The sequence below is a fragment of the Nocardia harenae NBRC 108248 genome, from assembly GCF_001612885.1.
Taxonomy (GTDB): Bacteria; Actinomycetota; Actinomycetes; order Mycobacteriales; family Mycobacteriaceae; genus Nocardia; species Nocardia harenae.
The window spans coordinates 112,114-226,317 of the sequence record NZ_BDBH01000001.1 but is presented as its reverse complement, the minus strand read 5'-3'; the positions used below and the strand labels follow the sequence as shown (position 1 = coordinate 226,317).

The following is a 114,204-nucleotide window of genomic DNA, read 5'->3' as shown; positions in this document are numbered from 1 at the left end:
GCCGGGACCGATGAGCCCGACGGTCGCACTGCACATCGATGGTGACGACCTGCACGCCGTGGTGGGTCCCGACCCGCGCGGCGCCGTGGAGTGGAACGTCACCCTGGACGGGCTCCCCGCGCCCGCGGGCGACCCCGGCGGCCCGCTCGCGGGCGAGCTGCGCCGGGACGCCGAGCGCCGCGGCACCACGCTGCCCATCGCCGCCGTCGCGGTGGCGCACCCCGCCCAGTGGGGCGCCCCCGCGCTGGAGCACGCGCTGAGCGGCCTGCTGCCCGGCGTCGCGGCCGATGTCGCCGCCGTGCCGACCGCGCACATCGCCGCCGAGCACTACCTGCGCAGCCGGGCGCTCACCAGGGCCAGCGTGCTCGTCGTCGAGTTCACCGCGCTCTCCTGCACCGTCGCGCTGGTCGACTGCGACGGCGTCGAATCCACCGTCGTCGCCTGCGAACACGAGCCGACGCTCGGCGCGGGCGACCTCGGACCCGCCCCGGCGACCGCCGAGCGATTGGCCGAACTCGCCGACCGCGTGCTCGACGACCACGCCCCGCACGCCGTGCTCGTCGTCGGTGCCGCCGACCCCGAGCTGGGCGACCTGCTCCGCCAGCACCTGGCAACCCCCGCCTTCGTCCCCGAGGTGATCGCGCTCTCCGGCCGCGAGATCGCCAAGGCCGTCTGGTCCGACACCCGCCGCGCCACCCCCGGCCGCGCCCCCGCCCTCCCAGGCAGGCAGGCCATGGACGTGCAGGCGACCATCGGCGCCAACCTCAGGGCCCGCAGGCAGCCGCCGCGGAGCCGCTCCCCGCTGGTCATCGCCGCGGCCGTGGTCTTCGTGGCGCTTGCCGCGGCCGCCGCCGTCGCAGCCGCCACCCTGCTGCGCGCCCCCGCCGACGGCTCGGTCGCCGACAGCCCCGCCCTCCCCGGCGCCTCCCGCCCGGCGCCGACGACGCCCGCCACCACGGCCGAAGCGGGCCGCGTCAGCGTCACCGTCCCGTCCGGCTGGCGCCCCGCGGCCGCCGCCGACCCGGAACGGCTCGTCCTCACACCGGATTCCGGGGCACGCGCCAGGATCACCGTCACCCAGTCCGTGCTCGCCGCCGGCGCGGGCGCCGAGGACGTCGCACGTGACCTGCAATCGAAGATCTCTCGCGCCGAACCCGGCCGATTCGGTAACGTGCAACGAGACGTCGTGCTCGGTGACCGCCCTGGCCTCGCCTACGACGAGTTTCCGGGGGATGGGTCCGCAGTCGGGTGGCACGTCATCGTCGACCGCGGTGTCCAGGCGGGCATCGGGTGTCAGTACGAAAGGGGGAGGTGGGACACAGTTCAGGCCGCATGCGAGGAAGTGGCGCGGTCACTGACCGTTCGTCCCTGACGGTGTCGGAACCGGGGGGAGAACATGGGAACCGATGAGGCGCATACCGCGTCCAACACATATGTAGGGGATCGACCACCTCGCCCGGCGACGGTCTGGTCCAACTCAAGCGAGAGGTAATTCGGAATGTCCGACATTGTTGGTATTGATCAGGGCCGCGCCCGGCAGGCCACGGCCGATGTCGAGGCCGTCGTCAGCGGGATGCGGGCCACGCTGAGCCGGATCCAGACCATCGTCGATTCCGCCCGCGACGGCTGGCGCGGCACCGCGAACGGTGCCTTCGAGTCCGCCTCGGTGCGCTGGAACGACGAGGGCCGCCGGCTGAACACGCTGCTCGACGAGATGACCGTCAAGCTGCACGAGGCGAACAAGCAGTACGGGCAGACGGAAGAGGAATCCGCGCCCAGCTTCAACCTCAACGTCTAGCGCCCGCCGCACTCACTCACAGGGGAGACCATCGTGGATATCTATTACAACAGGGCGAAGATCGAGCAGACCATCGCCGACCTGCAGAAGGCCGCTCAGGACCTGCAGACCCAGGACCAGGGCATCCGGGACGCGTCGAGCAAGCTCGCCGGCGCCTGGGAGTCCGGCGCCGCCAGCACCTTCCAGGAGGTGCAGAACCGCTGGAACAACGAGTTCACCGATACCCAGGACGCCATGACCCAGCTGATCAAGGCCACCCAGCAGGCGCTCGCGGCCGCGATCGCGACCGACGGCAAGAACGCCTCGATGATCCTGGGCTGATCTCTCGCGCCCAGCTGGGTGTTCGCGAGCACGAGCGCGCGAACACCCAGCGGCCGGAGTTCTACTTGATGCGGGATTTCAGTATCGGAACGAGCTTCGACAGCAGCACCTGTTCCGAATTCGGCGTCCAGGTATCGAGTGCCGTGATGAGCGCGGGATCATCGACGACGATCACCGTCGCCTCGAGCTGAGTCATCGCGACCGGCAGCCCGAGCAGGCCGCCGCCACCCGCCTTCTTGTCGTTGCGCGCGACGATCACATAGCCCTCCGTGATATTGCGCGGCATATCGTACTCGGCGGTGTACGTGATTTTTCGCGGTGAGGGTTCGTCGCCCTCTTTGGCATAAGAAGGGTTGTAGACCAGCCCGAGCCCGGACAGGAAATCGGTTTGCGGACTCGGCGTCAGATACATCTGGACGCCGGAGCCCGTCTCGTCCTTGTCGCCGGAGAACCGGGCCAGGGCAATCGGTTTGCCCTCGAACGCCGGGTTCTCCTGCCGCGCCTGCTCGATCGAGGTCGGCGCGGCCACCGCGGTCACCGTGGAGGTCGCTGCTGCCACCGCCTGCTCGTCCGGATCGCTGCCGCGGTTCAGTGCCCACACCCCGCCCGCGGCCGCCGCTGCCACGACCAGCGCCGCGACCGCCCCGAGCGCGACGCCCCTGCGCCGTTTCGGCGCATCGGCGCGCACCGTGGCGACCCCCGACTCCGTCGACACCTCGCCGCGCGGATCGGTCGGGTACCCGTAGCTAGGCTGCTGCGGCGCCCGGTACGCTGCGGGCGCCGGGCTGAACCCGCGGCCGCTCAGTGCGGCGGCGGTCGCCTCGGCGAACTCCCTGGAGTTCGCGAAGCGTTCGGTCGGCTCCTTCGCCATCGCCCGCGCGAAGACATGGTCGATGGCATGCGGCAGCGCCGGATTCACCTCGGTCGCCCGCGGCGGCGGCTGATGCAGATGCCCCATCATCACCAGCGCGGGCTGATTTCCCGGATACGGATTGCGCCCGGTCAGCAGCTTGAAGAAGGAGCAGGCCAGGCTGTACAGATCGGCCCGGTGGTCGAGCGGCATGCCCGCCAGCTGCTCCGGCGCCGCGTACGCGATGGTGGCGAGGAAGTTCCCGGTCTGGGTCAACTCGTTCGCGTCGTCGGTCGACTTGGCCACCCCGAAATCGGTGAGCAGCACTCGCTCCTCGCCGTCCTCCGGGGTGGCGAGCAGGAAGTTGGCCGGCTTGATGTCGCGGTGCAGCAGCCCGCGCCGGTGTGCGTAGTCCAGCCCCTTGCCGACCTCGGCCAGGATGTGCAGGGCCCGCTGCGGCCCCAGCCCGTGGCCGACCCGCGCCAGCTCCGCGCCCGCATCGGTGCCGTCCACGTACTGCATGGCGATCCAGAGCTGCCCGGCCTCCTCGCCTCGGTTGTACACCGAGACGATATTCGGGTGGTCCAGCCCGGCGGCCAGGTTCGCCTCGCGCTCGAAGCGGGCACGGAACTCGCGGTCGGTGGAGAGCTCGGCGCTGAGCACCTTCAGCGCGTCGGTTCGGGGCAGCGTGGGGTGCTTCGCCAGGTACACCGTGCCCATACCGCCGGCACCGAGCACCCGGATCACGCGGTAGCCGCCGACGAGTGTGCCCGCGTTGATCGGCATGTCCGGGTCCTCCTGTTCTGCTTCGCGCCGCTCCGAGCGACAGTAGGGGAGCGGGTGCGGCCTGCGAAACCTAGTAGCTGTTCGCCATCAGCGCGTACTGCGCCGCCGCGCGCTGGTGCAGGTCGACGATCTGATCGCTCTCCACCGAGGCCAGGTAGCGCTGGTACGGCACCGTGCAGCGGTACCGCCCGGCCGAGATGACAGTGCTGGTCTTGGCACCGCAGCGGACGTGGGGGATGCCCTCGGGGGCATCGGCCGGATCCGTGAAGCCCCACCCGATGACGGCCTCGCCGAGCGCGATCGCCGCGTCGGCATCTCGGGTCCGGAAGGTCTGGGTGGGGTTGAACCCGCCGGTCTTCGCATAGCGGTCGACACCGGCGTCGTCCAGGATCTTGCCCCGGTCGTACTGCTGGTTCAGCTGGGTGGCCAGGCCGCGACGGGTGAGCGTGAGCTGTGACCGCGGCGACGGTGCGCCGAAGGCCTCCGGATTCAGGGTCCGGTTCAGCATCCCCTCCGGATCGTTCTCCAGCCGCAGCATTTCCACGCCGTTGAGCGCGGGGGCGCCGTCGAGCAGCCTGCTCTGGTTCTCCAGGGCCCGCCGGGTGAGATCGGTCAGGTTGCCGAGGTCAGGCTGCGGAGCCTCGGTGAACGCGCTGATCACGTAGGCGCCCTGCGACGTGAAGGCGCCGAGGGTGGGAACTCCCGGCCGCCAGTGCGCGTGCGCGGCGGGGATATTCGGGATGCTCACGCGCTGGTTGAGCTCGGGCGCGACGTCGAAGTCGGTCTGCTCCAGCTCGCGTGCCGCCCGCTCCGCGGCCGCGGGATCGGGGAACTGCAGGACGACGACGGTGACCGAGGTCTTCTTCGGGTCGTCGTCCTTATCCGTGTCGCCGACCGTGACCCCGAACCCGACGACCATGCCATTGCGCTCGGCCACCGGTCCGTTCGCATCGGCCAGTACATCCTCGACATCGTCCCGGCTCAGCAGAGCGTCGGAGCCGACCAGGTAGTGAAAGTTCGCGTCGATCTCCCTGCCGGTCACCATGGTGTCGGCGATCCGCATGGCCGCCAGCCGCGTGCTGTCGAACAGCGAGTGGCCGTACTGGTAGCGGAATTCGAGCGGGGTGGTGGGGTAGTTGCCGACGTCGAGTAGCCGGACGTCGATCTCCGCGGCGGTCGGCACCCCGTCCACCTTGCCGCAGCCGGCGAGCAGCGCGAGTGTGCCGAGCAGGGCGGCCACCACGCGGTATCGATGCGGCATCCGATGTGCTCCCCTCACTTCGACCGCGCCAGGATCGCGTACTGCGCGGAGATGCGCTGCTGCGCGTCCGTCAACTGACCGGCGGTGACCTCGGCGGCGTACCGGTCGAAGGTGACGCCGCAGTAGTACGCGACGCCGGTGGCCGGGCCGATGTACTCCAGGCACCGCGTGAACGGCAGCGCAGCGGGCGCCGGGGCCCGCCGGTAGAACTTCCCCACGTCGGAGCGCTCGTCGATCAGCCACTGCGCCGCCCGCGCGTCGCGGGAGCGGTAGACGTACCCGCCCTTCCAGGCCACCGCGTCCACACCTGCCTGCTCGAACATCCGGCTGTCCGCCTCCGGATTGAAGCCGATCTGCAGGCCGCCGTGCCGGTTGTAGACACCGGGGATGCCGTACTGCCCCGGGTCATCGACGGTGTTCAGCGCGCGCGCGAGCATGCGCTCCGGGTCGACGTCGAGCTGCATCAGCTCGGCGACCGGGGTCGGGGTGAAGCTCAGCAGGGCGGGCTTCAGCTTCTCGATGCTGCGCGCCACCCGGTTCCTGAGCTGCTCCGGATCGCTGCGCCGCAATTCGTACATGGCGTTGTCGCGGATCTCGGTGAAGAGCAGGAACCTGCCTGCCGAGTAGTACGAGTGAATGCCGCCGGGGAACGACGGGGCGGAGTGCGCGCGGGCCTCGGGGAATCCGGGAATGCTCTGGATCTGGATATCCGCGCCCAGGGCTGCGCGCTCCACCTCGGTGAAGGCGTCGGCCGCGCGGGCGGCGTCCTGCTCGGTCTCGAAGAGCATGGCGACATTGTCCAGATCCCAGGACAGGTTGTGCGTCGTGTTCGTGCGGCCGGCGGTGACGAAACCGGAGACGAAGCCGCCGATCCGGCCGTCGAGCGCGGCGGAATCGCCCTGGAAGCGATTGGTGATGGCGGCCGAGCTGGTCGCGGTGAAGGTCCGCACCGCGGCGATCTTGGTCGGCGCGTACTTGAGCTCGGGATCGATCTCCATCGGCAGCGGTAGATGATTGCCGAGCCGCATGGCCTCGACCAGCCGCGCCATATCGAGATTCGTCGGCTTGTCGTAGTACGTGGGCTCCGCGTTCAGATTTCCGACGTCGAGCGTCGCGAGATCCACCTCCGGCCGGGCGGGGGCCGCCGAGTCACCGGTCCCGCACCCTGCCGTCGCCGCGACGACCGCGGCCAGGAGGGCCGCGCACACCCCTCGGCGTCTGTTCACCATCTGTCCCCTCCGTCGCGGGCGTGGCCGCGGGCGAACCCGCGGCGGCCGGCGTGTGCCCGCGAGTCCTCCGCTCGCGGGGCGAATACCGGAGAGAACATAGCACCCGGGTCGGACCGGGGGCCGGGTGTGAAGCGGGGGCTACAGGCTGTTGGCGAGCAGGGCGTACTGCGCGGCCACCTTCTGCCTGACGTCGGGTTCCAGGTCGCTGCTGACCACCGCGACGTAGCGCTTGTAGGTGACGAAGCAGCTGAAGGCGTACTCGGTCTCCTTGTTGCCCGCGGCGTTGAGCTGGAGGCACTTGGCGCCGGGGACGTCGTTGGGAGCGCCGATCGGGTCGTACTCGGCGCCCGCGGTGTCGATCAGGCCGTTCATGAAGGAGCGGGCGGAGTCGGCGTCGCGCAGGCGGTGCAGCAGGGTGCTGTCGACCACGGCGCTGCGGTCGAGGCCGGTGTCCTGGATGAGCCGCTGCCTGGTCGGCTGGTCGTCGGCGGCCTGCAGCATGCGGTGCGGGCCGTAGACGGCGAAGCGCAGCGGGTCGGGGGTGCGGTCGGTGCGGTCCTCGACCACGACGCGGGCGAGCAGCCCCTCCGGGTCGACCGGCAGGTCGTCGAGCTCGGCGGCCGGGGTCGGCTCGAAGGCGTCGAGCAGCGGGACTTCGGCGCTGAGCGCCTTGTCCACCCAGCTCACCAGGTCGGTGCTGTCGGCCCTCGGCCGCTGCACGTAGAGCGAGATCACGAACTCGCCGTGCGCGAGGAAGGCGCCGACGCTCGGCACGCCGGGGCGCCAGTGCAGGTAGGCATCGGAGAACTTGCTGGAGGAGAGCTTCTGGTTCTCCGGGGAGACGCCGATATCGGCGTCCTCCAGCTCCTTGGCCGCGGCCGCGGCGGTGCCCTGGTCCGGGAAGCGGAGCAGCACGGTGGTGATGGCGGTGGCGTCCGGCACCGGCAGCTTCTCGCCCGGGGGGTCGGCGCGGTCGGCGCCCGCGGCGACGTAGCCGGTCACGAACTTCCGGTTCTCCAGCACCGGGCGGGATACCTCGGCGAGCAGCCCGATGGTCTCGTCGACGGTGGTCAGCACCGAGCTGGTGCGGCCGTGCGAGAGCGAGGGGTCGATATCGATGGAGGGGACGACGGCATCGGCCATCCGGATGCCCTCGAGCACGGCGCCGTGGCCGGCTGCCGCGATGTCGTAGGCGTGCCGGTCGACCTCGTACTTGCCGACCTCCAGCTCGCGCACGTCCGGCTCCGCGGCGACCGGGACGCCGGGGATGCTGCACCCGGCGAGCAACCCCGCGATGGTCATCGTGGAAAAGCAGAGCGCGATGCGCGACATCCGAACCATCACAGGCCCCTCGATCCTCGGCGATGTGGATAAGAAGTTACCGGAACGGACGCCCTGCGGCGGGGCGAAGCGACGGTGGGCAGCGGGACGCCGTAACCCGCGGTGCCATAGGCTTGATCGCGTGCTGACCACTCCGCGTTCACGCCGCAGGGGCGGCCGATTCCGTGGCGGCCGGTCGCGGTGAGGGATCGCCAGGTCGAGGTGGTCGCGGGGCAGCACGCCGTCGCCAGGGTCGCAGGGGCGGTGGTGGTGGTCCGGCACCGCGGCCCGACCAGGCCGACGCCGGATTCGCCGACCGCGGCCGCGGTGGAGTCGCTGGCCGAATTGGTCAGGGAGGCCTTCGAGCGGGAGCAGGGCGCGGGCGCGACGATCGCCCGCGAGGCGACGCGCTGGCTGATGAAGCACGCCGAGCGGATCAGCCCGGGGCAGCCGGTGGACTTCGGGATTCTCTCGGTGGGGGAGAACGGCGGGGTCGCGGTGTTCCTGCACGGCGCGGTCACCGCGGTGCTCGCGGGCGATGCCGGGGCCGAGCGCCTGCGCGGCAGCGACGCGGCGTTCACCGTGGACCGGGTGGCCCCGGTGCCCGGCCGCGCGGTCGCGCTCTTCGTCGACGACCGGGACGGCCGGATTCCCGAGCTGCCCGCGGAGCGCGGGATCGGCTGGCTGGTGGAGGGGATCGCGCAGGGTGCGGGGGCCATCCTCTGGTCGGACACCGCGCGCGCCGTCGCCCCGCGCACGGGCGGTGATTCGAGCGGCGCGCATCGAAGGGCGGAGCCGCCGCCGGTGCCGACCGCGGTGATCGAGCGCGCCCCGCGCCGGGCCGAACCGCGCCCCGCCCAGCGGGCCGAACCGGGCCCCCTCGAGCGGGACGAGACCGAGGCCGCCGCGACCGCGCTGCTGGACCAGGTCGAGGCCACCGACGCGCTGCCCGCGAGCCCCGTCACCGCCCCGCCGGACCCGCACCGCGCGCCGACCGAGCACGGCACCAACCCCGCGCCGCCGCCCGACCCCGACCTGCAGCGCAGGCTGGAGGCGACCGCGCGGGCCGCGCCGCTCAATGTCAAGGTCATGGGGTTCAAGTGCGCGCGGGCGCACCCCACCGACCCGCGCTCGGCCTTCTGCACCGTCTGCGGCATGCCGGTGGACCAGACGCAGCCGCTGATCGAGGTGATCCGGCCGCCGCTCGGGCTGCTGCTCCTCGACGACGGCATGACCTACCTGCTCGCCGCCGACGCCGTGATCGGCCGCGACCCGGACCACTCCGAGTCGGTGAACCGCGGAATGGTGCCGCTCAAAGTGGAGGACACCTCGGGCGGAATGTCCCGCGCGCACGCCGAGATCCGCCTGCTCAACTGGGACGTCGCCGTCCTCGACCTCGGCTCCACCAACGGCACCCGCACCCGCATGCCCGGCTACCGCGACTGGCTCCGCCTCGCCCCGCACCAGCCCATGCTCCTCGTCCCCGGCGCCGAGGTAATGATCGGCAACCGCGTGCTTCGCTTCGAACCAGCCGCCCCACCCCCCTTCGGCGGTTAAGGCCCCCAGAGGGGGCGAGTCTTACGAGCCCCTTTGGGGGGCAAGGTCCCGAAGGGGCGAGTCTTACGAGCCCCGTTCGCGGCCCGTCTCGTCGTTCAGCGCTCGAAGCGCATGCGCCGCAGGCGCGAGTCTCGAGCGCTGAACGACGAGACTCCCCGGGGCCGCGAACCCGCCCGGCGCAGCCGGGCCGAACAATTCAGCTGTAGCGGGCTGTGCAGGTGGTTTCGCCGCCGAGGACGCCGGCGCGGAAGGCGTCTACCCGGGCGAAGCCGCTGGGGACGGTCTTTCCCTCGACATCGCTGGCGGCGAGGCCGTCGGTGAGGAGGCCGGAGACCGCTTCGTCCAGGTCGCCCGCGGCGAGGCGGATATCGCCCTGGTTGGCCGGGCGGCCGGATTCGGCGAGTTTGCCGGTGACCACCCCGGAGAGGCAGGCGGCGCGCAGCCCGGTCTTGGCGCCGACCAGGTCCTGGTCGTTGCTGCGCTGCACGGCGAGCGCGTAGCGGGAGATGAAGACGACGTAGCCGTTGTAGTCGCCGGTCACCTTGAGCGGCAGCGGGTCGTCCAGGTCGCCGACGGCGCCGCGTTCGGAGAGCTTGGGGATGTCGGTGGCGATCAGATTGCTGGTGGGGCAGTAGGAGACCGGCTCGGTGGTGGCGCCGTCCCCGCACTCGATCTGCGCGCCGCCGTAGTTGTAGCGCGGCCGGTCGTCCAGCGGCAGGATCGCGGCCAGCGCCTTGCTCAGCTCGATCAGCGATTCCTTGGTGATCTCGAACTCGCCGGTCTGCCCCTGGAAGCTGGTCGGCAGGTCGCCGCGGCGCTGGTTGATCTCCTCCTCGTCGATGCCGCGGCAGGCGCGCGGGCCGTCGGTGAAGCCGATCTGCACCGCCGTCACCCGCTCGAAGGCGGAGCCGTGCACGCTCTCCGGGTCGTCCGGGTCGGAGTCGCGGATGGCGACGGTGGCCGCGAGCACCGAGTTCAGCCCGTCCGAGGTGTTGATGGTGAAGTGCTCCGACTTGCCCTCGGCCACGTGCCGCATGAAGGCGCCTGCGAAGCAGTCGGCCTGCTGCTCCTTGACGATCACCGGATCCCGGTTGGTCACGATCTTGGCCATGTTCTGGATGGCGTGGCCGTATTCGTGCGCCAGCACCATGACCACCGACATCTGCCCGAAGGTGTCGGCCATGGTCGGCAGCAGCACCTCGCGATCCCAGCCGATGGAGTTGTCCAGCCGGCAGTAGGCGGCGTTCACCAGGCGGTAGGTGGTGTCCTCGCAGAACTCCGGCGCCTCCGAGCGCGGCGCCTTGGCGCTCCACGAGAGCAGCTTCTCGACCGGCTGGAACTCGCCGTCGAACACGGAGCGGTACACCTGCCGCCAGTAGGTCTGGATGTCGTCGACGGCGTTCAGCGCGAGCCGGTCGATCTCGCCGCCGTTGCTTCCGGTTGCGGTGAGGTCGGTGTCCGGCACCCCGGCGCGGGGGCCACTCGGCCCGCTGGTGGTGGGCAGCCCGGCGACCTTGAACGGGTCGTCGTAGATGGAGACGGCGCGGCCGTCGACCATGCGGGTGCATCCGGCCAGCAGCAGCACGAAACACAGGGCGGCCACGGCAGCGGTGGTCGCTCGACGATTCGGCAAGGCAAGATCCCCCTCGGTCGGCCGTTCTGAGTTCCCCGCGGTCGGTCGCCGGATCGGACAAAAGGCGCGTCGGGCGCCCCTCCGCTGTCCGGGTGATGGCATAGTATCCGCTGCATGTCTTCACCGGGGGCGCAGTCCATCACCGTGCGCCATGAGGGAACCGAACGCGTTTTCGAACCGAGTCACAAGGTCACCCTTGGCCGGGCGCCGGAAGTCACGCTCTTCGTGGACAGCCCGCTGGTCTCCCGGGTGCACGCGACGCTGTCCTGGCAGGGCGGATCCTGGGTGCTCGCCGACAATGGAAGCACCAACGGCGTTTTCGTGGACGCGCGGCGGCTCAGCAGGCCGGTCCCCATCGACCGGGCCACCCAGGTGCGGCTCGGCGACGCCATCAGCGGGCCGCTGCTGCACCTCATCCCGGCCGGCGCGCCGAGGCAGACCGGCGCCACCCCGGTGGCGCGGCCGCAGTCGGCCCCGCAGTGGCCGCAGCAGCAGCGCCCGCCGTTCCCGCAGCAGCAGCCCCCGCAGCAGCAGCGGCCGCAGTCGGGGCCGTTCCAGCAGCAGCCGCCGCAGTCGGCGCCGTTCCAGCAGCAGTCGGCGCCGCAGCCGCAGATCAACGTCAATATGACGACCAGGGCCGACTCCTCGTCGCTGCCGCCGGTCCGAGCCAGGCCCTCCACCGCGCCGATCGCGCGCGCCGACCGGCTGCCGCCGGGCGGGCTCACCATCGGCCGCACCTCGGACAACCAGATCGTGGTGAACGACCCGCTGGCCTCGCGCAGGCACGCGCGGCTGATCTCCGCCTCCGAGGGGCTGACCATCGAGGACCTCGGCTCCTCGAACGGCACCTTCGTCAACGGCGGCAGGCAGCAGCGCACGGTGCTGCGCGAGCGCGACGTCGTCACCATCGGCAATATCGACTTCGAGGTGCAGCAGGGCACGCTGGTGCACCGGCAGAAGCCGGTGGCCGAGCAGGGGCTGCACGTGCACGGCGTCGGCTTCACGGTGGAGAACAACAAGCAGCTGCTGGTCGACGTGAACCTGCAGGCGGGCAGCGGCACGCTCACCGCGCTGATCGGGCCGTCCGGCGCGGGCAAGTCCACGCTCTCCAAGCTGATCGCGGGCAGTACCAGGCCGTCCGGCGGCGTCGTCACCTTCGAGGGCCGCAACCTGCACGCCGAGTACGAGGCGCTGCGCTCCCGGATCGGCATGGTGCCGCAGGACGACGTGCTGCACCGGCAGCTCACCGTGCGGCAGGCGCTCGGCTACGCCGCCGAGCTCCGGCTGCCGTCGGACACCACCAAGGCCGACCGGCAGCAGGTGATCGACGGCGTGCTGGCCGAGCTCTCGCTCACCGAGCACGCCGACACCAGGGTGGACCGGCTCTCCGGCGGCCAGCGCAAGCGGGCCTCGGTGGCGCTCGAGCTGCTCACCGGCCCCTCGCTGCTGATCCTGGACGAGCCCACCTCCGGGCTCGACCCGGCGCTGGACCGCCAGGTCATGACCATGCTGCGCGAGCTGGCCGACGCGGGCCGCGTGGTGATCGTCGTCACCCACTCGGTGGCCTGCCTCGACATGTGCGACCAGGTGCTGCTGCTCGCGCCCGGCGGTAAGACCGCCTTCTGCGGGCACCCCGCCGGGGTCGGCGCCGCGCTCGGCACCAGCGACTGGGCCGAGATCTTCGGCAAGGTCGCCGCCGACCCGGACCAGGCCTTCGCCGCCTACCGCTCGCGCCAGGCGTTCGTGCCGCCGCCCCCGCCACCACCGCCCTACGGCTCGGCGGGCAGCCCGCCGCAGTCCAGCGGCGTCAAGCAGTTCTCCACGGTGGCGCGGCGCCAGGTCCGGCTGATCTTCGCCGACCGCGGGTACCTGACCTTCCTGGTGGTGCTGCCCTTCATCCTCGGCGCGCTCTCCCTGGTCGTGCCGGGGAAGAACGGCTTCACCAGGGGCGGGCTCACCCAGGCGCCGGATGGCTCGCTGATCCCCTCCGGCGGGGCCGAGGCGCAGCAGCTGCTGGTGGTGCTGATTCTCGGCGCCTGCTTCATGGGCTCCACGCTCACCATCCGCGACCTGGTCGGCGAGCGCACCATCTTCCAGCGCGAGCGCGCGGTGGGGCTGCTGCCCGGCTCGTACCTGTGGGCCAAGATCGCGGTCTTCAGCATCACCGCGTTCCTGCAGTCGGCGGTGCTGGTCGGGATCACGCTGGCGGGCAAGAACCCGCCCGGCGAGGGCTCGGTGCTCGCCTCCGGCAGCGCCGAGCTGTACATCGACATCGCGGTGACCGCGGTCTGCTGCGTGGTGTTCGGGCTGCTGCTGTCGAGTTTCGCCAAGTCCAGCGAGCAGGTGATGCCGATGCTGGTGGTGGCGATCATGGCCCAGCTGGTGATGGCGGGCGGGCTCATCCCGGTCACCGACCGGGTGGTGCTGGAGCAGGTCTCCTGGCTCTTCCCGTCCCGCTGGGGGTATGCGGCGGGCGCCTCGACGGTGGACATCCGCTCGATCTTCCTGAGCGCGCAGCCGGACGGGCTGTGGAACCACGAACCCGGCATCTGGGCACTGGACATCGGCATGGTGCTGCTGCTCACGCTGGTCCTCGCGCTGGTCACCCAGCGCAGGCTGCGGTTGAAGAAGTCGTCGGCGTGAGTGCGCCGAGCGGGGTTTGCGGGCACCAGGCACACTTATGCCTGTGACGGTGCGAGTTGGGGCGGTACATCTCGGCTGGGATGTGGTGTCCGTCGCCGCAGGCGGCGGTGAGACACCGATCCGCCCGGTGAAAGTGGAGGGTTCGTACTCGACGCCCGCCTATCTGCTGGCGGACTCGTCGGGCAGGCTGCACACCGCCGGTGTCGACCGGCTGCGGCCCGACCTCGGCATGGCCATCGCCGACGTGCGGGACATCCTCGGCCACCCGCAGATCGTGGTGGCGGGCGCCACCTGGCCCGCGGCGATGGTGTTCCGGGCGCGGCTCTACAACCCGCTCGCCTCGATCGGCAGCTACCTGCGCGGCAAGCCGGACGTGGTCGCCATGCCGTACCCGGACGACTGGCCGGAGGAGAAGGTCGAGCTCTACGCCGAGCTGGTCGAGCAGCTCGACGTGGAGGTGGAGCCGCTGCCGGAGAGCGTCGCGCTCTCCGGCTACGTGCGCGCGCTGAACCTGGTGAGCCCGCCGGACGAGCACGACCCGAACGGGGTCGGCGCCACCGGCGTCTACTGCGACGGCCGGACCGTGCTCGTCGTCGCGGTGCACGGCGACGACGAGCAGCCGACCGAATCGGTGGACGTGCACTTCGACCCGGCCGCGCTGCGCGAGGCGCGCGCCGCCGACGACGTGGTGATCGAGGTCATGGCCGCGGCCCGCTCGATCGGCGCGGACACCTCGACCATCCTGCTCGCGGGCAATGTCTACGACAACGAGCCGCTGCGCTTCGCCTTCCGCAACCACCTCGGGCAGCGCTTCCGGGTGGCCGACCACCCGATCCACGCGCTGGTGCTCGGCGCCGCGCACCTGCTGGTCTCCGAGGACGGGTCCGGCGAGCCGGAGCAGGGCGGCAGGCACGCCGAGCGCGGCGAGCAGCCCGCCGCCGAGCAGCCGGAGGCGGCGGCCTGGAGCAGCGCGGTGCAGCGGGACGAGCCGGAGCCGCCCGCGGGGTCCGCCAAGGGCGGGCTGTGGAACCGGATGCGGGACAACTTCTTCGGCGCGCCCGCGGTCGCGGGCGCGATGGCGCTCGCGGTGGTCGCGCTGCCCGGCGACGGGCACGGCACCGCGGCCGAGCCCGCGGCGCCCGCCATCGCCGCCCCCGCTGCGGCCGGTGGCGCGGTCGGATCGGGGGCGGGGTTCGCGGCGGCCGATGGCGTGATCGCGCCGGGTACCGGATTCGTGGCGGCCGGTGGCGGCGCCGCGCCGGTCGTGCCCGGTGCCGCGCCGGTCGCTGGCGTGTTGTCGCCCGCCGGGTTCGGCGCGGCGGTCTCCTGCGCGGTGACCCCGCGGATCGCCGACGGGCACCGCGACGGCATCGCCTCGGTCCGCGCCGAGCTGTGGTTCCGGCCCGGCCGCGACGCTCCGGCGCGCGACCCCGAGCCGGACTGCACGGCGCCGGGCGTCGACACCCTGCGCTACCTCATCCCCGGCCCGCCGGGCGCCCGCGATCCGGGCCCGCCGATCGCCATCTGAGCCGATTCGGTGGCCGCACCGGCGGCTGGTATCGTGGCTTGCTGGCGTGTGGACATCCGGGGTTTCCCGGATGCGCTCGAGGCCCGGGTCTCCACCGGCCGCCGGGAACCCCTCGGCCACGCGCTTCGGCCGGCAACACCGACGACAGACAGGGATGCACTGTGCCTACGTACAGCCCCAAGGCTGGTGACGTCACACGCACGTGGTACGTCATCGACGCCACCGACGTCGTACTCGGCCGCCTTGCCGTGCAGGCAGCGACGCTGCTGCGGGGCAAGAACAAGCCGACCTACGCGCCGAACGTCGATGGTGGCGACTTCGTCATCATCATCAACGCCGACAAGATCTCGCTCAGCGGGAACAAGCGGCAGGACAAGATGATCCACCACCACTCCGGCCACCCGGGCGGCCTCAAGTCGCGCTCTGTCGGTCAGGTCATGGAGACCCGCCCCGACCGGGTCGTGGAGAAGGCGATCAAGGGGATGATCCCCAAGAACAAGCTCGGCAACGCGATCGCGGGCAAGCTCAAGGTGTACGCGGGCCCGACTCATCCGCACGCCGCGCAGCAGCCCGTCCCGTTCGAGATCAAGCAGGTGGCCCAGTGACCGCTCCCGAAAACGACGCCGTCCTCGCCGAGGAGACGGAGCTCACCGAGTACACCTCGGAGGATCCCAACGCCGAGGTGGTGACCGAGGACTACGGCTACGAGGTCGAGTCCGACGAGAGCTACGAGGCCCCGGTTCTCATCGACCGCCCGGTGCAGACCGTCGGCCGCCGCAAGGAGGCCGTGGTCCGCGTCCGCCTGGTGCCCGGCTCCGGCAACTTCGTGCTGAACGGCCGCACCATCGAGGACTACTTCCCGAACAAGGTGCACCAGCAGCTGGTGAAGTCCCCGCTGGTCACCGTCGAGCGCACCGAGTCGTTCGACGTGTACGCCCGGCTCGTCGGCGGCGGCCCCTCCGGCCAGGCAGGCGCGCTGCGGCTCGCCATCGCGCGGGCCCTGATCGAGGTCACCCCGGACGACCGCCCCGCGCTCAAGCGGGCCGGCTTCCTCACCCGTGACCCGCGCGCCACCGAGCGCAAGAAGTACGGTCTGAAGAAGGCCCGCAAGGCGCCTCAGTACTCGAAGCGCTGATCCATCGGATCGTCCGAGAGCAGGCCCCCGGCGCCGCCGGTGGCCTGCTCTCGTGGTGTACGCGGAACTTTCTCCAGGCTGTAGCAATCTCAGGGGCAAGGTAATGGCACGTTTGTTCGGCACCGACGGCATTCGCGGGCTCGCCAACGGCTCGTTGAGCCCGGAACTGGCACTGCAGGTCGCCGGGGCGGCCGCCGAGGTGCTCGGCCGGGGCAAATCCCGCCCGCTCGCGGTGATCGGCCGCGATCCGAGGGCCAGCGGCGAGATGCTGGAGGCCGCCGTCACCGCCGGGCTCACCGCCGCGGGGGTGGACGTGCTCTCGGTCGGCGTGCTGCCGACGCCCGCCGTCGCCTACCTGACCGGGCTCTACGACGCCTGCCTCGGCGTGATGATCTCGGCCTCGCACAACCCCATGCCGGACAACGGCATCAAGATCTTCGCGGCGGGCGGGCACAAGCTCGACGACGCGATCGAGGACCGGATCGAGGCCCTGATCAGGGCGAACACCCCGCAGCGGCCGACCGGCGCCGGGCTCGGCCGGGTGCGGAGCGCCTCCGCCGCCGCCGGGCCGGATGTGCCTGCCGAGTACTCGCTGGCCGGGACGCACGAGCGCTACGTCGAGCACCTGGTCGCGACCATCGGCGAGGAGCTCGCCGGACTCACCGTCGTGGTGGACTGCGCCAACGGCGCCGCCTCCGAGGTCGCCCCCGCGGTGTACCGGGCGGCGGGCGCCACCGTGATCGCCATCAACGCCGAGCCGGACGGGCTGAACATCAACGACCGCTGCGGCTCCACCCACCTCGGCCCGGTGCAGGCCGCGGTGCTCGAGTACGGCGCCGACCTCGGCCTCGCGCTCGACGGCGACGCCGACCGCTGCCTCGCGGTGGACGCCACCGGCGCCGTCGTCGACGGCGACGCCATCCTCGCGGTGCTCGCCATCGCCATGCGCGAGCGCGGCGAGCTGGCCGAGGAGACCCTGGTCGCCACGGTCATGAGCAACCTCGGGCTGCACATCGCCATGCGCGAGGCGGGCATCGCGCTGCGCACCACCGGGGTCGGCGACCGCTACGTGCTCGAGGAGCTGCGCCGGGGCGGGTTCAGCCTGGGCGGCGAGCAGTCCGGGCACGTCATCCTGCCCGCGCACGGCACCACCGGCGACGGCGTGCTCACCGGGCTGCACCTGATGGCGCGGATGGCCGCGACCGGCCGGAGCATCGCCGAGCTGGCGAGCGTGCTCAGCACGGTGCCGCAGGTGCTGGTGAACGTCCCGGTGAGCGACAAGTCGCTGGTGGCCGCGGCGCCCGCGGTGCGCGAGGCGGTGGCCGAGGCGGAGCGCGCGCTCGGCGACAGCGGCCGGGTGCTGCTGCGCCCGAGCGGCACCGAGGAGCTGGTTCGGGTCATGGTGGAGGCCACCGACCCGGCCCGCGCGCGCCAGCTCGCCGACGACCTGGCGCGGCTGGTCGGCTCGGTCTAGCCGGGCGCCGCGCGCGGCGGTCACTCCTCCGTGAGCCGGCCGTCGGCCAGGTGCCAGCGGCGGGTGGCGCGCACCGAGTCGAGCATGCGCCGGTCGTGCGTGACCAGCAGCAGCGTGCCGTCGAAGGAATCGACGGCCTGCTCCAGCTGTTCGATGGCGGGCAGGTCGAGATGGTTCGTCGGCTCGTCCAGGACGAGCAGGTTCACCCCCCGGGCCTGTAGCAGCGCCAGCGCCGCCCTGGTCCGCTCGCCGGGGGAGAGCGTTGCACACGGTCGCAGCACGTGCGGGCCGCGCAGCCCGAATTTGGCCAGTAGCGTCCGCACCTCGGCTTCCGGCAGGTCGGGGACCGCCGCGCCGAAGGTGGCGGCCAGGGTGTCGTCGGCCCGGAAGAGCCCGCGCGCCTGATCCACCTCGCCGACCAGCACGCCGGAGCCGGTGCTCGCGCTGCCGCTGTCCGGCGCGATACGGCCGAGCAGCAGCCCGAGCAGGGTGGACTTGCCCGCGCCGTTCTCGCCGGTCAGCACGATCCGATCGGCCCAGTTCACCTGGGTGCTGATCGGGCCGAGGGTGAAGCCGCCACGCCGCACCACCGCCTCGGAGAGCGTGGCGACCACCGAGCCGCTGCGCGGGGCCGCCGCGATCTCCATCCGCAGCTCCCACTCCTTGCGCGGCTCCTCGACCACCTCCAGCCGCTCGATCCGGCGCTGCGTCTGGCGGGCCTTGGCGGCCTGCTTCTCGGTGGACTCGGCGCGCATCTTGCGCCCGGCCTTGTCCGAGTCGGTCTTGCCCTTGCGCCTGGCATTGCGCACGCCGTGCTCCAGCCAGTTGCGCTGCATCTGCGCGCGCGCCTCCAGCCCCGCCTTGGTGTCGGCGAACTCCTCGTAGGCCTCGCGCGCGTGTCTGCGCGCCACTGCCCGCTCGGCCAGGTAGGACTCGTACCCGCCGTCGTAGTAGGCGACCTGCTGCTGCGCCAGGTCCAGCTCCAGGATGCCGTTCACCGTGCGGGCCAGGAACTCCCGGTCGTGGCTGACCACCATCATCGGCACCCGCACGCCGAGCACGAAGCGCTCCAGCCGGGCCAGGCCGTCCAGGTCCAGGTCGTTGGTCGGCTCGTCCAGCAGCAGCACGTCGTAGCGGGAGAGCAGCACCGAGGCCAGCCCGGCGCGGGCGGCCTGGCCGCCGGAGAGCGCGGTCATGGGGGTGCCGACGCCCTGCGGCAGGGTGCTGTCCAGCCCGACCGCGGCGGCGACCTCGGCGGCGCGCTGCTCCAGGTCGGCGCCGCCGAGCGCGAGCCAGCGCTCCAGGGCGGGGGTGTAGTCGTCGGCGCCGCCGTCGGCGAGCCGCTCGGCGGCGGCGTCCATGGCGCGCTGTGCCTCGGCCACCCCGGTGCGCCGGGCCAGGAACTCCAGCACCGTCTCGCCGGGCACCCGCTCCGGCTCCTGCGCGAGGTGGCCGACGGTGGCGTCCGGCGGGCTCAGCGTGATCCCGGCGGCGGGGGCGCCCGCCAGCAGCCGCAGCAGCGTCGACTTGCCCGCGCCGTTCGCCCCGACCAGGCCGATCACATCGCCCTCGGCCAGCGTGAGGTCGAGGTCGTCGAAGAGGGTGCGTTCGGCGTGCCCGGCAGCGAGACCGCGGGCGTGCAGGGTGGTGCTCACCCGCACGAGTCTGCCGTGTCCGGGTCCGACCCCGAGACCGGGCCGGGCGGAATGGGGGTCGATATGGGTACCGCGACCGATGCGGCGCGAACGCCGCTCGCGCAGAGTGGAAATCGTCACGAGGAGGAGATGACCAATGACCACCACCCCCGCCCGCCGCTTCACCCGCACCGCCGACAACCAGGTGATCGCCGGGGTCTGCGGCGGCATCGCCCGCTACTTCGGCTGGAACCCGACCGTCGTTCGCATCGCGTTCGTGCTCTCCTGCCTGCTGCCCGGCCCGCAGTTCCTGGTGTACGCGGCGCTCTGGCTGCTGATGCCGAAGTACTGAGCGCGACCGGGGCTGCGCTCCGGATCGGCGGGTGACAGGATGGAGGCCACACCCGCCGATCGGCCTTGCAGGAGGAGCCGTGGTCAATTCGCCCGAGTTCCCCGGGATGGACCTCCCCGACGTGGACGCCGCCTCGGCGCTGCACGATCTCGGCGAGGTCGGGCTGGTGCACCCCACCCAGGACATCGACGGCGACGGCGCGCTCGACTCGATCACCGAATCCGACGAGCACGGCCTGCGGGTGTGGACCGACACCGACCGCGACGGCCTCGCCGACCACCTGACCGTGGTGGAGAAGGACGGCGACTACGCCGCCTGGGAGTTCCACCACCATCCGGACGGCACCTCGGAGTGGGTGCGCACCGATCAGGGCAGGCTCGGCTGATCCGGCGGAACCGCGAGCACCCCGGCCGCGTCGAAGGAGGGTGAGGCGGGTTCCGCGCCGCCGCACACCGATCGGGCGAGCAGGAGGGGAGGGGGCGCAGCGATGAGCAGCGAGAACGTCGGGGTGAACACCGGCGAACTGGGGCGGCTGGCGAGCGAACTGCTGGAGTCGGGGGGTGTCGTCGGGGGTTCCGCACAGGTGGTGGCGGAGAACCTGATCGGGGCGGGGGAGGTCGGTTCGCACTATCCGGTCGAGGGGGCCGCGCTCCGGGCCGGGCTGGAGGCGTTGGGGGCGCGGATCGCGGGGTGGTCCGGGGCGACGGTCTCGGCCGCCGAATCCGTGGCGGTGTCGGTGAATCGGCAGGGTGCGGCCGATCGCTTCGCGGCGGGCGAGCAGTGAGATGACGTTCACCGTGCCGTCCGGGGCCACCGTCGCCCAGCTGCTGGAGCTGGGTTCGCGGAGTCTGCTGTACTTCGAGCACTTCGGGCCGCGCTATCAGCGCTGGGCGAAGACGGTGCCGGAGCACGGCGACTACGCCACCCTGCATCGCCGCTTCTACGAGCAGAACGGGTTGTCCGAGGAGCGGATTCGGGCCACCGGGGAGGCGCTGCGCGAGGTGCTCGCCGTGCTGCGCGAGCAGTACCAGGCGCAAGCGGACAGCACGCGCGGCATCGCCGGGGTGTGGCAGGGGGCCGCGGCGACCGCCGCCATCTCGCTGCTGAATCGGCAGCTCGCCGTCGCCGAGGTCGATATCGCCGCTCTGGCCGAGATCTCCGCCGGGTTCGATCGCCTGCCGGAGGCATTGCGGGTGGCGGTTCGCGGCAAAGCCGAGATCGTGCAGCAGATTCTGGAGAACGGCACCGAGCTGTCGATCGATGGGAAGACGCCGGAGGACGTCGATTTCATCATCGACGGGGCCGATGGGTTCGGGTGGACGCACACGCTGAGTGCCGGGTCCGCGGCGAGCCGGGCGCAGGCGTTGTTTCCGGACATGCGGCTCGGGGTCTGGCAGGAGTTCGTGTACGGCGAGGGGGGCGTGCAGAGTCCGTGGTCGCCGTATCAGGATGTGATCTCGCAGCGGTGCCGGGGGTGGCTGGACGAATTGTTCGTGCCGGACTACGAGCGGAAGGTTCGGTGGTTCGGCGAGATCTGTGCGGTTGCCGATGATGGGGTCCGGGGGTTGTACGAGGAGGTTGCCCGGGCGTTCGGGGGGTTGTCGGGGGAGGAGTATGCCCGGGCGGGAGGTACGGCCTCCGAGACGCCGAGCGGGGTGCCGGTCGGGACGGTGCCCGCGAGCGCCGAGCCGGTCGGGACGGCGCCTGCGTCGACTACGCCCGCGGCGACTCCTTCTGCGACGCCGCCGACGTCGACGACGACGGCGTCCACGCCGACGACGACGTCGTCACCGGCCGAAGCGACCTCACCGGCGACGACAACACAGTCGCCCGCGACGAGTCCGACGTCGCCCACGACGAGTCCGACGTCGCCCGCGACGACCACACCGTCGACCACGCCCTCGGTCACCTCGCCCGCCGTCACCGCTCTGGAGGGGCTCAGCACGCTGAACTCGGCGGCCCAGACGCTGACCCCCATCGCGCAGAGCGTGGCGCAATCCCTCGGCACCGGCCTCAGCGCCTTGACCGATTCGGTCACAGCCGGCATCGATGACGCCCTCGAACGGGTACAGCAGGCGTTCGAGCCGGTCGACGCGGACGGCGACGGCCACCCGGACGACCGGGTCCTCGCCGGCTTCCCGCTGGGCGACCGGCACGCCGAGGTCACGCTCGGCGCGGACGGACGGCTCACGCTGACCCTCACCGAGCCGGGCGGTTCGAGCGCCGAGTATCGGTTGGAGACCGACGAAAACGGTCAGCCCGTTCTGGTCCAGGTCGCCCCGGAGACCGGCGCGAAGATCGACCCCGAGAAGGAAACTCCGGACGACTCGCAGTCCGAGCCCGCGCCGGACAGCTCCGGTGACCCGGCTCCGCACGACGACACGGCCGCCTCCCCGGAAGCGGATACCGACGGGACGCCACCGCCCCCGGCTCCGGCCGATCCGCCCCCGCCGAACCCGGATCCGGGCGATCCCAATCCGGCAGACCCGGCTCCGGGCGGTCCCACTCCGGCAGACCCGGCTCCGGGCGGTCCCATTCCGGCAGACCCGGGCCCAGCGAACCCGGCGCCGGGCGACCCCGCTCCGTCGAACACCCCGGGCACCGGTACCCCGTCCACCCCGCGCCGCGGGGAGGACGGCGAACACCGCCCGCAGGCATTCCCGGACAGCGCCCCGGCCGACCCCCCTGCCCCGGACAGCGGTGCCCAGCTCTCGGAAGCGGGCCCGCTGTGAACCACCGCCCCGGGGGCACCCACCGCTGGTCCGCCGCCCTCCGCAATGTCTCCGGCCACCGCCCCGCCCTCCGCTGCGCGGGCCCTATGGACCGCCGTATCGAAGCCCCGGCCGACCCCACCCCCGACGACCCGACCAAGGACGAGCCAGGCGCACCGGCCAAGGAAGGTGAATCCCCATGACCCCCGGCCCCGACCTCGACCGCATCGCCGCCGAATCCACCCGTCGAGCCGCCGCCGTGCTCGACGAACTCACCGCCGCCAATGCCGCCACCGCCCGCACCGCCACCGACCTGGCCACCCGCTCCGCCCGGGCCGTCGAAGCCCTGGAGCGCAGGCACCGGCCGCGCGGCGAATCGGAGCTCGACCAGGCACCGGGTGAGCCCCCGCCGGAAGCCGCGAGCCTCGGTGACCCGTACCGGCAGCCCCCGGGATCCCTCGGTCCGCCTCCGGGGCCGCACGTTCCCGGCACGGGGCAGCCGGGCACGACACCGGAATCCGGGGGCAGGCACGCCGCCCCGGACCCGGACGAGAACACCCGCCCCCTCTGGCGCGCCCCTGGCCCGGACGACGCGGATGCGGGCACCGCGCCACTACCGGTGATCACCGCGCGGGAGCAGGGCGAACAGGAGCGGCGCCGGGAAGAACTGCAGGAGCGCCGCGATGCGATCGCGCGCTCCATCGCCGCCCGAAGGGCGCAGAGCGTCGCTCGGCCGAGCGACCAGGACGACGAGGAGGGCGAGTACTACCGGCGCACCAGCTGGCTGATCTGACGCAGCCCGATCTTCCCCTTGCCGCTGTCCGGCTCGACCGGCGCGTGCGGGTCGACCGCGGTGGTCCGCGGAATCTCCGCCTCGGGGTCGGCGAAGGCGGCGTAGGTCTTGTCGCCGAGCAGCGTGTGCAGCAGGTACCCGGTGAGCAGCGCGCGGGTGGCCCGCGCGTTCTTCGCCTCGAACTTGCCGGCGCCGAGCGCGGCGAGCGAGCGCCGCCCCTCGATGAGGCCGTTGTGCGAGGCGCCGTCCAGGGTGCGCAGCACCAGCGGCCCGCCCCACGCCTCGGCCAGCGGCAGCGCGTCGGAGCTCACCGACTTGGCGTCCACCTCGCCGCCGAGCACGAAGGCGGGGATGTCGAGCCCGGGCGCCAGCTCCTCGGCGGCGGGCGCGGTCGGCGCGGGGAAGAGCGCGGCGTACGCGGCCACCCGCCGCTGCGCGGCGGCGATGGCGGCGGCGCCCGCGCCCATGCCGTGCCCGGCGAGCGCGAGCTTGTCGGGGTGCACGCTGATCGAGCCGTTGCCGAGCCGGACGCCGGTGCAGATGTCGAGCGTGGTCAGCAGGTCGGTGGCGAGCCCGAGGTGCGAGGGGATGGGCCCGCGCTCGGTGTCCGGCGCGGCGGCGACGATGCCCCAGGAGGCGAGGTGCTGCAGCAGCTCGCGGTAGTTCCCGGCCCTGGTGAGCCAGGCGTGCCCGAAGGCGACGGCGGGCAGGTTGGTGCCGCTCTCGGGGGTGAAGACGACGCCGGGCAGCCCGGCCACCGCGAGGTTGCCGCGGAGCACCCGGTGCGGGCCGCGGCTGGTCAGGGTGGTCACGAGTGATTTCACAGACGCCGACACGACGTGAACGGTAGCCGATAAGTACTGTGGGGAGCCATGTGCGGAATCGTGGGGTACGTCGGGTACCGGGATGCGCTCGGCGTCGTCGTCGACGCGTTGCGCCGCATGGAGTATCGCGGCTACGACTCGGCGGGCGTGGCGATTCTGGACGGCGCGGGCGCGCTCGCGGTGGAGCGCAAGGCGGGCAGGCTCGCCAATCTGGAGGCCGAGCTGGCCGAGGCGGGGGCGGGCCGGTTCGCAGGCACCACCGGCATGGGGCACACCCGCTGGGCGACGCACGGCGCGCCGACCGACCGCAACGCGCACCCGCACCGGGACGGCACCGGCACGGTCGCGGTGGTGCACAACGGCATCATCGAGAACTTCGCGCCGCTCCGCCGCGAGCTGGAGGACTCCGGCGTGGAGCTGAGCAGCGACACCGACACCGAGGTGGCGGTGCACCTGGTCGCGCGGGCCTACGCGGACGGCCCCACCGCGGGCGACTTCGAGGCGAGCGCGCTGGCCGTGGTGCGCCGCCTGGAGGGCGCCTTCACGCTGGTCTTCACGCACGCCACGCACCCGGGCACGATCATCGCGGCGCGCCGCTCGACCCCGCTGGTGGTCGGTGTCGGGAAGGGCGAGATGTTCATCGCCTCGGATGTCACCGCGTTCATCGAGCACACCAGGGAGGCGGTCGAGCTCGGTCAGGACCAGGCCGTGGTGATCACCGCCGACAGCTACCGGGTCACCGACTTCGCCGGCGCCGACGCGGGGCAGCGGACCCGCCCCTTCACCATCGACTGGGACCTGGCCGCCGCCGAGAAGGGCGGTCACGACTACTTCATGCTCAAGGAGATCGAGGAGCAGCCGGGCGCGGTCGCCGACACGCTCATGGGGCACTTCACCCTGGACGAGTCGGGCGGCCGGATCGTGCTCGACGAGCAGCGCCTCGCCGACCAGGAGCTGCGCGACTTCGACAAGGTCTTCGTGGTGGCCTGCGGCAGCGCCTACCACTCCGGGCTGCTGGCCAAGTACGCCATCGAGCACTGGACCCGGCTGCCGGTCGAGGTCGAGCTGGCCAGCGAGTTCCGCTACCGCGACCCGGTGCTGGACCGCTCCACCCTGGTCGTCGCCATCTCGCAGTCCGGCGAGACCGCGGACACGCTGGAGGCGGTGCGGCACGCCAAGGAGCAGAAGGCGCGGGTGCTCGCCATCTGCAATACCAATGGCGCGCAGATCCCGCGCGAGTCCGACGCGGTGCTCTACACGAGGGCGGGGCCGGAGATCGGCGTCGCCTCCACCAAGGCGTTCCTCGCCCAGGTGACGGCGAACTACCTGGTCGGGCTGGCGATCGCGCAGGCGCGCGGCACCAAGTACCCGGACGAGGTAGCCCGCGAGTTCGCCGAGCTGGAGGGGATGCCGAAGCTGGTCTCCCGGGTCCTGGAGACGGCGCCGCAGGTGCGGGCCATCGCGCGCGAGCTGGCGCAGGTGCCGACGGTGCTCTTCCTCGGCAGGCACGTCGGGTACCCGGTGGCGCTGGAGGGCGCGCTCAAGCTCAAGGAACTCGCGTACATGCACGCGGAGGGGTTCGCCGCCGGTGAGCTCAAGCACGGGCCGATCGCGCTCATCGAGCAGGGGCTGCCGGTGATCGTGGTCATGCCCTCGCCCAAGGGGCGAGCGGTGCTGCACTCCAAGCTGCTCAGCAATATCCGGGAGATCCAGGCACGCGGCGCGCGCACCATCGTGATCGCGGAGGAGGGCGACGACACGGTGCGGCCGTTCGCCGACGACCTCATCGAGATCCCGACAGCGCCGACGCTCTTCCAGCCGCTGCTCTCCACGGTGCCGCTGCAGATCTTCGCCGCCGAGGTGGCGCAGGCGCGGGGGTACGACGTGGACAAGCCGCGCAACCTGGCCAAATCGGTGACGGTCGAGTGAGCGGGGCGGGCTTCGGCCCGCCCCTCACGCCACGACGACGGTGCCGCGCATCTCCGGGTGCAGCGAGCACAGGTAGCGGTAGTTGCCGGGCGCGATGAAGGTGTAGCTCCAGGAGCCCTCGTTCAGGATCGGGCTGTTGATACCCATGGCCCGGTCGCCGATGCCCTGCACGGAGTGCGCCGCGCTGTCGGCGAATTCCCAGGTCACGGTATCGCCGACCGAGACGCGGAGCTCGGAGGGGGAGAAGGTCATGTCGTCCACGCGCACGGTGACCGTGCTCGGCTCGGCGGCCTGAGGCGCGGTCGTGGCGCCGCCCGGCTGTGCGGAGGTGCCGCTCGCCGGGGTCGCGGCCGGGGAGTCGTCGGTGCCGCAGGCTGTGGTGCAGGCCAGGACGGCGAGGGCTGCGAGGGCGGTACGGACGCGGCGGCGGGGGAGCGGCATGATCGCCAAGCGTAGTCGGCGGCGCGCGGCGGGCTCACCGGCCGCACCCGGCGCGCGGGCACTGTGCGATGCTCGCGCCGGACCATGTACGGGCAGTCGAGGCAGCGCAGGAGGGGACATGGCGTTCTCCCGTCGGGGGTACTACACGGCGGACCAGGTGCGGGCAGCCGAAGCCGAGCTGTTCACCCGGGTGGCGGACGGAGTGCCGATGCGCCGCGCGGCGTACGGCCTCGCCACCGTGGTGGCGCGCGAGCTGGCGGAGCGCACCGGCGGGGTGGCGGGGCGGCGGGTGACGCTGCTGGTCGGCTCCGGTGACAACGGCGGCGATGCGCTCTGGGCGGGCGCCGCGTTGCGTCGCCGGGGGGTCGCGGTCACCGCGCTGCTGCTGAGCCCGAAGCGGGCGCACGCCGCCGGGCTCGCCGCGCTGCGCGCGGCGCGGGGCCGGGTGCTGAACGCGGGCCGCGCGGTGCCGCCCCAGCAGGCGTCGATCGCGGCGCTCGACGCCGACCTGGTACTCGACGGCATCGTCGGCATCTCCGGGCGCGGATCCCTGCGCCCGGACGCGGCGGCGCTCGTCGCGGCCGTCCGAGCCCCGATCATCGCCGCCGACCTGCCCAGCGGCGTCGACCCGGACACCGGCGCGGTCGACGGGCCCGGCGTGCGCGCGGCGGTGACCGTCGCCTTCGGGGCGCGCAAGCCGGTGCACGCGCTGGCGGCGCCGCACTGCGGCCGGATCGAGCTGGTCGATATCGGATTGCGGCTGCCCGCCCCGGAATTCGCGGCGCTGGAACCGGCGGAGATCGGCGCCCGCTGGCCGGTGCCAGGCGCAGCGGACGACAAGTACAGCCAGGGGGCGACCGGGATCGCGGCGGGCAGCGCGCGGTACCCGGGCGCCGCGGTGCTGTGCGCAGGCGGCGCGGTGGCCGCGACCTCCGGCCTGGTGCGGTACGCGGGCACCGGCGCCGACGCGGTGCTCGCCCGCTTTCCCGAGGTCATCGCCACCGACGATCCGGCGAACGCGGGCCGGGTGCAGTCCTGGGTGATCGGCCCGGGCGCGGGCACCGACGCGGCCGCCGCCGAACGGCTGCGCACGGTGCTCGCCACCGACCTCCCGGTGGTCGTCGACGCCGATGCCCTCACCCTCCTCGCCGCCGACCGAGCCCCGCTGCGCGACCGCACGGCCCCGACGGTCCTCACCCCGCACGCGGGCGAGTTCGCCCGGCTCACCGGGCACCCGGTCGGCGCCGACCGGGTCGCCGCCGTCCGCGACCTGGCTCGCTCCTGGCAGGTCACGGTGCTGCTCAAGGGTCGCGCGACGATCGTCGCCGCCCCCGACGGCACCGTCCTGGTCAACGAGGCGGGCGGCTCCTGGGCCGCCACCGCGGGCGCGGGCGACATCCTCTCCGGCATCATCGGCGCCCTCCTCGCCGCCGGTCACGACCCGGCATGGGCCGCCGCGGCCGCCGCCCGCGCGCACGCCCTCGCCGCCAACCTGGCCGCCGCATCGGTCATCCCGCCCGCCGCCGAGCCCGCTGCCGCCGCCCGCCCCGCCGCAACGCCGGGCGGCCTCACCGTCTCGGTCGAAGGTGCCGCCGACGTGCCTGCCGGTCCGCTCGCCGGCGGCGTCAGCGGCCCCGCGGCCACCGGCGCCTCCGGGCCACCCGCGAACGCCCCTGCGGGCGCACCCATTTCGGCGACCCCGCTCCTCGACCACCTCCGCCCCGCCATCGCCACCCTCCGCGCCACCGCCGCGAGCGGGTGATCGAAGGCACGCCGGAGCGGCCGCGAGCGCCGGTGCCCCCGATCACAGTGGCAGGATCGGGGATCGTGCATGCGCAAGCGGAGACCGTCGTCGACCTGGGCGCCATCGCGCACAATGTGCGGATCCTGCGCGAACACGCGGGCACCGCGGCGCTGATGGTCGTGGTCAAGGCGGACGGCTACAACCACGGCGCGGTCGAGGTCGGCCGCGCCGCGCTGGCGGCCGGCGCCCGCGAACTCGGGGTGACCACGGTGGCCGAGGCGGTGGCGCTGCGCGCGGCCGGGATCACCGCGCCGGTGCTGTGCTGGCTCAACGACGCCGACGCCGACTTCGCCGCCGCCGTCCGCGCCGACGTGGAGATCGGTGTCTCCACGCTCGCCCAGCTCGAGGCGGTGGCCGCCGCCGCCCGCGCCACCGGCTGCGCCGCGGTGCTGAGCCTCAAGGTGGACACCGGCCTGAACCGCAACGGCATCGCCGCCGCCGAGTACCCCGGCGTGCTGACCGCGCTGCGCCCGCTGGTCGACGAGGGGGTGGTGCGGCTGCGCGCGATCTTCTCGCACCTCGCGCACGCCGACGAGCCCGGCCACCCCTTCCTCGACGTGCAGCGCGACCGCTTCCTCGCGGCGGTCGCGCTGGCGAAGGAGCACGGCCTGCAGCCCGACGTTCTGCACCTCGCCAACTCCGCGGCCACCCTGACCAGGCCCGACCTCGCCTTCGATCTGGTCCGCCCCGGCATCGCGGTGTACGGGCTGAACCCGGCGCCGCAGGTCGGTGACTTCGGGCTGCGCCCGGCCATGACCTTCCGCGCCAGGGTGGCGCTGGTGAAGGCGGTGGCGGCGGGCGAGGGTGTCTCCTACGGCCACGAATGGGTCGCACCGCGGGACACCACGGTTGCGCTGATCCCGGTCGGGTACGCCGATGGTGTGTTCCGAACGCTCGGCGGCCGCATCGACGTCTTCGTCGGCGGGGCACGGCATCCCAATGTCGGGCGGGTGTGCATGGATCAGCTGGTGGTCGATCTGGGCGCGAACGCCGCGGGGGTGCGGCCGGGCGACGATGCCGTGCTCTTCGGGGCGGGCCCCGGCGTGCCGGGCGCCCAGGAGTGGGCGGATCTGCTCGGAACCATCCACTATGAGGTGGTGTGCTCCCCGCGCGGCCGGGTGCGGCGCACGTTCACGGAGGAGGGCGGGTGAGCGAGAACCTCGGCGCCGCCCGCCGGGTGCGGGTCGCCCGCACGGACACAGGAGGACGGATGAAGCGGATCGTGCAGGGCGGCGCGGCGACCGCGGTCGCCGTGAGCGCGCTCGCCGTCGCACACGTGCTGCGGCGCATGGGTTCCCGGGTGCTCTGGCCGGCGCGCGCCGACGAGTACCGGGACGAGGACTTCGGGCTGCTCGGCCGGGACCGCGCCGCCGTGGTGCACGCCACCGACGGCGTGCCGCTCGCGGTCCGCGAGCACGGCCCGGCCGACGCCGCGGTGACCGTCGTCTTCGTGCACGGCTTCTGCAACGACATGACCTCGTACCACTTCCAGCGCCGCGACCTGCCCGGGCTCTGGGGCGACCGGGCCCGGCTGGTCTTCTACGACCAGCGCGGCCACGGCGAGTCCGGCGTGCCGGAGGCGGCGAACTGCACGGTGGGCCAGCTCGCCGCCGACCTGGCCGCCGTGATCGAGGCGCGGGCCCCGCGCGGCCCGGTGGTGCTGGTCGGGCACTCGCTCGGCGGCATGGCGGTGCTCGCCACCGCGGCCGCGTACCAGGGGCTGTTCCGGCAGCGGGTCGCGGGCGTCGCGCTCATCTGCACCACCGCCGCCGGGACGACCGCGGGCGGCATCGGCCAGCTGCTGCCGAACCCCGCGCTGGACGGCTTCCGGCTCGCGGTCCGGCTGGCGCCCGCGCTGGTGCAGGCGGGCCGCACCACCGCCCGGCACGTCATCACCCCGCTGCTGCACGTGAGTTCGTTCCACGGCCAGGTGAGCCCGACGCTCTCCCGCTTCACCACCATGATGATCGACCGCACCCCGGTCGCCACCATCGTGAAGTTCCTGCAGGCCATCGAGGTGCACGACGAGTCGGCGGCGCTGCCCGCGCTGGCCGGGGTGCCCGTGCTGGTGATCGGCGGCGGGTACGACCGGGTGATCCCGTTCAAGAACTCCGAGCTGCTCGCGCAGGAGATCCCGGAGGCCGAGCTGGTCCGGCTGGACGGCGGGGCGCACATGCCGCACCTGCAGTTCCCGGAGGCCGTGAACGCGGCGCTGGACCGGCTCTTCGCCAGGGCGATGCCGGTCGCGGGCAAGCGGACGGCCTCCGGTGGCTGATCGCGCCACCAGGTTACTGCCGACGGTCGAGGACACCGAGGCGCTCGGCCGGGAACTCGCCGCCGGGTTGCGCGCAGGTGATCTGGTGGTGCTGGACGGCCCGCTCGGCGCGGGCAAGACCGCGCTCACCCGCGGCATCGCCGCCGGGCTCGACGTGCTCGGCCGGGTGAGCTCGCCCACCTTCGTGATCGCGCGGGCGCACCGTCCCGGCGGCCGCGGGATCGCGCTGGTGCACGTGGACGCCTACCGGCTCGGCGGTGACCTGGACCAACTCGACGCGCTCGACCTCGACGCCGACCTGGACCGCGCGGTCGTCGTGGTCGAGTGGGGGCGTGGCGTGGTCGAGCACCTGACCGATCGGCACCTGCTGGTCCGGCTGGTCCGGGAGCCGGAATCCGATGTGCGAACGGCCAGTTGGGAGTGGGTGCGGGAGCCGTGAACCCGCGCCCCTTCGGCGCCGGTACCACCCGGTATCGTTGACCGAATCATGCTTGTACTCGCCGTCGACACCGCGACACCCGCCGTCACCGCGGGACTGGTGCACCTCGAGCAGACCGGAGCCGGGCCGATCCCGGAGCGGGTGCGCACCGTCGCCTCTCGGGTGTACGTCGACGCCCGCGCGCACGCCGAGGTGCTGACTCCGCAGATCCTGGAGTGCCTCGCCGAGTCGGGCTGTGCCCGCGGCGACATCGGCGCCGTCGTCGCCGGGATCGGGCCGGGCCCGTTCACCGGGCTACGGGTCGGCATGGCGACCGCGGCCGCCTTCGGCGACGCGCTCGGCATCCCGGTGTACGGCGTCTGCAGCCTGGACGCCATCGCGGCCGACGCCGGGCGCGAGCCGCGCGGTGAAAACCCGGCGGCGGACGCCGATCCCGACGCCGCCGGGCTGCTCGTGGTCACCGACGCCAGGCGCCGCGAGGTGTACTGGGCCCGCTACCGCGACGGCGCGCGGGTGGCGGGGCCTGCCGTGGACAAGCCCGCCGACGTCGACCCGGACACCGTCGCGGCGATCGCGGGCTCGGCCTCGCACGTCGACCTCTTCGACCTGCCGGTGCTCCCGGTGGAGAGCCCGTCGCCGCTCGGCCTGGTCACCGTGGCCGCCCCCGCGCTGCTCGCCGGCGCCGCGCCGGAACCGCTGGTCCCGCTCTACCTGCGCAGGCCGGACGCGGTCGAGCGCAGCTACCGCGCACTCGACCGGACCGGAGCGTGATCGTGGCCATCCACATCGAGCCCATGCGGCCCCGCGATATCGAGCGCTGCGTCGAGCTGGAGCAGCTGCTCTTCCCGGAGGACGACCCGTGGCACGCGGTCGCCTTCCGCTCCGAGCTGGCCGGCTCGCACAACCGCTACATCGCGGCGCGGGACTCCGACGACCGGCTGGTCGGCTACGCCGGGATCGCGCTGCTCGGCGATGCCGCCTACCCGGAGGCCGAGGTGCACACCATCGGCGTCGACCCGGAGGTGCACCGCGCAGGCATCGGCACGCTGCTGCTGGAGTGGCTGCTCACCGAGGCGGCCAAGCGCGGCGGCCCGGTCTTCCTCGAGGTGCGCACCGACAACGCCCCCGCCATCGCGCTCTACGCCAAGCACGGCTTCCACATCATCGGGCTGCGCAAGAATTACTACCACCCCAGCGGCGCCGACGCGTACACCATGCGCCGCCCCGAGCTCGGCGACTTCCCCGGGCTCGCCCGGGACGGCGGCTCCGGCGCCGCGGTGCGCGGCGACGAGGTGCTCTCGTGATCGTGCTCGGAATCGAGAGTTCCTGCGACGAGACCGGTGTCGGTGTGGTGCGCAGGCACCCCGACGGCCGCTGCGAGCTGCTCGCCGACGAGGTGGCGTCCAGCGTCGACCAGCACGCCCGCTTCGGCGGCGTGGTGCCGGAGATCGCGTCGCGGGCGCACCTGGAGGCCGTCGTGCCCGCCATGCGCCGCGCGCTGGCGACCGCGGGCATCGAGCGGCCGGACGCGCTCGCCGTCACCATCGGCCCCGGACTCGCCGGTGCGCTGCTGGTCGGGGTGGCCGCCGCCAAGGCGTACGCGGCCGCCTGGGACATCCCGTTCTACGCGCTGAACCACCTGGGCGGGCACGTCGCGGTGGACACCCTCGAGCACGGCCCGATGCCGCCCTGCGTCGCGCTGCTCGTCTCCGGCGGCCACACCCACCTGCTGCGCGTCACCGACCTCGCCGAGCCCATCGCCGAGCTGGGCAGCACCGTGGACGACGCGGCGGGCGAGGCCTTCGACAAGGTCGCCAGGCTGCTCGGGCTCGGCTACCCCGGCGGCCCCGCGCTGGACGCCGCCGCGGCCACCGGCGACCCGGCGGCCATCGCCTTCCCGCGCGGCATGACCGGCCCCCGCGACGCCCGCTACGACTTCTCCTTCTCCGGCCTCAAGACCGCGGTGGCGCGGCACGTGGAGGCGGCCCAGCGCGCCGGGATCGCCCCGGGGGCGCTGCCCATCCCGGATATCGCGGCGTCCTTCCAGGAGGCGGTGGCCGACGTACTGACCCGCAAGGCGGTGCGCGCCGCGCAGGACACCGGGGTGCGGACCCTTGTCCTCGGCGGCGGTGCGACGGCCAACTCGCGGATCCGGTCCATGGCCGAGGAGCGCTGCGCCGCAGCCGGTCTCACCCTGCGGGTGCCGAAGCCGCGGCTCTGCACCGACAACGGGGTGATGATCGCCGCGCTCGGCGCGCACGTCATCGCGGGCGGCGCGGAGCCGTCACCGCTCACGGTGGAGACCGACCCCGGGCTGCCGGTGTCGATCAGCCGGGTCGGCTGAGCGGACGGCCCGAACTCGCGCGGCGGCTGCCGGGCGGAGGGCTGGACTCGCGCGGCGGCTGCGGGGCGGAGACCCGAACTCGCGCGCGGCGGGCCGCCGCCGTGCGAACGGGTCCGAGTTCGCGCGGCTGCCGGAGCGCGGCGTCAGCGCGGGATGGCGAGCGTCGGCAGCGGAGCCGAGCTCTGCGCTGTCGCGGTCGTGCCCCCCGCGGAGCCGGTGTCGGCCTGCGGCGGCAGCGGCATGCTGTTCTCGGCCGGTACCTGCGCGTTCGGCGGCACGGACGAGGGGCTCACGGTCCGGGTCGGCGCGGTGCTCGGGAGCTCGAGCCCGGGGCCGAGCGAGTTCGGGAACGGGATGGGTGGATTGTTCGGATCCGGACGCAGCGTGGGCGAGGTGGGGCCGACCGGCTGGCTGGTGGTGACGGCGGGCGGGGTGGTGGCCGAGGTGGGGGCGGGCGGCTCGGCGGTGCTGCCCGGCACGCCTGCCTGCGACGTCGGGACCGGCGGGGCGGTGGTCGCGGGTACCCCGCCGCTGCTCGTCGTCCCGGCGGGCGAGACCTCCTCGTCCGCGATCGGCGCGAACTCGCGCACTCCGTAGCCGATCACCAGCCCGACCACGACCAGCGCGCCGGCCAGCACCCCGGCCACCTTGGTCACGGTCCGGCCGGAGGTGTCGGCGCGCACCGCCGCGACCGGGGCCTCCGGCAGCGTCTGCGCCTGATCGGCGACGAGCGCGGCGCCCTTGGCGATCACGGCGTCCGGATCGGGCACGGTGAGCACCGGGATGCCGAGCCGGTCGTGCAGCGCGGAGAGCACCGCGGGGATATTGGCGCCGCCGCCGATCACGGTGACCGCCTCCGGCAGCCGCTCCGCGCGCTCGGCGGCGATCGCGGTGAAGTGCGCGATATCGCGGAGCAGATCCTCGATCAGGTACTCGAAGTCCTCGCGGGTCAGCTTGAGCGGGCGGCCCGCCACGTGGTCGACGGTGACCGCGGGCGTCACCGAGAGGTGCTCCTTGGCGGCGCGTGCCCGGTTCACCAGGGTGTGCCGGTTCGGGCGGGTGCCGCGCCGGGCGAAGTGCTGGTCCACCAGGTGCCGGTAGATCAGCTCGTCGATGGCGTTGCCGCTCAGCACCGAGGTGCGCTCGGCCACCAGCACGGCGCCGTCGGCGCGGTCGGCGACGGTGACGGTGAGCCCGGTGGCGCCGAGATCGACGACGGCGACGGTGGCGTACCGGTCGAGCAGGCCGGTGTGGCGCAGGTAGGTGAGGGCGGCGGTGAACTCCGGCACCAGCCGCAGCTCCCGCTGCCTGCCGGTGGCGGCCCGGATGATCTGCTCCTGCTCCTTGCCGCGGTAGGCGACGGCCACGCTGGTCGGCGCCTCGGCGTGGATCGGCTCGGGGCGCTCGGTGAAGCGGGCGCCGACCGGGTGCACCGGCTCGCGCGGGTGTGTCGCGGGCAGCTGGGTGGTCATCAGCTCGATGGACGAGGTGACCAGGTCGCCGAGGTCGGAGTGCGCGGCATCGGCGGAGACGACCCGGTAGTCGAAGGTCTGGGCGCCGTTCGGCGCGGTGGCGACGGTGGCCGAACAGACGACCTCGTTGCCTGCCGAGATCCCCAGGGACGTTCGCATGGTCACCTCCCCTCGCGCGGCGGACTGTCCGTAGCTGGCGTGCGGTGTTCGGGTTCTGGGCTCCGCTGTCACTGTGACGCGGAGTCACTGTGAAACCTGGTACCACCGAGCGTCGATGCGCGGCGGGCGGCACGGAGCGGCCGACACGGAACGCTCGACCATAGTGTCACGATCCGTTATCCGAACGTTACAGATTTCTCGGGAGCTTGGAAAGTCCCCCAGTTCTGGTGACTCGGGAGGGTATGTCCCGGCCGGTGTGGCGCGGTAGCAGAGCCAGACCTTGAGCGCTGGCACTCGCATGTATAGAGTGCTAGTCGGCACTGTGTGAGGGCTCCGGCACCCGCGACGACGGGGCTGTACGCAGGGTCAGCAGAAATCGACCCCAACGGGTGGAACAACAGTTTCGCCCGACCGTAATCCCCGAAAGTGGAGGGCTCAACGTGGCGAGCGTGAACATCAAGCCGCTCGAGGACAAGATCCTCGTCCAGGCCAACGAGGCCGAGACGACGACTGCCTCCGGCCTGGTCATCCCCGACACGGCCAAGGAGAAGCCGCAGGAGGGCACCGTCGTGGCCGTCGGCCCCGGTCGCTGGGACGACGAGGGCGAGAAGCGGATCCCGCTGGACGTCCAGGAGGGTGACACCGTCATCTACAGCAAGTACGGCGGCACCGAGATCAAGTACCAGGGCGGGGAGTACCTCATCCTGTCGGCGCGTGACGTGCTGGCTGTCGTCACCAAGTAGCCGTTCGGGCACCCGCGTTCCGCCCCGGAGTCGTCCGACCCGGGGCGGAGTGCGTTCTGCGCCTGCACCGAAACCACAGGAGCGAAACCCCATGGCAAAGCAGATCGAGTTCGACGAGAAGGCTCGCCGGGCTCTGGAACGCGGTGTCGACAAGCTCGCCGACGCCGTGAAGGTCACCCTGGGCCCGCGCGGCAGGCACGTCGTGCTCGCCAAGGCCTTCGGCGGCCCCACCGTGACCAACGACGGCGTCACGATCGCGCGCGACATCGAGCTCGAGGACCCGTTCGAGAACCTGGGCGCGCAGCTGGTGAAGAGCGTCGCGACCAAGACCAACGACGTCGCGGGCGACGGCACCACCACCGCCACCGTGCTGGCCCAGGCGCTGGTCCGCGGCGGGCTGAAGAACATCGCCGCCGGCGCCAACCCGATCGCCGTCGGCGCCGGCATCGCCAAGGCGGCCGACGCCGTCTCCGAGGCGCTGCTGAAGCTGGCCACCCCGGTCTCCGGCGAGCAGGCCATCGCCCAGGTCGCCACGGTCTCCTCGCGTGACCCGGAGATCGGCGAGATGGTCGGCAAGGCGCTCACCACGGTCGGCAAGGACGGCGTCGTCACCGTCGAGGAGGCCTCGACGCTGCTCACCGAGCTGGTCGTCACCGAGGGCGTGCAGTTCGACAAGGGCTACCTCTCGCCCTACTTCGTCACCGACACCGACACCCAGCAGGCCGTCCTGGAGGACGCCTACATCCTGCTGCACCGGGAGAAGATCAGCTCGCTGCCCGACCTGCTCCCGCTGCTGGAGAAGATCGCGGAGAGCGGCAAGGCCGTGCTGATCATCGCCGAGGACGTCGAGGGCGAGGCGCTCTCCACCCTGGTGGTGAACAGCATCCGTAAGACGATCAAGGCCGTCGCGGTCAAGGCGCCGTTCTTCGGCGACCGGCGCAAGGCGTTCCTGGACGACCTGGCCGTCGTCACCGCGGGCACCGTGGTGAACCCGGATATCGGTATCGGGCTGCGCGATGCCGGGCTGGACGTGCTCGGCGTGGCCCGCCGCATCGTGGTGAGCAAGGACGACACCACCATCATCGACGGCGCGGGCACCGCCGACGATCTGGCCGCCCGCAGCGCGCAGCTGCGCCGGGAGATCGAGGCGACCGATTCCGACTGGGATCGGGAGAAGCTCGAGGAGCGGCTGGCCAAGCTGGCGGGCGGCGTCGCGGTGATCCGGGTCGGCGCGGCCACCGAGACCGCGCTCAAGGAGCGCAAGTACCGGGTGGACGACGCGGTGAGCGCGGCCAAGGCCGCCGTCGCCGAGGGCATCGTGCCCGGTGGCGGCACCGCGCTGGTGCTGGCAGGGGCCGAGCTGGAGGCGCTGCGCGATTCGCTCTCCGGCGACGAGGCGGCCGGCGTCGAGGTGGTCAGGCAGGCGCTGCGCGCGCCGCTGTACTGGATCGCCAGCAATGCCGGGCTGGACGGCGCGGTCGTGGTCAGCAAGGTCGCCGAGGGGAAGCTGGGCTTCAACGCCGCCACCCTCACCTACGGTGACCTGCTCGCCGAGGGCGTCGTCGACCCGGTGCGGGTCACCCGCTCCGCGGTGGTCAACGCCGCCTCGGTGGCGCGGATGGTGCTCACCACCGAGAGCGCCGTGGTCGAGAAGCCCGCCGAGGACGAGGCGGATCACTCGCACCACGGGCACAGCCACTGATTTGTGCGCGAGCAGCGCCCCCGGACCGTGCGGTCCGGGGGCGCTGCTCGTCGGGCGGGTTGTCGTGCCCTACCCGCTGCGCCGGGGGTCCCCGGCGCTCAGGAGGCGGTGTCGCGCTCGGGGGCGATGGCCTCGAGCAGGCGGGCGCGGAGCGCGGGAGGTGGGGGCGCGGCGGTGACCTCGGCGAGCGCGGCTAGCGCGGCTCTGGAGTTCCGCACCTCGGTGCGGAACTCGTCGCGGGCCGCGGTGCCGAGCACCGCGACCACCGCTTCGTGGTCTTCGTCGTCGATCGAGCCGAGCGCGACGGTGTGCGCGAGGTCGAGACTCGGCTCGTCCATCTCACGGCACCCCCAAACTTCTCTTCAGGCGAGTGAGCCCGTCCCGTATGCGGGACTTGACCGTAGGCAAGCCTACGCCGAGATGCCGCGCCACCTCCGCGTAGGTCCGGCCGCCGTAGTAGGCGAGCGAGATCGCCTCGCGCTGCGTCTCGGTGAGTGTGGCGAGCCCGGCGACCACCGCCTGCTGCTCCAGCCTGCGTTCCACCTCCTCGGTCACCTCGTCGAAGTCGTACCCGAGTACCCGGCTGCCGTAGGTGTTCTCGCGCTGGCTGTGCGCCTGCTCCGCGCGTACCCGGTCGACCGCGCGCCGGTGCGCGAGGGTCATCAGCCAGGTCAGCGCCGAGCCCTTGGCCGGGTCGAAGCCGGACGCGGTGCGCCAGATCTGGAGATAGACCTCCTGGGTCGTCTCCTCGGCGTACCCGGCGTCCTGCAGCACCCGCAGCACCAGCCCGAAGACCCGCGCGCTCGTGCGGTCGTAGAGTTCGGCGAACGCCTCCTGGTCGGCGCGGCCGCAGCCGCGTAGCAGCTGCGCGAGCTCGAGATTTTCCGCCGCGCGCGCCGTCGTAGCAGTGCCCGTGCCCGGTGGGCAGGCTGCTCTCCGGAACGCATCGCCCCCTGCGGCCGAAGGCCGCGTCGTCACAACGCTCCATTCTGAGTCATCGCGGACTACGGTAGCGTGCGGCCCCGCGCGCCGTGGCAGGACACGGCAAACCATCGGCCAACCGGCGGCGGTATGGAAAAGTTTCGCCGCGGTGCGGCCGCTACCAGCTCTCTACCACCGCGGCCGGAAAACTTCCGATCACCGGCGCCGGACTTCCCGGCACCGAGCGACCGTTTGGCTTACAGGCATTCGGCGCCGGCGCACCCGGCGGATGGGAGCGCAGGCGGAACGGCTCAGACCGTCATCCGGCGCCGGTTGCGCCGGGCGTGCAGCTCCCGCTCGGTCTCGGACATCCCGCCCCAGATGCCGTACGGCTCGCTCACTTTGAGCGCGTGCGAGCGGCACTGCATGAGGACGGGGCAGGTCCGGCAGATCTCCTTGGCGCGCATCTCCCGCGCGGTGCGGGCGCGGCCGCGCTCCCCGTCGGGGTGGAAGAACACCGCCGAATCCACGCCGCGGCAGGAGCCGCGCATCTGCCAATCCCAGACATCGGCGTTCGGCCCGGGGAGGTGGGTGGGCATGGGCATGGTGAACTCCTCGTGGTGCGAGCTCGTCGGCGTTGTCGAGCCGGTTCTACTGCGAACAGGTGTCAACCGCGGTGTCGCCGGAGCTCGCTGACCCGAGGTCGCTGTGATTTCGCGCGGCGCCGACCGTGGCGATGAGTTACGTTAGGACCCGGGTCGAAATTCCGTCAATAGTTCGGCGCAGGGGTTCATCGAACCGGCGGAGAACAAATTTAACCTGCGCACTGTTTACAAGCGTGGTCCGCTCCGGCGATACTGAACGGTTGGCCAAACCGGCGTCGCTTACCGCCGTCCGCTGCATCGTTGGAAAACCACTGGTAGGGGCATTTTTCCCGGTGATCCGCGGGTTTCGGCGGGCGCTCGAGCCGCCGGGTCACGGCCGCGCCGGGCGCCGCGATCATCCGGCCGGGGCGGCGGAGATGGCGAAAACGGGGCGGGCGGGTTAATACCGGGAAACGGGCGTGAATTCGAAAGTCCACGCGATCGCCATTGACCGGACGAGATTTACCTGATGGAAACATCGTTCACCGTGGAAAATGCTGAGAGATTGCCGCGCAGGTGAGAGTGGTTCGCTGGGGTCGCTCCGATACAGTGCGCCGGTGGTAAGCCCCCTTCCCCCGGTTCTCGCCGCGGCGGCGTTCGGCCCGGCCCCCGGCGCCGCCGGGCTCCCGCCCGCCCGCACCCCGCTCGAGCGCTGGCACCGCGCCGTCGCGCTCGGCGGCGCCGGGCGCTTCGCCGCCGCCCGCGCCGAGCTCGCGGTCCTCGCCCGCCCCGGCACCGCCCCGGTCCTCCGCTCGCTCGCGCTGAGCACGACGGCCTCGCTCGTCCGCCAGTCCGGACGCCACGCCGCCGCGGCCGACCCCGACGGCCGCGCCGCCGCCCTCGCGGGACTCGTGCCCGACCTCGCGCGTCCGACGAACTCGGCCGCCGCTTCCGGCCCTCCTTCGGCCGCAGCCCCGGTTTCAGGCGAGGCGGCCCCGGGGAGCGCAGCCCTGGGCGAGGCGACCCCCGCCGCCGCCGCCCTTGGCGCCTCGCCCCTCGGCGCCTGGACCGCGGGCGCCCGGACCGCGGACGGCGCGGCCTCGCCCGACCCCTGGTTCGGCACCCCCGACCCCATCGACGCCTGGTGCGACGCCCTCACCGGCCTCGCCGCCGACGCACTCGGCAGCGCCCGCGCCGCCCTCGCCCTCCGCCTCCTCGCCCGCGTGCGCGAGCCCGCGCGCACCCGCCCGCGCGCGGCCATCCGCCTGCACTGGGTCACCGCGGAGACCGCGCTCTCGGTCGGCGACCACGGGACCGCGCTGGAGCACGCCGCCGTGGCCGTGGAACTGGGGGCGCAAGGCCCCTCGACCCGGCACCGCGTCAAGTCCGCCCTGCTGCTCGCCGCCGCCACCGCCGCCTCCGGCGATTCCGCCCGCGCCGCGGCCATGGCCGAGCCGGTCGCCGGCGATTGTGCCGCGTACGACCTGCTCCCGCTGCGCTGGGCCACCGCCATGCTGCGGTCCGGCCTCGGCGTCGCCGGCGCGGCCGACGAGGCGGCCGAATGCGCGGCCCTGCTGCGGGCGAGGGGGGGTGACTTCCCGGGTCCGGCCCCCTCCTGAACCGGATTCGATCTTCGGCCCGACCACGGCTTCGGCGCTCGGCCCCGAAATGCCCTCCCGGGGGCGGGATCCGCGGACCGCACCGGGTGCGCGTGTGGCATCCGTTGTGTCGCTATTGTTAGACCCGTTCCGCCCGATCCGGGCGGAAGCACCGGCCGTCACCGCCGGTGCCACTTGTAACGCCAGGAATCTCTCTGACGATGACGCACTCGGGCGAAGAGTTGGACCTCGCCGTCGCTGCCGCTGCGCAGGGCGACAGATCCGCTTTAGCTCAGGTACTCGAACTGGTCCGACCACTGGTGGTGCGCTACTGCCGGGCGCGGATCGGAGCTGCGGAGCGTGGCCAGCTCTCCGCCGACGACGTCGCGCAGGAGGTCTGCCTGGCCGTGATGACGGCGCTGCCCCGGTATCAGGATCAGGGCAGGCCCTTCATGGCCTTCGTATACGGAATCGCTTCGCACAAGGTCGCCGACGCGCATCGGAACGCCGCCCGTAACAAGGCGGAGGCGATGGCCGAAGTACCAGATGTCATATCCACCGACCAGGGACCGGAGCAAAGGGCTCTCGACTCCGAGACGAGCAGGCAGATGAACCGTCTGCTCGCGACTCTCCCGGAGAAGCATCGGGAGATCCTGATCCTCCGGCTGGTGATGGGTTTGTCAGCGGAAGAAACCGCGGTCGCCGTGGGCAGTACGGCGGGCGCGATACGGGTTGCCCAGCACAGGGCACTCGCGAAACTGAAGTCACAAGTGGCGAGGGCAGGTGAAATGTATGGCTAGGGATGGCGAGCGCGGCGATCGCAAAGCGTGGCTCGGCGCGCGGAACAGCGGTCCCTATGCCGGGGGGACCGGTGACACCGGTCCCGTCGATATCGCTGCGGTACGCCGCGACGACGCGCTCATCGACGCCATCGCCAGCGATGGACCGGTGCAGACCGACAGCCCGGAGGAGTTCCAGCTCGCGGCCCTGCTCGCGGACTGGCGCGCGGAAGTCGTCGCGCCACCCCTCCCGGCGGCGCCCGATCTCGACGAGCTCGTGGCGGCTGTCAATCAGGAGATCGGGGCGCGGAAGGTCCGGGTCTCGCCCGGCCGCGGCGGCAGGCTCCGGCTGGTGCGCCCGCTCGCGGGCGCGGCGGCCGCGCTGGCGCTGGTCTTCGGCGGCATGACGGCGTTCTCATACAACGCCGAGCCCGGCGACCCGCTCTGGCGGGTCAAGGAGGTCGTGTTCAGCGAGCAGGCGCAGACCACCGTGGTGGCGCGTGCCGACGATGAACTGGCCCAGGTGCAGGCGGCACTGGCGCAGGGCGACAACGACCAGGCGCGGGTGCTGCTCGACCGGGTGCGCAATACCGCGCAGCAGGTCGACGACCCGGCCAAGCAGGACGATCTGATCGAGCGCTGGAACGCATTGGTGGCGGAACTGGGGAAGGTCGCGCCCGACATCGCCAGCCAGATCACCTCGACTCAATCGAGGCCCTCCGAGCCGAAGCCGTCCGCGCAGGTGCCGACAACGGTGCCGACCAATCCGGGCACCACCCCGGATCCGACGATCCTCGGCACCCAGGAGCCGGGAACGCAGGAGCCGGGCACCGTGCCTCCGACCCGGCCGACGGCTCCCACCCTGGAGCCGACGCAGCAGCAGCCGCCGCCGGAGCCGACGCAACCGGAGCAGCCGACACCCCCGGCCCCCACGACGATCGGCTCGCCGACCGTGGTACCGACCGGGGGTGGCGGCGTGCCAACCCAGCCGGTGCCGACGGTGTCGGCGCCATCGATGGATTCCGTACCGTCGATCCAGGTGCCGGCAGCTCCAGTCACCCCCGCTGGGTAAAGGTGTTTCTGCCCGCTGGCGCGGGCCCTGTTTTCTGCCCGCTGGCGCGGGCGGGGTTTGCGGCCCTTCGGGGTCCCGCGTTCGGCGGCCGAGACTTGCGGCTTCGCCGCATTGCTTCGGCCGCCGAACGCGGGATGGGCCGCAAACCCGGTGGGGGCTTGTCTGCGACTTCGTGGGGTGGGCGGGGTGTGCGTGGGCCCGCTTTTTAGTTCGGCGCGTCCGGTGTGGGCGCGCCGTGGTGTATTTCGGTCTCAGCTGTCGAAGCCGTCGAACCCGTCGCCGTGGAAGGCCTCGTTCATCGAGGCGTCCGCGTATCCCCGACAGTAATCCCAGGTGACGTAGGCCTCCGGGGTCGGGTCGTAGGCGGGCTCGTGCGGGCGGACGGTGCCGTCGACGAGCAGTTGGAGCAGGTTCGCGCGGAGCATGTCCCAGTCGTGGTAGTGATCCTGCCTGCAGTCCTCGCAGCTGACCACGAGCCCGCGGATTCCGCGGTGCGCCAGCAGAGCTTCGTAGACAGCGAGGTCGGCGAGATCTTCCTCGACCGCGAGGCGCTCATGGGGATCCAGCGGCTCGCCGGGCTCGATGGCATCGAGCGCGGCGGACGGGTCGGAGGGATCTCCGGCGAACGGATCCGGCGGCAAGCCAGGTGGTAGATGGTCACGCACATCCCCACGGTACGCAGAACAGGTGGGTCTGCGCCAGCGGTGCGCCGGCCGAGTTTCGCGGGCGGACCGACTGGAACACCGCGTTCACGCGACCGATACCATGGGCGAAAGGCACAGGCGAGCCCCGCGCAGCTCGGCGTATTTACGGAAGCCGTCCGTATCGCCCGCCGCGTCCGGGGCGCCTCCGCCGCCACCGTCCATCCGCATCACACCGCCGCGGCGTCGGTTTCGACCCGGCTCCCGGTGCCTTCGACGTCCAGGAGGGGTCGATCCGAATGAGTAATCCCGTACCGGGCGAACGACTCGCCGCTCGCCCTCATACGGGTGGTGACGATCCGAACAAGATCGCCATGCTCGGTCTCACCTTCGACGACGTGCTGCTGCTGCCCGCGGCGTCGGACCTCATTCCCAGCTCGGTGGAGACCTCGAGCAGGCTGTCCAGGGAGATCCGGCTGCGTACTCCGCTCGTCAGCTCGGCGATGGACACCGTCACCGAGGCGCGGATGGCGATCGCCATGGCGCGCGCCGGCGGCATGGGCGTGCTGCACCGCAACCTCTCCGGCGCCGATCAGGCCGCCCAGGTGGAGACGGTCAAGCGCTCCGAGGCGGGGATGGTGACCGACCCGGTCACCTGCCGCCCGACCGACACCCTGGCCGAGGTGGACGCCATGTGCGCCCGCTTCCGGATCTCCGGCCTCCCGGTGGTGGACGAGCAGGGCGCGCTGGTCGGCATCATCACCAACCGCGACATGCGGTTCGAGGTGGACCAGAACCGCAGGGTCGCCGATGTGATGACCAAGGCGCCGCTGATCACCGCGCAGGAGGGCGTCACCGCCGAGGCGGCGCTCGGGCTGCTGCGCAGGCACAAGGTGGAGAAGCTGCCGATCGTGGACGGCGGCGGCAGGCTGCGCGGCCTGATCACCGTCAAGGACTTCGTCAAGACCGATCAATATCCGAACGCCACCAAGGACCGGGACGGCAGGCTGCTGGTCGGCGCCGCGGTCGGCGTCGGCGAGGACGCCTGGTCGCGCGCCATGACGCTGGCCGACGCCGGGGTGGACGTGCTGGTGGTCGACACCGCGCACGGCCACCAGGCCCAGGTGCTGCAGATGGTGACCAAGGTGAAGACCGAGGTCGGCGAGCGGATCCAGATCGTCGGCGGCAATGTGGCGACAAGGGCGGGCGCACAGGCGCTGGTCGACGCGGGCGCGGACGCCGTGAAGGTCGGCGTGGGCCCCGGCTCGATCTGCACCACCCGCGTGGTCGCCGGCGTCGGCGCCCCGCAGATCACCGCGATCCTGGAGGCGGTGTCGGTCTGCGGCCCCGCCGGTGTCCCGGTGATCGCCGATGGCGGCATCCAGTTCTCCGGCGATATCGCCAAGGCCATCGCCGCGGGCGCCTCGACGGTGATGCTCGGCTCACTGCTCGCGGGCACCGCCGAATCCCCCGGCGAACTCATCCTGGTCGGCGGCAAGCAGTTCAAGAGCTACCGCGGCATGGGCTCGCTCGGCGCCATGCAGGGCCGCGGCCAGGCCAAGAGCTTCTCCAAGGACCGCTACTTCCAGGACGACGTGCTCGCCGAGGACAAGCTCGTCCCCGAGGGCATCGAGGGCCGCGTCCCCTTCCGCGGCCCCGTCAACCAGGTGATCCACCAGCTGGTGGGAGGCCTCCGCGCCGCCATGGGCTACACCGGCTCCCAGAACATCCCCCACCTTCAGAACGCCCAGTTCGTCCAGATCACCGCCGCGGGGCTCAAGGAAAGCCACCCCCACGACATCACCATGACCGTCGAGGCCCCCAACTACACCGGCCGCGGCTAAGCTCTACCCCGGTCTTCGCAAAGGCCGGGGTAGAACCATGTCCACACCCCGGCCACCAGCCCCCGGGCGGCACCCCGGCGGCGAAACACCGGATCAGCGGCGACGTCGCAGACGAGCCCACAACGGGTTTGCGGCCCGTCCCGCGTTCGGCGGCCGAAGCAATGCGGCGCAGCCGCGAGTCTCGGCCGCCGAACGCGGGACCCCGAAGGGCCGCAAACCCCGCCCGCGCCAGCGGGCAGAAAGGCACAGCACTTATGCGCGACATCGTGGAGATCGGCATGGGCCGCACCGCTCGCCGAACATACGACCTGGACGACGTCGACATCGTCCCGTCGCGGCGCACCCGCTCGTCCAAGCAGGTGTCGCTGTCCTGGCAGCTCGATGCCTACCGCTTCGACATCCCCGTCGTCGCCCATCCGACGGATGCGCTGGTCTCCCCCGAGTTCGCGATCGAGCTCGGCAGGCTCGGCGGCCTCGGTGTGATCAACGGCGAGGGGCTCTGGGCCAGGCACGCCGATGTCGAGACGAAGATCCAGCAGCTCACCGAGCTGGCCGCCGACGGCCCCGCCGACCGCGCCGTCGCGCTGCTCCAGGAGCTGCACGCCGCCCCCATGCAGCCCGACCTGCTGGCCGCCGCGGTGGCCCAGGTCCGCGCGGCCGGGGTGACGGTCGCCGTCCGGGTGAGCCCGCAGAACGCCCGCGCCCTCACCCCCGCGCTGGTGCAGGCCGGAGTGGACCTGCTGGTGGTGCACGGCACCATCATCTCGGCCGAGCACGTGAGCGACGGCGAGCCGCTCAACCTCAAGACCTTCATCGCGGAGCTGGACATCCCGGTGGTGGCGGGCGGGGTGAGCGATCACCGCACCGCGCTGCACCTCATGCGGACCGGGGCGGCGGGCGTGATCGTCGGCTACGGCTCGTACCCGGGCGCCACCACCACCGGCGAGGTGCTCGGGATCGGGGTGCCGATGGCGACCGCCATCGCGGACGCGGCGGCGGCACGGCGGGACTACCTGGACGAGACCGGCGGCCGGTACGTGCACGTGATCGCGGACGGCGATGTCTCGACCTCGGGCCAGCTGGCCAAGGCGATCGCCTGCGGCGCGGACGCCGCGGTGCTCGGGGTGCCGCTGGCGCTGGCCGCGGAGGCGCCGGGCCGGGGCTGGTACTGGCCGTCGGCGGCGGCGCACCCGTCGGTGCCGCGCGGCGCGCTGCTGGACGTGGACGACCCGTGGGACGCGGGCGGCGCCGACCCGGAGCGCGAGCGGCCGAGCCTGCACCGGGTGCTCTTCGGCCCGTCCGACGACCCGTTCGGCTCGCTGAACCTGGTTGGCGGGGTACGCCGGTCGATGGCGAAGGCCGGGTACTCCGATCTCAAGGAATTCCAGAAGGTCGGGCTGACGGTCCGGGCCTGAGCGCGGTGTGCGCCCGGAGGAACCGGCCGAGCGCGGCGTTCACCGGCTCCGGGTGGGTCATGGTGACGGCGAGCCGGGCGCCGTCGATCTCCAGGTAGGTCGAGCCGGGCAGCCCGCGCGCGAGTTCGCGGGCCCGCTGCCTGGTGATGCCGCTGTCGGTGGCGTGGATCACCAGGGCGGGGCAGGTGATCTCGCCGAGCCGGTCGGCCACCGAGTCGCGGGCGAGCACGCAGCCCGCGGCCACCTCGATGTCCCGGCGCCCCTGGCCGAGCCAGCGCCTGGTCCAGATGGCGCGGTACCAGTCGTCGTCGCCGAAGAGCCAGCGGGCGAGCTGCTGCGCGGCCCGCTCGCGGGAGGCCCCGTCGTACCAGAGGTCGAGGAAACGCAGTGTGGCGATGGACTGTTCGCGGCTGAGGCCACCTGCCTCGGTGCTGATCAGCACCAGCCCGGCCACCCGCTCCGGGGCCAGCAGCGCGGTGCGCAGCGCGATGAAGCCGCCCTGCGCGGTGCCGCCGACCACCGCGCGCTCCACGCCGATGTGGTCGAGCACGGTGAGGGCGTCGCGGGCGGCGGTCCAGAAGGTGAAGGGGAGCCGCTGGTCACGGGTGCGGCCGTGGCCGCGCGCGTCCCACGAGACGATGCGGAACTCCGGGGTGAGGGCGGCCTGCTGCGCGGCGAACATCGTTCGGTCCATGAAGAATTCGTGCGCCAGCAGAACGACCGGCCCGGTGCCCCCGCTGTCCTCGTAGTGGATGTCGGCGTCTATCGCACGGGCGAACGGCACGCCGATGAGGATAGCCAGCGGCGCGGGGGTGCGCGGGGCGATTCGCGCGCTCACTAAACTGTGCGGGTGGCAGATACCCAGAGCCCTGTTCTCGTCGTCGACTTCGGCGCGCAGTACGCCCAGCTGATCGCCCGCCGGGTGCGCGAGGCGCGGGTCTTCTCCGAGGTGGTCCCGCACACCATCACGGTGGCGGAGATCGCCGAGAAGAAGCCGGCCGCGGTCATCCTGTCCGGTGGCCCGTCCAGCGTGTACGCCGACGGCGCGCCGCGGCTGGATGCCGGGCTCTTCGATCTCGGGGTTCCGGTCTTCGGCATCTGCTACGGCTTCCAGGCCATGGCGCAGGCGCTCGGCGGCACCGTCGCGCACACCGGGACCAGGGAGTACGGCCGTACCGAGCTGACCGTCGACGGCGGCGTGCTGCACGGCGGGCTGCCCGCTGTGCAGCCGGTCTGGATGAGCCACGGTGACGCGGTGACCGACGCCCCGGACGGCTTCACCGTCACCGGGACCTCGGCGGGCGCGCCGGTCGCGGCCTTCGAGGACCGGGCGCGGCGGCTGGCCGGGGTGCAGTACCACCCCGAAGTACTGCACTCGCCGCACGGCCAGCAGGTGCTGAGCCGGTTCCTGCACGAGCTGGCCGGGATTCCGGCGGGCTGGACCCCGGCCAATATCGCGGAGTCGCTGATCGGCGCGGTGCGCGAGCAGATCGGCGCGGGCACCGCCATCTGCGGGCTCTCCGGCGGGGTGGACAGCGCGGTGGCGGCCGCGCTCGTGCAGCGGGCCATCGGGGCTCGCTTGACCTGCGTCTTCGTCGACCACGGGCTGCTGCGGGCCGGGGAGCGCGAGCAGGTGCAACAGGACTTCGTCGCCTCGACCGGCGCCAAGCTGGTGACGGTGGACGCGGTGGACAAGTTCCTCGGTGAGCTGAAGGGCGTCACCGACCCGGAGGAGAAGCGGAAGATCATCGGCCGGGAGTTCATCCGGTCCTTCGAGGACGCGGTGTCCGGGATCGTGGCGGATCAGGGCGGCACCGTGGAGTACCTGGTGCAGGGCACGCTCTACCCGGACGTGGTGGAGTCCGGCGGCGGCAGCGGCACGGCGAACATCAAGTCGCACCACAATGTCGGCGGGCTGCCGGACGATCTGGAGTTCGCCCTGGTCGAGCCGTTGCGGCTGCTCTTCAAGGACGAGGTGCGCGCGGTCGGGCGCGAGCTCGGGCTGCCCGAGGAGATCGTCGGCCGCCAGCCCTTCCCCGGCCCTGGGCTCGCCATCCGGATCGTCGGCGAGGTGACCGGCGACCGGCTGGCCACGCTGCGCCAGGCCGACGCCATCGCCCGCGAGGAGCTCACCGCGGCCGGGCTGGACGGGCAGATCTGGCAGTGCCCGGTGGTGCTGCTCGCGGATGTGCGCAGCGTCGGCGTGCAGGGCGACGGCCGCACCTACGGCCACCCCATCGTGCTGCGCCCGGTGACCAGCGAGGACGCCATGACCGCTGACTGGACCCGGTTGCCCTACGAGGTGCTCGAGCGCATCTCCACCCGGATCACCAACGAGGTCGCCGAGGTCAACCGGGTCGTCCTCGACGTGACGAGCAAGCCGCCGGGCACCATCGAGTGGGAGTGACGCGAACGGGCGCCGCCCCCGGTAGGTGCGGCGTCTGTTTCGCGGCGTGGCTCAGTCCTTCTTGTTCCGCCCGCGCGGCAGTACGAGCAGGATGCCTGCCACGATGGCGACGGTGACCGCCGTCCAGCCGAGCGGGATGATCTCCGCCGCGCTCGCGGCGCTCGGCCCGGCGAGCGCCCAGATGCTGATCGCCAGCGCGATCAGCCCGGCCACCAGCATGGACATCGACAGCCCGCCGCGGCGCCGCCTGCGGCACGGGGTTTCGGTGTGGTCAGCCACGGCGCACCTCCACATTGCCTGCGACGACGTCGATATTCAGGTCGAGCACCGGCGCGCCCGCGGTGGCCGGGCCGCTGATGCCGGGGACGCAGTTGGACTCGCCCATGGTGGTAGCGCAGCTCATGTGCACCGTGAGGTCGGCGGGGAGCAGCACCTCGGCCTCGCCCATCCGGACCTCCAGCGCCACCGCTCGGTTCTCGGTGAGCGCGAGTTCCCGCAGGTCCAGCGTGGCATTGCCCATGTTCACCCGGTAGGCGGGCTCGAGCGCGCTCGCCGAGGCGGCGGTCCAGACGTGCTCGCCCATGTCGGCCCGGTCGAACTCCATCGGGCCGATGAGCGAGGCCAGCAGGACGAAGCCGGCCACCGGGACGGTCACCAGGAAGAGGCCGTAGCCGCGGCGCAGGAACGCACCGACCACCAGGCCGACGCCGAGTACCGCCAGTGCGGCGGCGCCGATCCGGGCCGGGGTCATCCACTCCGCGCCCGCCGCGGCCACGGCGCCCGCCGCGCCCGCGGCCAGGATGGCGAGGCCGAGGACGACCGGGGTGAGGCGGGAGCGGGGGCGGCGCTCGGGAGCCGTGACCGGCGCCTTGGCGGGGGTGGGGTCCGGGAGGTCCCAGGCGAGCGGGGCGACGCCGAGCGGGTCCCAGGAGGGGGGGACCGGGGTGACGAAGGGGTGGGCGGTTGCCGGGGTCGGCTCCTTGGTGAGGTCGGGGCGGGCGGTTGCCGGGCCGGGTCCATCGTCCGCTGTGGCGCTAGCCGGGGTCCCCGCGTGGCCGGTGGCTGTCCCTGCTTCGCCGATTTTCGTGCCTGCTTCGCCGGTGGTCGTGCCGGGCTTGCCTGCGGCGGTCCCGGACCCGCCGGGGGCCGTGCCGGAAGCGGCGGTTCCGGCGTCATCGGTGCTGCTGGTTCCGCCTGTCTCACCCTGGGCGGTGCCGGGCGACCCGGGGGCATCCACCGTGGTCAGCTCCGGCCCGGTGCCGTCCGGCGCCTCCGCGCGCAGCGGCACGGTCGGCGCCGCACCGGGCTCCGGCACGTAGAACTCCGGCAGCTTCGTGTACGGGCTGTAGGGCCCCGGGTCGGCCCGGACCATGTCACCGACCGAGCGCAGCGGCGGCCCCGCGGGGAAGACCCCGGGGTACCCGGTGGCCGGGAAACCACCGAGCGCGCTCACCGGCTGCCCCGGCAACCCGAGCGGCGGCTCCGGCTGCCGCAGGTGCAGCAGCCACCACCCGCCGAGCATGAGCGCCATGCTGATCAGCCCGGACCCGCCGAGCCCGACCCCGATCGGGCCCATGGTGCTCACCGCGATGGCGAGCGCGACGATCAGCACCACCGTCTTGGTCTGCGACTGCGACTTGTCCAGCAGCGAGCGCGGCGGCACGCCCGGGTCTCCCGCGTCGTCGAGCATCAGCCAGGCCAGCAGGTAGAGCACCACGCCCGCCCCGCCGAAGAGCGTCGACACCACGAACGCGATCCGTACCAGGACCGGGTCGATGTCGTAGCGCCTGCCGAAGCCGGCGGCGACGCCGGCGACCGGGCCCTGGCGCGACATCCGGACCGGCCGGGTCTGCCACAACTGCTGGAGCTGGTCTCCGATGCTCGTCTTCATGCTTTCCATGGTGGCGAGACCTGGGCTTTCGCGCATCGGGGGTAACCCTGAATCGCTGCCCGGAGCCGGCGCATCAGGGTGTTTCCCGATGTCCCCCCGGTCGGCGGCGTGCCACCATCGGAACCATGCCACCCGCCACCGTCACCCCCGTGCCCATCGAGCCGCAGTCCCCGGCGCGGCTGGTGCGGCGCACCGGCGGCCGGGTGATCGGCGGCGTCGCGGGCGGGGTCGCGGATCACCTCGGCATCCGGGTCTTCCAGGTGCGGATGGCCTTCGTGCTGCTCTCCGCGCTGGCCGGGGCGGGCATCTTCGGCTACGGCCTGCTCTGGCTCTTCACCCCGGCCGGGGCCGACACCGAGGAGGCCTCCGGCGAGGAGCGGCGGCAGGCGGTCGGGCTGGTGCTGCTCGGCATCGGGCTCGCGGTCGCGGTGTCCTGGCTGTTCAGCGGGCGGATCGCGGGCATCGTGGCGCCGATCGTGGTGGTGGCGGTCGGCGCCGCGCTGGTCTGGCGCGAGTACGACGCCGAGGGCAGCGTGCCGCGCTCGCTGCTCGGGCTGCCCGCCAAGCCGACGGTGATCACCTGGTCGCGGATCATCTCGGGGGTCACCCTGGTGGTGGTCGGGCTCGGCGTCGTGGTGCTGGCCAGGATCGACCTCGGCTCGCTCGGCCCGGCGCTGCTCGCGGTCGGGGTCACGCTGGTCGGGGCCGGGCTGCTCACCGTCCCGCTCTGGCTGAAGACCGTGCGCGCGCTGAACGCCGAGCGCGCCGCCCGCATCCGCAACGAGGAGCGCGAGGAGATCGCCTCGCACCTGCACGACTCGGTGCTGCAGACGCTCGCGCTCATCCAACGCCAGGCGGCCGACCCGCAGGAGGTGCTGCGGCTGGCCCGCAGCCAGGAGCGGGAGCTGCGGCGCTGGCTCTTCGAGGACGCGGGCCCCGCGCCGTCGAGCCTGGCCGCCGCGCTGCGCACCATCGCGGGCGAGGTGGAGGACCAGCACGGGGTGAAGGTGACCCCGGTGACCGTCGGCGACGTCAGCATGGATATCGATGACACCGGCAGCGGGCTGCCGAAGGAGCACTTCACCGCGCTGCTCGGGGCGGGCCGGGAGGCGCTGGTGAACGCGGCCAAGCACGCGGGCGTCCCGGAGATCGACCTCTTCGCCGAGGCGGAGCCGCACCAGGTCAGCGTGTTCGTCCGGGATCGCGGCATCGGCTTCGACCCGGACGACATCCCGGCCGACCGGCAGGGGCTGGCGCGCTCGGTGCGCGGCCGGATCGAGCGGCGCGGCGGCACCGTCGAGGTGCGCTCCACCCCCGGCCGCGGCACCGAAGTGCGGATCGTCATGCCGCGCAGTGATTCCGGGGCGGAGGCCGAGGGCGAGCCCGGCGCCGGGCCGGGCGATGCGGTAGCGGGCGCCTCGGTGGCCCGGTCGTGAGTTCCCCCGTGCATGATGGCCGGGTGACGAGGAGGAGTAACCGGTGAGTGTGCGCGTCTTTCTGGTCGACGATCACGCCGTCTTCCGGTCGGGGGTCAGGGCCGAGCTGGGGCGGGAGGCCGATATGGAGGTGATCGGCGAGGCGGGCGGGGTCGCCGCCGCGGTCTCCGGCATCAATACCGCCAGGCCCGACGTGGTGCTGCTGGATGTGCACATGCCGGACGGCGGCGGGGTCGCGGTGCTCAACGGCATCGACGACGGCCCGGTCTGCCTGGCGCTCAGCGTCTCGGATGCGGCCGAGGACGTCATCGCGGTGATCAGGGCGGGCGCCCGCGGCTACGTCACCAAGACCATCTCCGGCGCCGAGCTCGCCGACAGCATCCGCCGGGTCGCGGGCGGCGACGCCGTCTTCAGCCCGCGGCTCGCCGGTTTCGTGCTCGACTCCTTCACCGGCCGCTCCCCGGTGCCGGAGCCGCCGCTCGACCCCGAGCTGGACTCGCTCACCCCGCGCGAGCTGGAGGTGCTGCGGCTGCTTGCCCGCGGCTACACCTACCGGGAGATCGCCGAGGCGCTCTTCATCTCGGTGAAGACCGTGGAGACGCACGCCTCGAACGTGCTCCGCAAGACCCAGCAGTCCAACCGCAATGCCCTGACCCGCTGGGCGCACCGCCGCCGGATCGACTGACCCCTACAGCGCGACGATGATGATCGCGATCACCAGCACCAGCCCGATGAGCAGCCCGGCGGCGACCGCGAGCGGCGCGCCGGGGTTGCTGGTGAAGCCGCTGCCGCCGGTGGCGCCGGTGCCGAGCCGCTGCGGCGCCGCCTGCGCCCCCGCGTGCGGGCGGGGCAGCGGCGCGGAGTGCGGGCTGCGCAGCCCGGAGGCCGAGTTGCGGGCCGCCCAGGCCGGAATGGTGCCGTCCTCGGTGCGCACCGGCGCGCCGAGAATGTAGGGGGCGGTGCCCGGACCGAAGGCGGCGGTCAGGATCTCGTCGCGCGCCTCGGCCATGCTCGGCCGCCGCTGCGGGGCCGGCTCCATCATGTGCAGCAGCGCGTTGGTGAGCACGCCGCTGCGGGTGGGCGGGATGATCTGCGCCATGGCTGCCCTGGCCACCACGGCGTCGCTGTCCTCGTCGAAGCCGAAGGGCGGCTGGCCCTCGATGGCGGTGTAGAGCGTCGCGCCGAGCGAGAAGACGTCGCTGGCGGTGGTCGGCGCCGCGCCGCGCGCCACCTCCGGCGGGAGGTAGGCCGGGGTGCCGGTGATGATGCCGTCCTGGTGGTCGGCGGGGTCGCCCGCGCCGCTGGAGATGCCGAAATCGCTGAGCTTGGCCTTGCCGACCTCGGGGCCGCGGTCGGCGACCAGGATATTGCCCGGCTTGATGTCGCGGTGCACGATGCCCGCCGCGTGCGCGGTGGCCAGCGCGTCCGCCACCTGCGCGCCGATCTGCGCCACCTCCACCGGGGGGAGCGCCTCGACCAGCGCCAGCGCCCGCGCGACGCTGCGCGAGGGCAGGTGCTCCATCACCAGCCAGGGCTCGCCGGCCTCCAGCACCACGTCGTAGACCGCGATGGCGTGCTCGTGCGAGAGCTTCGCCGCGACCCGGCCCTCGTGCATGATCTGCTCCCGCACCTCCCGCGCCGTCGCCTCGTCCAGCCCCGCCGTCGTGAGCACCTGCTTGATCGCCACATCGCGGTTCAGCAGCCGGTCGAGCGCCAGCCACACGGCGCCCATTCCGCCGCCGCCGATCTTCGACTGGAGCCGGTATCGGCCGGCCACCAGGTAGTCCGGGCCGATGATGGGGCGGGGGCGATCGATCATGGTGTGCAGGGTAGCGGAAAGCTCTGGTAGGCGACCTGATTCGGGGCCGGGGTGCGCCGGGCGTCCGGTTCGGGCAGCGGAGCCGACCCGGGGTCGGCTTCCCCTTCGCGTCGCTCGAACGTATATTCGATTGCGGATCGATAGCTGGAGGCCGGAGGTGAGGTAATCATGAACAGATCCCGCCACCTCCGGCCGCCTTTGCCCAACCCAGCCCCGGGCCCAATGAAACACCGCCAGCTCGCGGTCTGGTGCGCCGACTGGCCTGCTGTAGCTGCCGCTGCCGTAGCGCAGATCCCGGCGCATCGCCCGGTGGCGGTGCTCGCCGCCAATCGGGTGGTCGCCTGTACCGCCACCGCGCGGGCGGGCGGGGTCAGGCGCGGCCTGCGCCGCCGTGAGGCCCAGGCCCGCTGCCCGGAGATCTTCCTGGCCGGCGCGGACCAGGACCGCGATGCCCGCCTCTTCGAGCCGATCGTCACCGCGGTGGAGGCGACGGTGCCCGGCGTCGAGGTGCTGCGCCCCGGTCTGCTCGTGCTGGCCGCCCGCGGCGCCGCCCGCTACTTCGGCTCCGAGGAAGCAGCGGCCGAGCGGCTGGTGGACGCGGTGGCGGCGGCGGGCGCGGAGGCCGCGGTCGGCATCGCCGACTCGCTCTCCACCGCCGTGCTCGCCGCCCGCCGCGGCGCCATCGTCGCGCCGGGCGGCGGCGCCGAGTTCCTTGCCCCGCTCCCGGTGGCCGAGCTCGCGGCCGAGCCGGGCGCCGACGCGAAGTACCGCGCCGACCTGGTCGACCTGCTGCACCGCCTCGGCCTGCGCCGGATCGGCGATTTCGCGGCGCTCACCCCGGCCGAGATCGCCTCCCGCTTCGGCGCCGACGCCATCGCCGCGCACCGCTGCGCCCGCGCGCTGCCGGAGCGCGCCGTCTCCGCCCGCCGCCCGCCGCCCGAGTTCACCGTGGTCTACCGCTGCGACCCGCCGATCGACCGGGTGGACGCCGCCGCCTTCGCCGGCCGCATGCTCGCCACCCGGCTGCACGCCGCGCTCGCCGCCGCGGGCACCGCCTGCACCCGGCTGGTGGTGAGCGCGGAAACCGAAGCGGGCGAGGAGCTCTCGCGGGTCTGGCGCTGTGCCGAGCCGCTCACCGCCGCCGGGACGGCGGACCGGGTGCGCTGGCAGCTGGACGGCTGGCTCACCCATCGCTCCCGCCCCACCGGCCCGATCACCGTGCTCCGGCTGGAGCCGAGCGAGGTGGTGCCCGCCGGGGCGCTGCAGCTCGGGCTGTGGGGCGGCTCGGGGGAGACCGAGGGGCAGGCGCGCCGCGCGCTCATCCGGGTGCAGGGGCTGCTCGGCGGGGAGGCGGTGCAGTTCGGGGTGCTCAGCGGCGGGCGCGGGCCGGGGGAGCGGGTGACCATGGTCGCGCTCGGCGACGAGCGGGTGCCCGCCGCCGATCCGGCGCTGCCCTGGCCCGGCCGCCTGCCCGAGCCCGCCCCCGGCGTCGTGCTGGTCGACCAGCCCGCGGTCCGGCTCGAGGCGGCCGACGGCGCCGCCGTCGAGGTCACCGAGCGCGGCGTCTTCAGCACCGCCCCGGCCCGGCTGCGCTGGGGCAGCCGGGCGTGGGCGCTGGTGGGCTGGGCCGGGCCGTGGCCGGTGGACGAGCGCTGGTGGGCGCCGGGCTCGGCGACGGTCCGCGCCCGCGCGCAGGTCCGGCTGGACGGCGCGCCCGCCGAGGCGCGGGTGCTGCTGCTCGCCTACCGGGACGGCGGCTGGTGCGCCGAGGGCGTCTACGCCTGACCGCGCGCCCGCGTCACCAGTGCGTGCCCGGCACCCAGCGGCCGACCCGGCGCAGCGCGGTCCCGGTGACCCGCAGCGGTGTCGAGCGCGATCGAGCGGGCTCGGCCCACCCCGAATCCGGCTCAGGGGCGGCGCTCCCGTCGCCGTCCTCCCCCTTGGCGGCGGGCGAGTCGGGCAGCGCCCGGTAGTAGCGGTGCAGGATGCGGTCGCGCAACCGGGGGGTGAGCAGTGCACCGTACTCGGCGATGGTGCCGAGCGGCACATCGATCCGCCGCGGCCGTTCGACCAGCGCCCGCACGATGGTCGCCGCCGCCCACTCCGGCGTCTCGGCGGGGCCCTGATTCCCGCTCGGCGCGATCATCGGGGTGCGCACCAGCGGCATGTGGATGGTCGTGAAGGTGACCCCGTCCGCCATCGTCTCCACCGCCGCCACCTCGGTGAACTTGTCCAGCGCCGCCTTGCTGGCCAGGTAAGCGGCGAAGCGCGGGGTGGCCACCTGCACCCCGGCGCTGCTGATGTTCACGATGTGCCCGAAGCGCCGCTCGCGCATCTGCGGCAGTACCGCGAAGGTGAGCCGGAGCGCGCCGAAATAGTTCACCGCCATAGTGCGCTCGAAGTCGTGCAGCCGGTCGGTGGAGCGGTGGATCGCCCGCCGGATGGAGCGGCCCGCATTGTTGACCAGCATGTCCACGTGGCCGTGGTCGCGCTGGATGGCGAAGACCGTGCGCTCCACCGACTCGGTGTCGGTGATGTCGCAGCGGTAGCCGTACGCGTCGCCGCCGGCCGCGCGCACCTCGGCGACCGCCTCCTCGAGCTCGTCCGCGCGCCGGGCCAGCAGGAACACGGTCGCCCCCTTGGCCGCGACGGCGAGCGCGGCGGCCCGCCCGATCCCGGAGGAGGCGCCTGTGATCAGCACGTGCCTCCCGGTCAGAGTTTCACCCATGGCCTGAACTTACTCTCAAGTAAGATGCCCTGCCAAGAACAGTGGCCGAGCTGACCGCCGAGTAACCCGGAATTTGCGAACGTATGTTCGATCACCACTCGAAACGTTCGAACACATGTGCGATACTCGGCGCATGGCGGACGATCGGATGGCGGATATCTACGCCGCGGTGCGGCTCGGAGGTGTGGACCGTGCGGCAGCGCGACGCGCGCTCATGGAGGTCTGGGAGGAGCTCGGCGAGGACGGTGATCCCGTGCAGCGGTGCGTGGTCGCGCACCACCTCGCGGACGTCCAGGACTGCGCGGAGGACGCGCTGTACTGGGATCAGCGGGCGCTGGCGGCGGTCTTCGCCTACGGCGTCCCGCTGGACGAGGGGCTACGCGGCTTCCTCCCCTCGCTCTACCTGAACCTGGCCGACAGCCAGCGCCGCACCGGCGATTTCGAGTCGGCCCGGATGCAGCTCACCATCGCGCGCGGGCACCTCGACGTGCTGGCCCACGACGCGTACGGCGACATCATCCGGTCCGGGCTGGAGCACGTGGAGCAGGCGCTCGCGGCCGGCTCCACCGAGCGGCTCTCGGCCTGAGCCCGTGGGCTGGGATCACGGCCCGCCCAGCTGGGCGGAGATGGAGCGGGTGCTCTCCGGGCGCCGCTCGGGCCGCGCCGATCCGGCGTCGCTGTTCCCGGGCGATGGCGGCGACAGCCCGGCGTGGTCGCGCCGCCGCGGGGAGTACCGGGCCGGGCCCGCGGTGCCCGCCGACGCGGCGGTGCCCTACGCGGAGCTGCACACGCACTCGGCGTACAGCTTCCTGGACGGCGCCGTGCACCCCGAGGAGCTGGTGGAAGAGGCCGTGCGGCTCGGCCTCTCCGGGCTCGCGCTGACCGACCACAACGGCTTCTACGGCACCGTGCGCTTCGCCGAGGCGGCCAAGGAGTGGGGGCTGCCCACCGTCTTCGGCGTCGAGCTCTCGCTGGGCTCCGCGCCGGAGCGGGGGCAGCCCGCGGTCGCGGGCTGCGGCGCTCCCTCCTCCCGGAATGAGGGCCGGGGGGAGGGGGCGCCTGCTGCCGGGGACGGGTGGGGCGCGGCCGCCGGGGACGGGAGCGGCCGGGGCGCGGCGAGCCGGGGCGCGGGCGGACGGCCCGGCGCCGGGCGAGCGGCGCGGCGCGGGCAGCGCGGTGATGGGCGTGCGGGCGGGCAGCGCGGCGATGGGCGTGCGGGCGGGGCCGCGCTCCGCAATCGCGGGGCGCGGGGTCCGGCGGTCCTGGCCGCGCCGACCGGGGGAGCGATCGGCGGGCACGCGGACGCGCCGGATTCCGCGCCGCGCACCGGCGAGCCCGACCCGGCCGGGCCGCACCTGCTCGTCCTCGCCCGCGGCGCCGAGGGGTATCGCAGGCTCTCCCGCGAGGTCGCCGCCGCGCACCTGGCGGCGGGCGAGAAGGGCATCCTTCGCTACGACCTGGACGCGCTCACCGCCGCGGCGGGCGGCCACTGGCACATCCTCACGGGCTGCCGTAAAGGCACGGTGCGCCGCGCCCTCGCGCTCGACGTGCTCGCCCGCGACACCCGCACCCCGCGCGCCGAGGCCGCGCTGCGCGACCTGATGGAGCGCTTCGGCGCCGATCGGGTGAGCGTCGAGCTCACCCACCACGGCATCCCGGAGGACGACGAGCGCAATGCCCTGCTCATCGCGCTGGCCGACCGGGCCGGGGTGCCGGTGCTCGCCACCACCGGCGCGCACTTCGCCGCTCCCGCGCACCGCCGCCGCGCCATGGCGCTGGCCGCCATCCGGGCCAACCGCGGGCTGGACGAGATGGCGGGCTGGCTGGCCGCGGCCGGCGGTGCGCACCTGCGCTCCGGCGCCGAGATGGCCGGGCTCTTCGCCGACTGCCCGGCCGCCGTGGCGCACGCCGCCGAGCTGGGGCGCGAGTGCGCCTTCGACCTGCGGCTCATCGCCCCCACGCTGCCCCCCTTCGAGGTACCGCCCGGCCACGACGAGCTGTCCTGGCTGCGCGAGCTGAGCTATCGGGGGGCGGCGAAGCGCTACGGCCCGCGCGCGGAGAACGAGCCCGCCTACGCGCAGATCGAGCACGAACTCGCGGTGATCGGCCGGATGAAGTTCCCCGGCTACTTCCTGGTGGTGCACGACATCGTGGACTTCTGCCACCGCAACGGCATCCTCTGCCAGGGCCGGGGCTCGGCGGCGAACTCCGCCGTCTGCTACGCCATCGGCATCACCAATGTCGACCCGGTCGGCAACCACCTGCTCTTCGAGCGCTTCCTCGCGCCCGAGCGGGACGGCCCGCCCGACATCGACCTCGATATCGAGTCCGACCGCAGGGAGGAGGCCATCCAGCACGTCTACACCAGGTACGGCCGGGAGAACGCGGCGCAGGTGGCGAATGTGATCACCTACCGCGGCAAATCGGCGGTGCGGGACGCCGCGCGGGCGCTGGGCTTCTCGCCCGGCCAGCAGGACGCCTGGAGCAAACAGGTGAGCCGGTGGTCGGGGGTGGCCGCCGAGACCGGCACCGACATTCCCGCCGACGTGCTCGAGCTGGCGTCCGAGCTGGAGGGGCTGCCGAGGCACCTCGGCATCCACTCCGGCGGCATGGTGATCTGCGACCGGCCGATCGCCGACGTCTGCCCGGTGGAGTGGGCCCGGATGGCGGGCCGCAGCGTGCTGCAGTGGGACAAGGACGATTGCGCCGCCATCGACCTGGTGAAATTCGACCTGCTCGGGCTCGGCATGCTCTCCGCGCTGCACTACATGATCGACCTGGTGGGCGAGCACATCGGCGAGACCGTGGAGCTGCACGCCATCGATCTCGGCGAGCCCGCCGTCTACGCCATGCTGGCCAGGGCCGATTCCGTCGGCGTCTTCCAGGTGGAGTCGCGGGCGCAGATGGCGACGCTGCCCCGGCTGAAGCCGCGCGAGTTCTACGACCTGGTGGTCGAGGTCGCGCTCATCCGCCCCGGCCCGATCCAGGGCGGCTCGGTGCACCCCTACATCCGCCGCCGCAACGGCGAGCCCTACCAGCTCGACCACGAGGCGCTGCGCCCCACCCTCGAACGCACCTACGGGGTGCCGCTCTTCCAGGAGCAGCTCATGCAGCTCGCCGTCGACGTCGCCGGGTTCACCGCCGCCGAGGCCGACGAGTTGCGCCGGGCCATGGGCTCCAAGCGCTCCAAGGCCAGGATGGAGCGGCTCAGGGAGCGGCTCTTCGCCGGGATGCGGGCGCGCCACGGCATTACCGGCGAGGTGGCCGAGCGGATCTATGAGCAGATGTACGCCTTCGCGAATTTCGGTTTCCCGGAGAGCCATTCGCAGAGCTTCGCGGCGCTGGTCTTCTACTCCGCGTGGTTCAAGCTGCACTATCCGGCGGCGTTCTGCGCCGGGCTGCTGCGCGCCCAGCCCATGGGGTTCTACTCGCCGCAGTCGCTGGTCGCCGATGCCCGCAGGCACGGCGTCGTGGTGCACGGCCCGGACGTGAACGCCGGCCGCGCCGAGCCCACCCTGGAGCGGCGCGGCACCGAGGTGCGGCTTGGGCTGGCCGCGGTGCGGCACATCGGCGACGAGCTGGCCGCCCGGATCGTCGCCGCGCGCGAAGAAGGCGGCCCCTACACCTCCTTCACCGACCTCACCGGCCGCGTGGAACTCACCGTGCCGCAGGCGGAGTCGCTGGCCACCGCGGGCGCGCTCGGCGCACTGGCCGGGCCGCGGCGCTCCGCGCTCTGGGCGGCGGGCGCCGCGGCGGGGGAGCGCCCGGACCGGCTGCCCGGCATCGGCGCCGCCACCGCAGCGCCCGCGCTGCCCGGCATGAGCGGGCTGGAGCTGGCCGCCGCCGACGTCTGGGCCACCGGCGTCTCCCCGGACAGCTACCCCACCGAGTTCCTCCGCGCCTACCTGGACAGCCTCGACGTGCGCCCCGCCGCCGAGCTGCTCGAGGTGCGCGACGGCACCCGGGTGCTGGTGGCGGGCGCGGTGACGCACCGGCAGCGCCCCGCCACCGCGGGCGGGGTGACCTTCATGAACCTGGAGGACGAGACCGGCATGGTGAACGTGGTCTGCTCGGTGGGGCTGTGGCAGCGGCACCGCAGGCTCGCGCAGAGCGCTTCCGCGCTGATCGTGCGCGGCCTCGTGCAGAACGCCGAGGGCGCGGTGAGCGTGGTGGCCGAGCATCTGCAGCCGCTGGACCTGCGGATGGCATCGAAGTCGCGGGACTTCCGGTAGCGGCCCGCTACGCTGCGGGGCATGCGGAAGGTTGCGGTGTTCTGCGCGGGGCTGCTCGGGCTCGCTCTGCTCGTCGGCTGCGGCGCGGACGGGGCCGAAAGTGGTTCGGGTGCCCCCGATTCCTCGATCGCCGCGCCCGCCGTGAGCCCGCCCGGGCTCCGCGAGCAGGGCGCCCCCGCGCCATCGGACAACGAGCAGGCGCCGGACACCGCGCGCAAGGAGGTCGTCACCGGCGACGTCGCACTGGTCGCCGACGACCCCATCGCCGCCGCCGGGGTGATCGCCGACCGGGTCCGCGCCCTCGACGGCCGGGTGGACAGCCGCACCGAGCAGCCGCGCACCGACGAGAACGAGTCCGGCTACCGCCCCCTGCCGCAGGGGCCGAGCGCCGCGCTCACCGTCCGGGTGCCGAGCGACCGCACCGACGCCTTCGTCGACGGCCTCGGCCAGGTCGGCCGGGTCACCCGGGTCAGCCTGAACCGCGCCGACGTCACCATGCAGTGGGAAGACCTGGACGCCCGCATCCGCGCCCTGCAGACCTCGGTCGACCGCCTGCGCGCCCTCATCGCGGGCGCCACCAACACCGCCGACCTCATCGCCGCCGAGCAGGCGCTCTCTTCTCGCCAGGGCGAGCTGGACAGCCTCGTCTCGCAGAAGCGGCTCCTCGACGATCAGGTCGCGCTCTCCACCTTGAGCATCGCGGTCACCACCCCCGCCGCGAATCCGGAGGAGGACGACGAGCCGACCAGCTTCTGGGGCGGCATCGTCGCCGGGTGGAACGGTCTGGTCGACTGGCTCGGCGACGCGGTCGTCTTCACCGGCAAAGCGCTGCCCACCCTGGCCTTCCTCGCTGTGCTCGGCGGGCTGATCTTCGCGGTGGTCCGCGCTGTCCGCCGCCGCCGTTCCGCGGCCCCGCGCGCCTGACCGCGGGCGCGACCTCCCGCCACGAACGCTTCGAGATCACCTAGACCCCGCCGGAAAACCCCTGCTGCCGCCACGCCTCGTACACCGTCACCGCGGCCGCGTTCGACAGGTTCATCGACCGCCGCCCCGGCACCAGCGGAATCCGTACCCGCGCCGTCACCCGCGGATCGGCGAGCACCTCCTCCGGCAACCCCGTCGGCTCGGTCCCGAACAGCAGCACATCCTCCGGCTGATACGCCACATCCGTATACCGCACCTCCCCCTGCGTACTGAACGCCCACACCCGCTCCGGCCGGATGAACGCGAACGCCGCGTCCAGATCCGCATGCACCCGCACCGAAGCGAGATCGTGGTAGTCCAGCCCCGCCCGCCGCAGCTTCGCCTCGGAGAGGTCGAACCCGAGCGGCTCGATCAGATGCAGCGCACACCCGGTCCCCGCGACCAGGCGGATCGCATTGCCGGTATTCGGCGGAATGCACGGCTCGTGGAACATCAGATGAAACACGGGGAGTAGTCAACCAGGTGCGATCCGGTCAGCTCGGCAGCAGTCGCAGCGGCGTCGCATGCCGCGTGCGGACATGACGCAGAGTTCCTCGCGGAGTGGATCTTCCGAGCCGGCGGCGAGATCGGGTTCGGCCGCCATGAGACCGGCGAACGAGCGTGAGCCGGTCGACCGGGCGGTGCAGGTCCTCGTGGTCGTAGGCAGCGGTGATGGCCTTCAGTGCAGAGATCGCGGCGCAGCGGGGCGGTCCATAGCGCAGGATGGGGGCATGGGCGTGAGCTCCTGGGACGTGGTCGCGGCGTCGCCGCATCCGGCGCTCGCCGGGCTGGTCGGCGAGTACGCCGAGTTCCGGGAGCGGGCCGATGGGCCGGTGGTGCGGTACGAGCCGGCGAATGCCGGGGCGGTGCTCATCGTGGAGTTCGCCGATCCGCTGCTGGTGGCCGACGTGGCCGAACCCGGGGTGGGGCGGAGCTGGCGGGCGTTCGCGGTGGGGCCGAGTTCGGGGCCGACGCGGACCGAGCACGCGGGGGCGCAGCACTGCGTGCAGGTCCGGCTGACGCCGCTCGGGCTCTATCGGGTGGCGGGGGATGTGGCCGAGCTGGCCGATCGGGCGGTGGGGTTGGCGGAGTTGTTCGGTGGGGACGGCCGGGAGCTGCCGGAAAGAGCCGCGGCGGCTCCCGACTCGGCGAGCCGATTCGCGCTGCTCGACGCGGTATTCGGGCGGGCAGCGGAGCGGGGAAGGGAGCCGGACCCCGAGGTCGCGTACGCCTGGCACACCCTGCGGCGCACCGGCGGGACGGCGGGGATCGGCACGATCCTGACCGAGATCGGCTGGAGCCGGGCGCGCCTGGCGCGCCGGTTCCGCGCCCAGATCGGGCTCACGCCGAAGGCAGCGGCACGGGTGATCCGCTTCGAGCGCGCCGCCACGCTGCTCCGCGTGCCGCGCCCGCAGCCGCTCAGCGCCATCGCGCTCGCCTGCGGCTACGCCGACCAGGCGCATTTCACCCGTGACTTCCGCGAGTTCGCCGGCCGACCGCCGAGCGCGTGGGCCGCCGACCGGGGCTGAGGCAGCCGCGGGGATACCGAGCCCGCCGACCAGCGGCTGCGCCGCCGACACGGGCGAACATTCCTTCAAGACGGACGAAGCACCGCGAACCTAGGGTCGGGCGAACCACCGAAACGGAGGGAACCACACGATGACCGGTGAACCGAGCTTCTTCGAGATCGGCGTCCCCGACGCCACCCGCGCCCGCGCCTTCTACGAGCGACTCCTCGGCTGGAAGACCCACGAGACCAAACCGGGCGGCCCGGCCTGGCTGGAGACCGGCGGCGTCCGCGGCGGCGTGCACAACGGCGACGAGGACCGCCGGATCGACCTCTTCTTCCGCGTCGACGACATCGAGGCCGCCGTGCGGCGCGTCCGCGAACTCGGTGGCGCGGCCGACGACCCCGGCCCGGAGACGGAGGGCTTCGGCCGCTTCGCCTTCTGCACCGACGACCAGGGCGTGCGATTCGGGCTGCACCAGCCGGGTCTGTCACAATCGCAGGCGTGACAGACCCGACCGTACCGCGGCAGGAATCCGGAGGCGGCAGCTGGGGCGCGCAGTTCCTGCGCTGTCACCTGCCGATGGTGCTGGTCGGGCTGGTCGTGCTGGTGGCGATCGTCTTCGTCGCCTCCGATCGCTGGCGCCGCGGCGCCTTCATCTTCGGCAGCGCGGCGCTGCTCGCCGCGGTGTTCCGGCTCTGCCTGCCCACGGTGCGGGTAGGGCTGTTGGCGGTGCGCGGCAAGCCGTTCGACGTGGCGGCGCTGAGCCTGCTCGGCAGCACCATCGTCTTCCTCGCCGCCACCATCAACACGCTCGGCGTCGGTTAGCGGTTCGCCCGCGCCAGCGCGGCGGTGCGGGTGAGCAGGGTGGCGATCTGCTCGGCCTCGGTGAGGAAGCCGTCGTGGCCGTCCCTGGAGTGGATGATGTCCAGCCCCGCGCAGCCGGGCAGCAGCTCGGCGAGTTCGCGCTGGGTGCGCAGCGGGTACAGCCGGTCCGAGTCCACCCCCGCGACCACGCACGGCACCGGGGTGGAGGCGAGCGCCGCCGCGACCCCGCCGCGACCGCGGCCGACATCGTGGCGGTTCATGGCCTCGGAGAGCAGCACGTAGGTGGCGGCGTCGAACCGCGCCACCAGCTTCTCCGCCTGGTGCTCCAGATAGCTCTGCACCGCGTACCTGCCGCCGTGCCACGGATCCTCGCCGCCCTGCGGCAGGTTCTCGAAGCGGTGGTCCAGCTCGGCCTCGGTGCGGTAGCTGAGGTGCGCGATGCGCCGGGCGACGGCGAGCCCGGTGACCGGCGCGGTGCCGGTGCCGTGGTACTCGCCGCCCTGCCAGCCCGGGTCGCCGACGATGGCGGCGATCTGCGTGGTCTGGGTGCCGATCTGATCCGCGGTGGCGCGCGCTCCGACGGCGAGCACCAGCGCCGCCGCCACCCGCTCCGGCCTGCCGACCATCCACTCCAGCACCCGCATGCCGCCCATCGACCCGCCGATCGCGGCGGCCAGCCGGTCGATGCCGAGCAGGTCGGCCAGCGCGACCTCGGCGGTCACCTGGTCGCGGATGGAGATGTCCGGGAACCGGCTGCCCCACGGCTTCCCGTCGGGCGCGGGGGCGGCGGGGCCGGTGCTGCCCTTGCAGCCGCCGAGCACATTGGTGGCGATCACGCACCACTCGTCGGTGTCCAGCGGGGCGCCGGGGCCGACCATGCCCTCCCACCAGCCGGGGGCCGGGTTGTCGGGGGCGCTCGCGACGTGCGCGTCGCCGGTCAGCGCGTGCTCGATCAGGATCACATTGTCCAGCGCGGGGGAGAGCTCGCCCCAGCGCTGCACGGCCAGCCGCACGTCGGGGACGACGGCGCCGTTCTCCAGCTTGACGTCGCCCACCGGGAGCACGCCGTAGGTGCCGTCCGGCGGTGGGAGCCGGACGGTGCTCGATTCGGTACCCACGGTCATGACGCCGCGTCGAAGCCCGCGCGCAGGTCGGTCAGGATGTCCTCCAGCCCCTCGATCCCGACGGCCAGCCGGACCAGCCCCGGCGTGACGCCGGAGCTCGCCTGCTCGTCGGGGGTGAGCTGGGAGTGCGTGGTGGAGGCCGGGTGGATCACCAGCGAGCGCACATCGCCGATATTGGCGACGTGGCTGTGCAGCGTCAGCGCGTCCACGAACTTCTTCCCCGCCTCGACGCCGCCTTTCAGCTCGAAGGCGATCACCGCGCCCGCGCCCATCGGCGTCAGCTGCTTGCCGCGCTCGTACCAGGGCGAGCCGGGCAGCCCGGCGTAGGCGACCGAGGTGACCGCCGGGTGCGTCGCCAGGAACTCGGCCACCGCCTGCGCGTTCCGCACGTGCCGCTCCATGCGCAGGCTCAGCGTCTCGATGCCCTGGCTGATCAGGAAGGCGTTGAACGGCGAGACCGCGGAGCCGAGGTCGCGCAGCAGCTGCACCCGCGCCTTGAGCGCGAAGGCGGGCGCGCCCAGGTCGGCGAAGATCGCGCCGTGGTAGCTGGGGTCCGGGGTGGTGAAGCCGGGGAAGCGATCCTCGCCGGACTCGGTCTTGCCGGTCCAGTCGAAGGCGCCGCCGTCCACGATCGCCCCGGCGATGGCGGCGCCGTGCCCGCCCAGGTACTTGGTGGCCGAGTGCACCACGATGTCGGCGCCGTGCTCCAGCGGCCGCAGCAGGTACGGGGTGGCCACCGTGTTGTCCACGATCAGCGGGACGCCCGCGCCGTGCGCGACGGCGGAGATGCCGGGCAGATCGAGGATGGCGCTGCTCGGGTTGGCGATGGTCTCGCCGTAGAACGCCTTGGTGTTCGGCCGGACGGCGGCGCGCCACTGCTCGAGATCGTCCGGGTCGGCCACGAAGGAGACCGCGATGCCGAGCTTGGGCAGGGTGTAGTGGAAGAGGTTGTAGGTGCCGCCGTAGAGGTGCGGGCTGGAGACGATGTGGTCGCCGGCGTTCGCGACGTTCAGGATCGCGAAGGTCTCGGCGGCCTGGCCGGAGGCGACGAGCAGCGCCGCGACGCCGCCCTCCAGGGCCGCGATTCGCTGCTCCACCACGTCCTGGGTGGGGTTCATGATCCGGGTGTAGATATTGCCCGGCTCGGCGAGGCCGAAGAGCGCCGCGGCGTGCGCGGTGTCGCGGAAGGTGTAGGAGGTGGTCTGGTAGATCGGCAGCGCGCGGGCGCTGGTGCTGCCGTCGGGGGCCTGACCCGCGTGGATCTGCTTGGTCTCGAAGGACCAGTTCTGGGCGGGGTCGGTCGTCTCGGTCACGTGTTACCTCCAGGAAAGCGCGCTTGCTCCCGGCCGTCGGGAGCCGGGTCATCACCCGGAGCACCCCGCCGCTGCTGGAGGGTTGCCGGCCAGCGAGCCGGGGCTTCGCGCTGGCACTCATGACCTGTTCGACATGGTAACCGGACCGAGGTCTGCCGATCGAACCCGTCCGCGGAGTTATCCACAGGTGACCGCTGTGAATGCGGTCACAGGGCTTTCTTTGCCGTCCGGACGGGTGGGTGCTGCGCCACCCGCGGGTCTCGTCGTAGGCTCGAACGGTGAGCAAGGGGCGTGTCCTCGGTCACGCCGGACCTACTCGCTGGTAACGAACCGGGGTCCCCGAAGGGGCGACCCTCGCCGTGCAATGCGAGGTCGGGCAGCAGTACGCTTGTCTTGTTTGCACCACAGGGTCTCGCCGACCAAGCGGGACATAGACGTTGTCTGTTGGACAGCTGGGGTCCGCTCACAAGCGTGTTCGCCTGGCCGTGCAATGAGGGCACACACCCTAGGAGGACACGAAGATCCATGTCCAAGATCAAGGTTGAAGGCACCGTCGTAGAGCTCGACGGCGACGAGATGACGCGGATCATCTGGCAGTTCATCAAGGACAAGCTGATCCACCCGTACCTCGACGTGAACCTCGAGTACTACGACCTCGGCATCGAGTACCGCGACAAGACCGATGACCAGGTCACCGTTGACGCCGCCGAGGCGATCAAGCGCCACGGTGTCGGTGTCAAGTGCGCCACGATCACCCCGGACGAGGCGCGGGTCGAGGAATTCGGGCTGAAGAAGATGTGGCGGTCGCCGAACGGCACCATCCGCAACATCCTCGGTGGCACGATCTTCCGCGCGCCGATCATCATCTCCAACGTCCCGCGGCTGGTCCCCGGCTGGACCAAGCCGATCATCATCGGCCGCCACGCCTTCGGCGACCAGTACCGCGCCACCGACTTCAAGGTGTTCCAGGCAGGCACGGTCACGCTCACCTTCACCCCGGAGGACGGCAGCGAGCCGATCGTGCACGAGGTCGTGAAGATGCCGGAGGACGGCGGCGTCGTCATGGGCATGTACAACTTCAAGAAGTCCATCGAGGATTTCGCGCGGGCCTCGTTCAACTACGGCCTGCAGCAGAACTACCCGGTCTACATGTCGACCAAGAACACCATCCTCAAGGCGTACGACGGCATGTTCAAGGACACATTCCAGGAGGTGTTCGACGCCGAGTTCAAGAGTCAGTTCGACGCCGCCGGGCTCACCTACGAGCACCGGCTCATCGACGACATGGTCGCCTCCTCCATGAAGTGGGAGGGCGGCTACGTCTGGGCCTGCAAGAACTACGACGGCGACGTGCAGTCCGACACCGTCGCGCAGGGCTTCGGCTCGCTCGGGCTGATGACCTCGGTGCTGCTCACCCCGGACGGCCAGACCTGCGAGGCCGAGGCCGCGCACGGCACCGTCACCAGGCACTTCCGCCAGCACCAGCAGGGCAAGCCGACGTCGACCAACCCGATCGCGTCGATCTTCGCCTGGACCCGAGGGCTCGAGCACCGCGGCAAGCTGGACAACACCCCCGAGGTGATCGGCTTCGCGCAGACGCTCGAGGACGTCGTCATCAAGACGGTCGAGGGTGGGCAGATGACCAAGGATCTGGCCGCGCTGGTCGGCGGGGACCAGGGGTACCTGAGCACCGAGGAGTTCCTCGGCGCGCTCGACGCCAACCTGGCGCGCGCGCTGCGCTGAGCCGCGCCCGCAACGGCCCCCGTTCCGCGGAGCGGGGGCCGTTTCGCGTTCCGCGGGAGGGTGTGCACGGGAGGGCCGCAGCTGACTTCCGGGGGCAGCCAGGGGGACGCCTGGCGACAGCCGGGGTGACGCCTGGGGACGGCCGGGGGCTGATGGCCGGGGACAGCCGGGGCGACGCCTGGGGACGGCCGGGGCTGACGGCAGGGGACAGTCGAGGGGCGACGGCCGGGGTCAGCCGGCGAGGCGGACTCGGGCGGTCGGACTCGGGTCGCGGCGATCGGCGACCTCGAAGGCGTCCGCCGCGTCACCGAGGTTGGTCGCGTTGTCGCCGAAGACCTCGACCAGCGTGCTCAGCGTGTCGAAGTAGTTGTCCCGATTGGCGCGGTAGCCCTTGTCGCCGTCGGCGAACTGCCTGCCCGCCTTGTCGTCGCCCCACGGCTCGCCCCGGCTCGCGCAGGCGCCCGTCAAGGTGTCGAGGAGCCGCCGGGTGCGCTCCGCGACGGCGTCGAATTCGCCGGCGGCCCGGCGTACTCCGCCGGGGTCGATCTCGATCGACTGGCTCACTGTCCGTGCCTCCCGGTTCCGTGCGTGGCTGCCCGGCGGCTGTTGTCCCGCCGGACATCTCCCGGTCGCCGATCCGACATCGACCGGCCCGCGCGTGCCGCGGTATTTCCGAAATCAACTGTGCCGGAGGAGTTGTCGTGCTCATATAGGGATTCGCTCTTTTAACGGCGGTTTAACGCGATCTGAACATGCGCCGGGCAGGCTCGATCGGGCCGGTGTGCAGCCGACACCCGTCGCGTCCACAGGGCAGGGAGGCGCCGAATGAATCAGCCGCACAACGGATCCACCGAGCCCCCGGATATTCCGCTCACCCTCGACGGCCACCCGCCGCCGCCCCCCGCGGATGTCATCCCCGCTGAACCGCGCGCCACCGAGCTCGCGCGGGAAATCGCCCGCGAACTCGCACGCGTGGGTCCGGTGGGCTGGCGGCGGCTGGAGGCGCACTTCGCCATCACCGTGGTCGGCGGCGTGACCTACACGCTCTACCACGGCGACGACGACCGGGTGGCCCGGCTGGAGCCGGCCGCGGAGATCGTCGAGCTGGCCCGGCGGCAGCGCGAGGTCGCGGCCGCGCTGGGGGACGGCCCGTGGTGGCGGATGGTGCTCCGGTTCGACACCGGGGGCGCGCTCGAGGTCGACTACGACTACGGCGCGGAGCCGTTCCCCGAGGATCAGCTGCTGCTGCCGGAGGCGTACCTGGCCGATCTGGCGGCCTTCCCGCGCCGCCGGGTGCCGGTCTGGCTGGCGGCCTACGTCGGTCACGGGGAGCGTCAGCGGCGGCCCGCGCGGCAGGCCGGGGCTTGGGCGCGCGCGGACCGGGAGGCCGGTGTCGCCCCGGTGCACTCGACCGGCGACTTCCCCGCGCTGCCGGTGCTCTGGTCGCGCTGGGCGGTGATCGCGGCGGCCTTCGTCGCCGTCGGCTCCGCGTGGGGGCCGCGCATCCTGCCCGCGCTCGGTGTCTTCGAGGGCGCCTCCCGCAGCGGCGCGACGCTCTACGTGCTCCCCGGTGACCGCGCGGTGCTCTCCGGCGGCGTCTGGAACGCGCCGGAGCTGGACGCCGCCTACAACGACGGCGCGCCCATGCCCGAGCTGTACGCGGGCGCCCCCGGGTGGGTGGCCGACCAGGTGCTCAATCCGCGCGCGAAGCGCGGCACGCTGTCGTTCTGCTACTGGTGGGAGCACGGGAGCTGGTTCCGCGGCGGGTCGGCGCCCGCCGAGCGGCTCACGGCGGCGGTGCCGGGGGTGTGGACGGCGCAGACCGCGGCCGCCGTCGTCGCCGATGCGGTGAGCGCGGAGCCCGATGCGCGGCAGCGCGCCGCCGCGGCCGACCTGGTGGCCGCCGCGGAATCCGGCGTGGTCTCCCCGGACACGGTGGCGGCGCTCTTCGACGATCCGGCCGACGACGTCGACGGCGCGCTGTACCAGCTGTCGCTGGCCGGGCTGGTGCTCGAGGAGCCCGGCCGGTTGCCGAGGGAGCGCGCGATCGCGCTGGTGCGCGAGCACATCATCGGGCTCGGCGCGGGCTACCCGGTGGCCGAACTGGTCGCCGAGCGGCTGAGCGTGGGCTGGATGGTCTTCGCGCCGACCCGGCCGGAGCAGATCGCGATCGGCCGGGCGATCTTCTACATCGCGGACGACGGCGTGATCGAGCAGTCGTCCTCGTCCACCGCGCCCTCGCGCTACACCGAGGGCTTCGAGCGGCGATTCCACGACCGGAAGACCGGGGCAGCGGCCGGGGTCCCGCGCTGACCGGACGGTCGGTCCCCGGCGCGCGGTAGCCGGTTCCGGCCGGTCCGGATCGGTCCCCTCGCGCGCGAACCCGCCCCGCCTCGGGGTTCAGGGCATCCGCGGCCCCGCGGCCTCGGCCAGGACGAAGTCCAGGTAGTCGCTGTCCGCGGGCAGGTGGCCGCGCAGGTCGGCTGCCAGATCGCGGCCGCCGGTGCGCTCCCGGTAGGCGGCGCGCAGGGCGCGCAGGGCAGCCGGGTCGCGGTTCAGGTGCTCGACGAAGGCCAGGGTGTGGTCGATGTCGCGCATCCCGAGCATGGCGTCGACGTACGCGGCCATCGCCTGGTCCGGGTCGGGCTGCGCGGCGGGTGGACGCACCCCGGCGGGCAGCCCGCGCCGCGGCTGCCAGCCGAGCAGCCGGGCCAGCCGGAGTTCAGCGGCCGTCGACATCCGGCCCCCCGCCACCGCCGCCGCGACCACCTCGCGCAGCGGCAGGCCGGTGGCCGTGCGGAACGCGGCCGCCAGCCGCTCGGCTCCGGCCGGAAGCTCCGCGCGGGCCAGCGATGCCAGCACCCGCGCGACATCGACCGGCCCATCCGCGCTCAGCGCGGTGTGCAGCGCCCTGGCCGCGGCATCGATCGCCGCGGACGGCGGCGCCGGGGCGCTGCCGTCGGCGCGCGGTGTGCCGCCGGTGAACGGCGGACTCACGGTCGCCGGTCCGAGGTCGTCGGCCGGAGCGGATGCGCGGCCGGGCGCGCCGGTCGGGCGGCGATTCGACGGCGCCGCCTCCGCGGGGACGGCCAGGTGGTAGTGCTCGGCGGCGACGAGGACCGAACCGTCGGGGCGCGCCCCGGTGTCCTCGCCGAAGGTCCAGCCGTGCGGGACCTGCCTGTTGTACACCCGGATGGTGCGGTTGCGCCGCGCCAGCGCGGCCGCGGCCGCGGCGGGGACCACGTCGAAGACGCCGACCCGCCAGATTCCCAGCTGCCGGATCATCGCGACCTGCCGGTTGTACAGCGCCCGGTAGCGGCGGATCTCGGCGGGCGGGATCGGGGCGGTCCGCTCGGCCGCGGTGAGCGTCCGTCCGCCCTGCTCGGCCTGGACCATGATGTTCAGGAACGGGGTGAAGTAGGTGTCGCGTCTGCGGCCGAGGAGTTCGTCGGCGGTCATATTGCGCAGGCGGCGGAGCCTGCGGTCGAGCTCGGCCCTGGAGTGGGCCGGGATCGGCTCGGTGCTGCGTTCGAGGCTGTGGAAGAAGCAGTCGCCGTCGGCGGGCATGGATTCCCACACGTACCCCGCGGGCGCGGGCACCCCGTCCACGATCGGCGCGCGCCTCCCCCTGCTCCGCACGGTGCCGGTGGGCTTGCTCCGGCCCGCGCGTTCATTGCCGCCGGATGGCTGCGTGCGGTCGCCCGGCTTGGTCGTCCCGGCATCGGGGTGCGTCGGCTCGGTCTCCGCAACCTCCGGCCCGACGGTGGGTTTCGCGACATCGGGTGGCGTCTCGATGCTGCGCAGGACCATGTCGCCGGTCACCCAGAGCGTCCCGGCGGGCCCGCGCACCTCGACCAGCGCGACGGCGCGCAGCCGGTGTCCGTCGGTGGGCGCGTTGGTGCGCCAGAGATTGCGCCGCACGCTGCCTACGCCGCTGCCCCCGCCCTTGTCCGCGGTCTGGCCGCCGATCGGGAAGGTGGTGATGCCGAGGCGGTCGTTCTGCTCCGCGGTGAGTGCGCCGGTGTAGCTGAACGTGGGGGCGATCGTGGTGCTGTGCTCCGCGCCGGAGGCCATGCTGTCCACCGAGAACTCGAAGCGGTCGATGGCGATGGAGGTCGCGGAGTCCTCCGCGCGCGGCGCGTGCAGGGTCACCTTGATCTGCACGCCGTCGACGGTGACCGCGGCGGCGTGGCGCTGCGGCGCAGGCACGGCGGCCGCGGGCTCGGCCGTGCGGAACGGGGCGCTCGACTGCGGCCCGAGCCGGGTGAAGTCACCCCTGGCCACCAGCGTCACCAGCCGGTTGAAGGTGGCCTCCGCCGAGCGGGTGCCGTCGTCGCCGCGCAGCGCCGGGTCGACGGCCCGCAGTGCGGCGGCGAGCTGCGGGGAGCCGTCGAATTCCCGGATGTCGAAGGACAGCTCGGGAAGCCACGGGGGCGTGGCGAGCAGCGCGCGCACCGCCGCGGGCACCTCGTCGCCGTCCGCGACCCTGGTGCCAGCCTCCAGGTCGACGTCGTCCGTGGTCCTGGTGCCCGCCTTCGGGCCGCGATCGTCCGCCGCCGGGGTGGTGCCCCGGTGCGAGGCGGGCCGCGGTTCGGACGGGTCGAACCCGTAGATCGCGGGCCGGGTGCGCGGCACCGGCGGGGCAGGCGCGCTCCCGGCCGCCGGGAGCGGCCTGGTATCCGAGACGTGCAGCCGCACGTGCGAGACCGCGCGCACCGACGAGGTCTCCGAGGTCTGCGGCGGTGGCAGCTCCGCGGGTACCGCCCCGTACGCGGCCCCGAGCCGCTGCAGGCCCACGACCAGCAGGTCGCCCACCATGTCGGCGAGGTAGGCCGAGACCGCCTCGGTGAGCGGCCTGGAGTCGACGGTCACGCTGTACTCGGTCGGCACCTTGAACTCGTACTGGGTGTCGCTGCTGCGCTGCCAGGCGCTCAGGTCGCGGGTGGAGTTCTGCACCTCGCTGTAGGTGGCCGAGCGCTCGATCGCGAGTGTGCCCGCCGGGCGGTCGCCGCGGTCCTCGGTCTCGGTGCCGGTACTGCGGCCGCCGAGGGTGAAGCTCAGCTGATTGCCCCGGGAGTGGCTGGTCCCGACGCTGGTCGCGTCGGGTTCGAGCAGGGCGTTGCCGTCCGGGCGGATGTGCCGGTGCACATTGTCCAGCGCGGCGGTGCGGGGGACCTGCTTGCCCTCCAGGGTGGCCAGGGTGACGCCGTCGGGCAGCTCCGCGTCGCGCCGCGGCCGCGCGGTGAAGCTGACGCCGACCAGCCGCGGCATCAGCCCGGTCCGGGCGACGAAGTGGAAGGTGTGGCTGCCCTCGGAGCCGGCGTTGGCGAGGTTGCGGACGCCGAAGCTGGTGGTGTGCTCGTTGATCAGCGACGCCACGCCGGGGTGGTAGTTGCCCGAGCCGACCACGGTCGCGCCGGGCGAGACCCGCTCCACCAGCGCGGTGGCGGCGTTCTCCAGCGCGCCGCGGCCGTCGTCGAAGACCACCTCGGTGACCGCGCCGAAGGAGAGCAGCCCCTTGGCGGTCTCCGGCTCGTCGGTGCGCGCGCCCGCGTAGGCATCCGGGAGCAGGCGGCGCTCGGTCGGCGTCCACTCGCCGTTCCTCTGCTCCCGCTCCTCGGGCAGCACCGGCGATTCCCTGCCCTGGCTCTCGGCGTGCCGCCGCACCAGTTCCAGGTACTCGGGGTGGTCGTGCAGGTCGTTGTCGGTGAGGAAGAATTCCAGGCGGCGCGGGGCGTCCACGATCCGGCGGCGGCCGGCGTACGGCTTGCCGTGCACCAGCCCGTTGAGGTAGTTGCGCACCCCGACCTTGACCGTGACCAGGTAGTGCGCGTCGGCGACGAATCGGTACACATTGCCGCCGTAATCGGAGGTCACGCGCATGGTGTCGGTGGCATCGGCGGCGGTCACCTGCTTGCTGGCCGACCCGTCGCCGTGCCAGCCGCCGCCGGGGCGCACGCTGTGCTCGGCCTCCGCGCCGTAGGCGCCCTGCACGATGAGCCCGCCCCGGTTGCCGCTCGTGGTGGTGGTGGTGCGCGCGGTGGAGTTGGTGCCCTCCAGCCAGTGCTCGGTGTCGATCGGCACCGCGCCGAGCGATTCGATGTTGTCGAAGTAGCCGCGGATGTCGACGCTGTAGTCGGTGCCTGCCACCGCGCCCGGGATGTCGCTCTCGAACTTGTAGGAATCCCGGAAGATCAGCGGCGCGAAGGAGGTCATGTGGTGCGGGGAGAACGCGGTGTGCAGCACCGAGCGCACCGCGGATGCCGGGTTCTGCACCGGGTCGCCGAAGGCGTCGCGCCACATCCACTCCCCGACCCCGGCGACCCGGTCCCAGATCCAGTGGCCCGCCTGCGACCAGCTCGGGCCCGCAGGGGGCGGCGCCTCGTCGTCGGTGGGCCAGGCGCCGGGCGGGCGGGCGTCGCGCTCCTCGGCGCCGGGGGGCGACGGCCGCTCGCTCTCGTCGTCGGAGAGCTCGAAGATGTCCAGGTGTGGCAGGTCGGTGAGGTCGATCGAGCTCGCCAGATCGTCGGAGTGCTCCGAATCGTCCGTCGGTTCGAAGGTGTCCGGGTGCGGCAGGTCCGCCACGGAATTCTCGGCGGCCGGGCGCACCGGCGCGGGGGCGGCGACCGGTGGCGCCGTGCGGCCGGTCAGCTCGATGTCCTCCGGCCGGGCCGCCGCCGACCCGAACCAGCGACGCACCGCCGCCGTCCAGGCGCTCGGTGGCGATGCGCCGGCGCCGGCCGCCGGCTCGGTGATCGGCAGCGAATCCGCCGGCTCGCGCGGGAATGCACCGGGGACGACCGGCCGCTCGCCGTCGTCCAGGTGCTCGGCCTCCTCGCGCTCGATATCCGCGATGAGCCCGAGGGTTGCCTCGTGCAGCACCTCGCCGACCGGGTGCGCCGCGATCACCGCGGCCATCGGGAGCCTGCCGACCCCCCTCTCGATCGCGGCGTTCGCGGCCAGCCCCAGCTTCTCGGTGAACTCGGCGTCGCCGGAGTCCGCGTCGCCCCGGATCACCGGATCGGCGGGCGGCGGCCCGGCATCGGGCTCGGTGCCGGTCAGGTAGGTGGGAACGCCCAGGTGGAAGCTGCCCGTGCCCTCGATCGGCGCGGGCCCGGCGCCGTGGCTGTAGGCGATCTCCACGTGGTATCGGGTCGGCACGCGGAAGATCTGCAGCCCCGGCTGGGCGGCTTTGGGGCCGGGGCTGAAGGTGTAGTTCTCCTCGGCGTGGTTGTGGCCGGAGAACAGGCTGGTGGACTTGTCGCCGGTCCGATCGTAGGAGCCGTTGATGTTGGCGAGCGGTTCGCTGCCGTCGACGTCGAACGGGTTGACGAAGGAGAACTCGGCGCCCGCGTCCCAGGCGAACGGGGTGTGCTGGGAGCGCTCCTCGCTGGTCAGGATGATGCCGGAGTAGTTCATCGTCTGGATGTGCGGCAGCATCCACTCGTGGGTCACCCCCCGGTTCGGGTCGCGCCCCTGGTCGTGCCTGCCATCCGGGGTGGCGTACTCCCGCACCGCTTTCACGGTGACCGTGATCCGCTCGGTCTCCACCCCGTTGGACTTCTCGAATACCGTGCGCGCGCCGCCCTGCAGCATCTCGTCCGCGGTCCCGAGCCGGTTGAGCCTGGCCCCGATCCGGGAGAGTTTGCGCGCGTTCTCCAGCAGCTGGTTCTTGGTGGCGTCCAGGTTGAACCCGGCCGACTGCTCGGTCGCGGGCGGGAGGAAGCCCTTGCCCGCGACGAACGCCTCGATACCGTCGAGTACGTTCCGCGGGATATCGACCTGCAGCGGGGTGGTGAGCAGCCCGAGCTGCTCGAGGTGCACCAGGTCCGGGGGCAGGTAGCGGCGCTGGGCGGCGGTGGGGGAGCTGCCGAGCGATGCCTTGGACGGCACCAGCATGGCGATCGGGTAGCGCTTGCCCGGCGCCCCGTCCGGCGCGGTGGCGGCGAGCGGGGAATCGGCCTTCGGGTGCACGGCGGGGCCGCCCGGCCGGACGAAGGCCACCTCGACCTGCATGTCCGGCGTGGTGTGCAGCAGGTGCGCCACCAGGCGCAGCGCGCGCGAGGTGTAGGCCCGGCCGCCGAAGGTGATGGACCGGTTGTGCCGCTGCGCGGCCCCGACCTTGATCGGGGTGAGGTTCGCGCCGATGGTCGGGTAGCCGGTGTGTTCGTCGGCCTTCGCCCGGCCGAGGCCGAAGGAGAGCGCCAGCGATCCGCCGAGCGCATTGGCGACCGTGGAGGTGGCGAGCGTGCGCAGCGCGCGCAGCACGTTGTACTCCAGCCGGGAGGCGTTGGGGGTCGTGGTCGGCCCGGTCAGGGTCTGCCCGCCGTGGAAGCCCGTTATCCGCACCTCGAAGAAGCCGAGCGGCTTGCCCGCCGCCGTGTACAGCGTCGGGGATTGCACCGCGCCGCCGTGCATCATCGGGATATTGCCGCGGAAGTTGCCGCCGAAGAACTCCCGCAGCTGCGTCGCCGAGATCTGCGACAGCTGCGCGACCTGCTCCGGGAACGAGGCCATCACATCGGCGAAGAGCCGGTCGTGGTGCGGGAAGTCGAGCGGGCCGTAGAAGGGCAGCTGCTCCAGCGAGAGCTGCGGCTCCGGATTCGCCGGGTCACGGTGGAAGGGCGGCGGCACGGTGGCGTCGTCGGCGTGATCGACCACCGGCAGCGCGGTGCTCTCGTCCAGATATTTCGGAAACCAGGCCACCAGGTCGTCCGGGGTGGGCTCCGAAATGGGCATCCAGCCTTTCGCCGTCGGCAGATCCGGCGCGAGCACGCCGGCGACACCGTCGTCGTTGAGCCGGATCTCCCACCGCATCTCGTAGTCGTGCGGGACCGCGGCCGCCTCGGTGCTGCGTTTCTTGATGATCGACTGGATGGTCGCGAAGACCGAGGTGCCGGAGGACAGTTCGTTGTGGGTGGCGGTGATCCGGGGATTCAGCCCCATGCGCAGGAAGGTCTTGCTGAACATGTCCCACAGGTGGGCGTAGGTTTGCCCGGCGGTGCGCAGCGCTCGGCTGCCCGCGGTGTCACCGTCCTCGGCGACGCCGTAGGTCCAGCGCTGGGTGCTCACCGCCGGGCCCCGGTGCGGCCGGGAATTCTCCCGCGCCCGCAAGGTGAGGCGCAGGAAGACGGGGAACGGCTTGCCCCGGTACTCGACCGCGAGCGGCATGCCCGACTCGCTGAGCAGGCGGTCCAGCTCGGCGGTGGTCAGCCGGGAGGTGAGCGTGCGGTCGACGGCGGCGCGTAAGGCCGGGGCGGGCGCGCCCGCGCGCGCCGGTGCGCGGGCGGGCCGGAGCCGGTCCAGCCGGGCGGCGATCGGGCCGGTGGTGAGCAGCCGGTCGACGGACTTGGTGAAGTCCTCGTCGACGCCGAGCACCTCGAGTCGCTCCCGGATTTCGGCCGGGGTCACGTCCGGGTTGTACTCGCGGATCTCCTGCAACCACTGCCCGGCTTCGTGTTTGCCGCCGCCGGTCTCCACCGCGTGCACGACGTGGCGGCGCAGCCACTCGATCGTGCGCTGCGGGATCGGCATGACGTGGATCAGGTCCTCGGCGCCGCGCCGCGCGGCGCCGAACTCCAGGACCGGAGTACTCAGCGGGCGCGCGCCGACCAGGGTGGTGGCGGGCAGCCCCGCCGCGTCCGGCGGCACGATGAACGCGGGGTTGCCCTCGGCGTCGTAGAGCGCGGCGTGCGTGCCGGCCAGTTCGCGGGGGAGATCCGGCGGGAAGGCGCGGAGCCCGGACACCGCCGCCGGGTCCTGCGGGTCGTGCACCGCGATGGCGCCGTCGGCGGTGCCGCGCAGCAGGTAGGCGTGCGCGCCGATGCCGCGGGCGTCGGCGTAGTCCCGATACCGGTCGACCACGAGGGCCACCGCACCCGGCCCGAGCGGCGTGAGCTGGGCGGCGATATCGGCGTGATCGCGGAACGGACGCAGCGGGGCGCCCGCCGCGTCCGCGAGCGCCGCCGCGGTGATGCCGTCGAAGCCCGCGAGGTGCTCGGGCACCGGGGTGTTCGGGCGGCCGGTGAACGCCGCGAGCCGCTCCAGGGCGAACACACCGCAGTTGACTTCGGGTGGGGCTTCCCGGTGGTGTTCCGGCGCGGGCAGCGCCGGTTCTTCGCCCAACGACCGCGCGTCCGTGGGGTCGTGCCTCGGCTCGGGGCCGTCGGGTACGTGGCGGGAGTCGTCGCCCGCGGCGTGCGGGATCGGGATGGGCGGTGGGGTGGCGGGACGCCTGGCGTCCGCACTGTCCGCCGGTGGGGCGCGCGCGAGCCCCGGGGCGGTGCCGCGTGAATGCAGCAGCCGCTGCTCCACGGCGGCCTTCTGCAAGGGGGTGGCGATATCGCGCAGGTCGCTCTCGGCCGCGGCCAGCGCGGCCCCGGCCCGGTCCGCGCGGGCCGCGGCGGCATCGGTGCTGTGCTCGCGGTGCGCGGCGGTCGCGGCGCGGTGCTCGCCCGCCGCCTCCTGGTATCGGGTGATGTAGGTGGCGACGCGGGCGTTCGGCGCGGCGCTGCGGTAGTCCTCCGGCGAGATGTAGTGCACGGCCTCGCCCGGGGTGCCGCCGGTCGCCCGGTCCCCGTTCGGATCGCCGCTGCGCGCCGCGCGGGTCTCGGCCTGGTGGTTCACCCGCTCCGAGTACGCGGGGCCGCCACTGATCTTCACCTTCAGCCCGCCGCTCGCCACCGCCGCCGCGGATGGCGTGATGTCGACGCCGCGGCCCATCATCTTGTTGCCGAGCGTGATCCGGCCCAGGTCGCCCGCGCCCGCGATGATCCGCTGCAGCTCGTCGTCGGCCCGGTCCCTGCTGCCGTGCGAGTCCACCCAAGCGGCATCGAGCGCGTCGACGGCGACCGTCAGATCGCGCTCGGCGGCGGCCCGGTCGAGCGCGGCGGAGAGCCGGGCGACATCGGCGTTGTCCATGGCGATCACCAGCTGCGGGGAGCCCCGCTGCACCCGGGCGCCGGTATCGGGGTCGCGGACGAACGCGGTGTCGATGATGTCCTCGGCCATGGCGGCGAACTTCTCCGCCTCCGTTGCGAAATGCCGCGCGTCCGGGGTCACCAGCTGCGAGTCGAAGAACCGCTCCACCTTGGCGATCGGCCCGGTCCCGTACTCCGCGTGCATGGCGTCCTCGACCCCGCGCGGGTTGCCCGGCGACGGCGTGAGCAGCGTCCCCGACATGCCGGTGATGTGGTCGAAGTGGCCGCCGCCGAAGAGCTGCCTGCCGGTGATGCTCAGCGAGTGCTCGGAATCCGCGGTGATCACAAGGCCGTGCCGCGCCTCCAGGTACTTGGCGAAGCCGTTCCAGCGGCTCGAGCTCTGCTTCTCCGGGTCGTCCATGACCTGATCGTTGGTCTGCGACGCGATGATCTTGATCTTCCCGTCCGCGCTCACGTGGTAATCCGAATCCCGCTCCGGCCCCCACTTCGCCTGCGCGGCGTGCGCGAACTCCGCGGCATCGGCGTCGCTGACCGGGGTGCCGAGCAGCGCCGCGAGCCGGTCCCTGCCCACGGCCGAGAGCCGCGAGTCGAAGATGCCGCGCTGCTCGGGATCCTTGCCGAAATCCGCGGGGCCGAGCACACCGCCGCGCTCGGCCGCGTCCAGCGCGTTCCAGACCCGGCGGACGCGTTCGGCGAAGGATTCCGCGGCGGGGCCCGCCGTGCCCGGCGCGAGTACGTAGTGGGTCTGCTCATCGATCAGCTGCGCGTCGATTTCGTCGATGATCAGCTTTCCGCCCGGGAACGGCTCGAAGCGGCCCGGCAGCCCGTGCCGCTCGGCCGCGGCGTCGAGCAGGGCCTTGTACTCCCGCAACGAGGGCGCGGCGGCCAGCTCCGCGCGCAGCCGCGCGAGTTCCGCGGGCGGCATGCCGCCGCCCCGCAGCCGGTCGACCACCGCCTGTGCCTCCTTCACCGCGCGGAACCCGTAGTCCGTCGCGGTGCCGAGCACGATCAGCTTGCGGCCTGGCGTCCGTTCCGGGAACGGCAGGTCCGAGTCGAGGCGGTACACGTCGATCCCCAGGTCGTGATCGCCCGCGACCAGCCGCTCGAACTCGCGCTGCATGTGCACCACGAGCGGGTCGCTGCTGGTCATCACGTGTGCGATGCCGGTGTCGAGCGCGGTGCGGGTGGCCCGCGAGATCGCGGTGAGTTCCTTGCCCTCGCCGGTGTCCATCTCGACCGGGCCGTGGTGCAGGAGCAGTTCGGCGGTGACCTGGGTCCAGCGCATGACCTTGCCGCCCGGCGCGCCGAGCGCACCGCCGGTGCCCCGGCGGATCAGCTCGATCTGGGCCACCCGGGAGTCCGGCTCCGGGGCGGTGCGGATGCGCTGCTCCAGCTCCGCCCGGCTCAGGGTCGCGAGCGGGCCGGTGCGGTCCTTCCCGGCCTGGCTCTCGTAGTGGGCGAGCAGCGCCCCGGCGGCGGCCCGCGCGGCCGCGACCCGCTGCCTGCGGACCAGGTCGAAGGCGTCGTCGCGGCCGAGGTGGCCGTCCTGGAACGCCTGCCAGGTGTCGGTGCCCGCGGCCCGCGCCGCCGGCAGGAGTTCGTCGACGGCGGTCGCGATTGACCGGTGGTGATCGTCGCGCGCCTGGTCGTAGCCGGCCCGCGCCTCGGCGACGCGCGCCGGGTCCCGGCTCGCCGTTGCCGACTCGAGTGCCTTTCCGGCACGGTCGACACCGGCGGCGGAACGCTCGATGGCCCGCGCGACCTCGCGCTGGTGCTGTTCGGTTCGCTCCTGCGCGGCCAGGTGGCGGTCGTAGCCGCCGGGCTCCCGGTTCGGCGGCGCGGCGCCGGGGCGGGTATCGGGGGCACCGGACGGTTGCTGGGTCGAGCGTTCGGGCACCGGCGGACCGGGCACCGGCGGGCCGGGCACCGGCGGGCCGGGCACCGGCGGGCCGGGAGTCGGTGGACCAGGCACCTGTGGGCCGGGCACCGCCGGACCGGGCAACGGCGGGCCGGGCACCGGTGAACCAGGCACCTGTGGGCCGGGAGCCGGCGGGCCGGGCGCTGCGGGGATCGGGGAGGTGCGCGCGGTCGGCGTGGCGGCGAGACCGGTGCGAGTGGCGTCCGGGTTCGGGGTGACCGGCGTTCCCCCGCGCGGCGCCTCGCTCACCGTTTCGTGGCCCGGGAAGGCCCGGAATGTTCCGGCGGAGCGCGTCTCGAACTCGCGGGCCGTCATGCCGTGCGGGGCGGTGGACACATCGGGCGGGCGGATGCGTTGCTGCTCGGGGACCCCGGAAGCCAGGTGCTGCAACACCTGCCTGCCGCTGTCGTGATCCACGCGCGCGGCGGCGCCCGGCGCGTGCTGTTCACTCTCGAGCGGTGTGGCTTCGCGCGCGTCGTGGGATTCGAGCGACATCCCTTCCTGCGCGACGTGGGATACGAGCGACGTACCTTCCCGCCCGACGTGGGATACGAGCGACGTACCTTCCTGCCCGACGTGGGATACGAGCGGTGTGACCGCGCGCTCGACGCGGGATTCGATCGGGTCCCCCGTCGGCTCGCCGCGTTGCTCGGTGTGGAACTGCTCGCCATGGAACCGCTCGGTCTCGCGCGCCGCCGCGCTGACCTGCTGCGGCAGATCGGCGCCGGTATCGCGGACCGGGGCGAGTGGCGCGCGCTGCTCTGGATCGGCGTTCCGGGCGCCGCCGCCTGCGCTCGACGGGGTGCCGAGCGGCTCCCCGGACGAATCGTGCGGCGCCGCACGATTCGTGAACTCGGCCCCGGCGCGGAACCGATCGGTGCCATTGGCGATGAACGGGGTGGCGAGCGCCGCCGTGCTCGCCCGGCTCTCCGAGCGGAACGAGCCCGCGCTCGAACCGTCCGCGATACTCGCCGCCGGGGAGTAGCTCCGCGCCGCCGGAGCCTCCACCCCCGACGCCGCGCCGGATCGCCGCGGCGCCACCGGCTCACTCGGCGGGAGCGCGGCCGGCCCGCTCCGCGAAAGGCCGTTCCCGGCGGGGTGCGCGGGCACACCGCCCCGACGGTCGGCCAGGAGGCCTGCCGGGGACGGCACCGGGCCGCCGCTCCGCTGCCCGTTCGCCGGGTTGCCCCCCTCGTCCGGGAAGCCGTCCCCGCGCGCGGCGGACGGGAACAGCGGGATCGCCTGCTTCGTCTCCGGTCGCGGCAGCGGGGAAGTCCCGTCGCGATGGGGCGGCGGATCGCCGCTGCCGGTATGCGTGGCCGCACCCGCGCCTGGCTCGAACCGCGTGCTCGAGGCGATGGCCTGCCCCTGGAAGTACCCCGCGACCCCGTGCATGCCGCCCGCGAGCCCGCCGCCGACACCACCGGCCAGCGCGGCCGGGTCGAACTCCCAGGTGCCGGTCAGCACCCCATACCCGACCATGCTCGCCGTCGCACCGGCCAGACCTGCCGGAATGCCTGCCCCGACCGCGATCAGCCCGCCTTTCCACCAGGTCATCGGGGCGTGCCCGGCGGCGATACCGCCCAGATATCTCGCCCCGTAGTGGCCGATCGGCGCGGCCACGCCGCCGGCGAAGCCGCTCACCGCACCGCTGATCAGGAACTGCGAGGTGTCGAACTCGTGCCTGGTGCCCTTCGCCAGCTGGATCCCCTGCGCCAACCCCTCGATCCCGAGCCCGATCGCGGTCTCCTGCGCCGCCTGGATCGCGGTCAGCCGCCACAGCGGCTGCTTCGCCAGCCGCGCGGCGCGCGCCGCCAGGTGCGACGCGAGCCGTGCGGCGATCTGGGACATGATCCCGGCGCCCGCGGCCTGGATGACCGGCACCGCCCACGCCCCGAAGGCCGACGCGAGCGCGTGCGCGATCTCGATCGCCATCACCGCCAGGGTGATCACGATCTGCAACTTCGCGTACTCGACCTGGGTGCCGCAGTCGAATACCGAGGCGGCCATCTGCTCCAGCCCCTCGACGATCTTGTCGAGTGAGGTCTCGCCGGAGAAGAACTGCTGCAATTGGGCGGCCATCTCGTCCGCGCCGTCGCCCGCGTAGTGCCGCATGGCGGTGTCGCCCGCGGCCCGGACCGCGGGGATGATCTCCTGCAGCGTCGCCGCCGCATCGGTCCAGTCCCGGCTCAGCGCGAAGAGCGCGTCCTCGTCGCCCTGCGGCCACGACGCCCCGGCCAGGTACGACAACCATTGCAGCTCGGGTGGGATTTCGATGCTCAAAGCCCACCCGCCCCAGGACGTTCCGTCAGCCCGCACCGCTCCCTGATCCGGGCCCGGCCGGTGCGCATGCTCCTGTCGAACGGTACCGCAGGGTGACTCGGCGCGCGCTCCGCCGGACGGCACGCGCACCGGATTCCGGGTGTGCTCTTCGTCTCGAAGTCGCACTGCCGCACGGCGATCGGGTCCTTCGCGCCGGAGCGGGGGCGGTCGCGGGTCAGTGCACGGCGGCGGGACGCAGCGCGGGCCGAGGTTCGTGGCGCGCCGCCGCGCCGATGGCGTGGCCGACCTCACCCCTGGATCGGGAACCCCGCGCCGGTGCGGGGGCGGTCGCGGGTCAGTGCACGGCGGCGGGACGCAGCGCGGGCCGAGGTTCGTGGCGCGCCGCCGCGCCGATGGCGTGGCCGACCTCACCCCTGGATCGGGAACCCCGCGCCGGTGCGGGGAGGTTGCACGAGAGCGTGACCTCTACCGCGACCGCCGTCGAGACCCCGCGCACCAGCTGGCACCTGCCCGCCATGCTCGCCATGGCGCTCGGCGGGTTCGGGATCGGCACCACCGAGTTCGTGACCATGGGGTTGCTGCCCGATATCGCGAGCGCGCTGCACGTCTCCGAGCCGACGGCCGGGCACGCGGTCTCCGCCTACGCGCTCGGCGTGGTGATCGGCGCGCCGGTGATCGCGGCCGCCTTCGCGCGGATGCCGCGCAAGAAGCTGCTGGTCGGGTTGATGGTGGCGTTCACCATCGGCAATCTGGCCACGGTGCTGGCGCCGAGCTACGGCACGCTGGTGGCGGCGCGCTTCGTGGCGGGGCTGCCGCACGGCGCCTACTTCGGCGTCGCCTCGCTGGCCGCCGCGACGCTCGCGCCCGCCGGGCAGCGGGCCAAGGCGGTGGCGGCGGTGATGCTGGGGCTCAGCGTGGCCAATGTGGTCGGGGTGCCCGCCGCGACCTGGCTCGGCCAGGCCTTCGGCTGGCGCGCGGCCTTCGTCGTGGTGGCGCTGATCGGGCTGGTGACGGTCGCGGCGCTGCTCCGCTTCGTGCCCCCGCTGACCGGGTTCGTCACCACTAACCCGCTCACCGAGCTCGGCGCGCTGCGCAGGCCGCAGGTGCTGCTCACGCTGGCGGTCGGCGCCGTCGGCTTCGGCGGCATGTTCGCGGTCTACACCTACGTCGCCACCACGCTCACCGATGTGGCCGGGCTCGGCGCCGGGCTGGTGCCGCTGGTGCTCGCGCTCTTCGGGGTCGGCATGGTGATCGGCAATATCGGCGGCGGTTTCCTGGCCGATCGCGGGGTGGACCGCTCGATCTTCCTCGGCATGGGCGCCATGGTGGTGATCCTGACCGGGTTCGTCGCCGCCACGCACAACCCGGTCACCGCCGCGATCGGCGCGCTGCTGGTCGGGGCATCGGGCGCCGCGCTCGCGCCCGGGTTGCAGACCCGGCTCATGGATGTCGCCGCCGACGCCCAGACGCTCGCCGCCGCGCTCAACCACGCCGCGCTCAACATCGCCAATGCGGCCGGTGCCTGGCTCGGCGGCCTGGTGATCGCCGCGGGCTACGGCTACACCGCCCCCGCCGCGGTCGGCGCCGCCCTCGCCGTCACCGGCGTCGTCCTCTTCACGATCACCGTCGCCCTGGCCAGGCGTAACGCACCCCGCGCGTAGAATCCGCTGATGGCCAGCAGTGTGACCCGCGGCCGCCGCACCCAGCACGAGCGCAGCACCGCCATGCGCGAGCGGCTGCTCGACGCCACCGTCGACTGCCTGGTCGAGTACGGCTACGCGGGAACGACCACCCCGCGTATCGCGGCCCGCGCCGGGGTCACCCGCGGCGCCCAGGTGCACCACTTCGGCGCCAAGGCGGACCTGGTGGTCGCCGCCGTCCGGCACCTGGCGCAGCGTCGCTCCGAGATCGCGCTGCGCGAGCTGGACCGCGCCACCACCAGCGCCGACCCGCTCGGCGTCGCGCTCGAACTGCTCTGGGAGACGCACCAGGGCCCGCTCTTCGCCGCCTCCGCCGAGCTCTGGATCGCGGGCCGCACCGACCCCGTGCTCGCCGCCGCGCTGCGCGAGGCCGAACCGATCATCGACGAGATGGTCCTCACCACCGTCGCCCGCCTGCTCCCCGCCGGCCGCGACGCCCGCCCGCTGCGCGACCTGCTCTACACCGCCATGGACGTGCTGCGCGGCATCCTGGTGGCCGACTTCGTCGGCACCGACCCGGCCCGTGCCCGCCGCCGCTGGCTCCGCGCCAGCACCGAATTGCGTCGCACGCTCCCGGAACAGCCCCCCGGCGTGCCCCGCTGACACCGGTTCGGAGCGAACCCGCCCGCCCCCGCGAGCCCGGCGGTATGGTCACTTGCATACAAGCGTGCACGCATGTGTGCCGGGAGGAACAACGATGTTCGAGTGGTCCGAGACCGACCTGATGATCCGCGACGCGGTGCGCGGTTTCGTGGACAAGGAGATCCGGCCCAAGCTGGACGAGCTGGAGAGCGGCGAGCTGCCGCCCTACCCGGTGATCCGGAAACTGTTCGCGCAGTTCGGCATCGACGCCATGTCGGAGGAGGCGGTGCGCAAGTCGCTGGCCCGCGAGCGGGCGGGCGAGAGCGCGGGCGAGAGCGAGGAGAACGCGCAGGACTCCATGATGGCGGTGCTCATCTCCGAGCTCTCCGGCGTGAGCCTGGGCCTGGTCAGCGCGCTCGGCGTGAGCCTCGGGCTGGGCGCCGCCACCATCAGGGCGCGCGGCACGCTGGCGCAGAAGGAGCGCTGGCTCGCCGACCTCATGACCATGCGCAAGGTCGCCTCCTGGGCCATCACCGAGCCGGATTCCGGCTCGGATGCCTTCGGCGGCATGCAGACCACGGTCCGCAGGGACGGCGACGACTACATCCTGAACGGCCAGAAGACCTTCATCACCAACGGCCCGTACGCCGACGTCGTCATCGTCTACGCCAAGCTGGACGACGGCACCACCGCCAAGCGCGACCGCAAGGTCCTCACCTTCGTCCTCGACTCCGGCATGCCCGGCTTCACCCAGGGCAAGCCGTTCAAGAAGATGGGGCTGCACGCCTCGCCCACCGGCCAGCTCTTCTTCGACGACGTCCGGCTCGGCCGCGACCGGCTGCTCGGCGAGACCGAGGAGCACGGCAGCGGCGACGGCAGGGAGAGCGCGCGCTCCAGCTTCACCGCCGAGCGGGTCGGGGTGGCGTTCCAGGCGCTCGGCATCATCGAGGAGTGCCTGCGGCTCTCGGTCGACTACGCCCGCGCCCGCACGCTGTGGGGTCAGGAGATCGGCCGCTTCCAGCTCATCCAGCTCAAGCTCGCGAAAATGGAGGTGGCCAGGATCAACGTGCGCAATATGGTCTTCAACACCCTGGAACGCGGCCGCGCGGGCAAGCCGCCGAGCCTGGCCGAGGCCTCGGCGATGAAGTTGTACGCCTCGGAGGCGGCGACCGACGTGGCCATGGACGCGGTGCAGCTCTTCGGCGGCAACGGGTACATGCAGGAGTACCGGGTGGAGCAGCTGGCCAGGGACGCCAAGTCGCTGATGATCTACGCGGGCAGCAATGAAATCCAGGTCACCCACATCGCCAAGGGGTTGCTCGCCGACTCCGCCACCAAGCGCTGAGAGGAACCGCCATGGCCACGGCAACCACCGTCGCGGGCAAGGTCGTCGTCATCACCGGCGGGGCGCGCGGCATCGGCTTCGCCACCGCGAGGCACCTGCGCGACCAGGGCGCCCAGGTGGCGATCGGCGATATCGACGAGCCGAAGGTCAAGGAGGCGGGCGCGGACCTCGGCCTGGAGGTCTACGGCAAGCTCGACGTCACCGACCCGGACTCCTTCGCCGCCTTCCTCGACCAGGTGGAGCGGCAGCTCGGCCCGGTGGACGTACTGGTCAACAATGCCGGGATCATGCCCGCGGGCAGCTTCGGCGACGAACCCGACCGGGTGAGCCGCCGGATCATGGACATCAACGTGCACGGCGTGATCGTCGGCAGCAAGCTGGCGGTGCAGCGGATGGCGCCGCGGGGCAGCGGGCATGTCGTCAATATCGCCTCACTGGCGGGCGAGGCGCCGACCCCCGGCCTGGCCACCTACTGCGCCAGCAAGGCGGCGGTACTCGCGCTCACCGACACGCTGCGGGCGGAGTACCGGGAGCGCGGCGTCGAGTTCTCCGCGGTGCTGCCGACGTTCACCAATACCGAGCTGGTCTCCGGCACCGCGGGCGCCAAGGGCATGAAGAACGCCGAGCCCGAGGACATCGCGGCGGCGGTCGCCGGGCTGATCGCCAAGCCAAGGCGGCGGGTCGCGGTGACCAAGCTGGCCGGGGCGCTGGTGGCCTCGCAGTACTTCCTGCCGACCAAGGTGAGCGAGTACCTGGCGCACGCCTTCGGGCTGGAGAAGGTCTTCCTGGACGATGTCGACACCGCCGCGCGCAGTGCCTACGAGCGCCGCGCGCGGGGCGAGGACGAGTAGCTACAAGGCTTTGAGGCGGCTCCGGCTGGCGTAGACGTGCTCGGCGATGAGCGTGGCGATCCGGTCCGGCGCCTCCAGCATGGGGACGTGGCCGACGCCGTTGACCAGGATGCGGTCGGCGGAGTCGGGGAGTTCGTTGAGGTAGCGGCGGGCGTACACGCGGTTCGGGATCACCCGGTCGTACTCCGCGAGGAGTAGCCGGACCGGGGTGGTGAGCGTCGAGAGCTCCGGCAGCGCCGGGTGCCTGATCCCGCCGAGCAGCATGGGGACCATGGCCGCGCACTGCAGGACCGCGTGCACAGCGGCGCTGGCGTCCCGGCTCCCGACCCGGCCCGCGTTCTTGGCCAGCGCGTACCCCGCCAGTCTGCGGATCACCGGGTTGTCCATTTGCCGCACCCCGATCCTTTTTCCCGCCTCGGCGAACGGCACCAGGGCGAGGAACTTCAGCCCGACCCGGAACTGGGTGAGCGAGGGCGACGCCCAGCCGCCCGCCGGGGCGATCAGCGTGAGGGTGCGGGCTCGGCCGCGGCGCGCGAGTTCGGCGCCGATCCAGCCGCCCAGCGAGTTGCCCGCGATATGGCAGGTGCGCCAGCCTTTCTCGTCGAGCATGCGCTCGATCTCATCGGCCAGTTTCCGCACGTCGAGCGGGCCGTCGATCGGTTTGCCGCCCCAGTGGCCGGGGAGCGCGGGGGCGAAGACCTCGCAGCGGGCCGCCATCCGGGCCGCGACCTGCTCCCAGCAGTGCGGGGAGAGCAGGAAGCCGTGCAGGAGCAGGAGAGGGTCGCCGGAGCCGATATTGATCGCCGCGATGGGCTGCGGGCGAGCGGGGATGGGGCGCTTCGGTTTCGGTGCGGGTTCCGGGACGGGGCGCACGGGCAGTGCGGTCACCCTGCGTGTTCCGGAGGGGCGAGTCAAAGGCTCTGCGTCCGTACCGGAACCCGACGGAGCCGCGAACCGCTGCGCGGCGTCTGCTTCGGCGCCGGTGGCGCCCGGCTCGGGCGGGGTGGTGGCTGCATCGGACGCGGTGATGGTGGCGGTGGTGTCCGCAGCCGCGAGGGCAGGCAGCGGACCGCCCGCGGCAGGGGCAAGCGCGGCGGTGTCCGGAACAACGGCGTCGATTCTGCGTCGGCGGACGAAGGTGGCGCGCGGGAAAGTGCGGCGGAATGAACCGGTGTCGGACGACATCGTCGGCACCCCTTCCTGGGCGGTGACGGCGGTGTCGCGGCGCCCGGGGTCGTTCGCCGGAGCCGGTCGGCCCCGGGTTGCGGAGCCCTCCGGTGCGGTGGGCCCCCGCGGACGCCCCGCGCCGGGTGTGGCGCCGGAAACGTACGTGTGACCAGCATTGTACGGTTTTCGGGTGCCTGCGATCATCACAACCGTAAACGTGAACGGCGTCCGAGCGGCAACCGGCAAGGGGCTCCTCGAGTGGCTGGCCGCGACCGACGCCGACGTGGTCTGCCTGCAGGAGACCAGGGCCACCGACGCCCAGACCCGCTCCGCGCTCGCACTCGACGGCTGGCACCTCGCGAACGCCGAACCCGGTGCCAAGGGCCGCGCGGGCGTCGCCATCCTCTCCCGGCGGGAGCCGGACGCCGTGCGGATCGGCTTCGGCAGTGCGGAATTCGACGGGTCCGGCCGGTACGTCGAAGCGGACTTCGGCGGCCTCACCGTCGCCAGCGTCTACGTCCCCTCCGGCGACGTCGGCACCCCGCGCCAAGACGAGAAGTACCGCTTCCTGGACGAACTCGGCGCCCATCTGGGTGCTCGCACCGGCGAGATGGTGGTGGCGGGCGACTGGAATATCGCGCACACCGAGCGGGACCTGAAGGCGTGGAAAGCCAATCGCACGTCGTCCGGGTTCCTGCCCGAGGAGCGGGCCTGGATCGACAAGTTGCTGGCCGGAGGCTGGGTGGACGTTGTGCGCGCACTGCACCCCGACGTGGACGGCCCGTACTCCTGGTGGTCCTACCGGGGCCGTGCCTATGACAACGACACCGGCTGGCGGATCGACGCGCTTTTCACCACCGCGGATATCGCGCGGTTCGCGGAGTCCGCGCGGGTCGAGCGGGCGGCTACCTACGCCGAGCGGTGGTCGGATCATGCCCCGGTTACGGTCGGATTCAGCGCGCTTCCCGGGATCACCGATTGTGGTGCCGGCTCGACCCTGGTGGGAACCCGCACTCCGTAGATCTCGCGATGATTCGCAAATGGGCGCGCTCCGCACCTACAGCAAGTACAGCCGCTCATTCGGAGGACGGGTGAATCGTGGGAGGCAGTCGGTGTCCACGCTGACCGCGTCGACATACCGCCGTTCCGCGTGCTCCTGCACGAAGATCAGCGCCGCGGTCATACAGGCGACATAATCCAGCGGTATCCCACCGAGCCGGATGCTCAGGTGCACATCCGGTTCGTCCGGTGCCGGAGAGCCGGGCATCGGCTATCGGTCCGGGTTATCGGCGATCTCGAGTGCTTGCCGCAGCGTCACCGGCGACATGGGACGCTCTCCGCGCTCAGGTTGCGGTCCGTCCCAGGTGCGAAGCGCAATGGCGATCGCTTCCAGCGTCCGCGCCGGCAACGCGCGGTGCTGCTGCTGAGTCCGCGGAAACCGAACGCGCTGCGGTAGTGATCTTCTCACCTGTTCCCCCTTTGTCGCTTGGTTCGCGCTCGACACCGGGAACCGCCACCGGTGCCGAGCGCTGGGGACAGACGGTAGGAAGTCTGGTCATCCGCGCTGGGTACATTTCCTACCCCCTACGCAGCGGATACCCTTGATCCGACGAGGCGCTGGGCGAGAAGGTGGTCCCACGATGACAACCGACGAACTCCCGATCGGGACGCGAATCAAACGGCTCCGCACGCGGAGAGGTATGTCGAGGCCGGTCCTGGCAGGTCTCCTTGGCCGGTCCGCCGAGTGGGTCAAAGCTGTAGAGAACGGCCGGATCAAAACGCCGGGGCTGCCCATGCTGCTCCGCATCGCCCGAGCCTTGGAAATCGAGGACCTGGCCGAGCTGACCGGCGAGGGGCACGCTGTCCCGGTCGGCGTTTTCGCTGGTGCTCGGCACGCAGCGCTCACCGATGTGCAAGTGGCACTCACCGATTACCGCATGCACGTCCCGCGACGACCGGAATCCGTGGGGCACTTGGCGGCGCGCCTGAATCAGGCGTGGGCAGTGCGCCATTCCAGCCCGGACCACCGAACGCAGCTGGGTGCACTGCTGCCCGGTTTGATCAGGGACGCGCAGGGTGCCGTGCGAGCAGGCGGACCCGAGCGTCGAGCCGCACGCCGAGTGCTGGCGGGCGTCTATCAGCTGGCGGACTTCTATGTCGCCTATCAGCCCGCTCCGGAGCTGGTCTGGCTCGTCGCCGACCGGGCGCTGAACGAGGGATACGAATCCGACGATCCCTACGTCATCGCGTGCGGCGCCTGGGCGATGGTGCAGGCGCTGCGGGATTCGGGGCGCTGGGAGGAGGCGATCGGACTCGCCCGGACGGCGGGTGAGCGAATCACTCACTACCTCGATCGCGACAGCACACCGAACGATTGGCGCGGAATCACCGGGGCGCTGAATGCCGAGCTGGCCTACGTCCACGCCCGCCGGGGCAGGCACGGTGAAGCATGGGCGTACTGGGAAAAGGCCGATCGGATGGCCCGAGGCCTCGGCGCCGAGTATCGGCACGTCCAGACGTCGTTCTCGGTACCGGTCATGGCCGCGCACGCCACGACTCTCGGAGTGGAATTGCGGCGCCCCGGCGAGGCGGTGCGAGCGGCGAACGGTTTCGACGCCGACAGCATCGTGTCGGTGCCGAGACGATCCCGCCATTTCATCGAAGTCGCGCGGGCACACACCCAGCGTGATGAGCATGTGGCCGCGTTCGCGCTGTTGGAGAAGGCGGCACAGACCGCGCCCGAGACGATTCGCTACAACGGGTTCGCGCGGGTGATGCTGCACGGGTTGCGGAAGAACCCGCCTTCGGGGATGCGCGCCGACGTCCGGCGGCTGTGTGACGAGGTGGGCATCGCCGCATAGCGGGCGCTCGGGCTCGACCGCGAACCCGGCCATCGGCGGCCCGAGCGGCGGGCTCGCGCTCTGCGTTGCTCATGCGGTATCCGATCCGCTGTCGACAAGCAGTTCGATGCCATCGGTGTCGCGGCGTTCGGGATGTCTGATTGCAATCAGAGGTATTGGTGGACAATGCAGTTTGGCGATGCGCGGGTGTGTGGAGCGGCCTCGGTAGGGTGGGCGGATGCCTTTCCAGCTGCCCGAGTGGGCGGAGTCCCGGCTGCGGGGCGTGACGCCGGGCGAGGTCGATGAAGCCCTGTCGGCGCGGCGCCGGTTGGCCCTGCCGTCGACAAGTGAACATCCGCAGGTCACACTGATAGCAGCGCGTACGCATTCCGGTCGGCCACTGATCGTGGCTGTTCACCGCGTCGGACAGTGGCAGTGGGAGATCATCGCCGCCGGCGAGCTGACCGGAGAGCGCCTCGCGGTGTTCCAGCGATGGGAGGAAGGAAGCGATGAGCCATTCGAAGGATGACGGTACCGATCCGGTACTGGCCGCGCTCGACGCCGCGCACGGCCCGGACTGGAGCATCGACAGCTTCGCTTTCGCGCCCGATGCCCAGCCGGTCGAGGTCCCGCGGCACGAGCCCGGCACGCTGACCGTGCGCCGCACCGTGCAGTTGGTTCTGCCCATCGAAGCCGATCGTGCCCTCACCGACGCCGCAGCCGGCTCCTCCGTCGATGAGGTCGCCTCGCAGTGGATCGGCACCGAGGCGGACCTGCGCCGCCGGAGCGCCTGAACGCGCGCCGCGCCCAGCCCGAACTGTACTGCGACCGAACTCACGCCTGGGTTGTTGACGTAGATTCTCGATCGTGAAGGTGAGTGCGGACGCGGCCGAGCCGCTGGTGACGGTGCGGTACCGATGAGCGAGGCGCAGCAGGGCAGAGGCGCCCTCACCAAGGTACTGATCGCGCTCGGCGGGCTGATCGTCGTCGTCCTCGTGGGACTCTTCGCCCGCGGCACCGACGACCCGAGCACCGCCACCCCGTCCGCGACCACCCAACCGGCGAAACCCGCAACCCCGTCGACCCCGCCGACCGACCGGAAAGCCCAGGCACCGGACGTCCCACCCCGCGCCTACGACACCCTCACCGAAATAGACGCCGGCCGCTGGCCCGACTCGGCCAACGCCCCCGGCACCAAGGGCGGCGACCGCTGGCAGAACAGAGAGGGCACCCTCCCGCGCACCGGCACCGACGGCAAACCCGTCACCTACCGGGAGTGGGACGTCAACCCCAAGCAGCGCAACCGCAACCGCGACGCGGAACGCATCGTCACCGGCAGCGACGGCACCGCCTGGTACACCGGCGACCACTACGCCACCTTCACGAGGATGCGCTGATGACCAGGCCGATAACCCTGGCCCGTTTCCTGACGCAGGAGCACCAGCCGCTCGGCTCGCTGGCGGTGGACCCGGCCGAGTTCAGCGAGGTCAGGCACCGCGCCCCGGCCGGGTTCGTGGTGCGTGAGCTGCGCGGTGGCCGGATGCGAACCATCAGCGGCGTGTACGACGAGTTCGCCGCCGCCTTCCAGTTCCCGTACTACTTCGGCGCCAACAAGGACGCCTTCGACGAGTGCCTGCGCGATCTGGACGAAAGCCTCGGCGCGGCCGAGGGCTACCTGGCTGTGGTCAGGAATTCCACCGAACTGCTGGCCGAACAGCCCGCCGAACGCGCGTGGTTCGGCGCGGCCATGCGGGACGGCGCCGAGTACTGGGCGCGGAAGAACGTGCTCTTCCGGGTGGTGCTGCAGGGCGAGCCCGCCCCGCTGCGCGCGGTGCCGCTCACGCTCTGAAGCGGCGCGCCAGATCCTCGCCGAGCAGCACGAACACCTCGGTGGTGTGCTCGATGAGCTGCTCCTTGGACATCGTCAGGTCGCCCTGTAACCAGACCGTCAGCGTCTGGACGAGCCCGCCGACCAGGTAGGTGGCGCGGAAGTCGATGAGCGGGGCCGAGCTGGGGTCGGTGACGCCGTAGAAGTCGCCGCCCTGGGCCGCCACCAGGCGGGCGAAGGCGCGCACGGTGGCATTGGTGCGGGCGCGCAGCTCCGGGGTGGCCAGGCCGGCGATCAGCGCGACCTCGGCCTTGCGCGGGTCGTCGGTGAGCAGGTGGATGCCCGCGGCGATGGCGGCGTGCGCCTTGGCTCCCGGCTCGTCGGGGGCGGTGCGCAGCGCGGTCAGGATGGTGGCGGCGAGCTCCTCGGCGATGCTGTCGATGAGCGCGGTGAGCACGGCGTCCCTGCTGTCGAAGCTCTCGTAGTAGTACCGCTCGTTCAGCCCGGCCGCGGTGCACAGCCCGGAGACGGTGAGCTTGCCCAGTCCGTGCGTGCCGATGATCTCCAGCGCCGCCGTGAGCAGGGCGGATCGCCGCTGCGCCCGCCGCTCGTCGGCGGAGACGCCACCGTACGTTCGCTGCGCCGTCACGTTCTCGATTTTGACACGACGGTATTCCGGCTCCGCGCGCTTGCCCCGCCGTACAAGCTGGTCTCGAAGCGGGAGCAGCGGCTGATCCGCACCGGAAGGCCGAGCATGCCGGGGGTGGACACCCGGAATTCCGCTTGATGGGGCGTGCGAAGATCGGGGCATGTCCAGTCCCGCGCAGCCCGGCGAGCGCAAACAGCGTGTGCTCTCCGGGATCCAGCCGACCAGTTCCTCGTTCCACCTCGGCAACTACCTGGGCGCACTGCAGTACTGGGTCACCATGCAGGACGACTACGACGCCCTGTACTTCATCCCGGACCTGCACGCCATCACCGTCCCCCAGGACCCCAGGGAGCTGCGCGCCCGCACCCGCGGCGCCGCCGCGCAACTGCTCGCCATCGGCATCGACCCGAAGAAGTCGACGCTCTTCGTGCAGAGCCAGGTGCCCGAGCACGCCGAGCTCTCCTGGGTGCTGAGCTGCATCACCGGCTTCGGCGAGGCGAGCCGGATGACGCAGTTCAAGGACAAGTCGGTCAAGCAGGGCGCGGACAACGCGACCGTCGGGCTCTTCACCTACCCGGTGCTCATGGCCGCCGACATCCTGCTCTACCGCCCGCACCAGGTGCCGGTCGGCGAGGACCAGCGCCAGCACCTGGAGCTGACCCGGAATCTGGCGCAGCGCTTCAACACCCGCTTCAAGAAGACCTTCGTGGTCCCCGAGGCGCACATCGTGAAGGGCACCGCCAAGATCTACGACCTGCAGGACCCGACGGCCAAGATGAGCAAGTCGGCCTCGACCGACGCCGGGCTGATCAACCTGCTGGACGACCCGAAGGTGACGGCGAAGAAGATCCGCTCCGCGGTCACCGACACCGAGCGCGAGATCCGCTTCGACCAGGAGGCCAAGCCGGGGGTCAGCAACCTGCTGGTGATCCTGAGTTCGGTCGCCGGTACCCCGATCGCCACCCTGGAGAAGGATTACGCGGGCAAGGGTTACGGCGACCTGAAAGCCGACGTCGCCGCGGCGCTGGTGGAGTTCGTCACCCCGCTGCGCGCGCGGGTCGACGAGTACCTGAGTGATCAGGGCGAACTCGACCGGATCCTGGCCGCCGGGGCCACCCGGGCGCGCGAGATCGCCGGCAACACGCTCGCACAGGTTTACGATCGGGTGGGGCTGCTCACTCGGTGAGTAAGCGCGGGGGCCGAGCCGAGGGGCGAGACCATGCAGGTGATCGACGACACCAAGGCCGGGATCGAGCGGCGCATCCAGGCGCGGCCGTGGCTGGACCACCTGGTCCGGGCGGGTGGCCGCTACCAGCGGCAGCGCGGTGACTACTACGCCGCGGGCATCACCTACTTCACCGTGCTCTCGCTCTTCCCGCTGCTCATGGTGGCCTTCGCGGCCGCCGGGTTCGTGCTCGCCGGCAATCCGGAGTTGCTCGGCGAGCTGCAGCAGAAGGTCATCGAGAACATCCCCGGCTCGATGGGCGACCAGCTCAACGACCTGATCGACCAGGCCATCCGCTCCAGGAACACGGTCGGCGTGCTCGGCCTGCTCACCGGCGTCTACACCGGGCTCGGCTGGATGGCGAACCTGCGCGCGGCGCTCACCGAGCAGTGGGACCAGAAGACCGAGGAGGGGAACTGGTTCACCTCCAAGCTCTCCGACTTCGTCGCGCTGGTCGGGCTCGGGCTGGCCATGGCGGTCTCGCTCGGGCTCTCCGGGCTGGCCTCCAGCGGGCTGGGGGAGTGGCTGCTGCGCTTCTTCAAGCTCTCCGAGTTGCCCGGCGCGCGGTTCCTGCTCGCGCTGATCGGCATCGTGCTCGGCGCGCTCGCCTCGTGGGCGGTGTTCTGCTGGATCATCGCGCGGCTGCCGCGCGAGCCGGTCACGCTGAAGAGCGCGGCCAAGGCGGCGCTCATCGCGGCGCTGGTCTTCGAGGTGTTCAAGCTGGTGGCCTCGCTCTACCTGCAGACGGTGCTGAGCAGCCCGGCCGGCGCGACCTTCGGGTCGATCATCGGCCTCATGGTGTTCAGCTACGTCACCTACCGGATCGTGCTCTTCGCGACGGCGTGGGCTGCGACCGCGCGGGAGAACGAGCGGGAGGGGGTGGTCCCCGCCCCCGCGCCCGCGATCATCGAGCCGCGGGTGGGGCCCGCCGGGACCACCGCCGCGGCGGGCGCCGCCTGGTTCGGTGCGGGAGCGCTTGCCGCGCTGGGGGTTTGGTTGCTCCGCAGGCGGTGAACTCAGCGCCTGCGGCGGTTGACGCCGCGGGCGGCCACGAGCAGGGCCAGCACCACGAAGACGCCCGCGGCGACGAAGAAGAGCCGGGCCCGGTCGCGGGCGTCGCTGCCGCCGGGCAGGTCGCGATCACCGGGGTCGGCGGCGGGTGGCGCGGCCAGTGTCGGCCCGCCACTCGACCCGGCGGCCGCCGCATCGGGCAGCATGCCGACCCCACCGCCCCGCTGCACGGCGAACCCGTAGTCCAGCAACCGCGCCGCCTGCTCCCACGGCCGCAGCGGCAGCACATCCGCCTTGAGCAGCGTCACCACCAGCCTGCGGCCACCGCGCTCGGCTCCGGCGACGAAGGTCTGCCTGGCGTCGTCGGTGAACCCGGTCTTGCCGCCGAGCGCGCCCTCGTAGTTGTAGAGCAGGTGGTTGTCGTTGCCGATCACGAAGCCGGGGTGGTCGGTGTCGCCGGGAATCCTCGGATCCGGCGGGAAGCCGGGGAAGTCGATCTGCTCGGTGCGGATGAACTCGGCGAACCGCGGCTCCGTCATGGCCTCGCGGAAGAGCACCGCCATGTCGTAGGCGGAGGTGCTCATGCCGGGCCCGTCCAGCCCGGAGGGCGTCGCGGCCCTGGTATCGAGCGCGCGCAGCGAGCGGGCCAGGTCGTTCATCTTGGCGACGGTCACCGGGTCGCCGCCGAGCTGGGCGGAGAGCGCGTGCGCGGCGTCGTTGCCGGACGCCATCACCAGGGCCTGCAGCAGCTGGCGGTTGGTGTAGCGGCCGCCGGGGCCGATGCCGACCCTGGTGCCCTCCACATCGGCGTCGGCGGCGGTGCCGGTGACCACGGTGTCCAGCTTCAGCGTGCGCAGTGCGACGGTGGCGAGCAGCACCTTGATGGTGCTGGCGGGGCGGTAGCGGCCGTGCGGGTCCTTGGCGGCGAGCACCTCGCCGGTGTCCAGGTCGGCCACGACCCAGGCGGTGGCGGAGATGTCGGCGGGCACGGGTCCGGCCGAATCGGGCAGTACAACACCACATTCCGCCATCCGTTTGCCGCCGATGGCGGGCGAGGGCACCGGCAGCGGGTCGGGGGTGCGCTCGCCCGGCTCGGGCACCTCGGAGGCGTCGATCGGGGCGGGCGGCTTGGTCCGCTGCGCGCAATCGCGGGTATCCGGCGTGCTGAACGGGGTGGTGGTGGGCGGTGGAGCGGGCTGGGCGAGGGCCGGCGCGGCCACGGCGCCGGCGAGCACGGCGGCGGTGGCCAGCACCGCGGCGACCGCGCGCCACGGGTCGCGAGTGTTCATCACCGCAAAGGGTATCGGGGTCTGGACAGCGCACAGAAAGTGGTAGAGACTGTCAAAAAATAGTAACTGTCACTTTGGAGACGCTATGTCCCGCTCCGCCACCCACCGCTGGTCCGCGCTCGGCGCCATGGCGCTCGCCATGACCGTCATCGGCCTGGACATGACCGTGCTGACGGTCGCGCTGCCCAACCTCGCGCTCGACCTCGGTGCGGGAAGTGCTGCGCTGCAGTGGTTCTCCACCGCCTACACGCTCGCGCTCGCCGCGGTCATGCTGCCCGCGGGCGCGTTCGGCGACCGGTACGGCAGGCGCCGCTTGCTGCTCGGCGCGCTGCTCGTCTTCGGGCTCGCCTCGGTGGCCTGCGCCTACGCGGCCTCGCCCGGCCAGCTCATCGCCGCTCGCACCGTGCTCGGGGTCGCCGCGGCCGCCATGATCCCGATGACCATGGCCACGGTGACCGTGCTCTTCGCCGACCCGGCCGAGCGTGCGCGGGCCATGAACATCTGGGTCACCGCCACCGCGATCGGGTTGCCGCTCGGGCCGATCCTCGGCGGCTGGCTGCTGAACACCTTCTGGTGGGGTTCGGTGTTCCTGATCAATGTGCCGGTGGTGCTGGTCGGCGTCGTGGCGGTGGTGGCGCTGGTGCCGGAGTCGCGCGACCCGGGGCAGCGCCCGATCGACCTGCCAGGCGCCGGGCTCGCCGTGGCCGGGATGCTCGCGCTCACCTACGGGCTGATCCGGCTCGGCGAGGACGGCCTCGGCGACCCGCTCGGCTGGCTCGGCTTCGCCGCCGGTGCCGGGCTGCTGGTGGCGCTGGTCCGGCACCAGCGCAGGGCGGCGTACCCGCTCGCCGATCTGGAGTTGTTCCGGCGCGCGGGTTTCCGCTGGGGCACGGTGTTCGCGGTGGTGATCACCTTCGGGCTGTTCTTCACGCTGCCGCAGTACTACCGGGCGGTGCTGGAGGTGGACGCGCTCGGCAGCGGGGTGCGGCTGCTGCCGATGATCGCGGGGTTGCTGGTCGGGTCGCGGGTGGGCGATGTGCTGCGGGTGCGGCTCGGCACCGCGCGCACGGTGGGGCTCGGGCTCGGGCTGCTCGGCCTCGGCCTCGGGCTCGGCGCGTTCACCTCGGTGGGCAGCGGCTTCGGCTTCGTGGCGGCGTGGGTGGCGCTGACCGGCGTCGGCATGGGCATCGCGCTACCCGCGGTCATGGCGGCGGCGCTGGACGACCTCACCGGCGATCGCGCGGGCGCCGGGTCCGCGCTGTTGCAGGCGCTGCGGCAGGCCGCGGGGACGATCGCGGTGGCCTTCCTCGGTGCGGTGCTGGCGGCGGTGTACCGGGCACAGCTGGGCGCGGCGAACCGCCCGCCGATCGACGACAGCGTGAACGCCGGGGTCGCGGTGGCGCGGCAGCTCGGCGACGCCGCGCTGCTGGAGCGGGTCAGGGAGGCCTTCGTCGCCGGAATGGGCGTGATGCTCGCGCTCTGCGCGCTGCTCTGCCTGGCCGCGCTGCCGGTGGCGCTGCGGGTGCTGCCCGGGCGCGCCGCGGCGCCGGTCGCCGATCCGTCAGAATCGGGGCATGGCCGATAACGTCGCGGTGCGCGGACTGCGCGAGCGCAAGAAGGAACGCACCCGCCGCACCATTCGCGAGCAGGCCTTCCGGCTCTTCCGGGAGCAGGGCTACGCGGAGACCACCGTCGAGCAGATCGCGGCGGCCGCCGAGGTCTCGCCGAGTACCTTCTTCCGCTACTTCCCGGCCAAGGAGCAGCTCATCCTGGCCGACGACCTGGATGCCCCGCTCATCGCCGAGTACCGGACGCAGCCGCCGGGGCTGAGCCTGTTCGCGGCCTTCCGGGCGGCCATGCGGGCGGTGCTGAGCACGCTGCCGCCGGAGGAGCTCGCCTTCGAGCGGGAGCGCCAGGACCTGCTGTATCGCACCCCGGAGCTGCGCTCCGCCATCCCGCTGGAACTCGAGCGCGGGATCGGCATGCTCACCGAGCTCTTCGCCGAGCGGCTCGGCCGTGACCCGGACGACGAGGAGATCCGGGTCACGGCGGGCGCCTTCACCGGCGCCATGCTGGTCACCGCGCTCGGCAGGCCGCTGGATTGGACCGCGCTGGATCGCGCCATGGCGCAGCTGGAGGACGGCCTGCCGCTCGGCCGGTCAGACGGGTAGCCGCCCGTCCCTGGCGCAGCGGGCGGGGGTCTCGTCGTCCATCGTGTCGAAGAAGGCCCCGAGCACCTGCTCGACCTCGGAGAACGAGCGGGCGCAGTAGAGCACCGGCTGGTAGTGCGTGATGTCGTAGACGGCGGTGCCCATGGCGGCCACGTCGAGCGGGCGCAGCCGGGCCGCGCGGAACTCCTCGATCTCGCCGTAGGAGGAGAGCAGCCCGGCGCCGTAGCAGCGAAGCTCGCCGCGCTCGGTGAGCACCCCGAACTCCAGCGAGAACCAGAAGACATCGGCCAGGAACTTCAGCGCGGCGTCGGTGTGCAGCCGCCGCGCCGCCGCGCCCACCGCGACGTACAGCGCGGCCAGCCGCGGACTGGCCAGCTGGGTGCCGTGCCCGATGATCTCGTGCACCGCGTCCGGCTCCGGGGTGTAGAGCGGCGCGCTGTGGTGCCGCAGGTACTGGGTCGCGTGGAAGACCCGGTCGGCGAACGAGCCGAAGAACTGCCGCAGCGGCACCAGCCCGGCCGCGGGCGCGTAGCGGAAGCCGCTCAGCGGCGCCAGCGCGGCGGAGACCTGGCCGAGCTGCGGCACGTGGTCCGCGGGGAGCCCGAATTCCCGTGCCGCGTGCCGGATCTCGGCACACGCGTAGTGGCGGTGCTTGCGCGCTAGCTCGGCGGCGACGGTGCGCCAGACGGCGTGCTCGCGCTCGGTGTAGGCCACCCGCGGCGCCGGCTCGCCCGGCGCGTGCGCGAGGGCGAGCGCCGCGATGGCATCGCGGCGGGCCCGGTACTCCGGGTCGTGCGCGCCCGGGTGGTCCGCGCTCAGCCGGACTCGGACCGCGCCGTCGCCGCCGCGGCTCACCGGCGAGTAGAGCTGCGCTTCGGTGAACATGCTCCGATGCAAGCACCGCGGGCCCGGCGCGGCAATCCGCCCCGCCGCAGCTGTACACACTGCTCAGCTGGGCGGGCCGAGCTGCGTGATGCGGGCCGAAGCCCTCGCGCGGGCGACGTTTCCGACGCGAGATGACCGGTCTGTCGGTACCCCCTGGCACCATGGCAACCCTGCACCGTGCATGGAGGGGGTTCGATGTCGGTACCGTTGGCCGGTCTGCCCGGCGATCAGCGTCCGAGGGAGCGGCTGCTCGCGCTCGGGGCGCACGCGCTCACCGACGGTGAGCTGCTGGCCTTGTTGTTGCGCGAGGGTAACCGCGCCATCGGCGTCGTCGATCTCGCACACGCCCTGCTCGCCGAGTACGGCGGGCCCGCCGGGCTGGCGGCCGCCAGGCCGGAGGAGCTGGCCAGGCGCACCGGGATGGGCGTCGCCAAGGCGTCGACGGTGGTCGCCGCCTTCCACCTCGCCGCGCGGGCCCGTGGCGCCGCCCCCGGCCGGGTACTCGCCGGCGCCGCCGATGTCGCGGCGGTGGCGGGCCCGCTGTTCACCGGCGCGCGGGTGGAGTGGCTGCTGGTCCTCGTCTGCGATGCCAGGCACCGGCTCCGGCACCGGGTCTTCGTCGCGCAGGGCGCGCTGGACGAGGTCGCGGTCCCGGTCAGGGAGATCCTGAACACCGTGCTCAGGCACGACGGCCGCGCCTTCGCCGTCGTGCACAACCACCCGTCCGGCGATCCGTCCCCCAGCTACGACGACCGGCGCGCCAGCACCGTGCTCGGCGCCGCCGCGGGCACCGTCGGGCTCCGCTTCCTCGGCCACGTGGTGCTCGGCGGCGACCGCTGGTCCCGCGCCGATCCGCTGCCGGACGGCTGGTGAGACGGCGACGGCCGCCCGCGCACAGGAAGCGCGGGCGGCCGTCGCAGCGGAGCTCAGCGGGCGAAGAGTAGCGCCCGCTTGACCTCCTGAATCGCCTTGGTCACCTCGATGCCGCGGGGGCACGCGTCGGTGCAGTTGAAGGTGGTGCGGCAGCGCCACACGCCCTCCACGTCGTTCAGGATGTCGAGCCGCTCGCGCGCGCCCTCGTCCCGGCTGTCGAAGATGAAGCGGTGCGCGTTCACGATCGCGGCCGGGCCGAAGTAGCTGCCGTCGTGCCAGTACACCGGGCACGAGGTGGTGCAGCAGGCGCAGAGGATGCACTTGGTGGTGTCGTCGAACCTGGCCCGGTCGGCCTGGCTCTGGATCCGCTCGCGGGTCGGCTCGTTGCCCGAGGTCATCAGGTACGGCTTGACCGCGCGGAAGGCGTCGAAGAACGGCTCCATGTCCACCACGAGGTCCTTCTCCACGGGCAGGCCGCGGATCGGCTCGACGGAGACGGTGATGCTCTTGCCGTCCTTGGGCAGCATGTCCTTCATCAGGACCTTGCAGGCCAGCCGGTTCACCCCGTTGATCCGCATGGCGTCGGAGCCGCAGACCCCGTGCGCGCAGGAGCGGCGGAAGGTGAGCGTGCCGTCCAGGTAGGACTTGATGTAGATCAGCACGTTCAGGAACCGGTCGGTGGAGAGCACCGGCACCTGGAACGACTCCCAGTGCGCGCCGAGGTCGTTCTCCGGGTTGAACCGCGCCACCTTGACGGTGATCATGGTCGAGCCCTCGGGCACCGGCGCGGCGGCGGCCGGGGTGCTCTTGTCCAGTACGGCAGTCATCAGTACTTACGCTCCATCGGCTCGTAGCGGGTCTGCACGACCGGCTTGAAGTCGAGGCGGATGTCCGAGAGCAGCTCCGCGCCCTCCTTGTACGCCATCGTGTGCCGCATGAAGTTGACGTCGTCGCGGTCCGGGTAGTCCTCGCGGGCGTGGCCGCCGCGCGACTCCTTGCGGTTCAGCGCGCCGACCACGGTGACCTCGGCCAGCTCCAGCAAAAAGCCGAGCTCGACCGCCTCCAGCAGGTCGCTGTTGTACCGCTTGCCCTTGTCCTGCACGGTGATCCGCGCGTAGCGCTCCTTGAGCGCGTGGATGTCGGTGAGCGCCTGCTTCAGCGTGTCCTCGGTGCGAAACACCGACGCGTTGTTGTCCATCGAGCGCTGCAGCTCGGTGCGGATGTCGGCCACCCGCTCGTTGCCGTGGTCGGAGAGGATCAGCGCGAGCCACTCCTGCACCATCGTCGCCGGGTTCTCCGGCAGCTCGACGAACTCGGAGCGGTTCGCGTACTCGGCGGCCGCGATGCCCGCGCGCCTGCCGAAGACATTGATGTCGAGCAGCGAGTTGGTGCCGAGCCGGTTGGCGCCGTGCACCGAGACGCAGGCGCACTCGCCCGCCGCGTACAGCCCTGGCACCACGTTCTCGTTGTCGCGGAGCACCTCGCCGCGGATCCGGGTCGGGATGCCGCCCATCACGTAGTGGCAGGTCGGGAAGACCGGGACCAGCTCCTTGACCGGGTCGACGCCGAGGTAGGTGCGGGAGAACTCGGTGATGTCGGGCAGCTTCTCCTCGAGCACGTCCTCGCCGAGGTGGGTGACGTCGATGTAGACGTAGTCCTTGTTCGGGCCCGCGCCGCGGCCCTCGAGCACCTCGAGCACCATCGAGCGGGCGACGATATCGCGTGGCGCGAGGTCCTTGATGGTGGGGGCGTAGCGCTCCATGAAGCGCTCACCCTCGGCATTGCGCAGGATGCCGCCCTCGCCGCGGACCGCCTCGGAGATCAGGATGCCGAGCCCGGCCAGCCCCGTCGGGTGGAACTGGTGGAACTCCATGTCCTCCAGCGGCAGCCCCTTGCGGAACACGATCGCCATGCCGTCGCCGGTCAGGGTGTGCGCGTTCGAGGTGGTCTTGTACATCCGGCCGGAGCCGCCGGTGGCGAAGATGATCGACTTCGCGTGGAAGACGTGCAGCTCACCGGTGGCCAGCTCGTAGGCGACGATGCCGGTGGCGACCGGGCCGTGGTCGGTCTCGGTGAGCACCAGGTCGAGCGCGTAGAACTCGTTGAAGAACTCCACATCGTGCTTGACGCAGTTCTGGTACAGCGTCTGCAGGATCATGTGGCCGGTGCGGTCCGCGGCGTAGCAGGCGCGGCGCACCGGCGCCTTGCCGTGGTCGCGGGTGTGCCCGCCGAAGCGGCGCTGGTCGATCCGGCCCTCGGGGGTGCGGTTGAACGGGAGCCCCATCTTCTCCAGGTCGAGCACCGCGTCGATGGCCTCCTTGGCCATGATCTCGGCGGCGTCCTGGTCGACGATGTAGTCGCCACCCTTGACGGTGTCGAAGGTGTGCCACTCCCAGTTGTCTTCTTCGACGTTGGCCAGCGCCGCGCACATGCCGCCCTGGGCCGCGCCGGTGTGGCTGCGGGTCGGGTACAGCTTGGTCAGGACGGCGGTCCTTGCCCGCGGCCCCGACTCGATCGCCGCGCGCATGCCCGCGCCGCCGGCACCGACGATCACGACGTCGTAGCGGTGCTCTTGAACAGGACGAGTGTCTGTCATCGAGGGTGCCTGTTCCTAACTGATGTTGGGGTCGAAGGTGAAGATGACGTAGGTGCCGACGCCCATGATCAGGATCATCGAGACCGCGAGCAGCGAGTTCAGCCAGAACCGGGTCGAGTCCTTGCGGGAGTAGTCCGCGATCACCGTGCGCAGCCCGTTGCCGCCGTGCAGCTGGGCCAGCCAGAGCATGGTGAGGTCCCAGATCTGCCAGAACGGGCTGGACCAGCGGCCCGCGACGAAGGCGAAGTTCAGCCGCTTCACGCCGCCGTCGAGCAGCAGCATGATCGACATGTGGCCGATCACGAGCACGATCAGCAGCAGCCCGGAGAAGCGCATGAAGAGCCAGGCGTACTTCTCGAAATTGTTGCCCGCCCGGCCGCGCGGCGCGCGCGGCAGGTCGAGGCTGGCCGGACGGTCGTAGGACTTGCCGAGGACGGGTGCAGACATCTCAGTGCTCCGTGAAGAGGTAGTAGAACATCCGGCCGATGGCGCCGCCGGCCAGCACCGCGGTGAGGCCCAGGATGATCCAGAGCATCAGCTTCTGGTAGCGCGGCCCCTGCGACCAGAAGTCGACCAGGATGACCCGCACGCCGTTCAGCGCGTGGAAGAGCACGCAGACCACGAGCCCCATCTCCATCAGCGCGACGAGGGGGTTCTTGTAGGTCTCGATCGTGTCGTTGTATGCCTCGGGGCTCACCCGCACCAGGGCCGTGTCCAGCACGTGGACGAACAGGAAGAAGAACAGCGTGACGCCGGTGATCCGATGCAGCGCCCAGGACCACATTCCGGGGTCGCCTCGGTACAGCGTCTTCCGCTTCGGCTGAGCCGGAGCTTCGATCGTGGTCATAGAGTGCGGTGCCTCCAACGTCGTTGATGGACCCGGTCACAGATCCGACGCCGGCTGCGTGGAGTGGGCGAATGCCCAGGTGGCTGCGCTCCGGCCCGCCGCCGGGAAACTGAACCGTTCTGCGATCGACTCTAATCCTCCGGGTTTGCCGGAACTAATTCGGCGTGCCGTGCGTTACCCGACACCGGTCCGAGTTAGGCTTACCTTTGTCGCAGCGGAATGGGTTGTCGTGCGGTCTCCGCGCGCCCGTTTCCGGTGCCTCGGAGCAGGTACCGCGCCGCCCGCTTCTGGGTCCGAATCTCCTGTGTAGCAAGGGAAAAGGGGAGCGCACCGGGTGCGTTTCCCGGCTTCTCCGCATTCCGCGCCCGAAGCGGTGCGGTGATGCGCTGCTCCGCATTGCGGACCGGCGCAATGTGGAAAATGTCTCACCGCGTTGCCGCGTTCACCCGGAAAGCTACTCGGCGGTAATGAAGAAACGAAAGTGGGTGCCGATGACGATCGACTGGAGCGGCTTGCGGGCGAGCGCGCGGGACGCGATGCACCGAGCCTACGCGCCCTATTCGCGATTCCCGGTCGGCGCGGCGGGGCTCGTCGGTGATCGGGTGGTCACCGGGTGCAATGTGGAGAACGTGTCGTACGGGCTCGGGCTGTGCGCGGAGTGCGTGCTGGTCGGCACTGCCGTCGCCACCGGAGGGGGGCGGCTGCGGGCGGTGTCGGTCTGCGATTCCCGCGGCGCGATCCTGATGCCGTGCGGGCGGTGCAGGCAGGTGCTGTTCGAGCACGGGGGTGCGGAGATGCTGGTCGATCACCCGTCCGGGGCGAAGCCGCTCGGCGTCTTGCTGCCCGATGCGTTCGGGCCGGACGATCTCGCGGCGGGTGAGCGGGAGCGCTGATCACCCGGTGCCGTGCCGTGCCGCTCGGTGCCGCGTCGTGCCGCTCGGCGCCGCGTCGTGCCGCTCGGCGCCGTGCCGTCGCTCGGTGTTCGCTCGCCGACCGGCTGTGCCGATGCCCGCGGGCGCAAGTGCGCGGCGTCGCGTTATCGCCGACGCGCTGCGGGGACGGCCCCCGGCGGCAGCCGACGCCCACACGGCGGTTTCCGGCCCCGGCGGGGGCGGCCATCCCTGTGCCACACTCGGCCGGTGACGGCACTCGACGCGATTTCGATCATCACCGCCAAGCGGGACGGCGGGGAGCTCACCGACGCCCAGATCGACTGGGTCCTCGATGCCTATACCCGCGGCGCGGTGGCCGACGAGCAGATGTCCGCGCTGGCCATGGCGATCGTCTGGCGCGGGCTCGACCGCAGGGAGACCGCGCGCTGGACCGCCGCCATGATCGGCTCAGGGCGGCGGCTGGACTTCACCGACCTCCCGAGGCCGACCGTGGACAAGCACTCCACCGGCGGCGTCGGCGACAAGATCACGCTGCCGCTGGCGCCGCTCGTCGCCGCCTGCGGCGCGGCGGTGCCGCAGCTCTCCGGGCGCGGGCTCGGGCACACCGGCGGCACGCTGGACAAGCTGGAGGCGATCCCCGGCTGGCGGGCCGACGTGCCGGTCCCCCGGATGCGGGAGATCCTCGCCGACCCGGCGATCGGCGCGGTGGTCTGCGCGGCCGGCGCCGATCTGGCGCCTGCGGACAAGAAGCTGTACGCGCTGCGCGACGTCACCGGGACGGTGGAGTCGGTGCCGCTGCTCGCCAGCTCGATCATGAGCAAGAAGATCGCCGAGGGCACCGCGGCGCTGGTGCTCGACGTCAAGGTCGGCGCGGGCGCCTTCCTGCCCGACCTGGCCGACGCCCGGGTACTCGCGCGCACCATGGTCGAGCTCGGCACCGATGCCGGGGTGCGCACCGTCGCGCTGCTCACCGCCATGGACACCCCGCTCGGCCGCACCGCGGGCAACGCGCTCGAGGTCGCCGAATCGGTCGAGGTGCTGGCCGGCGGCGGGCCGGACGACGTGGTCGCGCTGACCCTCGCGCTCGCCCGCGAGATGGTCGCCGCCGCCGGGCTGGCCGCCGACCCTGCCGATGTCCTCGCCTCCGGGCGGGCCATGGACCACTGGCGGGCCATGATCGCCGCCCAGGGCGGTGATCCGGACGCCCCGCTGCCGCGCGCCGCGCACACCGAGACCGTGGCCGCGGCGGCGGACGGCGTGCTCACCCGGCTCGATGCCCGCGCGGTCGGCGTCGCGGCCTGGCGGCTGGGCGCCGGCCGCGCCCGCCAGGGTGATCCGGTGCAGGCGGGCGCGGGCGTCGTCCTGCACGCCAAGCCCGGCGAGCGGGTCCGCGCGGGCGCGCCGCTGTTCACCCTGCACACCGACACCCCCGCGGCCTTCGACGGCGCCCGCTCGGCTCTCGACGGTGCGACGACCATCGCCGCCGAGGCCGACCCGGCCCCCGCCGCTCCGCTGCTGCTGGACCGCATCGCCTGACCGGGCGCCGGCCGTGTCGTCGGGCACACCCGCGACTCGCACGCGTCCCGCCTGGCGGCACGCGCGGCCGGGCGAGGCGGGCAATGTGCGGCGGCGAGGCGCCGCGCGCGGGCGCGGCAGGTTGGGCGCGGCGCGGGGGCGTGGCAGGTTGGGCGCGGCGCGCGGGCGTGGCCTGTGCGACCGTTCGACGGGTGACGGGGCGGCCAACCCGATCCGGCCCGGGGGCGAGCGCCCGGTGAACCAGCACTGCCACAGGCGGTAACCAGCGGTGCGCGGACGCCCGCGGCGGCTAACGTTGGGTCATGACAGGACCGATGCCGCTCACCCTCGCCTCGATCCGCCGCGCGCCGAAGGCGCTGCTGCACGACCACCTGGACGGCGGGCTGCGCCCCGCCACGGTGCTCGAACTCGCCGAAGCCTGCGGCTACGACGAGCTACCTGCCACCGACGCCGACACCCTCGGCACCTGGTTCCGCGATGCCGCCGACAGCGGTTCGCTGGAGCGCTACCTGGAGACCTTCGCGCACACGGTCGCCGTCATGCAGACCCCGGAGGGGCTGCGCCGGGTGGCCCGCGAGTGCGTGGAGGACCTCGCCGAAGACGGCGTGGTCTACGCCGAGGTGCGCTTCGCCCCCGAGCAGCACCTGAACCGCGGCCTCACCCTGGACGAGGTGGTCGAGCACACCCTGGCCGGCTTCCGCGAAGGCGAGGAGCTGGTGGCCGCGGCGGGCGGCCGGATCACCGTGGTCTGCCTGCTCACCGCCATGCGGCACGCGGCCCGCTCGCGGGAGATCGCCGAGCTCACCGTGCGCTTCCGGGACCGCGGCGTCGGCGGCTTCGACATCGCGGGCGCCGAGGCGGGCTACCCGCCCACCCGGCACCTGGACGCCTTCGAGTACATGCGGGCCAACAGCGCGCACTTCACCATCCACGCCGGCGAGGCCTTCGGGCTGCCCTCGATCCACGAGGCGCTGGCCTACTGCGGCTGCGACCGGCTCGGCCACGGGGTGCGGATCACCGACGACATCAGCGTGCCTGGCGCGATCGCCGACGCCGAGCTGGGGCTGGTGGCGAAGTACGTGCGCGACACCAGGATCCCGCTGGAGCTCTGCCCCTCGTCCAATGTGCAGACCGGCGCCGTCCCCTCGCTGGACAAGCACCCGTTCGACCTGCTCGCCCGGCTCCGCTTCCGGGTCACGGTGAACACCGACAACCGGCTGATGAGCGACACCACCATGAGCAGGGAGATGCTCAAGCTGGTCGAGACCTTCGGCTACGGCTGGAGCGACCTGGAGCGCTTCACGATCAATGCCATGAAGTCGGCGTTCATCCCGTTCCCGGACCGGCTGAAGATCATCGACGACGTGATCAAGCCGGGCTACGCGGTCATGCTCGGGTAGCTCACCTGTGCTGGTCGAGCTTGGTCTCGAACCAGGTCTCCAGCTCGCGCCATGCGGTCGCCTCGGCCTGGAACGGCGGGCTGGGGGCCAGCCTGGTCGGGTCCGGGTTGAGCAGGTAGGAGACGTACCAGCCGAGCGGGGTGGAGGGGGCGAGCGCCTTCTCCACCGCGTCGTCCTCGGCGTAGTCGGCGGCGTCGGTGAAAAGCTCGACGGCCAGGTCGAGCTGGTCCACGTCGACGGTGCGCGGCCCCTCGCCGAGATCGTCGCCGAGCCCGGGCAGCACGTAGACGTTCTCGTCGGTGACCTCGACCTCCAGCGAGCCGTCGGTGGCCGCGGTCTGCACCTCGTCGTAGGTGCTCACCCGGGCCAGGTCGTGCTCGTGGTCGTCGGCGAGGTGCCTGGCCAGCGCCCGCTCCGAGTCGAAGACCGCGATCGAGCCGTCGCGGCCGAGGAAGATCGGCTCGTCGTCCAGGTAGCAGCGCAGCGTGAACCAGGTGCCGTCGGCGGTGATGATCTTGACCGGGTCGATGCCGACCTCGGCCCAGAACGACGGGTCCTCGTCGTCCTCGTCGTCGGCCTTGGTGAGGTCGACGGCCTCGAACTCCTCGCTGTCCGCGGCGTCGTCGGCGTCGACCACGTTCTCCTCGGCGGCGAGCAGCTCGGCCTCGGCCACCGCGACCGCCTCGGCGTCCACGTCGGGCGATTTCACCACGCCGTCGATGGCGTCCAGCACGTCGTCCCAGCCCTTGGCGATGGCGGCGCCGATCTGGTCCCAGAGCTCCTCGCCGTCGCGCCCGGTGAAGGCGTTCGGCCCGCTGGGCAGCGCGCCGAGCACCGGGTTGCCGCCGAAGAACTTGGTGACGGTGTCCAGCTCGCAGACCTCGCCGATATTGCGCACCATCTCGAGCGTGTCCTCCAGCTCGGCGACGGTGTCGCCGTCCGGGTCGCTCGCGGCCAGCTCCGGGACGCCGACCAGATCGAAGGTGTGCTCCTCCTCCGGCTCCAGCTCCGCCGCCGACAGCCCGGCCACGACCCGCCAGGCCGGATGGTCGACGAGATCGTTGTCCGAGTCGGTGCGGATGAACGCGGCGAGCTCCGCGACGGACTCGAATCCGTACAGGCTGTCCTCGTGTCCGAGGAACGCCTCCCACTCGTCGTCACCGTCCCGCCAGCGCGGTGCCCAGAGGGTGACGAGATCGCCATCGGTCAGACCGAGCTCGATCGGGACGATGTCTCCAGAAGCCATGGGCGGAAGCCTATCGACCTTCCGGCTCAGGCACTATCCCGCCTGCCCGGCCCCGGGGGCGGCACCGGGAGCGGGCTCGGGGGCGAACGACTCGTTCAGTGTCGCAACGACCTTCGAGCGCTGCCCGCCCGCCTCCTCGGCGGCCTGCCTGCACGCCCACACGATGAGCCTGCCCACCTCGGCCGGGGGCAGCCCGGTGACCGCCTCGGAGAGCCGCAGCGCGGTGAGCGCGCCGTCGCTGTCCACCTCGACCTCGACCGCGCCGTCCTCGGTGACGAACCGGCCGCGCACCTGCTGCAGGCCGTGCAGCGCCGCCTCCAGCGCCTCCAGCTTGCTGGTCGCCCTGGCGACCAGCGCGTCCATCTCCGCGCTCATACCGGCCTCATCCAGCTCGTCGGGCCGGTGTCGGCGTCGTCCATCCGGTCCAGCTCGTCCACCGCCTGGTGCCTGGTCGGCAGGCCGAGCCGGTCCAGGATGTCGGCGGGCATCCCCGCCTCGGCCAGCGCCTCGCGCCGCTTGGCCTTCGCCGCGATGGTGGAGCGCCGGGTGAGCCGCAGGATCTCGTCGGCAAGCGCCTGCGCGCCGTACCGGTACTCGCTGCGCTCGAAGCCGATCTCCACCGGCATGCCCTGGTCGGTGGCGCGCACCGTGATGGTGCCCGCCCGATTGCTGCTGGCCGCCACGGTGACCGGCGGGACGCCGGGCTCCTGCTGCTCGCTCACGACGTCGGCCTGTAGAAGCCGTAGAAGTCCATCCCCGAATTCTCCGTTCGCACCGAACTGATCTGGACCGGGTCACCGGCCTCGACGAACTGGCCGTTGCCGATCACCATCGCCACGTGGCCGTCCCAGATCGCGAGATCGCCGGGCATGAGATCACCGGCCGAGACCTGGGTGGCGCCATTGCCCTGCTCGGCCGCGAGCCGTGGCAGCTCCACCCCGGCCTCGCCGTACGCGTACTTGGTGAGGCCGCTGCAGTCGAGCCCGGCGCCGGGGGAGTTGCCACCCCAGACGTACGGGGTGCCGACCGTGCCGAGCGCCGCCTGCACCGCGGTGGCGGCCTGCTCGTTCGGCGCCTCCACCCGGCTGCCGTCCGGCAGCGTGATCTCCACGCCGTCGCGGGTCGGCGCCGCGGAGCCGGTGTCGGGCTGCTGGGTGCCCGGCGACGGCGTGGTCGCCGACGGCGTCGCCGCCTTGGACGCGTCGGTGACCAGCGGGTTGTTCATCACCGTGCTGAGCAGCGAACCGGCGCTGCTCGCCACCCCGCTGGCGCCGGAGAGCAGCTGCTGCGGGATGCCGGAGGAGGCGAGGGTGGAGGCGAGCGAGGTGGAGGGTGGCGGCGTCAGCCCGGTCATGCTCGCGGTATGCGTGTCCAGCTCGTTCTGCACCCGCCCGACCACGCCGACCGCCTGGTTGATGTGGTCGATCGCGGAGCCGATCACCGCGGTGAGCCCGGGCGGGGTGGCGATGGCGGGGCCGAGCGCGGTCGCGGTGGAGACGAAGGACTGCAGGATGCCGTTGAGATCCTTCTGCCCGCTCTCCACCTCGGCGGCGGCCTGGTTCACCACGGTCGCCATCTCGGTGCTGTTGTCCGAGATGGTCGCGGCCGAGGTCTGCACCCGGAGCGCCTTCGAGGTGGTGGCGTCGGCGGCGGTGCCGTCCCACGCGGTGTTCACCTGGTTGATGCTGGTGCGGCCGAGCTCGTGGATCCGGTCCACCGCGGCGGAGGTGGCGCGCAGCGCGTCGGCCGGGCCGCCGCTGGGCAGGACCCCGGAGCCGAACGAGTTCAGCAGGTCGATCAGCGGTTTCGCCAGTGCGTCGATGTCGATCACGCGCTCACCCGTTCGGGTCGGTGGCGGCGATGGTGGCGGCGCTGCCGAGCTCGGTGTCCGCGATGGCGCCCGCCGCGGCCGTCACCGAGCCGCCCATGCTGGTCAATACCGCGGAGAGCTGGCCGATGGCGGCGACCTGGCCCGCGTGCGCGGCGGCGTACGCGGCCATGAAGTCACCGCCGATCAGCCCCATGATCGGGCCGAGCAGCGCGGGCCCTGCCCCCGCCGCCGACGTGCCCGCCGCGGCCATCTCCCCGGCCATGACTTGCGCGGACGCACCGTAGGCGACGATGCCGTCGGTATCCGCCGACGTCTTGTCCATAACAGCCCCCCATCCGTTTCCCAGGCAGCGTACGTCATTCACTGTCTTCGACGCGCCCGCTCGGCCGCCGGTTCCCTGGCTCGGCCGCGAATTTCCGCGGCGCGGTTCTATCGTTCCTCCATGCGCACCCACACCGTGGACCATCCGCTGGCCGCCGCCCTGCTCACCACGCTGCGCGACGCGCGCACCGGGAACGCCGAGTTCCGCTCCGCGCTGCGCGACCTCACCGGAATCCTCGTCTACGAGGCACTGCGCGACGCCCCGGTGACCCGGTTCGACGTCGCCACTCCGGTCTCGATCGCCGAGGGCACCCGGCTCGCCGCGCCGCCGCTGCTGGTCCCGGTGCTGCGGGCCGGGCTCGGCATGGTGCACGCCGCGGCGGGGTTCGTGCCGGACGCCAGGATCGGCTTCGTCGGCGTGGCGCGGGACGAGGCGACGCACCAGCCGGTGCCCTACATGGAATCGCTGCCGGAGGACCTCTCCGACGTGCCGGTCTTCGTGCTCGATCCCATGCTCGCGACCGGCGGCTCCATGCGGCACACGCTGGAGCTGCTGGTGGCGCGGAAGGCGCGGGACATCACCGCGCTCTGCGTGGTCGCCGCGCCCGAGGGCATTGCCGCGCTGGGCGATTCGGGGCTTCCGGTGCGGCTGGTGACCGCCGCCATCGACACGGGGTTGAACGCCGACGCGTTCATCGTCCCCGGTCTGGGAGATGCCGGTGACCGTCAGTTCGGGCCGCGTTGATTGGTCGCGCCTTCGGCGCGACGGGGTTCGCGCCCTTCGGGGGCTCACGTCCGAGCGGTCGAGACTCGCGCCTGCGGCGCATGCGCTTCGACCGCTCGGACGTGAGCCGGGCGCGAACCCGGGCCGGGGGCGAACTCGGGCCGGGGGCGAACTCGGGCCGGGGGCGAACCCGGGCCGGGGGCGAACCCGGGCCGGGGGCCGGGCGCGGGCCGGGGGGCCGGAGGCTCACGGGGTTACAGGGCGGTGCAGAAATCGCGGAGGGCGGCTAGGCGCTCGGCGGCGGCCTTGCGGACGTCGGGGAGGGCGGTGGGGTCGGGGACCGGGCGGACGACCTCCAGGTAGCACTTGAGTTTGGGCTCGGTGCCGGAGGGGCGCACGACGATCCGGTCGCCGTCGCCCTCGAAGACCAGGGCGTCGGTGCGCAGGGGGCCGCGGGTGGCGGCCAGGTCGGTGTAGCGCACCTCGGCGCCCGCGATGCGCTCCGGCGGGGCGGCGCGGAGCGCGGCTACCACGGCCGCCGCGGCGTCGGCGTCGGCGAGGCGGAGGGAGACCTGGTCGCCCGCGTGCACGCCGAACTCGACGGCGTAGCGGTCCAGGTCGGCAGGCAGGGTGCCGCCCGCGGCGCGGCGCCGCGCGACCAGGTCGGCGGCGAGCACGGCGGCGGAGATGCCGTCCTTGTCCCGGACGGCGGCGGGGTCGACGCAGTGCCCGATGGCCTCCTCGTAGGCGTACACCAGGCCGGTTCCGGCCCTGGCCAGCCACTTGAAGCCGGTGAGCGTCTCGGCGTAGCGGGCGCCGCGCGCGGCGGCCACCCGGCCGAGCAGCCGGGAGGAGACCAGGGTGGTCGCGACCAGGGCGTCCGCCGGGGCGGTGCGCAGCACGTCGGCGCCGAGCAGCACGCCGGTCTCGTCGCCGCGCAGCATGCGCCAGCCGTCCGGGCCGGGCACGCCGATGGCGCAGCGGTCGGCATCCGGGTCGAGCGCGACGGCCAGGTCCGCCCCGACCCGCTCGGCCAGCGCGAGCAGCAGGTCGGCCGCGCCGGGTTCCTCGGGGTTGGGGAAGGCGACGGTGCGGAAGTCGGGGTCCGGCTCGAACTGCTCCGGCACCACGTGCACGTCGTCGAAGCCGGCCGCGGCCAGCGCGCGCAGCGCCACCGCGCCGCCGACGCCGTGCAGCGGGGTCAGCGCGATCCGCACCGGCGCGCGCTCGCCCGGCCCGCCGATCCGCTC

The 114,204-nt window shown here is 72.7% G+C and carries 98 protein-coding genes and 1 riboswitch (2 of these 99 cut by a window edge); of the genes, 61 read left to right on the top strand and 37 right to left on the bottom strand.

The annotated features are described in order from the left end of the window. From eccCa to NH2_RS01010, 4 genes are all read left to right on the top strand, one after another. Nucleotides 1-14 carry the end of a type VII secretion protein EccCa gene (eccCa, locus tag NH2_RS01025; protein ID WP_067646685.1) on the top strand. 4,021 nt of this gene lie to the left of the window's left edge, so only the last 14 of its 4,035 coding nucleotides appear in the window; the start codon falls outside the window, past its left edge; it ends in the stop codon at nt 12-14. Beyond that, nucleotides 11-1,372: a type VII secretion-associated protein gene (locus tag NH2_RS01020; RefSeq protein ID WP_067646683.1), complete on the top strand. Its 1,362-nt coding sequence runs from the start codon at nt 11-13 to the stop codon at nt 1,370-1,372. The genes eccCa and NH2_RS01020 overlap by 4 nt, the downstream gene beginning before the upstream one ends. 126 nt (nt 1,373-1,498) lie before the next feature. Next, the gene (locus tag NH2_RS01015) at nt 1,499-1,798 is read left to right on the top strand and encodes a WXG100 family type VII secretion target (RefSeq protein ID WP_084505118.1); all 300 of its coding nucleotides are present in this window, start codon (nt 1,499-1,501) and stop codon (nt 1,796-1,798) included. 33 nt (nt 1,799-1,831) lie between these two features. Then, nucleotides 1,832-2,119, top strand: a complete 288-nt coding sequence (locus NH2_RS01010; RefSeq protein ID WP_067646677.1) for a WXG100 family type VII secretion target — start codon at nt 1,832-1,834, stop codon at nt 2,117-2,119. Nucleotides 2,120-2,180: 61 nt separating this feature from the next. On the opposite strand, the gene NH2_RS01005 is transcribed toward NH2_RS01010, so the two are convergent. The 4 genes from NH2_RS01005 to NH2_RS00990 all read right to left on the bottom strand — a co-directional run bounded on the left by NH2_RS01005 (nt 2,181) and on the right by NH2_RS00990 (nt 7,577). Next, nucleotides 2,181-3,755 (bottom strand): serine/threonine-protein kinase, encoded by a 1,575-nt coding sequence (locus NH2_RS01005; RefSeq protein ID WP_067646674.1) that lies wholly within the window; start codon nt 3,753-3,755, stop codon nt 2,181-2,183. Between the two features lie 70 nt (nt 3,756-3,825). After that, a complete protein-coding gene (locus tag NH2_RS01000; protein ID WP_157103550.1) occupies nt 3,826-5,016 on the bottom strand; it encodes a DUF7373 family lipoprotein in 1,191 nt (396 codons plus the stop codon). 14 nt (nt 5,017-5,030) lie between these two features. Further along, on the bottom strand, nt 5,031-6,245 hold the full coding sequence (locus NH2_RS00995; protein ID WP_157103549.1) for a DUF7373 family lipoprotein: 1,215 nt from the start codon (nt 6,243-6,245) through the stop codon (nt 5,031-5,033). A gap of 138 nt (nt 6,246-6,383) precedes the next feature. Then, nucleotides 6,384-7,577, bottom strand: coding sequence for a DUF7373 family lipoprotein (locus NH2_RS00990; protein ID WP_084505116.1), 1,194 nt, complete (start codon nt 7,575-7,577; stop codon nt 6,384-6,386). Nucleotides 7,578-7,766: 189 nt separating this feature from the next. On the opposite strand from NH2_RS00990, the gene NH2_RS00985 reads away from it, so the two are divergent. Beyond that, the gene (locus NH2_RS00985) at nt 7,767-9,122 is read left to right on the top strand and encodes an FHA domain-containing protein (RefSeq protein ID WP_067646665.1); all 1,356 of its coding nucleotides are present in this window, start codon (nt 7,767-7,769) and stop codon (nt 9,120-9,122) included. Between the two features lie 196 nt (nt 9,123-9,318). Here the strand turns inward: NH2_RS00985 and NH2_RS00980 are convergent, their stop codons facing one another. Next, nucleotides 9,319-10,755: a neutral zinc metallopeptidase gene (locus NH2_RS00980; protein ID WP_067646662.1), complete on the bottom strand. Its 1,437-nt coding sequence runs from the start codon at nt 10,753-10,755 to the stop codon at nt 9,319-9,321. A gap of 114 nt (nt 10,756-10,869) precedes the next feature. Here NH2_RS00980 and NH2_RS00975 point away from each other — a divergent pair, with 114 nt between their 5' ends. The 5 genes from NH2_RS00975 (at nt 10,870) to glmM (ending at nt 17,535) form a co-directional block, all read left to right on the top strand. Then, entirely contained in the window at nt 10,870-13,398 is a 2,529-nt protein-coding gene (locus NH2_RS00975) for an FHA domain-containing protein (protein WP_067646658.1), read from the top strand. A 37-nt stretch (nt 13,399-13,435) separates the two neighbouring features. Then, nucleotides 13,436-14,926: a hypothetical protein gene (locus tag NH2_RS00970; RefSeq protein WP_067646655.1), complete on the top strand. Its 1,491-nt coding sequence runs from the start codon at nt 13,436-13,438 to the stop codon at nt 14,924-14,926. Between the two features lie 161 nt (nt 14,927-15,087). Beyond that, complete coding sequence (rplM, locus tag NH2_RS00965; RefSeq protein ID WP_067646652.1) at nt 15,088-15,531, top strand: 50S ribosomal protein L13; 444 nt, start codon at nt 15,088-15,090, stop codon at nt 15,529-15,531. Continuing rightward, nucleotides 15,528-16,061 carry a 30S ribosomal protein S9 gene (rpsI, locus tag NH2_RS00960; RefSeq protein ID WP_084505115.1) on the top strand — a complete coding sequence of 178 codons (534 nt, stop codon included), beginning with the start codon at nt 15,528-15,530 and terminating at the stop codon, nt 16,059-16,061. Before rplM ends, rpsI begins: the two co-directional genes overlap by 4 nt. Before the next feature lie 103 nt (nt 16,062-16,164). Beyond that, nucleotides 16,165-17,535, top strand: coding sequence for a phosphoglucosamine mutase (glmM, locus tag NH2_RS00955; RefSeq protein WP_067646649.1), 1,371 nt, complete (start codon nt 16,165-16,167; stop codon nt 17,533-17,535). Nucleotides 17,536-17,555: 20 nt separating this feature from the next. Here glmM and NH2_RS00950 read toward each other — a convergent pair whose 3' ends face one another. Then, complete coding sequence (locus tag NH2_RS00950) at nt 17,556-19,190, bottom strand: ABC-F family ATP-binding cassette domain-containing protein (protein ID WP_067647593.1); 1,635 nt, start codon at nt 19,188-19,190, stop codon at nt 17,556-17,558. A gap of 136 nt (nt 19,191-19,326) precedes the next feature. Between NH2_RS00950 and NH2_RS00945 the strand changes: the two genes are divergently transcribed. From NH2_RS00945 to NH2_RS00925, 5 genes are all read left to right on the top strand, one after another. Next, nucleotides 19,327-19,521, top strand: a complete 195-nt coding sequence (locus NH2_RS00945; RefSeq protein WP_067646647.1) for a PspC domain-containing protein — start codon at nt 19,327-19,329, stop codon at nt 19,519-19,521. Nucleotides 19,522-19,600: 79 nt separating this feature from the next. Beyond that, complete coding sequence (locus tag NH2_RS00940) at nt 19,601-19,906, top strand: DUF6802 family protein (protein WP_067646645.1); 306 nt, start codon at nt 19,601-19,603, stop codon at nt 19,904-19,906. A gap of 102 nt (nt 19,907-20,008) precedes the next feature. Beyond that, nucleotides 20,009-20,305, top strand: a complete 297-nt coding sequence (locus tag NH2_RS00935; RefSeq protein ID WP_067646642.1) for a hypothetical protein — start codon at nt 20,009-20,011, stop codon at nt 20,303-20,305. A 217-nt stretch (nt 20,306-20,522) separates the two neighbouring features. Beyond that, complete coding sequence (locus NH2_RS00930; RefSeq protein ID WP_157103548.1) at nt 20,523-22,253, top strand: hypothetical protein; 1,731 nt, start codon at nt 20,523-20,525, stop codon at nt 22,251-22,253. Between the two features lie 178 nt (nt 22,254-22,431). Beyond that, entirely contained in the window at nt 22,432-23,025 is a 594-nt protein-coding gene (locus NH2_RS00925) for a hypothetical protein (RefSeq protein ID WP_067646636.1), read from the top strand. Here NH2_RS00925 and NH2_RS00920 read toward each other — a convergent pair. Beyond that, complete coding sequence (locus NH2_RS00920) at nt 22,998-23,861, bottom strand: dienelactone hydrolase family protein (protein ID WP_067646633.1); 864 nt, start codon at nt 23,859-23,861, stop codon at nt 22,998-23,000. The genes NH2_RS00925 and NH2_RS00920 overlap by 28 nt on opposite strands. Before the next feature lie 36 nt (nt 23,862-23,897). Here NH2_RS00920 and glmS point away from each other — a divergent pair, with 36 nt between their 5' ends. Continuing rightward, nucleotides 23,898-25,778: a glutamine--fructose-6-phosphate transaminase (isomerizing) gene (glmS, locus tag NH2_RS00915; RefSeq protein WP_067646630.1), complete on the top strand. Its 1,881-nt coding sequence runs from the start codon at nt 23,898-23,900 to the stop codon at nt 25,776-25,778. 24 nt (nt 25,779-25,802) lie between these two features. Here glmS and NH2_RS00910 read toward each other — a convergent pair whose 3' ends face one another. Beyond that, the gene (locus NH2_RS00910; RefSeq protein ID WP_067647591.1) at nt 25,803-26,219 is read right to left on the bottom strand and encodes a cupredoxin domain-containing protein; all 417 of its coding nucleotides are present in this window, start codon (nt 26,217-26,219) and stop codon (nt 25,803-25,805) included. Between the two features lie 118 nt (nt 26,220-26,337). Between NH2_RS00910 and NH2_RS00905 the strand changes: the two genes are divergently transcribed. The 7 genes from NH2_RS00905 (at nt 26,338) to tsaD (ending at nt 33,081) form a co-directional block, all read left to right on the top strand. Then, a complete protein-coding gene (locus NH2_RS00905; RefSeq protein ID WP_067646627.1) occupies nt 26,338-27,981 on the top strand; it encodes an NAD(P)H-hydrate dehydratase in 1,644 nt (547 codons plus the stop codon). Between the two features lie 65 nt (nt 27,982-28,046). After that, nucleotides 28,047-29,174 carry an alanine racemase gene (gene alr, locus NH2_RS00900; RefSeq protein WP_169811431.1) on the top strand — a complete coding sequence of 376 codons (1,128 nt, stop codon included), beginning with the start codon at nt 28,047-28,049 and terminating at the stop codon, nt 29,172-29,174. A gap of 59 nt (nt 29,175-29,233) precedes the next feature. Then, on the top strand, nt 29,234-30,298 hold the full coding sequence (locus NH2_RS00895; protein WP_067647589.1) for an alpha/beta fold hydrolase: 1,065 nt from the start codon (nt 29,234-29,236) through the stop codon (nt 30,296-30,298). Then, a complete protein-coding gene (gene tsaE / locus NH2_RS00890) occupies nt 30,291-30,737 on the top strand; it encodes a tRNA (adenosine(37)-N6)-threonylcarbamoyltransferase complex ATPase subunit type 1 TsaE (RefSeq protein WP_067646621.1) in 447 nt (148 codons plus the stop codon). Before NH2_RS00895 ends, tsaE begins: the two co-directional genes overlap by 8 nt. 48 nt (nt 30,738-30,785) lie before the next feature. Then, a complete protein-coding gene (gene tsaB / locus NH2_RS00885; protein ID WP_067646618.1) occupies nt 30,786-31,508 on the top strand; it encodes a tRNA (adenosine(37)-N6)-threonylcarbamoyltransferase complex dimerization subunit type 1 TsaB in 723 nt (240 codons plus the stop codon). A 23-nt stretch (nt 31,509-31,531) separates the two neighbouring features. Further along, on the top strand, nt 31,532-32,041 hold the full coding sequence (rimI, locus tag NH2_RS00880; RefSeq protein WP_067647587.1) for a ribosomal protein S18-alanine N-acetyltransferase: 510 nt from the start codon (nt 31,532-31,534) through the stop codon (nt 32,039-32,041). Further along, the gene (gene tsaD / locus NH2_RS00875; RefSeq protein ID WP_067646614.1) at nt 32,038-33,081 is read left to right on the top strand and encodes a tRNA (adenosine(37)-N6)-threonylcarbamoyltransferase complex transferase subunit TsaD; all 1,044 of its coding nucleotides are present in this window, start codon (nt 32,038-32,040) and stop codon (nt 33,079-33,081) included. Before rimI ends, tsaD begins: the two co-directional genes overlap by 4 nt. Before the next feature lie 143 nt (nt 33,082-33,224). Here tsaD and NH2_RS00870 read toward each other — a convergent pair whose 3' ends face one another. Then, nucleotides 33,225-34,712: a DUF7159 family protein gene (locus NH2_RS00870; protein ID WP_067647585.1), complete on the bottom strand. Its 1,488-nt coding sequence runs from the start codon at nt 34,710-34,712 to the stop codon at nt 33,225-33,227. Between the two features lie 440 nt (nt 34,713-35,152). Between NH2_RS00870 and groES the strand changes: the two genes are divergently transcribed. Together groES and groL are read left to right on the top strand one after the other, a co-directional pair. Further along, the gene (groES, locus tag NH2_RS00865; RefSeq protein ID WP_067646611.1) at nt 35,153-35,455 is read left to right on the top strand and encodes a co-chaperone GroES; all 303 of its coding nucleotides are present in this window, start codon (nt 35,153-35,155) and stop codon (nt 35,453-35,455) included. Between the two features lie 91 nt (nt 35,456-35,546). Then, the gene (groL, locus tag NH2_RS00860) at nt 35,547-37,157 is read left to right on the top strand and encodes a chaperonin GroEL (RefSeq protein WP_067646608.1); all 1,611 of its coding nucleotides are present in this window, start codon (nt 35,547-35,549) and stop codon (nt 37,155-37,157) included. 98 nt (nt 37,158-37,255) lie between these two features. Here the strand turns inward: groL and NH2_RS00855 are convergent, their stop codons facing one another. From NH2_RS00855 to NH2_RS00845, 3 genes are all read right to left on the bottom strand, one after another. Then, the gene (locus NH2_RS00855) at nt 37,256-37,495 is read right to left on the bottom strand and encodes a hypothetical protein (protein ID WP_067646605.1); all 240 of its coding nucleotides are present in this window, start codon (nt 37,493-37,495) and stop codon (nt 37,256-37,258) included. Between the two features lies 1 nt (nt 37,496). Beyond that, nucleotides 37,497-38,135: a sigma-70 family RNA polymerase sigma factor gene (locus tag NH2_RS00850; RefSeq protein ID WP_281202002.1), complete on the bottom strand. Its 639-nt coding sequence runs from the start codon at nt 38,133-38,135 to the stop codon at nt 37,497-37,499. Between the two features lie 254 nt (nt 38,136-38,389). Continuing rightward, on the bottom strand, nt 38,390-38,683 hold the full coding sequence (locus NH2_RS00845) for a WhiB family transcriptional regulator (RefSeq protein ID WP_067646602.1): 294 nt from the start codon (nt 38,681-38,683) through the stop codon (nt 38,390-38,392). Between the two features lie 596 nt (nt 38,684-39,279). Between NH2_RS00845 and NH2_RS00840 the strand changes: the two genes are divergently transcribed. From NH2_RS00840 to NH2_RS00830, 3 genes are all read left to right on the top strand, one after another. Continuing rightward, a complete protein-coding gene (locus tag NH2_RS00840) occupies nt 39,280-40,281 on the top strand; it encodes a hypothetical protein (RefSeq protein WP_067646598.1) in 1,002 nt (333 codons plus the stop codon). A gap of 200 nt (nt 40,282-40,481) precedes the next feature. After that, nucleotides 40,482-41,060 (top strand): sigma-70 family RNA polymerase sigma factor, encoded by a 579-nt coding sequence (locus NH2_RS00835; RefSeq protein WP_067646595.1) that lies wholly within the window; start codon nt 40,482-40,484, stop codon nt 41,058-41,060. After that, a complete protein-coding gene (locus NH2_RS00830) occupies nt 41,053-42,111 on the top strand; it encodes an anti-sigma-D factor RsdA (RefSeq protein ID WP_067646592.1) in 1,059 nt (352 codons plus the stop codon). The genes NH2_RS00835 and NH2_RS00830 overlap by 8 nt, the downstream gene beginning before the upstream one ends. A gap of 251 nt (nt 42,112-42,362) precedes the next feature. Here NH2_RS00830 and NH2_RS00825 read toward each other — a convergent pair whose 3' ends face one another. Beyond that, the gene (locus tag NH2_RS00825) at nt 42,363-42,776 is read right to left on the bottom strand and encodes a DUF5319 domain-containing protein (RefSeq protein ID WP_011207424.1); all 414 of its coding nucleotides are present in this window, start codon (nt 42,774-42,776) and stop codon (nt 42,363-42,365) included. Nucleotides 42,777-43,051: 275 nt separating this feature from the next. On the opposite strand from NH2_RS00825, the gene guaB reads away from it, so the two are divergent. Both guaB and NH2_RS00815 read left to right on the top strand, forming a co-directional pair. Beyond that, on the top strand, nt 43,052-44,596 hold the full coding sequence (guaB, locus tag NH2_RS00820; protein WP_084505111.1) for an IMP dehydrogenase: 1,545 nt from the start codon (nt 43,052-43,054) through the stop codon (nt 44,594-44,596). Between the two features lie 254 nt (nt 44,597-44,850). Then, nucleotides 44,851-46,011, top strand: coding sequence for a GuaB3 family IMP dehydrogenase-related protein (locus NH2_RS00815; RefSeq protein WP_067646586.1), 1,161 nt, complete (start codon nt 44,851-44,853; stop codon nt 46,009-46,011). Here NH2_RS00815 and NH2_RS00810 read toward each other — a convergent pair. Next, nucleotides 45,971-46,795 (bottom strand): alpha/beta fold hydrolase, encoded by an 825-nt coding sequence (locus NH2_RS00810; protein WP_067647579.1) that lies wholly within the window; start codon nt 46,793-46,795, stop codon nt 45,971-45,973. The two genes, NH2_RS00815 and NH2_RS00810, sit on opposite strands and share 41 nt — an antisense overlap. Nucleotides 46,796-46,861: 66 nt before the next feature. Between NH2_RS00810 and guaA the strand changes: the two genes are divergently transcribed. After that, the gene (guaA, locus tag NH2_RS00805; protein ID WP_067647576.1) at nt 46,862-48,418 is read left to right on the top strand and encodes a glutamine-hydrolyzing GMP synthase; all 1,557 of its coding nucleotides are present in this window, start codon (nt 46,862-46,864) and stop codon (nt 48,416-48,418) included. 51 nt (nt 48,419-48,469) lie between these two features. On the opposite strand, the gene NH2_RS27880 is transcribed toward guaA, so the two are convergent. Together NH2_RS27880 and NH2_RS30055 are read right to left on the bottom strand one after the other, a co-directional pair. Next, a complete protein-coding gene (locus NH2_RS27880; RefSeq protein WP_084505110.1) occupies nt 48,470-48,697 on the bottom strand; it encodes a hypothetical protein in 228 nt (75 codons plus the stop codon). After that, nucleotides 48,690-50,309, bottom strand: coding sequence for a PspC domain-containing protein (locus tag NH2_RS30055; RefSeq protein WP_281202001.1), 1,620 nt, complete (start codon nt 50,307-50,309; stop codon nt 48,690-48,692). Before NH2_RS30055 ends, NH2_RS27880 begins: the two co-directional genes overlap by 8 nt. Nucleotides 50,310-50,434: 125 nt before the next feature. Here NH2_RS30055 and NH2_RS00795 point away from each other — a divergent pair, with 125 nt between their 5' ends. Together NH2_RS00795 and NH2_RS00790 are read left to right on the top strand one after the other, a co-directional pair. Beyond that, nucleotides 50,435-51,745 (top strand): ATP-binding protein, encoded by a 1,311-nt coding sequence (locus NH2_RS00795; RefSeq protein ID WP_067646582.1) that lies wholly within the window; start codon nt 50,435-50,437, stop codon nt 51,743-51,745. Nucleotides 51,746-51,794: 49 nt separating this feature from the next. Further along, nucleotides 51,795-52,430, top strand: coding sequence for a response regulator (locus NH2_RS00790; RefSeq protein WP_067646580.1), 636 nt, complete (start codon nt 51,795-51,797; stop codon nt 52,428-52,430). Nucleotides 52,431-52,433: 3 nt separating this feature from the next. Here the strand turns inward: NH2_RS00790 and NH2_RS00785 are convergent, their stop codons facing one another. Then, nucleotides 52,434-53,564, bottom strand: coding sequence for a serine/threonine-protein kinase (locus tag NH2_RS00785; RefSeq protein ID WP_067646576.1), 1,131 nt, complete (start codon nt 53,562-53,564; stop codon nt 52,434-52,436). Between the two features lie 222 nt (nt 53,565-53,786). On the opposite strand from NH2_RS00785, the gene NH2_RS00780 reads away from it, so the two are divergent. Continuing rightward, nucleotides 53,787-55,349, top strand: a complete 1,563-nt coding sequence (locus NH2_RS00780; RefSeq protein WP_067646574.1) for a Y-family DNA polymerase — start codon at nt 53,787-53,789, stop codon at nt 55,347-55,349. Between the two features lie 13 nt (nt 55,350-55,362). Here the strand turns inward: NH2_RS00780 and NH2_RS00775 are convergent, their stop codons facing one another. Next, nucleotides 55,363-56,292: an SDR family NAD(P)-dependent oxidoreductase gene (locus tag NH2_RS00775; RefSeq protein WP_067646571.1), complete on the bottom strand. Its 930-nt coding sequence runs from the start codon at nt 56,290-56,292 to the stop codon at nt 55,363-55,365. A gap of 133 nt (nt 56,293-56,425) precedes the next feature. Here NH2_RS00775 and NH2_RS00770 point away from each other — a divergent pair, with 133 nt between their 5' ends. Genes NH2_RS00770 through NH2_RS00760 form a run of 3 tightly spaced genes read left to right on the top strand, consistent with a single transcriptional unit; the run spans nt 56,426 to nt 61,448 of the window. Next, complete coding sequence (locus NH2_RS00770) at nt 56,426-56,878, top strand: hypothetical protein (RefSeq protein WP_067646568.1); 453 nt, start codon at nt 56,426-56,428, stop codon at nt 56,876-56,878. A gap of 4 nt (nt 56,879-56,882) precedes the next feature. Continuing rightward, nucleotides 56,883-60,524 (top strand): error-prone DNA polymerase, encoded by a 3,642-nt coding sequence (locus tag NH2_RS00765; protein WP_067646565.1) that lies wholly within the window; start codon nt 56,883-56,885, stop codon nt 60,522-60,524. Between the two features lie 21 nt (nt 60,525-60,545). Next, the gene (locus tag NH2_RS00760) at nt 60,546-61,448 is read left to right on the top strand and encodes a DUF4349 domain-containing protein (protein WP_084505108.1); all 903 of its coding nucleotides are present in this window, start codon (nt 60,546-60,548) and stop codon (nt 61,446-61,448) included. 40 nt (nt 61,449-61,488) lie between these two features. Here NH2_RS00760 and NH2_RS00755 read toward each other — a convergent pair whose 3' ends face one another. Next, nucleotides 61,489-61,953 carry a tRNA (cytidine(34)-2'-O)-methyltransferase gene (locus tag NH2_RS00755; protein ID WP_084505107.1) on the bottom strand — a complete coding sequence of 155 codons (465 nt, stop codon included), beginning with the start codon at nt 61,951-61,953 and terminating at the stop codon, nt 61,489-61,491. A 265-nt stretch (nt 61,954-62,218) separates the two neighbouring features. Between NH2_RS00755 and NH2_RS00750 the strand changes: the two genes are divergently transcribed. The 3 genes from NH2_RS00750 to NH2_RS00740 all read left to right on the top strand — a co-directional run bounded on the left by NH2_RS00750 (nt 62,219) and on the right by NH2_RS00740 (nt 63,823). Further along, nucleotides 62,219-63,016 carry a helix-turn-helix domain-containing protein gene (locus tag NH2_RS00750; protein WP_067646556.1) on the top strand — a complete coding sequence of 266 codons (798 nt, stop codon included), beginning with the start codon at nt 62,219-62,221 and terminating at the stop codon, nt 63,014-63,016. A gap of 130 nt (nt 63,017-63,146) precedes the next feature. Beyond that, entirely contained in the window at nt 63,147-63,503 is a 357-nt protein-coding gene (locus NH2_RS00745; RefSeq protein WP_067646553.1) for a VOC family protein, read from the top strand. A gap of 74 nt (nt 63,504-63,577) precedes the next feature. Then, complete coding sequence (locus NH2_RS00740) at nt 63,578-63,823, top strand: DUF3017 domain-containing protein (protein WP_084505157.1); 246 nt, start codon at nt 63,578-63,580, stop codon at nt 63,821-63,823. Here the strand turns inward: NH2_RS00740 and metX are convergent. Next, entirely contained in the window at nt 63,820-64,947 is a 1,128-nt protein-coding gene (gene metX, locus NH2_RS00735; RefSeq protein ID WP_067646547.1) for a homoserine O-acetyltransferase MetX, read from the bottom strand. The two genes, NH2_RS00740 and metX, sit on opposite strands and share 4 nt — an antisense overlap. Next, complete coding sequence (locus NH2_RS00730) at nt 64,944-66,260, bottom strand: bifunctional o-acetylhomoserine/o-acetylserine sulfhydrylase (RefSeq protein WP_067646544.1); 1,317 nt, start codon at nt 66,258-66,260, stop codon at nt 64,944-64,946. Before NH2_RS00730 ends, metX begins: the two co-directional genes overlap by 4 nt. 14 nt (nt 66,261-66,274) lie before the next feature. Beyond that, nucleotides 66,275-66,385: riboswitch (SAM riboswitch) on the bottom strand. A gap of 400 nt (nt 66,386-66,785) precedes the next feature. On the opposite strand from NH2_RS00730, the gene NH2_RS00725 reads away from it, so the two are divergent. After that, the gene (locus NH2_RS00725; protein ID WP_067646541.1) at nt 66,786-68,003 is read left to right on the top strand and encodes an NADP-dependent isocitrate dehydrogenase; all 1,218 of its coding nucleotides are present in this window, start codon (nt 66,786-66,788) and stop codon (nt 68,001-68,003) included. Nucleotides 68,004-68,234: 231 nt separating this feature from the next. Here the strand turns inward: NH2_RS00725 and NH2_RS00720 are convergent, their stop codons facing one another. Continuing rightward, on the bottom strand, nt 68,235-68,567 hold the full coding sequence (locus NH2_RS00720; protein ID WP_067646538.1) for a WXG100 family type VII secretion target: 333 nt from the start codon (nt 68,565-68,567) through the stop codon (nt 68,235-68,237). A gap of 261 nt (nt 68,568-68,828) precedes the next feature. Here NH2_RS00720 and NH2_RS00715 point away from each other — a divergent pair, with 261 nt between their 5' ends. After that, on the top strand, nt 68,829-70,316 hold the full coding sequence (locus NH2_RS00715; protein WP_245650365.1) for a hypothetical protein: 1,488 nt from the start codon (nt 68,829-68,831) through the stop codon (nt 70,314-70,316). Nucleotides 70,317-70,403: 87 nt separating this feature from the next. Here the strand turns inward: NH2_RS00715 and NH2_RS00710 are convergent, their stop codons facing one another. Further along, entirely contained in the window at nt 70,404-83,144 is a 12,741-nt protein-coding gene (locus NH2_RS00710; protein WP_157103547.1) for a WXG100-like domain-containing protein, read from the bottom strand. A gap of 515 nt (nt 83,145-83,659) precedes the next feature. On the opposite strand from NH2_RS00710, the gene NH2_RS00705 reads away from it, so the two are divergent. From NH2_RS00705 to NH2_RS00690, 4 genes are all read left to right on the top strand, one after another. Then, nucleotides 83,660-84,805 carry an MFS transporter gene (locus tag NH2_RS00705; protein WP_067647570.1) on the top strand — a complete coding sequence of 382 codons (1,146 nt, stop codon included), beginning with the start codon at nt 83,660-83,662 and terminating at the stop codon, nt 84,803-84,805. Nucleotides 84,806-84,814: 9 nt separating this feature from the next. Next, nucleotides 84,815-85,447, top strand: coding sequence for a TetR/AcrR family transcriptional regulator (locus NH2_RS00700; protein ID WP_067646532.1), 633 nt, complete (start codon nt 84,815-84,817; stop codon nt 85,445-85,447). 94 nt (nt 85,448-85,541) lie between these two features. Next, entirely contained in the window at nt 85,542-86,771 is a 1,230-nt protein-coding gene (locus NH2_RS00695; protein WP_067646529.1) for an acyl-CoA dehydrogenase family protein, read from the top strand. 11 nt (nt 86,772-86,782) lie between these two features. Next, entirely contained in the window at nt 86,783-87,622 is an 840-nt protein-coding gene (locus NH2_RS00690) for an SDR family oxidoreductase (RefSeq protein ID WP_067646526.1), read from the top strand. Here NH2_RS00690 and ephH read toward each other — a convergent pair whose 3' ends face one another. Further along, complete coding sequence (gene ephH, locus NH2_RS00685; RefSeq protein WP_245650364.1) at nt 87,623-88,510, bottom strand: epoxide hydrolase EphH; 888 nt, start codon at nt 88,508-88,510, stop codon at nt 87,623-87,625. Nucleotides 88,511-88,979: 469 nt separating this feature from the next. Between ephH and NH2_RS00680 the strand changes: the two genes are divergently transcribed. From NH2_RS00680 to NH2_RS00660, 6 genes are all read left to right on the top strand, one after another. Beyond that, the gene (locus tag NH2_RS00680; RefSeq protein ID WP_157103546.1) at nt 88,980-89,810 is read left to right on the top strand and encodes an exodeoxyribonuclease III; all 831 of its coding nucleotides are present in this window, start codon (nt 88,980-88,982) and stop codon (nt 89,808-89,810) included. Between the two features lie 619 nt (nt 89,811-90,429). Next, on the top strand, nt 90,430-91,650 hold the full coding sequence (locus NH2_RS00675) for a helix-turn-helix domain-containing protein (protein ID WP_067646523.1): 1,221 nt from the start codon (nt 90,430-90,432) through the stop codon (nt 91,648-91,650). Between the two features lie 217 nt (nt 91,651-91,867). Further along, a complete protein-coding gene (locus NH2_RS28505) occupies nt 91,868-92,158 on the top strand; it encodes a hypothetical protein (RefSeq protein ID WP_157103545.1) in 291 nt (96 codons plus the stop codon). Beyond that, nucleotides 92,139-92,423, top strand: coding sequence for a hypothetical protein (locus NH2_RS00670; protein ID WP_067646520.1), 285 nt, complete (start codon nt 92,139-92,141; stop codon nt 92,421-92,423). The genes NH2_RS28505 and NH2_RS00670 overlap by 20 nt, the downstream gene beginning before the upstream one ends. Before the next feature lie 123 nt (nt 92,424-92,546). Beyond that, nucleotides 92,547-93,026, top strand: coding sequence for a guanyl-specific ribonuclease (locus tag NH2_RS00665; RefSeq protein WP_067646517.1), 480 nt, complete (start codon nt 92,547-92,549; stop codon nt 93,024-93,026). Next, complete coding sequence (locus NH2_RS00660) at nt 93,026-93,478, top strand: barstar family protein (RefSeq protein ID WP_067646514.1); 453 nt, start codon at nt 93,026-93,028, stop codon at nt 93,476-93,478. The genes NH2_RS00665 and NH2_RS00660 overlap by 1 nt, the downstream gene beginning before the upstream one ends. Here the strand turns inward: NH2_RS00660 and NH2_RS00655 are convergent. After that, nucleotides 93,468-94,106, bottom strand: coding sequence for a TetR/AcrR family transcriptional regulator (locus NH2_RS00655; RefSeq protein ID WP_067646511.1), 639 nt, complete (start codon nt 94,104-94,106; stop codon nt 93,468-93,470). The genes NH2_RS00660 and NH2_RS00655 overlap by 11 nt on opposite strands. Nucleotides 94,107-94,266: 160 nt before the next feature. Here NH2_RS00655 and trpS point away from each other — a divergent pair, with 160 nt between their 5' ends. Further along, the gene (trpS, locus tag NH2_RS00650) at nt 94,267-95,292 is read left to right on the top strand and encodes a tryptophan--tRNA ligase (RefSeq protein WP_067646507.1); all 1,026 of its coding nucleotides are present in this window, start codon (nt 94,267-94,269) and stop codon (nt 95,290-95,292) included. 33 nt (nt 95,293-95,325) lie between these two features. After that, nucleotides 95,326-96,345: an inner membrane protein YhjD gene (gene yhjD / locus NH2_RS00645; protein WP_067646505.1), complete on the top strand. Its 1,020-nt coding sequence runs from the start codon at nt 95,326-95,328 to the stop codon at nt 96,343-96,345. Nucleotides 96,346-96,347: 2 nt separating this feature from the next. On the opposite strand, the gene NH2_RS00640 is transcribed toward yhjD, so the two are convergent. Beyond that, the gene (locus NH2_RS00640) at nt 96,348-97,631 is read right to left on the bottom strand and encodes a D-alanyl-D-alanine carboxypeptidase family protein (RefSeq protein ID WP_067646502.1); all 1,284 of its coding nucleotides are present in this window, start codon (nt 97,629-97,631) and stop codon (nt 96,348-96,350) included. An 85-nt stretch (nt 97,632-97,716) separates the two neighbouring features. Here NH2_RS00640 and NH2_RS00635 point away from each other — a divergent pair, with 85 nt between their 5' ends. Next, entirely contained in the window at nt 97,717-99,216 is a 1,500-nt protein-coding gene (locus tag NH2_RS00635; RefSeq protein ID WP_067646499.1) for an MFS transporter, read from the top strand. Further along, nucleotides 99,206-99,802, top strand: coding sequence for an acyl-CoA-like ligand-binding transcription factor (locus tag NH2_RS00630; protein WP_067646495.1), 597 nt, complete (start codon nt 99,206-99,208; stop codon nt 99,800-99,802). Before NH2_RS00635 ends, NH2_RS00630 begins: the two co-directional genes overlap by 11 nt. On the opposite strand, the gene NH2_RS00625 is transcribed toward NH2_RS00630, so the two are convergent. Beyond that, nucleotides 99,791-100,687 (bottom strand): phenylalanine 4-monooxygenase, encoded by an 897-nt coding sequence (locus NH2_RS00625; protein WP_067646492.1) that lies wholly within the window; start codon nt 100,685-100,687, stop codon nt 99,791-99,793. The two genes, NH2_RS00630 and NH2_RS00625, sit on opposite strands and share 12 nt — an antisense overlap. Before the next feature lie 195 nt (nt 100,688-100,882). Between NH2_RS00625 and NH2_RS00620 the strand changes: the two genes are divergently transcribed. Then, nucleotides 100,883-101,560, top strand: coding sequence for a JAB domain-containing protein (locus NH2_RS00620; RefSeq protein ID WP_067646489.1), 678 nt, complete (start codon nt 100,883-100,885; stop codon nt 101,558-101,560). Between the two features lie 53 nt (nt 101,561-101,613). Here the strand turns inward: NH2_RS00620 and NH2_RS00615 are convergent, their stop codons facing one another. Genes NH2_RS00615 through sdhC form a run of 4 tightly spaced genes read right to left on the bottom strand, consistent with a single transcriptional unit; the run spans nt 101,614 to nt 105,003 of the window. After that, a complete protein-coding gene (locus NH2_RS00615) occupies nt 101,614-102,387 on the bottom strand; it encodes a succinate dehydrogenase iron-sulfur subunit (protein WP_067646486.1) in 774 nt (257 codons plus the stop codon). Then, nucleotides 102,387-104,156, bottom strand: coding sequence for a succinate dehydrogenase flavoprotein subunit (gene sdhA, locus NH2_RS00610; RefSeq protein ID WP_067646484.1), 1,770 nt, complete (start codon nt 104,154-104,156; stop codon nt 102,387-102,389). The genes NH2_RS00615 and sdhA overlap by 1 nt, the downstream gene beginning before the upstream one ends. Before the next feature lie 15 nt (nt 104,157-104,171). Beyond that, nucleotides 104,172-104,603, bottom strand: coding sequence for a succinate dehydrogenase hydrophobic membrane anchor subunit (locus NH2_RS00605; protein ID WP_067646481.1), 432 nt, complete (start codon nt 104,601-104,603; stop codon nt 104,172-104,174). Nucleotide 104,604: 1 nt separating this feature from the next. Continuing rightward, nucleotides 104,605-105,003: a succinate dehydrogenase, cytochrome b556 subunit gene (sdhC, locus tag NH2_RS00600; RefSeq protein WP_084505104.1), complete on the bottom strand. Its 399-nt coding sequence runs from the start codon at nt 105,001-105,003 to the stop codon at nt 104,605-104,607. Between the two features lie 491 nt (nt 105,004-105,494). On the opposite strand from sdhC, the gene NH2_RS00595 reads away from it, so the two are divergent. The 3 genes from NH2_RS00595 to NH2_RS00585 all read left to right on the top strand — a co-directional run bounded on the left by NH2_RS00595 (nt 105,495) and on the right by NH2_RS00585 (nt 108,832). Next, on the top strand, nt 105,495-105,896 hold the full coding sequence (locus tag NH2_RS00595; protein ID WP_157103543.1) for a cytidine deaminase: 402 nt from the start codon (nt 105,495-105,497) through the stop codon (nt 105,894-105,896). Nucleotides 105,897-106,142: 246 nt separating this feature from the next. After that, nucleotides 106,143-107,432: a thymidine phosphorylase gene (locus NH2_RS00590; RefSeq protein ID WP_067646473.1), complete on the top strand. Its 1,290-nt coding sequence runs from the start codon at nt 106,143-106,145 to the stop codon at nt 107,430-107,432. Between the two features lie 302 nt (nt 107,433-107,734). Next, nucleotides 107,735-108,832 (top strand): adenosine deaminase, encoded by a 1,098-nt coding sequence (locus NH2_RS00585; RefSeq protein ID WP_067646470.1) that lies wholly within the window; start codon nt 107,735-107,737, stop codon nt 108,830-108,832. Nucleotide 108,833: 1 nt separating this feature from the next. Here the strand turns inward: NH2_RS00585 and NH2_RS00580 are convergent, their stop codons facing one another. Genes NH2_RS00580 through NH2_RS00560 form a run of 5 tightly spaced genes read right to left on the bottom strand, consistent with a single transcriptional unit; the run spans nt 108,834 to nt 112,231 of the window. Next, entirely contained in the window at nt 108,834-110,078 is a 1,245-nt protein-coding gene (locus NH2_RS00580; protein WP_067646467.1) for a SatS C-terminal domain-containing protein, read from the bottom strand. A gap of 33 nt (nt 110,079-110,111) precedes the next feature. Beyond that, complete coding sequence (locus NH2_RS00575) at nt 110,112-110,453, bottom strand: YbaB/EbfC family nucleoid-associated protein (RefSeq protein WP_067646465.1); 342 nt, start codon at nt 110,451-110,453, stop codon at nt 110,112-110,114. Beyond that, nucleotides 110,450-110,800: a hypothetical protein gene (locus tag NH2_RS00570; RefSeq protein WP_067646463.1), complete on the bottom strand. Its 351-nt coding sequence runs from the start codon at nt 110,798-110,800 to the stop codon at nt 110,450-110,452. Before NH2_RS00570 ends, NH2_RS00575 begins: the two co-directional genes overlap by 4 nt. After that, nucleotides 110,797-111,909: an NlpC/P60 family protein gene (locus NH2_RS00565; protein ID WP_067646460.1), complete on the bottom strand. Its 1,113-nt coding sequence runs from the start codon at nt 111,907-111,909 to the stop codon at nt 110,797-110,799. Before NH2_RS00565 ends, NH2_RS00570 begins: the two co-directional genes overlap by 4 nt. A gap of 4 nt (nt 111,910-111,913) precedes the next feature. Next, the gene (locus NH2_RS00560) at nt 111,914-112,231 is read right to left on the bottom strand and encodes a hypothetical protein (RefSeq protein ID WP_067646458.1); all 318 of its coding nucleotides are present in this window, start codon (nt 112,229-112,231) and stop codon (nt 111,914-111,916) included. A gap of 120 nt (nt 112,232-112,351) precedes the next feature. On the opposite strand from NH2_RS00560, the gene upp reads away from it, so the two are divergent. Further along, a complete protein-coding gene (upp, locus tag NH2_RS00555) occupies nt 112,352-112,975 on the top strand; it encodes a uracil phosphoribosyltransferase (protein WP_067646455.1) in 624 nt (207 codons plus the stop codon). Nucleotides 112,976-113,208: 233 nt separating this feature from the next. On the opposite strand, the gene NH2_RS00550 is transcribed toward upp, so the two are convergent. Next, on the bottom strand, nt 113,209-114,204 hold the 3' portion of the coding sequence (locus NH2_RS00550; protein ID WP_067646452.1) for a phospho-sugar mutase. It continues 498 nt past the right edge of the window; 996 of the gene's 1,494 nt are visible here — the last part of the coding sequence; the start codon falls outside the window, past its right edge — the gene reads right to left on this strand; its stop codon occupies nt 113,209-113,211.

What these genes read in the sequence shown, in the direction of transcription:
- NH2_RS00770 (WP_067646568.1), top strand. Translation starts at nt 56,426, where the DNA reads ATGGCGGACGATCGGATGGCGGATATCTACGCCGCGGTGCGGCTCGGA.
- NH2_RS00845 (WP_067646602.1), bottom strand. Translation starts at nt 38,683, where the DNA reads ATGCCCATGCCCACCCACCTCCCCGGGCCGAACGCCGATGTCTGGGAT.
- NH2_RS00905 (WP_067646627.1), top strand. Translation starts at nt 26,338, where the DNA reads ATGGCGTTCTCCCGTCGGGGGTACTACACGGCGGACCAGGTGCGGGCA.
- NH2_RS00975 (WP_067646658.1), top strand. Translation starts at nt 10,870, where the DNA reads ATGTCTTCACCGGGGGCGCAGTCCATCACCGTGCGCCATGAGGGAACC.
- NH2_RS00580 (WP_067646467.1), bottom strand. Translation starts at nt 110,078, where the DNA reads ATGGCTTCTGGAGACATCGTCCCGATCGAGCTCGGTCTGACCGATGGC.
- NH2_RS00715 (WP_245650365.1), top strand. Translation starts at nt 68,829, where the DNA reads ATGAATCAGCCGCACAACGGATCCACCGAGCCCCCGGATATTCCGCTC.
- NH2_RS00935 (WP_067646642.1), top strand. Translation starts at nt 20,009, where the DNA reads ATGAGCAGCGAGAACGTCGGGGTGAACACCGGCGAACTGGGGCGGCTG.
- upp (WP_067646455.1), top strand. Translation starts at nt 112,352, where the DNA reads ATGCGCACCCACACCGTGGACCATCCGCTGGCCGCCGCCCTGCTCACC.
- rimI (WP_067647587.1), top strand. Translation starts at nt 31,532, where the DNA reads ATGCGGCCCCGCGATATCGAGCGCTGCGTCGAGCTGGAGCAGCTGCTC.
- glmS (WP_067646630.1), top strand. Translation starts at nt 23,898, where the DNA reads ATGTGCGGAATCGTGGGGTACGTCGGGTACCGGGATGCGCTCGGCGTC.
- NH2_RS00795 (WP_067646582.1), top strand. Translation starts at nt 50,435, where the DNA reads ATGCCACCCGCCACCGTCACCCCCGTGCCCATCGAGCCGCAGTCCCCG.
- NH2_RS00995 (WP_157103549.1), bottom strand. Translation starts at nt 6,245, where the DNA reads ATGGTGAACAGACGCCGAGGGGTGTGCGCGGCCCTCCTGGCCGCGGTC.
- groL (WP_067646608.1), top strand. Translation starts at nt 35,547, where the DNA reads ATGGCAAAGCAGATCGAGTTCGACGAGAAGGCTCGCCGGGCTCTGGAA.
- NH2_RS00910 (WP_067647591.1), bottom strand. Translation starts at nt 26,219, where the DNA reads ATGCCGCTCCCCCGCCGCCGCGTCCGTACCGCCCTCGCAGCCCTCGCC.
- NH2_RS00595 (WP_157103543.1), top strand. Translation starts at nt 105,495, where the DNA reads ATGACGATCGACTGGAGCGGCTTGCGGGCGAGCGCGCGGGACGCGATG.
- NH2_RS00870 (WP_067647585.1), bottom strand. Translation starts at nt 34,712, where the DNA reads ATGCGAACGTCCCTGGGGATCTCGGCAGGCAACGAGGTCGTCTGTTCG.
- tsaB (WP_067646618.1), top strand. Translation starts at nt 30,786, where the DNA reads ATGCTTGTACTCGCCGTCGACACCGCGACACCCGCCGTCACCGCGGGA.
- NH2_RS00760 (WP_084505108.1), top strand. Translation starts at nt 60,546, where the DNA reads ATGCGGAAGGTTGCGGTGTTCTGCGCGGGGCTGCTCGGGCTCGCTCTG.
- NH2_RS00750 (WP_067646556.1), top strand. Translation starts at nt 62,219, where the DNA reads ATGGGCGTGAGCTCCTGGGACGTGGTCGCGGCGTCGCCGCATCCGGCG.
- NH2_RS00660 (WP_067646514.1), top strand. Translation starts at nt 93,026, where the DNA reads ATGACCAGGCCGATAACCCTGGCCCGTTTCCTGACGCAGGAGCACCAG.
- yhjD (WP_067646505.1), top strand. Translation starts at nt 95,326, where the DNA reads ATGCAGGTGATCGACGACACCAAGGCCGGGATCGAGCGGCGCATCCAG.
- glmM (WP_067646649.1), top strand. Translation starts at nt 16,165, where the DNA reads ATGGCACGTTTGTTCGGCACCGACGGCATTCGCGGGCTCGCCAACGGC.
- sdhC (WP_084505104.1), bottom strand. Translation starts at nt 105,003, where the DNA reads ATGACCACGATCGAAGCTCCGGCTCAGCCGAAGCGGAAGACGCTGTAC.
- NH2_RS00665 (WP_067646517.1), top strand. Translation starts at nt 92,547, where the DNA reads ATGAGCGAGGCGCAGCAGGGCAGAGGCGCCCTCACCAAGGTACTGATC.
- NH2_RS00835 (WP_067646595.1), top strand. Translation starts at nt 40,482, where the DNA reads ATGACGCACTCGGGCGAAGAGTTGGACCTCGCCGTCGCTGCCGCTGCG.
- NH2_RS00690 (WP_067646526.1), top strand. Translation starts at nt 86,783, where the DNA reads ATGGCCACGGCAACCACCGTCGCGGGCAAGGTCGTCGTCATCACCGGC.
- NH2_RS30055 (WP_281202001.1), bottom strand. Translation starts at nt 50,309, where the DNA reads ATGAAGACGAGCATCGGAGACCAGCTCCAGCAGTTGTGGCAGACCCGG.
- NH2_RS00625 (WP_067646492.1), bottom strand. Translation starts at nt 100,687, where the DNA reads ATGTTCACCGAAGCGCAGCTCTACTCGCCGGTGAGCCGCGGCGGCGAC.
- NH2_RS00560 (WP_067646458.1), bottom strand. Translation starts at nt 112,231, where the DNA reads ATGGACAAGACGTCGGCGGATACCGACGGCATCGTCGCCTACGGTGCG.
- NH2_RS00640 (WP_067646502.1), bottom strand. Translation starts at nt 97,631, where the DNA reads ATGAACACTCGCGACCCGTGGCGCGCGGTCGCCGCGGTGCTGGCCACC.
- NH2_RS00990 (WP_084505116.1), bottom strand. Translation starts at nt 7,577, where the DNA reads ATGTCGCGCATCGCGCTCTGCTTTTCCACGATGACCATCGCGGGGTTG.
- NH2_RS00780 (WP_067646574.1), top strand. Translation starts at nt 53,787, where the DNA reads ATGAAACACCGCCAGCTCGCGGTCTGGTGCGCCGACTGGCCTGCTGTA.
- NH2_RS00620 (WP_067646489.1), top strand. Translation starts at nt 100,883, where the DNA reads ATGTCGGTACCGTTGGCCGGTCTGCCCGGCGATCAGCGTCCGAGGGAG.
- NH2_RS00585 (WP_067646470.1), top strand. Translation starts at nt 107,735, where the DNA reads ATGACAGGACCGATGCCGCTCACCCTCGCCTCGATCCGCCGCGCGCCG.
- NH2_RS00895 (WP_067647589.1), top strand. Translation starts at nt 29,234, where the DNA reads ATGAAGCGGATCGTGCAGGGCGGCGCGGCGACCGCGGTCGCCGTGAGC.
- NH2_RS00945 (WP_067646647.1), top strand. Translation starts at nt 19,327, where the DNA reads ATGACCACCACCCCCGCCCGCCGCTTCACCCGCACCGCCGACAACCAG.
- NH2_RS00575 (WP_067646465.1), bottom strand. Translation starts at nt 110,453, where the DNA reads ATGAGCGCGGAGATGGACGCGCTGGTCGCCAGGGCGACCAGCAAGCTG.
- NH2_RS00830 (WP_067646592.1), top strand. Translation starts at nt 41,053, where the DNA reads ATGGCTAGGGATGGCGAGCGCGGCGATCGCAAAGCGTGGCTCGGCGCG.
- NH2_RS00695 (WP_067646529.1), top strand. Translation starts at nt 85,542, where the DNA reads ATGTTCGAGTGGTCCGAGACCGACCTGATGATCCGCGACGCGGTGCGC.
- NH2_RS00675 (WP_067646523.1), top strand. Translation starts at nt 90,430, where the DNA reads ATGACAACCGACGAACTCCCGATCGGGACGCGAATCAAACGGCTCCGC.
- NH2_RS00705 (WP_067647570.1), top strand. Translation starts at nt 83,660, where the DNA reads ATGCTCGCCATGGCGCTCGGCGGGTTCGGGATCGGCACCACCGAGTTC.
- NH2_RS01020 (WP_067646683.1), top strand. Translation starts at nt 11, where the DNA reads ATGAGCCCGACGGTCGCACTGCACATCGATGGTGACGACCTGCACGCC.
- metX (WP_067646547.1), bottom strand. Translation starts at nt 64,947, where the DNA reads ATGACCGTGGGTACCGAATCGAGCACCGTCCGGCTCCCACCGCCGGAC.
- NH2_RS00725 (WP_067646541.1), top strand. Translation starts at nt 66,786, where the DNA reads ATGTCCAAGATCAAGGTTGAAGGCACCGTCGTAGAGCTCGACGGCGAC.
- NH2_RS00605 (WP_067646481.1), bottom strand. Translation starts at nt 104,603, where the DNA reads ATGTCTGCACCCGTCCTCGGCAAGTCCTACGACCGTCCGGCCAGCCTC.
- NH2_RS01000 (WP_157103550.1), bottom strand. Translation starts at nt 5,016, where the DNA reads ATGCCGCATCGATACCGCGTGGTGGCCGCCCTGCTCGGCACACTCGCG.
- sdhA (WP_067646484.1), bottom strand. Translation starts at nt 104,156, where the DNA reads ATGACAGACACTCGTCCTGTTCAAGAGCACCGCTACGACGTCGTGATC.
- NH2_RS00615 (WP_067646486.1), bottom strand. Translation starts at nt 102,387, where the DNA reads ATGACTGCCGTACTGGACAAGAGCACCCCGGCCGCCGCCGCGCCGGTG.
- NH2_RS00740 (WP_084505157.1), top strand. Translation starts at nt 63,578, where the DNA reads ATGGTGCTGGTCGGGCTGGTCGTGCTGGTGGCGATCGTCTTCGTCGCC.
- NH2_RS00855 (WP_067646605.1), bottom strand. Translation starts at nt 37,495, where the DNA reads ATGGACGAGCCGAGTCTCGACCTCGCGCACACCGTCGCGCTCGGCTCG.
- NH2_RS00635 (WP_067646499.1), top strand. Translation starts at nt 97,717, where the DNA reads ATGTCCCGCTCCGCCACCCACCGCTGGTCCGCGCTCGGCGCCATGGCG.
- NH2_RS00775 (WP_067646571.1), bottom strand. Translation starts at nt 56,292, where the DNA reads ATGGGTGAAACTCTGACCGGGAGGCACGTGCTGATCACAGGCGCCTCC.
- NH2_RS00745 (WP_067646553.1), top strand. Translation starts at nt 63,147, where the DNA reads ATGACCGGTGAACCGAGCTTCTTCGAGATCGGCGTCCCCGACGCCACC.
- NH2_RS00630 (WP_067646495.1), top strand. Translation starts at nt 99,206, where the DNA reads ATGGCCGATAACGTCGCGGTGCGCGGACTGCGCGAGCGCAAGAAGGAA.
- NH2_RS00970 (WP_067646655.1), top strand. Translation starts at nt 13,436, where the DNA reads ATGCCTGTGACGGTGCGAGTTGGGGCGGTACATCTCGGCTGGGATGTG.
- NH2_RS00670 (WP_067646520.1), top strand. Translation starts at nt 92,139, where the DNA reads ATGAGCCATTCGAAGGATGACGGTACCGATCCGGTACTGGCCGCGCTC.
- NH2_RS00925 (WP_067646636.1), top strand. Translation starts at nt 22,432, where the DNA reads ATGACCCCCGGCCCCGACCTCGACCGCATCGCCGCCGAATCCACCCGT.
- NH2_RS00700 (WP_067646532.1), top strand. Translation starts at nt 84,815, where the DNA reads ATGGCCAGCAGTGTGACCCGCGGCCGCCGCACCCAGCACGAGCGCAGC.
- trpS (WP_067646507.1), top strand. Translation starts at nt 94,267, where the DNA reads ATGTCCAGTCCCGCGCAGCCCGGCGAGCGCAAACAGCGTGTGCTCTCC.
- NH2_RS00785 (WP_067646576.1), bottom strand. Translation starts at nt 53,564, where the DNA reads ATGATCGATCGCCCCCGCCCCATCATCGGCCCGGACTACCTGGTGGCC.
- NH2_RS01015 (WP_084505118.1), top strand. Translation starts at nt 1,499, where the DNA reads ATGTCCGACATTGTTGGTATTGATCAGGGCCGCGCCCGGCAGGCCACG.
- guaB (WP_084505111.1), top strand. Translation starts at nt 43,052, where the DNA reads ATGAGTAATCCCGTACCGGGCGAACGACTCGCCGCTCGCCCTCATACG.
- NH2_RS28505 (WP_157103545.1), top strand. Translation starts at nt 91,868, where the DNA reads ATGCCTTTCCAGCTGCCCGAGTGGGCGGAGTCCCGGCTGCGGGGCGTG.
- NH2_RS01005 (WP_067646674.1), bottom strand. Translation starts at nt 3,755, where the DNA reads ATGCCGATCAACGCGGGCACACTCGTCGGCGGCTACCGCGTGATCCGG.
- NH2_RS00815 (WP_067646586.1), top strand. Translation starts at nt 44,851, where the DNA reads ATGCGCGACATCGTGGAGATCGGCATGGGCCGCACCGCTCGCCGAACA.